Here is a 115343-nt window from a genome sequence, read left to right on the forward strand (position 1 = left end):
AAACAGAAAAGAGCCACCCGTAGTTTGTTACGGATGGCTCTTGATATGTTTCTTTTATAAAAGGCTGCCGCTCAGTTCAGCCGGAACACCTGCTCCAGCTTGGGCTGTGCGCCGGTCACGGGGTCCATTTCCAGTTCCAGAATGTCCTTCATGTACGCGTTCCAACGGTCTACCACCGGGCTTTCTGCCTGCACCTTCTCGGCATAGGCAACGCCCTTTTCGCACTCGTAATAGCCGAACAGTTCATCGTTGCAGTAAAAGATGCTGTAATTGCAGATGCCGGCGTCTTTCAGAACTTTAACCATCTCCGGCCAGATCTCCGCGTGACGTTTCTGGTATTCAGCCTTGCAGCCGGGCTTGATGCGGCCTTTCCATGCCATGTGCTCCATGTTCTGCTCCTTAGTTGAGAAACTTCTCGTTCAAAGTCACGCCAAAGTCGCGGGCAATGGCGCGCAGGTCGTCGTCGGTGATGGTCTGCCGGATGATGCCGCCGCCCATGGAGAGCACCTTGACGTAAATTTCGGCGCTCTTTTCGATGGTGTGGGCCAGACCGAAGGTAATGTCAAAGTCCGGGCCGGAAGCAAACAGACCGTGCTGTGCCCAGATGGCAGCCTGATAAGTCTTCATCAGCTCACTGGTGGCCATGGCAATGTCTGTCCCGCCGGGCACCATCCACGGGCAGACACCCACGCCCTCCGGGAACACCACCGGGCACTCGGTGGCGCTCTGCCACAGCGCACGGGTGAAATCCCGGTCGGTCAGGGGCAGGATGTAGGTCAGGGCGATCACGTTGGTGGCGTGGCAGTGGTAGATGACACGGTTTGCGCCGCCCGTGGCGGCCTTGCGGACGCTGTGATTCATAAAGTGGCTGGGAAACTCACTGGTGGGCTTTGCGCCATCTTCCAGACCCCAGACGATGCGCCAGCTGTCGCCCTTGTCGTTGATCTCCACGATGCCGATGCTGTGGACAGGGTCCGGCTCTACGTTGCGGAAGAACTTGCCGGAGCCGGTGGTAATGAAATACTCGCCCGCCAGATTATCCGCCTGCACCCCCATGTTCACCCATTCGCGGGGCTGCGGGTCAAAGAAGGGGCGGCACTGCGCCACTTCTTCTTCCTTCATGCGGTAGGTCAGGTTGCCGCCGTTGCGCTCGTGCCAGTCCTGCAACCAGCCATCGTTGCACATCCGCATAAAGCCTTTTACAATCTCAATATCCAGAATACCCATCTTCAAAAACCTCTCTCATTCAAATGCGCTTGCTCAGCACGTTCTGCTCGTACTTTTTGACTTCCTCAAACCATGCACCGTCCACCGGCACACCGTTCCGGCGGCAGTATTCGTCCCAGACCTCGCCAAAGGGCAGGGTCTTCAGCTCCTCCTGCCGCACCATCAGCTCGGTGAACTGGTTGGTGTCCTGCAGCTCCTTCAGCACCGTATGCGGGGTGCACAGGGCAGACAGCAGCGCCTTTTCCACGTTGCGGAAGCCCACCGTCCATGCGGAGATGCGGTTGATGGAAGCATCAAAGTAATCCAGTGCAATGTTCACCCGGCCGTCCAAGCCGCCGCAGCGCACGATCTCCTTGCAGATCTCCTTCGTTTCATCGTCAAACAGCACCACATGGTCGGAGTCCCAGCGGATTGGGCGGGTGATGTGGAGGGCGATCTCCGGGAAGAAGGCCAGCAGGGCGGGGATCTTGTCGCTGACCACCTCGGTGGGATGGTAGTGTCCGTTATCCATCAGAGGAATGCACTTTTCCCGGTTGAAGGCGGCGTAGCTCAGGGCAAACTCGGCGCTGCCCACGGTGTACGCCTCCACACCGATGCCGAACACCTTGCTCTCGATGCAGGGCTTCACCAGCTTGAAGTCGTAAGGCTCGCTTAAAATCTCGTCGATGCTGGCCTTATAGCGGTCGCGGGGACCTTTGCGATCCGCCGGTACGTCCTTGAAGCCGTCGCCCGTCCAGATGTTCATGGTGCAGGGCTGCCCCAGCTCCTCGGCCAGATACTGGCTGATGCGGATGCAGGCCTTGCCGTGTTCTACCCAGAATTTCCGGGTCTCCTCGTTAGGGCTGGCAAGGGTCAGCGGGTCGCACTTGGGGTGGGAGAAGAAGGTGGGGTTAAAGTCTGCCCCCAGCCCTCTTGCCTTGCAGAAATCCACCCATTTTTTGAAGTGCTTGGGCTCCAGTTTGTCCCGGTCTACCCACGGGCTTTCCTCGTCAAAAATGGCGTAGGAGGCATGGAGGTTGATCTTTTTGGTGCCGGGGCAGAGGGACAGCACCTTGTCCATATCAGCCATCAGTTCCTCCGGGGTGCGGGCACGACCGGGGTAGTTGCCGGTGGTCTGGATGCCGCCGGTCAGGGGCTTGGTGGGGTCGGTATCAAAGCCACGGACGTCATCTCCCTGCCAGCAGTGCAGAGAAATGGGCACGGTCTTTAACCGGGCAATGGCAGCTTCGGTGTCCACGCCAATGGCGGCGTAGCGGGCTTTTGCTTCTGCGTAACTCATAGGGTTCCTCCTTCTTAAATCTGCATCTGAATTTTCAAATTGCCGATGGCCGTTGCCTCGATGGGCAGAGCCACGACCTGTTTTCCGGTATAATGGGCAGTCAACTCGTTCAGGGTGGCGTTCTTTGCGCCGCCGCCTGCGATGTAGAGTTTATCCCAGTGCTGGCCGGTGAGGGCTTCCAGCTCCCGGAATGCTTCCCCGTAGCAGTACGCCAGCGAATGATAGACACTGTTGATAAGGTCGGCATCCGTGGCAGGGGCTTCGCCGGTCTCGGCAAGGGCGGCTCTGATCTCCGCGCGCATGTCCTGCGGGGCAGAGAACCGGGCTGCGTTCACATCAAAAATGCGGGTGTAGGTGCTGGTCTTGGCCAGCTCCACCATCTCGGCAAAGGAGATGCCCAGCTGTTTTTGCACACACTGGATGATCCACAGACCCATGATGTTTTTCAGGTAGCGGATGTAGCCCACGCCGCCCTCGTTGGTAAAGTTTGCGCGGCAGCTTTCCGGGTTGGTGATGGGCTTTGCCAGCTTGACCCCCAGCAGGCTCCATGTACCGGAGGACAAAAACGGCGCATCCCCCTGTTCCATGGGGATGCCCTCCACCGCGCTGGCGGTGTCGTGGGTGGCGCACAGCACTACCTTGGTCTGCCCGCCCACCTCGGCGGCAATGTCCGCCTTCAACGGGCCCAGCACCGTACCGGGTGCGGTGAGCTTAGGGAACATTGCCTCCGGCAAGCCCAAAGCTTTGAAAATCTCCGGGTCGTACTCCCCGGTCTGGGCGTTCACAAGGCCGGTGGAGGTGGCGTTGGTGTACTCCCGCGCCTTTACGCCGCACAGCTTCCACAGCAGATATTCCGGGATCATCAAAAAGTCCTCGGCCTGCGCCAGCCGCCCGGCCTTTTTATCGGCATAAAGCTGATAAATGCTGTTGAAGGGCTGGAACTGGATGCCGGTGCGTGCATAGAGCTGCGCAAAGGGCAGGATGCTGTGGACTTCGGGAAGCACTGCCTGCGTCCGGCTGTCGCGGTAGGCGTAGACAGGGGAGAGGGGCTTGCCGTCTTTCAGCAGCACATAGTCCACCGCCCATGTGTCGATGGAAAGGCTCTCGATATTCGGATATTTTGCAAAGGCTTCCCGGATGCCCTGCTTCACGTTAGCAAACAGGCTGTCGATGTCCCATTCCAGATGGCTGTCCACCCGTTGGACGCTGTTGGGGAACCGATACACTTCTTCGGTGCGGAGAACACCGTTCTCCATCCATCCGACAATGTGCCGCCCGCTGGACGCACCAATGTCGATGGCAAGATAATTTTTGTGCATAATGCGCCTCCTGTGTGGCTTTGACTGCTACCAGTATAGCGGTATAATGCGGGCAATTCCATCCGCAAAGGTGACGCATTCTTTGTGAAAAGTCTACTCTTGCGCTGCAAAGAGCGGTGCGCTATACTGAATGTGGAAAGAGAGGAAACGGAAAATGCTGACCTACAACATGGATGTGACCCCGGAGAGTGTATGGAAACGCACTACCCCCAGCGAAGCAGAGCTGGCACAGCCCTACTACTGCACCGAGGCGGGAGTGTTCTATGCCCAGCAGCATTTTTCCACCGCCCGCACCGATAAAGAAAGCTACCTTCTGTTTTATACCCTCCGGGGTGCAGGGCTCATCGAGCAGGGGGAAAGCCATGTGGTGCTCAGCACCGGACAAGCATTGCTGCTCAACTGCCGCACCCCGCAGAGCTACTGCACCGCCCCGGGGCAAAGCTGCTGGCATCATTATTGGGTTCATCTGGATGGTACAGGGGCCGCTGCTATGGAGCCGCTATTGTTTCCAGTCAAAAAATTGACTCCGGTGCAGATTACCGGGGTCAAGATACAGGAATTTTTTGAAACAGTTTTGGCGCAGATGGAGCGTAGCACTGTGGACAGCATGATGCAGATCGGCCTTGCTCTGCACGGAATGCTTGCTCTGTGTGCCCGGAGCATTCTTGCACAGGCCGAAGCCACCAGCGCGCGGCAGGTCATTTTGCAGGCTGCGGAAACCCTCGACAACCAGCGTGAAGAATCCATCGAAGGCCAAATCCGGGAATGTACGGCCTATGCGGAAAAGAATGGCATCACCATCGTCAAGCACTATATTGACCGTGCCATCTCTGCCAAGACGGACAACCGCCCGGAGTTTCAGCAGATGATCAAGGACAGTGACAAGAAGCTGTTCGACATTGTGCTGGTCTGGAAACTGGACCGCTTTGCCCGAAACCGCTACGACAGTGCCCGGTACAAGACCCAGCTGAAGAAGAATGGTGTCAAGCTTATGTCTGCCACCGAGGTCATCTCCGAGGGGCCGGAAGGCATCATTCTGGAATCGGTGCTGGAAGGTTATGCCGAGTATTATTCCGCTGACCTGTCTGAAAAGGTCATTCGTGGCATGACCGAAAACGCACTGAAGGGAAAGTTCACTGGCGGTGCCATTCCCTTTGGCTACATCATCAACGCAGACCACCGCTTTGAAATCGACCCGTTGACTGCTCCCTTTGTGGCAGAAACCTTCCAGCGGTACAACGATGGCCAGACCATGCGGGAAATTCGGGATTGGCTGAACGAAAAGGGCGTCAAGAACCAGCGTGGCGGGCTGATGACCTTCAACACCATTCAGCATATGCTGAACAATCGCCGCTACATCGGGGAGCTGAAATATCGTAATGTTTTGATTCCCGATGCGATTCTCTCCATTGTGTCCGCAGAGCTTTTCAACGATGTACAGGAAAAGATGTTGAAAAACAAGAAAGCCCCTGCCCGTAGAAAGGCAGAGGATGACTCCCTGCTCACCACCAAGCTGTTCTGCGGCTACTGTGGGGCGTTGATGTTTGGAGAGAGCGGCACGAGCCGGACGGGCGAAGTCCATCGCTATTATAAATGTGCTACTGCCAAAAAGCACAAGGGCTGCAAGAAAAAGACTGTCCGTAAACAGTGGCTGGAAGATCTTGTGGTCAACCAGACCATGCAGCTTGTGAAGGACGATGCCGCCATGGAGTCTATCATTGCCAAGGTGATGGAACTGCAAAACAAGGAAAACACCAACATTCCTCTTTATGAAAAGCAGCTCCGGGATGCGGAATCGGGTATCCAGAATATGCTCAATGCGATTCAGGCCGGTATCCTGACCAGTTCCACCAAGGAGCGGTTGGAGCAGCTCGAAGAAACCAAGCGTGAGCTTGAAGCCCGCATTGCCGAAGAGAAGCTGGCAAAGCCCAAGGTCACGGAGGAGTTCATTCGGTTCTGGCTGCTGCGGTTCCGCAAGCTGGACATGAGCCTGAAAGACCAGCGGCAGGCACTGGTGGATACCTTCATCAATGCGATTTATCTGTATGATGATAAGGCTTTGATAACCTTCAACTATAAAGAAGGAACACAGACCGTCACCTTTGGAGAAGCGGCAAAAGTTGCATCCGAGGGAAATGGTTCGGATTTGGATTGCATTCCTGCACCACAAAAAAGACAGCTATCAAAAGCTGTCTTTTTTGTTTTACATGACTATTTCCCTTTGGCTGCAACGGCGGATAACAGGACTTGAACAGCACTGCAACGCCGCAGGCGGGGCAACGTGTAGGAATGTCTACCAAGAGGACTGCCACTGAAATAGAAAATCCGAACCTTTTCTCGATAGGAGAAGGGTTCGGATTTTTTGGTTTATTGGTTCTTGGATCGTGCCGGAATTTACGGCTCAGGCAAGGCTTTCAATTTTTCGAGCCATAAAGGCTCCGAAAAAGATTCCGGGGCTTGTATATTTTTCAGAGAGCTATTTTGCAACAGTCCGGAACGGATTTACTTTCCAAGTACAACGGAAAGTCCGATCTCCTTTTCCGTCTCGCTCAGGTCAAGAGCGCCGCCATCGGCGACGGTCACGTGCAGCTCATAGAGCGTACCGGCGGTAAGTTCCGTTACAGCCTTGCCGTCCTCGTCGGTGATCGACCACAGTGCAGGATCGACCTTTGCCAGCTTGCCGTCCACGCCATAGGCGTAGAGGGTCAGACCGGAGGTGCTGCCGGACAGGTTATTCATGCGGAAAGCTACCGTGGTGTTGGGATGTACGTTGCGGACGGTCACAGTGTTGCGCCAGCTTGCAACGGTGCCTTCGCCGCCGTCCTGCGCAAACCGCTCCTGCGAAAGGACGTTTCTTGCCGCCTGATCAAGATCGACCTTGCGGTAGGGCATTTCGGGCAGATAAACGAAACGGTCCTGCAGACGAAGCAGTTCCAGATAGCCCGTCGGGCAGTAGAGCGCGTTGCCGCTGTTGCCGGCATACATACCAATGGCCATGTTGTTGTAGCCGTATTTGTTGGAAACATCCATCGTGAAAACAGTCTCACCAGTTTCAAAATCCAGAATGATGTACTGCCACATCCCGGTGGTCACATCCTGCACATAGCCGTAGATATAGCCCGTTGCGGTGGAAAGCTTCATGATGGAGGTGTCGCTCAGGTCGTTCCGGCACCAGACGCTCTTCATCTCGTAGCCGTTTGCGGTCTTTACGGTGTCCACGCGCTCGATGCCGGGGGCGATCATGATGTTGCCCTTCATGAGCCAGTTCTGGTCGTAAATATTGGCGTAGCTCTGGATGGAGGAGTCGTTGTTGGGATCAGCCAGACCTGCATTGCCCGCACCGAACCAGTTGCAGACGATGGTGCTGACGGTGCCCTCGCCGTCGTCATAGACGATGGCAGAGTTCTCAACGGCTACCTGATAGCCCTCGGGCAGGTCATCCAGCACCGGGGTGCTTGCCACGACCTCGCCAGTCTTCATATCGAGTGCAAGAAGGTTTACAGTGTCCTGATTATCCGTGAACAGCACAAGGTTCGGTGTCAGCGTGGGCGAGCAACCGCCGCCCCACGCAAGACCGCCGCCGGTGGTCTTATCGCCTTCGCCGCTCACCTTTGCACCCGCGCTCTCATAGGGCGTGCACCATACAACGTCTACGCCTTCTTCTGCGCGCAGAAGATAGCAGTTCTGGTTGGTCAGGACCACCGCACCGTCCTTGGAGGCGGCGATGCCGTTTTCAGCGCCCTCGCCGGGGGTCAGTTCGTGGACAAAAACAGCCTTTGAAAGGTCTGTCTGCTCGCCGTTCAGGATCGCATCAATGGCCGAGCGGGCAATATAGCCGATGACGCCCTGCTGCTGGCGCTGCGGATAAATGCGGAAGCCTCCCGTTGCAAACCAGAGGTTTCCGTCATAGTCAAAGACCACGGACAGAAGATTCTGCGTCAGTTCTTTTCCAAGCGCGGCCTCGGCAGCAGCTTTGATATCAATGTCCAGCACCTTTTCAAATTCGGGCAGAACATTGCCGTTTTCATCCGTTGCGCGGAGCATCAGCACATGGTTGTTGCTCGTGGGGCAGACGATGCGGTTGGATTCGTCAAGGAAGGTATAGGAGCTCTGGATAACGTAACCGCCGCCGTCATGCTTCTTTGGCGAGAAATAGCCGAGCGTTTTTGTCTCTTCGGCGTTCAGGTCTCGGATGGCGATGCCGCCCAGCAGCGGCACAACGGCATGACCGTAGCTGTCAAAATAGATGGCGGGCGAAGCGTTCGCGTTCGTCGTCTCATAGGAAACGTTGATCTCCGGATAGATGGCAAGCGGCAGGATCTCATCCGTCGAGTCGGTGTTGTAGCCATCGTGATGAATGTTTGCATCGCTCTTGGCCATGTAAGGGTTTTCCTCTACTTGCTTGGGGTTCAGAGCCTTTACCGGCAGCGCCGCAGAGGTCGTCTCCGCAGCAGAGGGCTGCACCACGGCGGACGGGGCAGCGGGCTGCGAAGCGGCAGCACTGTCTGCCGGCGTCTGTGTTCCGCCGCAGGCAGCCATGGAAAGGCACAATGCCGCGGTCAGCGACAGGCTTAACGCAGAATGGACGATGTTTCTCTTTTTCATAAACAGTTCTCCTTGTTGTGTTCGTTGCGGTCAGACCAGTGCTGCTCCGCCTGATTTTTTTCCATCCAGCCAGATGCGGAATCCCTGCCGCAAGGCGGCTTCGGTCACCGGCTCCAGCAGAAAATAGTCTGCACGCAACCGGAAGGCATGGAGCGAAAAATCCAGATCGCTGCACCAGATAATGCGTGTCTGTGGACAAAGCGCGCGCAGATGCTCTACTGCATTCAATCCGTCGACCCCCGGCAGGGCGATCACGGCATTTGTCAGCGGTTCGTTGCGTGCAGCCTCAAAAAAGCTTTCCTGATCGTGGTAACAGTCCATTTTCGGGAACAAGCAATGTTCGGCGCAGAACCGCGAGATCTGCTCTGCCAGAAAAGCTTCCTGCGCCCTGCTGCTTGTCAGCACGGCAATTCGGTACACAGCGTGCCTCCTTTCTCTTGCGCCGTCGTTGGCGTTCTCTGCTTTCAGTATACGGACAGGCATGGTCTTTTCAAGCCATTTAGCACGAAAGCCCCTTTTCCGTCACGAAATCCCATTTTCGGCTGCGACATAACCGGGCAACTGTGCTATAATCAGGATGAAAGAGTTTATAAAGGAGGTTGGAAGCTGTAAAACGGCTTCCTGATACAGCATGAGGATCGCAATCGTCGATGACCTTGATACTGAGCGCACACTGCTGAAGGAGCGCTTGGTGCGGCAGCTGAGTCAGCGCGGCGCAGATGCAGAGCTTTTAGAGTTTGACAGCGGGGAAGCCTTTCTGGCGGCAGAAAAAGAGCAGCGCTTTACCGCTGCATTTCTGGATATTTACATGGATGGTTTAAGCGGCATGGATGCGGCAAGGGAACTTCGGAAAACCGATGCAGACTGCCTTCTGGTTTTTACCACCACCTCGACAGACCACGCACTCGAGGGCTTTCAGGTGCGGGCATTTCATTATCTGGTCAAGCCCTTTTCTGAAGCCGAGCTGTCCGGTCTGCTGGATGAAATGCTCGCAAAACTCCCCCGCCCGGAGCCGGTTTTGACGGTGAAGGTGGATGGCAGCGACATCCATTTGCGCTATCGTGATATCATATCCGCCGAGCACTTCGCCCACATGATCAACATCCGCACCACTGCCGGCAAAACGCTTGCTACGCGCCAGAGCTTCAAAGCGTTCACCGAGCCGCTCAAAAAAGATCCGCGCTTTTTTGTCTGCGGACGCGGCGCGATCATCAATATGGAGAATGCTGCCGATTTTCAGGCTGCCGCCTTCTGTATGACGGACGGCAGCCGCGTCTATGTCAGTCAGGAGCTTTTGAAAGCCGCCCGACAGGCGTTTATGGAATTTCTGCTGCAAAGGGGGCGTGCGGATTGAAGGACGTTCTGCGCCCGGTTCTGGAACTTACGGTCGTGTTTCCCGGTTTGCTGCTTGCGTATTTTCCGGTAGGTTCCTATCTGAAGCTGCCGCCCGCAAAGCTTGCAGCAGGGGCGGTGCCGCTGCTGCTCGGGCTTTGCCTTGGCGGCGGGCTGCTTTGCTATCATTTTGGCATTTCAACGGCGTTCCCCTTGCTGCTCATAACGATTGTGACAATTTTCCTGTATCTCAAAACGCTGCGGCTCTCTCTCTGGAAATCCGGAACCATCGCGCTTGCGGTCTGCGCGGTATTTGCGTGCCTGAACAGCCTGTCCCGGGCCGTCGGCACGGCAATCGTGATCCGGATGCAGCTGCCGCCGGACAAGCCGTGGTTCTGCTTTGGCACCTGCATCTTTTATAATGCGGTCTGCTGGCTGATCACTGCCGCAGCCTATTATCCCGCCACCCACGCAGTACGCGCGATGGTGGAGGATGACAATTTTGCGCAGACGTGGTATGTGTTCTGGGTACTGCCGCTGGTGTTCATCCTGCTGAACCTTTTTATAACCCCGCGCTACCAGATAACGCTCCGGACAGGGCGGGTCTTGCAGGTCTACATCGTTATGAGCATCGCGCTTTTGTTTCTGCTGTTCATGTTCAATGCGATCTTTCTGCTGATGGCAACCAGCCTTAACCGGAATGCGAGATTGCAGCAGGAAAACCAGTTGCTTTCCATGCAGCAGCAGCGCTATGAAAGCCTGAAAACCGCCATTGATGAAGCCCGGCAGGCGCGGCACGATATGCGCCACCAGCTGAATCAGATCTCCGCACTGGCCGAGGCAGGAGATCTGGACGGCCTGAAAGCCTACCTTGCAAAAACGGTCTCCCGGATCCCGGATCTGGATATGAATTTCTGCGAAAACCGTGCAGCGGACAGTGTTGTCGGCCATTATTGCGCCCTTGCAAAACGCGAGGGCATTCCCTTTTGTGCCCGGCTTAACTTACCACAGGTGCTTCCTGTGGACGAGATGGATCTGTGTCTGGTGCTGTCTAATCTTCTGGAAAATGCATTTGAAGCCAGCCTTCGCACTGCACCCGCCCGGCGGAAGATCGAGATCACCGCGTATGTCCATGCCGAGCGGCTTCTTCTGGTCGAAGTGGAAAACGCATTTGACGGCGCAGTTCACGAAAAAAGCGGGGTGTTCCGCTCTTCCAAGCGAAGGGAAAACGGGATCGGCATCCAGTCTGTCCGCCATATTGCAGAAAAGACCGGCGGGGCAAGCACGTTTACCTATCAGAACGGCATTTTCTCAGCCAAAGTTATGCTCTGCGGATAAGGAGCCTTTTGCTTTGGCGGAGATTTTTACAAAAAATTCACGCGGGCAGGGTTGCCGCTGCATACCGGATGTGCTATGATGAAGTGCAAAATTTGAAGCGGAGCGATGGATTTTGATTTGTCAAGCTCGCGGAATCAGGAGGAACTACCCATGCAGAAGAATTATGTACAGGAAATTCTGAGCATCATTCACAGCGGTCTGCCCAAGGCGGAACTGGCTGAAAAACTGTCTGATTACCATGAAAAAGATCTGGCGGATGCGTTGGAGGTGCTGACCCCCGCCGAACGCCAGTCGCTCTATTCCATTCTGGGTGTGGATACCGTTGCCGAGATCTTTACCTATCTGGACGATGCCGAGCCGTACCTGAAGGAGCTGCCCAGCCACGAGGCCGCCAAGGTCATTTCCAACATGGACTCGGACGATGCGGTGGACGCACTGGAGGATCTTGACGATACCGATAAAAACGAGATCGTCAACAAGCTGGACAAGGACTCGGTGGAAGATGTGAAGATGCTGCTCTCCTATGACGAGGACGAGATCGGCAGCAGGATGACCACCAACTACATCTCCATCAAAAACGATATGACCATCCGGCAGGCGATGAGCGAGCTGGTAAAACAGGCCGGAGAAAACGACAACATCTCCACCCTGTATGTGGTGGATGAAAACGAGCACTTCTACGGCGCCATCGACCTGAAAGACCTCATCATTGCCCGGGCAGAGGAAAGCTTGGAAAGCCTGATCGTCCGCTCCTATCCCTATGTCACCGACCGGGAGCAGATCAGCGATTGTATCGACCGCATCGTGGACTATGCGGAGCGCAGTCTGCCCGTGCTGAACGATGCCGGTAAGCTGGTGGGCATCATCACCTCGTCCGATGTGGTCGAGCTGGTCGATGATGAGATGGGCGATGATTACGCAAAGCTGGGCGGTCTGACCGGCGAGGAGGATCTGAACGAAAACGTATTTGAAAGCGTGAAAAAGCGTCTCCCGTGGCTGATCGCGCTGCTGTTCCTCGGGATGCTGGTCTCCTCGGTCGTCGGCGCGTTTGAATCGGTGGTAGCGGTGCTGCCGGTGGTCATCTGCTTCCAGTCCATGGTGCTGGATATGGCCGGTAACGTCGGTACCCAGTCGCTGGCGGTGACCATCCGTGTGCTGGTGGACGAAAACCTGACCCTTTCCAAAAAATTGCAGCTGCTCTGGAAAGAGACCCGCGTGGGGCTTTTGAACGGTGCCATTCTGGCCGTGATGGCCTTGGGCTTTCTGGGCTGCTACATCCACTTTTTCAAGGGCTATGTCTGGACCTCGGCCTTTTTGCTGTCCGGCTGCGTCGGGCTGTCGCTGATCGTGTCCATGGTCATTTCCAGTCTGGTGGGCACGCTGATCCCGATGCTGTTCCACAAGATCCATATCGACCCGGCCGTTGCTTCCGGCCCGCTGATCACCACGATCAACGATCTGGTGGCGGTCGTGGTCTACTATGGCCTTGCCATGGTCGTGCTGATCGATCTGTTCCACCTTGCATAACGGGTGCATCAAAAAGGGCGATCCCTCCGGGGAACGCCCTTTTTTGCTGCGCAAACTTTTGCTAACAATGTTAATATGTCCTAACATCGTCGGAAAATATTGAAAACGCCCGAAAGCGTGCTAAAATATAAAGATAAAGAGCCCGCCCCGCTCCGGGCGCGGGTACACAGATGGGAAATACAGAAACGAGGGGTAAATATGTTTGATACAAAAAAGCTTGCACTGTTTTTGGGCGGTGTGGTGTTCGGCTCTGCCGGTTTCAAGGTGCTGTCCAGCAAGGATGCCAAAAAGGTCTACACTCAGACCACCGCTGCGGTGCTGCGGATGAAGGACTGCACCATGCAGACCGTGAATAAGGTGCAGGAGGAAGCAGGGGACATCCTTGCCGATGCAAAGGCCATCAACGAGAGCCGCGCCGCCGAGGCTGCACAGGAGGTCATCGAGGATACGGCTGAAGAAGAGCAGCCCGCAGAGCAGACTGCACAGTGATACAACGCAGCGGAGCCGCCCTTGGGCGGCTCTTTTTTACGCAGAGGGGCAAGAAAAGCAATGAAATGTACGATCTTACATGAAGGTAAGGGACGGATGCGGGTGCACGTCTGCGCCGTGCGCATGACCCTGCACCGGGCAGATGTGCTGGAAGCCTACCTGAACGGGCAGGACATGATCCAGAAAGCCACCGTCTACGAGCGCACCGGAGATGTGGTGCTGACCTACCGGGGCAGCCGGAAGGACGCCGCCGCCCTGCTGGCGGCCTACCGCTTTGACAACGAAGAATTAGAGGTGCTGGTCACCTCCCACGACAGTCGGAAGATCAATCAGGAATATCAGGAAAAGATGGTCGGCCTTGTGGCAGGCCGGATGTTCCGCAAGGTGTTCCTGCCCGCGCCCATCGCGGCGGCGTATACGGTGTGGCGCTCCATCGCCTTTGTCTGGAAGGGGATCCGCTGCCTGCTGCACCGCAAGCTGGAAGTAGAGGTGCTGGATGCGCTCAGCATCACCGCCTCCCTCCTGCGGGGGGATTACAGCACCGCAGGTTCGGTGATGTTCCTGCTGACGGTGGGCAGCCTGCTGGAAGAGTGGACGCGGAAAAAGAGTTTGGACGACCTTGCCCGCAGCATGGCGCTGAACGTGGATAAGGTCTGGGTGCGCACCCCGCAGGGCGAGGTGCTGGTGCCGTTGACCCGCGTCCACGCCGGGGATGAGGTAGTGGTGCGCTCCGGCAATATGATCCCGTTGGACGGCACGGTGCTGGAGGGCGAGGCCATGGTGAACCAGGCCGCCCTGACCGGCGAGTCCATGCCGGTGCGCAAGACCACCGGTGCCACTGTCTACGCCGGAACGGTGGTGGAAGAGGGCGAGTGCGTTCTTGTGGCCAAGGCAGAGGGCGGTGCCAACCGCTACGATAAGATCGTGGCCATGATCGAGGAATCGGAAAAGCTCAAGTCCGGTACCGAGAACCGGGCTTTGCAGCTGGCTGACCGTCTGGTGCCGTGGTGCCTTGCCGGTACGGTGGCTACCTACGCCTTTACCCGCAACGTCACCCGCGCCATCTCCATTTTGATGGTGGATTTCTCCTGTGCGCTGAAGCTTTCCATGCCGCTGGCGGTGCTCTCTGCCATGAGGGAGTGTGGGGAATACCACATCACCGTAAAGGGCGGCAAGTATCTGGAAGCGCTGGCAAAGGCGGACACCATCGTGTTCGATAAGACCGGCACCCTCACCCACGCCACCCCGCAGGTGGTGCAGGTGGTGCCCTTCTCCGGCTGCGGGGAGCAGGAGGTATTGCAGCTTGCTGCCTGTCTGGAAGAGCATTTCCCCCATTCCATGGCAAACGCTGTCGTCCGCGCCGCCAGGGAGCGGGGCATCTCCCACGAAGAGATGCACTCCGAGGTGGAGTATATCGTGGCGCACGGCATTGCCAGCCGGGTGGGCGGCACGCGGGTGGTCATTGGCAGCGCCCACTTCATTTTTGAGGACGAGGGCTGCACCATCCCGGCAGGGGAACAGGCAAAGTTCGATGCGCTGGACCCCCAGTATTCCCACCTGTATCTGGCAGCTTCCGGGGTGCTGGCGGGGGTCATCTGCATCGCAGACCCCCTGCGCCCGGAGGCGGCACAGGTGCTGCATAAGCTTCGGAGACTGGGCATCACCCAGACCGTCATGATGACCGGCGACAGTGACCGCACCGCCCGCGCCATTGCGGCGCAGGTGGGGGTGGACCGCTGCTTTGCAGAGGTGCTGCCGGAGGATAAAGCTGCCTTTGTCCGTGACGCCAAAGCCGAAGGACATACGGTGGTGATGATCGGCGACGGCATCAACGATTCGCCCGCTTTGTCGGCGGCAGATATCGGTATCGCTATCCATTCCGGTGCCGCCATCGCCCGGGAGATCGCCGATGTGACCATCCGCGCAGACAGTCTGGAAGAGCTGGTGACCCTGAAAGCCATTGCCAACGCCCTGCAAAAGCGGGTGGGCAGCAATTACCGCTTTGTCCTCAGCTTCAACTCTGCGCTCATCCTTCTGGGCGCACTGGGCATCCTGCCCCCGGCTACCAGCGCAATGCTGCATAACCTTTCCACCCTTGGCATCAGCCTGCGCAGCATGACAGACCTGCTGGAGCAGAAGCCTTTACCGTGAAAATGGAACGCCGGAGCGTCCGCAGACGCTCCGGCGTTTCGAAATGATAGATTTCCCAGCCAAAAGGGAGGCGCTGCACGATATTGTGCGGCGGCCTCCCTTTTTTGTTTCAGATAAACCGGCAGAAGCCCAGCCAGCAGCCCAGCAGGAAGAAGAGCAGCGCCTTGCCCAGCACCGGCAGCCACGGGCGCTTGCAAAGAGCCAAATCCCACCGGTGGATGTTCTGCTTGGGGCAGGTGCCCACGCAGGCTTCACAGGCGATGCACTCCCCGCTGCGCAGGCTGCTTTCCTCCAGCTTCAGGCACACCGGGCACTGCTGCTTGCAGGCATTGCAGCCCGGGACGCAGCCCTCGCTCTGCCGGTGCAGCCGTGCAAAGGGCAGCACCGGCAGCAGGGCGAACACCGTACCCATGGGGCAGAGGAACTGACAAAAGAACCGGGGCTGCACCGCCATACCCAGCAAAATGAGCACAAGCAGCGCGATGCCTACGCCGAAGCCCTCCGGCGGCAGACGCAGAGCCGTCAGGCGGGAAAACACCTCCCACGGGCTTGCGCCGGTCAGCAGCTTTTCCTGCCGGGTCACATACAGCGCCACCAGCCCTGCCAGCAGCAGATATTTGAACTTCTGTCCCCAAAGTACCGCCCGCTCCGGCAGACGGAGCGGCTTTTTGCGGTGGAACAGCTTTTTCTGGACAAGCCCGGACAGTGCCCAGACGGCATCGCCCAAGCTGCCAAAGGCGCAGGCGTACCCGCAGAAAAACCTGTCGAACAGCAACGTGAAGCCGCACAGCCCCAGCAGGGAAAGCGTGAAGCTGTCCGCCGAGAGCACCTCGCCCGCACCGATGTGCAGAAAGAGCTGCTTTACCCCGGAAAACCCGGCCACGAATGCGCCCGGCATGGACACAAAGAAGAACAGCTGCACCCCGGTGCGCAGCCATGCACGGCGCTTTTTGTCCCGCTGACGCTGCTGCGCCGCCGTTAAAGGTTTTGTCTGTGTTTTTTCCATCATCCTGCCGCCTTTCCCAGTGCGTCCTCTACTGCACCGATAAGACCTTCTGCCGTAAGGGTAGCGCCGGAAACGGTATCCACCTCGGCAGATTGCACTGCCAGCATCTCGTCCAGCAAAGGCAGCGCCTGTTTATAGTAGGGCTTGTCCTCACCGGAAGCGTCCAGCACCGCAATATCGGTCATTTTTCCGCTTTGGATGGTTACCGACACCCGGATGACATCGCCAAAACCAAAGGCGCTGCCCTCATAGGTGCCGTCCCGGTAGCCGCTCTGGCTCTGCTCTGCCTGCGCTGCGCTCTGCGCCTGCAAAACGGAAGCGTTGTAGGCTTCCACTTCGGCAATCTCCTGCTTGCGCTGGCTTACCGCCGCAGCCCGGACCAGCGCCACCTGCTGGTATTGCCACAGTACCCCCAAAATCAGCAGCAGATTCACCGCCCGGAGGAGAAAATTCTTGTATTTCATTCCGCTGCTCCTTCCGTTTCAGGTTCGGTTTCGGTCTCTTCGGGCGGCAGCGCCGCCTCGGATGCCGGCAGCACCTCCGCAGAAGATGCCGGTTCCGGTTCAGAATCGTCCGGTGTTTCTGCCGGGAAAAGCTGCTGCCACACTTCCTTGAACCACGCGGAAACAGCGCTCTTTTCCTCCGGCTGCACCACCTCCACGGTGGGCGCGGTGACCGGTGTTTCCTCGGGTTCTGCCGCTTCGGACGGCGCGGCTTCTTCCACCACCTCTTCCGAGGCTGCCTGCTCCGGGTCGGCTTCCTCTGCCGGGGCGATAGCGGCCTTTGCCAATGCCAGCTTGACGGCGTTCAGGATGCCGGTGGAGGAGTAGGTCGCACCGGAAACGGCATCCACGTTGGGACTTTGTCCTTCCAGAATGGCGGGGATGACCCGCTTTGCCCGGGAGAGATATTCCTCCTCGTCCTCGGCGCTCAGAACCGTGATATCGGTGATCTTATCCTCTGCCACCGTGACCTGCACTGTAATTTTGCCCTCAAAGCCTATGGCTTCGGCAGTGTAGATGCCGTCAAGGTAGGTGGAGGGTGCTGTAAATTCCTCCACCACCAGCGGTGCGGCAGGCTTCGGCTGCGGCGGCAGGGGATTATTCACCACCTCGCCGGTCAGGGCGTTCTGCACCGCGCCCAGAATGCCCCGGCTGGTGTAGGTGGCTTCGGAAACAGCATCCACCTCCCAGCTCTGGGCATCCACTACGGTGGTCAAAAGCCGCTTGGCGCGCCGCAGAAACTGCTTTGTCTCGTGGGAAGCGTCCAGGACCTCCACCTCCGTGATGCTGCCGTTTTCCATGGTCACCTGCACCCGGACGGCACCGCCGTAGCCCCGGGAAGAGCCGACGTATACGCCGTTGGCATAGGGCAGCTTGGGCAGGGCTTCTTCCTCCGCTTCAACGGAAGCGGCTTCCACCGACTGCTCCACCACGGCTGTCAGTTTTTCCGGCACGGCAGCCAGCACTGGTACGGTGCGGGGCAGGGCAAAAAGCACCGCTGCCGCTGCCGCCACTGCCGGGAGCAGCTGCACCAGTGGCAGCAGTGTGTTGCATCGTTTTTTGTTCATTCCAACTCCTCCTGACACGGAAAAGCAAGGCCGCCTGCATAAAGCGACCTTGCTTTTTTAGTGTTCTGTTTTTTGCCGGATCAGGCAGCTTTCAGGTTCTGCACAGCATCGGTCAGGTGGGTCACCTGCTCCAGTGCAGCGGCCTTATACAGGGTCTCGCGGCTCAAAAGCTCCACGCTCTCGGCCAGCTCGGTCTCCAGATTGGCATAGCTGTCGGCGGTGTAAGCGGCCTTTGCCTTGCTCTGTGCTTCGGCGACCACAGCCTGCAGGGCGGCGCGGTCGGCATCGCTTGCCAGCTCGTGCTTAGCAAGGTTCTCGGCAGTGGTCTGGAACTTGACCACCGTGTCAGCGTAGCCCAGTGCACGGATGGTGATGGTCCAGTAGCCGGTGCCGTCAGTGCCCTCCGGCAGCTGGCAGCGGGCGGAATCGCTCAGACCCAGCTGGATGCCCATGGACTTGTGCATCCAGTTGTCGGCTGCAAACTTGGTGCCATAGGAGGCCTTGGCGTGGGTGTAGGTACTGTCGTTGCCGTAGTAGGTCCACACCACAGACTGCATCCGGGAGCCCAGCTCGCCGTAGTTGCCGTTCAGGTCCACACGGATAAACTCGCCAAAGCTGCCCACGTCGCTGCCGCTGCGCAGATTCACGGTAAGGCCCTCGGCAGCCTTCTGGGCGGCTTCTGCCACGCCGGAGCCGGAGCCGGTGTGTGCGGCGGAGAAGGTGTAGCCGTCGCCGCTCTTGGCTGCGTACTTCAGGCCGTTGGTGTTTTTGTCCACCGCAGCCGTCAGGGTGTAGGCGGTCAGGTTCTTTTCAGAGTAGCCGCCCATCAGCTGGCCGCCGTTTTCCACCACGGTGTACTTGGAGCAGAAATCTGCAAGGTCGCTGGTGGCTACGCGCACAGGCACATACTTGGTGCCCAGCACCTCGTAGTGGTCCATCTGCACGGTGGAGCCGTCGGCCTTGGTAATGGTGCCGCGGTTCCAGCCCACGGTGGTGCCATCGGCCAGATAGATGGTCTTGCCATCGTCCGACCAGTGAGAAACGGTGTAGCTGCTGCCGTCCTTGGCGTAGATCACGGCAGTGCTCTGGAAGCTGCCGCGGTGCAGACCATGGTTGACGGTAGCGCGGGAAACGGCGTCAAATGCGCCCAGATCGTGCTCTTCGTGGCTGTCCAGCTGTGCAGAGGAGGCAGTGCTCCCGGCAGCATAGACCTTCTCGTTTGCCCAGTACTCGTCCCAGGTCAGGGCAGCGTAGAGGTAGGTATATTTTTTGCCCAGCAGAAAATCGAAAAAGCCGTTTTCCTCCTCGGCGGGGGCTGCTGCAAAGGCAGTGGCGGTCAGCAGGCTGAACGCCATAGCCGCCGACAGCAGCAGGGAAAGAAATTTTTTGGTTCTCATGAAAAAATGCTCCTTTCATCACACTGGCAGGGAATAGGAATCATGTAGTTAGCATTACCTAACATTGCGCGCAAAGAAAAACCTGCGGGGCAAAGCCCCTCAGATGGTTAGGGTAAGCTAATTGACGGAAATTAAGATAACACGCATACAAAGGGATGTCAAGAAAAAGCAGGGATGTTTATTCAAACAAACTTTTTGGGGCGGGACAGGGAAAAGCAGTTGCGGCACGTCATCTTGTAGAGCAGTGCTTTTGCGGCTTGTACTCTGCCCCCCTGCGGGCGGCTGTGGGCAAAAGAAAAAGCGACAACCCGTGCAGGTGGGTCATCGCTTTTCTCGTCCCTTGCGGGACAGGCAGGGTAAATGATAAGAAGGTAAATGAAGAAAATAGCAAGGTTAAAAACAAAAGCGTGTGCGGAGCCGAATTTGCCGCTCCAAAGTGAAGATGTATCCAAGTTTCACTTTTGTTGGATACAACATACCACTTTGGAACAGAAATTGCAAGAGGTTTTTTAAAATTTCTCCCCAAAAATACGCGGGAAATCGCATTTTTGTAGAAACGCACAAATTTTATGGAAAGTTCCCGGCAAACTGACGAACAAGCATAAAACAGAATGGCAGTCGGAAAACCGCACAGGGACACCTTTATAAAACCGGCAGGCAATGGAATCAACTTTTGCAGCCTGTCCGGAGCAAAAGCCTTCACCCTTTGGGGGAAGCCTTTATTCGGAAAGCGGTTTTTCGCGGGATGTAGCCTGCACCGCTTTACAAGCAGCCGGTGGTGTGTTAAGATGGACACATCTGCTGCAACCGGAAGAATGCACGCGCCGGGCAGCGGCGGCGTACCGGGAAAAGCGCCCGGCGCCGGGAGGGGAGAAACGGATGACAAAGCTACTGCATGGCAATGAAAAAAGCAGACTGACCGGTGGGCGGGAGCCGCTGTTCAGCCAGAAGGAACTGCTGGTACTGGCCATTCCGCTGCTGGTGGAGCAGCTGCTGGAAGTGACGGTGGGTATGGCCGACACCATGATGGTGTCCCGCTGCGGCGAGGCGGCCATCTCCGGCGTCAGTCTGGTGGATATGATCAATAACCTTATCATCGTGCTGTTTGCGGCGCTGGCTACCGGCGGCGCGGTGGTGGTAAGCCAGTATCTGGGCGCAAAAGAGCGCGGGAATGCCGACAAAAGCGCCGGTCAGCTGCTGCTGCTCAGCGGCTTGTCCGGTGTGGTGATCGGCGTGGTATGCTTTGTGCTGGCCCGCCCTATGATCCGGCTGTTCTACGGCTCTATTGATACCGACGTGCTGGACGCGGGCGTGAAGTATTTGCAGATCATCGCCCTCAGCTACCCGTTTCTGGCGCTGTACAACGGCGGTGCGGCACTGTTCCGCAGCATCGGCAACTCCAAGATCTCCATGCAGATCAGCTTTCTGATGAACATCATCAACATCGTGGGCAACGCGGTGTGCATCTTCGGCTTCAAAATGGGCGTGGACGGCGTAGCATGGCCCAGCGTGGTGTCCCGCGTGGTGGCTGCGGCGCTGATCCTGCGCAAGTGCTACCGGGAGGATGCGGTGCTTACCGTGCCCAAGACCCTGCGGCTGGACGGCGGCATGGCAAAGCGCATTCTGGGTATCGGTATCCCCTCGGCCTTTGAAAACAGCCTGTTCGAGGCCGGGCGCATTCTGGTGGTGAGCATGATCTCCACCTTCGGCACGGTGCAGATCGCAGCCAACGCGGTGGCCAACAATCTGGACGGCATGGGCGTCATCCCGGGCAAGGCCATCAGTCTTGCCATGATCACGGTGGTGGGGCGCTGCATCGGTGCCGGCGACCACGAACAGACCGTTTACTACACCCGCAAACTGCTGCTGTGGGCTTACATTACCATGGGGCTTTCCAACGGGGCGATCCTGCTGTTCCTCCGGCAGTTGGTGGGCATCTACGCCCTTTCCGGCGAGACGATGGAGCTGGCCATCACGCTGGTCACCATCCATGCGGGCTGCGCCATCATCTTCTGGCCGCTGTCCTTCGTACTGCCCAACGCCCTGCGCGCGGCCAACGACGTGAAATTTACCATGGTGGTGTCCATCCTCAGCATGGCCTGCTGGCGGCTGGGCTTCAGCTATCTGCTGTGCGTCCGCATGGGCTGGGGCGCTGTGGGCGTGTGGGTGGCTATGGTCATCGACTGGACCTGCCGCGTGACCTGCTTTGTGCTGCGCTTCCGCAGCGGCGCATGGAAAACAAAATATCAGGCATAACAATAAGGAGAAAAGCATGAAACTGATCAGCTGGAACGTGAACGGCCTGCGCGCCTGCCTGACCCACGGCTTTGCCGAGAGCTTTGCCGCGCTGGACGCGGACATCTTCTCGGTGCAGGAGACCAAGATGCAGCCGGGACAGGCAGATTTTGCGCCGGAGGGCTACACCGAATATACCTACTCTGCCGAGAAAAAGGGCTATTCCGGCACGGCCTGTTGGTGCAAAACCGCGCCGCTGGCGGTGACCACCGGCATCGGGCTGGAACAGCACGACCACGAGGGGCGGGTGCTGACGCTGGAATACCCCGGCTTTTATCTGGTAAACTGCTACACCCCCAACAGTCAGGACGGGCTGAAGCGGCTGGACTACCGCATGGAGTGGGAGGACGCCTTCCGGGCGTACCTGCTGGCACTGGACGCAAAAAAGCCGGTGATCCTGTGCGGCGATTTGAACGTGGCGCACACTGAGATGGATATCAAAAACGCCAAGACCAACCGCATGAGCGCAGGCTTTACCGATCAGGAGCGCGCCAAAATGACCGAGCTGCTGGCGGCGGGTTTTGCGGACAGCTTCCGGGTGGTGCACCCGGACGAGGTGAAGTACAGCTGGTGGAGCTACCGCTTCCACGCGCGGGAAAAGAACGCGGGCTGGCGCATCGACTATTTTATCGTTTCCCGGCGCATTGCAGACCGCATCCGCGCCGCCGAGATCCACAACGAGATCTTCGGCTCCGACCATTGCCCGGTGGAGCTGCAGATCGACCTGTAATATAAGGAGAAGCCAATGCTGAAAAATTATCTTCTGATCTTCCTTATCTCCATGGTGCCCATCATTGAGCTGCGCGGGGCCATCCCCATCGGGCTGGGCATGGGGCTGCCGGTGCTGCCCACCTACCTTTTGTGCGTACTGGGCAACATGATCCCGGTGCCCTTCATCTACCTGTTCGCCCGCAAGTTCCTCATCTGGGGCTACCACAAGCCCCTCATCGGCCCCATCTGCCGCTTTTGCATCAACAAGGGCGAAAAGGGCGGCCGCGCACTGGAGGCCAAGGCCGGCAAGGGCATGACCGTGGCACTGCTGCTGTTCGTGGGCATCCCGCTGCCGGGCACCGGCGCGTGGACGGGCACGCTGGCAGCCTCCATTCTGGATATGAAGTTCAAGGACGTGTTGATCGCCTGTATGGGCGGTGTGCTGCTGGCGGGCATCATCATGGGCTTGGCAAGCGCCGGGCTGCTGGGTGCGCTCAGCGGGCTGTTTGCGGCAGGCTGACAAAACGCGGACGCTTTTGTCGTGAAAAATGCCGGTAGCTTTTCCGCCCGGAGTGTGTTAAACTGGGTAACAGTTGTGAAAACCGGGATCTGCTCCCGGTCAGAAAGGACGTTATAGAACATGGATCAGGCACTGAATCAGAAAATTGACGCATACATTGCGGAAAACAAGGAGCAGCTGCTGCAGGACATTGCAGCGCTGGTCGCCATCGACAGCGTAGAGGGCACCCCGGAGGAGGGCGCACCCTTCGGCGCAGGCCCTCGGGCCGCGCTGGACAAGACGCTGGAACTGGCAGCAGGCATGGGCTTTGCCACCCGCAACTGCGAAAACTACATCGGCTATGCCGAGCTGGCCGGTGCGGACCCGGAAAAATATCTGGCCACCATCTGCCATGTGGACGTTGTGCCCGTGGGCAACGGCTGGACGGCAGACCCCTTTAAGATGCGCATTCAGGACGGCTGGCTGCTGGGCCGCGGCGTCTCGGACGATAAGGGCCCGATGATCGTTACTCTGTACGCGCTGAAGTTCCTCAAGGAGCAGGGCTACCAGCTGCGCTACCCCATCCGTGCCATTGTGGGCGACAACGAGGAGACCCACATGAACGATGTGAAGTACTATCTGGAAAACTACCCCGCTCCGGTGTTCTGCTTTACCCCGGATGCCGAGTTCCCGGTGTGCAACGGCGAAAAGGGCCACTTCGGCGGCAAGATCGTCAGCCCGGTGTGCAACGGTGTCATTGCAGAGTTTGAGGGCGGTGTTGCCAACAACGCGGTGCCGGATCGCGCCAGCGCACTGGTCAAGACCGATATCCGCAAGCTGAAGAACGCCCCCAACATCACGCTGGAACCGGAAGGGGACGGCGTGCGGGTGCGCGGCTGGGGCAAGTCCGGCCACGCCGCTATGCCGGAGGGCACGGTGAACGCCATCGGTCTGGTGGTGGATTATCTGCTGGATAACGGCCTGTGCAACGATGCCGAGCGCGCTTATCTGGAAGCACTGCGCAAACTGCACAGCTCCACCGCAGGCACCGGCCTTGGCATCGACTGCGCCGACGGCCCCTTCGGCCCGCTGACCATCATCGGCGGCCGCATCTATATGGAGGACGGCAAGCTGGTGCAGACCATCGACAGCCGCTTCCCCACCTGCACCAACAGTGAAAAGCTGACCGCACAAATCACCGCTGCGCTGGGCGAGGGCGCAAAGCTGGAGGATGTGGATGCTGCCGAGCCGTTCTACATCGAGGCCGACAGCCCCGCCATCCGCGCCTGCATCGACACCTACAACGAGGTGACCGGCGAGAATGCCACCCCCTTCACCATGGGCGGCGGCACCTATGCCCGCCACTTCCCCTATGCCGTCAGCTTCGGCCCGGAGCATGAGGATGTGAAGCTGCCGGAGTTCGGCGGCCCGATGCACGGTGCCAACGAGGCTGCCCCCATCGACAAGCTGCTGGAGGCTGTCAAGATCTACATTCTGGCGCTGCTGCGGCTGGAAGAGATCGACTTCTGAGGTACAGCATGAACGTGCTTGTCATTGACGGGCAGGGCGGGGGACTGGGCCGCCAGCTGGTGGCTGCCCTCAGCTCCCAGTGCCCGGACGTCCGGCTTGTGGCCGTGGGCACCAACAGTGTCGCCGCGCAGGCCATGCACAAGGCCGGGGCGCAGCGCGCCGCCACCGGTGAGAATGCCGTGGTGGTGAACTGCCGCAGCGCGGATATCATCGTGGGGCCCATCGGCATCGTCATTGCAGATGCGCTGCTGGGAGAGATCACCCCTGCCATGGCCACGGCAGTGTGCCAGAGCAGCGCCACCCGGGTGCTGATCCCGGTGAACCACTGTGAAAACTATATCGTCGGCGTGCCCGACCAGCCCATCGGCAGCCTTGTAGCTGCCGCCGTGCAGAAGGTGAAAGCCCTCTGCGCCGGGAAAGGCTGCTGAAATTTTTTACAAACAAACAGGCGGCTGTACAAAATGCTGTACAGCCGCCTGTTTAGTTTATTCAGCGCATATTACTGGTGCGGTGCTCCATCAGATAGGTAGCCTGCAGGTCTGCGATGTGCAGTTTGACCGCCAGCGGGTACTTGTCGTAAGCTTCTGAGATGGCAAAACAGCCGCCCCGGGCCGCATCGTCAAAGCCGCCCATGTGCCAGCGGATGGCAACCGCTTCCTCCACCTTCAGCTTCATGAACCGCTCGATGAGAAACACGCTCTTTTCGCCGTGGCCGTAGGGGAACAGATCCTCTACACTGTAAAAGGGCGCTTTTTCCCACTGTCCGGTGGCTTCGTTCTTTACGTTGCGGGTGCCCAGCTTGTAGTAGTTGGCCTTGCACAAATCGTGCAGCAGGGCACAGATGGCGTAGCTCTCCTCGCTTTCGCCCTCGGTGAAAAAGCTGTCGTGCAGCGCATGGTAGACGTTCAGGCTGTGCATACACAGCCCGCCTTCACAGGCTCCGTGGAAGCGGGTGGACGCCGGTGCGGTGAAAAAATCCGTCTTTTTGTCCAGCCAGTCCAGCAGCTTTTCGCTGCCCGGGCGGGTGACGTGCTGCTGCCAGATGTCCAGAAACTCTGCGCGGTCGCCCCCGCTCACAGCTCCATGTCCTCCAGAATGCCCTTGAGGATGGCCAACTCGTCATGGCTCAGGGAAATGCCCTTGCCCATGCGGGTGCCATCCGGGGACCAGTCGCGGATGTCGTACTTGGGCTCGCCGTCGTTCCAGCTGATAAGGTTCAGCTGACGCTCCCAGCCGCGGGGACGCTGGCTCAGCACGGCTACACGCTGGACAACTTCGTATTTGATCTCTGCCATATTGCAAAACCTGCCTTTATGTTTGTATGCTACCATAATAAGGGAAGTGCGGCGAGATTTCAACAGGTAAACTGAAATATTTTAAAAAATTTTTGTTACGCTCAGCCGTAAGGGGCGTCCTCGCGCCATTCCACCAGCTCTAAAACGGCGGCCGTATCCTCGTCCGGGGCGGGGTGGCGGCTGTGCAGCTTTTGCTTTGTGCTGAATAGCCCGGGCGCGTAGTGTGCCATCACGCTGGTCTGCACGTCCCCGGCCAGAAAGGCGGCGGCATTCTTCTGGCGGCAGGCCATGGGGGTGCCGTCAGTCATGGGGACACCGGGCTTTTCGGGCTGCGGCAGCTCCGGCGGGGGCAGCTGGGTGCCGGGCGTGTCCGGCGCAGCCGGGGGCTGCAGTGGCATACTGCCCAGCGGCGGGGCATTGCGGGTGCTGCTTGCCTGCGGGGCGGCAGCGGTGCCGGGCTGGTTTTCCAGTTCGTGGCGGATGAAGGGTTCCAGAGAATTCATCAAAATTCACCTCCGCCCCTAGTGTGCCCCGCCAGAAGCGTTTTACACCCGCAGCTCTACGGTGGAGCCGCCGGTGCGGGCCTTGTGCACCACCACCTGCCGGTCGATGCGGTCCTTGAGCGCCCCCACATGGGAGATGATGCCCACCAGACGGTCGCCCTCGGTCAGGCCGGAGAGCACCCGGATGGCCAGTTCCAGCGATTCCTCGTCCAGCGAGCCGAATCCCTCGTCTAAGAACAAGGTGTCCAGCCGGATGCCCCCGGCGCTGCTCTGTACCTCGTCCGAAAGGCCAAGCGCCAGCGCCAGCGAAGCCTTGAAGCTCTCGCCGCCGGAAAGGGTCTTTACACTGCGGCGGGTGCCGTTGTAGTGGTCGATGACGCCAAGGTCCAGCCCGGACTGGCTGCGCTGGTTCTCTGCACCGATGCGCTCCAGCTCGTATTGCCCGGCGGTCATCTGCATCAGCCGGGTGTTGGCATAGCGCAGAATGCGGTCCAGATAGTTCATCTGGATGTAGGCTTCGAGGCGGATCTTCTGCTTGCTGGTCAAAGTGCCGCCCGCCGTGGCAGCCAGTGCGCTGACCCACTGCCACCGGCTTTCCAGCGTCTGCCGCGCCTCGGCGGCAGCGCGGTACTGCGCCGCTGTTTTGCGGTTGGGCAGCAGTTGTGCCGAAAGCTGCTTTTCCCGGCTGCGTAGGGTCTCCCGCGCGGCGGTCAGTTCGGTCTGCTGTGCGGTAAGCTCCTCGGCGCTGCGGGCGGGCAGTTCCTTTTGAGCGGCGGTCTGCTGTGCGGTCAGCGCCTCCACAGCGGCCTCGGCGGCGGCAACGGTCTGTTCAGCCTGTTTCAGCTTGCGCTGTGCCGTGTCCATACCGGTGCGCAGGGTGCTGCGGTCAGCCTCCAGCTTGTCCAGTGCCGCCTGTGCGTCCGCGCGCCGGGGGTAGGGCAGGGCGGCGCGCCGCTCTGCGATTTGCCCCTCCAGCGCGTCAGCACTTGCATTCTGTGCGGCAGCACTGCGGTCGGCCTCGGAAGCGGACTGCTCCAGCGCTGGACGCTGGCGGGTCTTGCCCTGCCGGTCGGCTTCCAGCTGTGCCTTGCGGCGGCAGTCGGCCTCGGCCTGTTGGCACTGGGCTTTGCAGTCTGTCTGTGCCGCCTGCAAAGCGGTATTCTCTTCGGCCAGAACGTTGGTCATCAGGGCAAAGGTAAGGGGTACTGTGCCCTCCGGCGTGGTAAAGCGCTCCGGCAGCAGGGTCTCGGCGTCCCGCCGGAGGGAAGTTTTCGCCTCGTTGGCGGTGGCCAGTGCGCTCTGGGCGGCAGCGCTGGCGTTCTGTGCCTGCCGGTCAGCTTCCGCAGCGGCCTGCCGTGCGGCTTCCACCTGTGCCTGCGTGGGCGCAGTATGGGGCAGCAGGGCGCGGGCGGGGTGATGGGTACTGCCGCACACCGGGCAGGGTGCGCCCTCGACAAGGCTCTCGGCCAGCAGCCCGGCCTGTGCGTCCAAGAATGCCCGTTCCAGCGCGTCCCGCCGGGCGCGGGCTTCGTCCTGTGCGGCGGCAGCGGCGCGGTAATTTTCCTGCGCCTTGTGTGCGGCCTTGGCCTGTCGCTGGCAGTCCGCAAGGCGCTGTTCCAGCTTTGCCAGCGCTTCGCCGCGCTGTGTCAACTGGGCACTGCGATTTTGCAGCGCCAACAGCCGGGTGTCCGCGTTTGCCAGCGCGGCAAGTTCGGTCTCAGCGGCGGCAAGGGCGGCGTTCAGGCTGTCCAGCTGGGTGCGGCGCTTTTGCGCCTGCGCCGCCGCCAGCCGGGCGGCGTCCCGCGCTTCGGTCTGCTGACGGCAGAGCGCGTCCAGCGTGTCATAGGCCGCAAGGGCGCTCTGCGCCTGCGTCACCTGCGCAGTCAGGGCATCCAGCTGTGCAGCATCTCCGGCGTGGCGGTCGGCCTCGGCGCGGGCGGCGTCCAATGCGGGTCTTGCGGCGACAAGCTCTGCCTGACGGGCAGCCAGCTGCTGCGCCAGCCGCTGCGCCTGTGCGGCGGCACCCAGCTGCTGCTGTACCGTGTCCAGCTGGGCTTCGGTGGCTTGCAGGGCGGTGCCGGCTTCTTCCAGCGCTGCCGCCTGCCGGGCAGTCAGGGTGTCCAGCAAGGAAAGCGCCGTTTCCGGTACAGTCTGGGCGCACAGGGTGCGCAGCGCCTCGGCGTCCGGGTCCTCCGGGCTGAATTGCAACCCGCCCAGCAGACTGTCCAGTTTGGCATTCTGAGCGGTACGCTGCTGGTTCAGCGCGGATGCTTCGGCCTGTAAGCGCTCTTGCAGTTGGGCATAGCGCTGGGTGCGGAACAGCTTGCGGAAGATACGGCTGCGCTCCTCGGTGGAGGCGTTGAGCAGCTTTGTGAACTGGCCCTGCGCGATGAGCACGATCTGAGAAAACTGGTTGTAGTCCAGCCCGATGATCTCCTGCACGGCGGCGGTCACGTCCTTGGCTTTGGTCACCGGCGGGCGGTCGTCCGGGTAGGTCAGGGTGGCATCCGCCTTTTCGGTGGTCATGCCCTCGCCCCGGGCCTTGGGGCGCTGATACTCCGGGTTGCGGCGCACCGTGTAGCGCACGCCGTGCACCTCAAATTCCAGCTCCACAAAGGTGGGGGTCTTGTCGTCTGCGTACTTGCAGCGCAGCATGGAGCCCTCCCGGATGCCGCTGCTGGAATGATCGTACAGCGCATAGGTGATGGCGTCAAAAATGGTAGTCTTGCCCGCGCCGGTGTCGCCGGTAATGAGGTACAGCCCGCCTTTGCCCAGTTTTTCAAGGTCGAGGGTGGTCTCGGCGGCATAGGGGCCAAAGGCCGAAAGGGTCAGTCGCAGCGGTCTCATACAGTATCGCCCTCCTTCCAGATCTCCTCGATCAGTTCCTGGCAGAATGCCGTCTGCTCGGCGGTCAGGGGCTGATTATTTTGCAGCTGGTAAAAGGCAGCCAGATGTTCCAGCGGGGAGATGCTCTCGGTGCGCTCCGGGGCGCTGATCTCCTGCTGCTGGCGGGTGCGCTGGTTGTCGTAGTCCAGCTGCATCAGGTTGGGGTAGATGACCCGCAGCCGCGCCAGCGCATCCGGCACATCCTGCTCGTCGGTCAGGGTGATGTACAGATAGTCGTCCACGGCGGTGCCCTCGTAGCAGCGGCGGTCGGTCAGTTCCGTGTAGCTGCCCCGCAGCCCGCGCAACTCGTGCCGGGGGGTCAGGGGCGCGGTGGTGATGTGCACCTCGCCCTTTGCACCCAGCTCCACAAAGGTAGCGCTTTTGCACTGCCCCGCCTCCGAGAAGGAGTACTTCAGCGGTGTGCCGCAGTAGCGCAAGGTCTCCCGCCCCACCTTCTGCGGGCTGTGCAGATGCCCCAGCGCCACATAGTCAAAGGCATCGAACAGGGCGGCGTCCACGCTGTCCACCCCGCCTACCGAGGGCTCCTCGCTCTCGCAGGCGGCAGCACCCGCCACGAACTGGTGCGCCACCAGCACGCTGCGGTGGCCGGGGTCCGGGGTGCAATGCCGCAGCACGCAGGCAAGGGCGTCGTTGTAGCTCTCAATAGGCTCGTCCGGCCAGACGTGCCGCACCATGGCGGGCTTTAAAAAGGGCAGTAAGTACACATCCACCGTGCCGTGGGCATCCTGCAAAGGGATGGGCTGCGGCGCGCCGGTGAACACCGGGCTGACGTAGACCCGGCTGTCGGCCAGCAGGGCAGCGCCAAAGGCCACCCGGTCGGCAGAATCGTGGTTGCCGCTGATGGCGAACACCGGCAGCTTCCGCGTCGCCAGTTGGGTAAGGAACCAGTCCAGCAGCCGCACCGCTTCGGCAGGGGGAACGGGCTTGTCGTAAAGGTCGCCTGCCAGCAGCACGCCGTCCACAGGGGTCTCATCCAGCAGGGTCAGAATTTCTTCCAGAATATACCGCTGGTCCTCCAGCATGGAAAACTCGCACACCCGCTTGCCCAGATGCAGGTCGGACAAATGCAGAAAACGCAAACAGGAACACCGCCTTTCAAAAAACGCTTTGCCCTATTATAACGCAGCCGCCGCCGCAGGCGCAACCAAGGAGAACAGAAAAAAGGACAACTGCTGTTTGCCGTTGCGACCCCTTCTGTGAAAATGGGACACCGGAGCGTCTGCGGACGCTCCGGTGTCCCGAAATTTAAAATGATTCTTCCGCTTACGGCCTGCGTATATCAGAACATCTTCTCCCAAGTGGCGTAGCCCACGCTGCCGTCTGCCGTCAGGCTGTTGCGCCGCTGGAACCGCTGCACGGCGGCAGCGGTGGCCGCACCGTACTTACCGTCATCTTTCAGCCGCTCGCCCAGAGAATTGAGCTTCTGCTGTACCAGACGCACCGTGCCGCCGGAAGAGCCGGTGTGCAGCACGATGCCGGGGTAGGGCACTTTCAGCCCGTGCTTTGCGGTGTAGCGGGTGTAGAGCACATTCCATGTGTTCTGTCCCACCTTGCCGTCCATGTTCATCTTGTTTTTCAGCTGGAACTCCTGTACGGCACGCTGGGTGCTTGCGCCGAACTTGCCGTCTGCCTTCAGCGCATCGTACCATGTGCACGCATCGCGCACGCCGTTGAGCCACGTCTGCACAAGTGCCACGTCCGGCCCGGAGGAGCCGCGCTGGAGCAGGGAATAATAACCGGGAATCGCCATAGAGGGATCCCTCCTTTCCCTCCATGCTATGCTCCGGCGGGGCACGGCGTCACCCCGCCAGCAGCACTGTCTGCCGCTGGGCAGTCAGCCGGTGCGCCCAGTCCACCAGCCGGAACCGCAGGATGTACTGCCCGCAGACAAGGTCGTTTTCGGCAGGCAGAGCGTAGCCGCCCTGCGCAAAGCTGCACAGCCCCGGGTATAGCACACACCACCAGTTGTGCCCGCCGCCGCTGCCAATATCGATGCGCACGGCATCGTACCGCCCGGCGGGCAGCTGACCAGTGGGGTAGCGCCGGGCGGGAAAGTACATATTCACGAGATACACCCGCACCGGGGCACGGATGCCCTGTGCGGTCAGCGCCCGCTGCGCCGCCAGCTGAAACTGCAAAAGCCGCCCTGCCGCCCATGCCCGCGCCTCCGGTGCGCTGTGCGCCGGGCATTGCTGCATCACGGCCAGCACTGCGTCCCGCACCCGGAGCTTGGCGCTCTGGTCAGCCACGGCATCACTGGCCGCTCGGATGTGCAGCCGCAGGGTGTCGGCGCACAGCGCTGCCCCGGCATCCAGCTGGGTGCGCCCCCAGCACAGTCCCTGCAAAGCGCCGCACAGCGCAAAGCCCACCAGCAAGTTGGCGCATAGCAGCCGCATCTGCCGGACGGAAAGCGGCTTTAAAAACCAGCGAAGCATAAAAAACAGACCCCTCTTCTGGAAATGATAACCAGAGGATGGGTCTGTTGCAGCGGGATTATACAAAAAAATAAACCCTCTCAGTCATTGCTGCGCAATGACTGAGAGGGTTCGTATCAGTTCTTCAAAGACTGCATGGGTGCGGGCAGGCGGCCGCCGCGGTTGATGAACACCGAGGGGTCGTGGCTGTTCACCGGCATGATGGGGCCATAGCCCAGCAGACCGCCGAAGTCCAGCACCTCACCGGCCTTGCGGCCGATGGCGGGGATCACACGCACGGCGGTGGTCTTGCTGTTCACCATGCCAATGGCGGCTTCGTCCGCGATCAGGGCGCTGATGACGGCAGGGGTGGTGTCGCCGGGGATGATGACCATATCGATGCCCACAGAGCAGACGGCGGTCATGGCCTCCAGCTTTTCAATGGTCAGACAGCCGATCTCGGCAGCGTGAATCATACCGGCATCCTCGCTGACCGGGATAAAGGCACCGGACAGGCCGCCAACGTGGTTGGAGGCCATCACGCCGCCCTTCTTCACGGCATCGTTCAGCAGGGCAAGGCAGGCGGTGGTGCCGCAGCAGCCGCAGGTTTCCAGACCCATCTCTTCCAGAATATTGGCCACGCTGTCGCCGATGGCAGGGGTGGGAGCCAGAGAAAGGTCGATGATACCGGCAGGCACGCCCAGTGCCTTGGAGGCAAGGTTTGCCACCAGCTGGCCCACGCGGGTGATCTTGAAGGCGGTGCGCTTTACCAGCTCTGCCACCTCGTCGATGGGGGCGTCCTTGGGCAGACGTGCCAGCGCGGCGCGCACAGCGCCCGGGCCGGAAACGCCCACATGGATCTCGCAGTCCGGCTCGCCGGGGCCGTGGAAGGCACCGGCCATGAAGGGGTTATCCTCCGGGGCATTGCAGAACACCACCAGCTTGGCGGCGCCGATGCACTGACGGTCGGCGGTCAGCTCGCTGGCCTTCTTCACGGCCTCGCCCATCAGCTTGATGGCGTCCATGTTCAGACCGGCCTTGGTGGCACCGATGTTCACCGAGCTGCACACGATGTCGGTCTCGGCCAGTGCGCGGGGGATGGACTCGATCAGACGGCGGTCACCGGCAGAAAAGCCCTTGTGCACCAGTGCGCTGTAACCGCCCACAAAGTTGACGCCCACCTTTTTACCGGCGGCGTCCAGCGTCTTTGCAAAGTCCACGGGGTCTGCCTCCGGGCAGGCACCCAGCAGCATGGCGATGGGGGTAACGCTGATGCGCTTGTTGATGATGGGAATACCGTACTCGGCGCTGATATGCTCCACGGTGGAGACAAGGTTCGCAGCCTTGGTGGTGATCTTGTTATAGATATTCTCGCAGGCTTTTTTGGGGTCCGGGTCGATGCAGTCCAGCAGGCTGATGCCCATGGTCACGGTGCGCACGTCCAGATTATCCTGCGTGAACATCTCGATGGTCTCCAGGATATCCCCGGTGTTAAACATACTCATAGCGGTTGCGGGCTCCTTTCTGGCTCAGATGGTGTGCATGGCGTCAAAAACTTCCTGACGGGTCACGTTGATCTGCATCCCCATCTCGGCAGCAAGCGCATCGGTGCGCTTGTGCAGCTGGTCGTGGTCAACATTGCAGTTGCTCAGGTCCACCAGCATGATCATGGCAAACATCCCCTGCAGGATGCTCTGGGTCACATCCTCAATGTTGATGTTCAGTTCGGTGCACAGACCGGCCACCTTTGCGACAACGCCCACGGTATCGTGTCCAATGACGGTAATGAAAGCTTTCATGGTTTCCACCCTCGTTTTCCTTATAGTGATTGGTGCCGCCAAAGACCCGGCACACGCTTACCCTTTCAGTATAGCAGATTTAGCAAAATTTGAACACACTTTTTGTAAAAAAGAGCAGAATACGGGGGCAAAAGACATTCTATATAAAAATCAAGTGCAATCTGCTGGGGCTTGTGCTATACTTATACATAATTTCCCGCGGATTTCCGTGTAGAGGGTTGATAAGGAGTATATGACAATGGAACAGCTTTTGAAGATTCTGGAAAACAACGCCCGGCTGCCCGTGGAGGACATTGCCACCATGCTGAACAAATCCCCCGCCGAGGTGGCGGCGATGATGGATCTTGCCCGGGCGCAGGGCATCATCAAGGGCTACAAGACCCTTGTGGACTGGGAAAAGGCCAAGGTGAACCGCGTGGAGGCGGTCATCGAGCTGAACGTCAGCCCCAAAAAGAGCCGCGGCTTTGACGAGATCGCCGCCACCATCGCCGCCTTTGACGAGGTGGAGAGCGTGCTGCTGATGAGCGGCGGGTACGACCTGCAGCTGGTGATCAAGGGACAGACCTTCCAGGAGATCGCCCTGTTTGTGGCAAAGCGGCTTTCGCCGCTGGACGATGTGCTGTCCACCGCCACCCATTTTGTGCTGCGCACCTACAAAAAAGAGGGGCGGCTGTATCAGGATGAAGAAATTGATGAAAGAGAGTGCACGGTGCTGTGATGGATTATGATAAACTGATCGCGCCTGCCGCCAAGGCCATGCGCCCCTCCGGCATCCGCAAATTTTTCGATCTGGCCGCCGAAATGCCCGAGTGCATCAGCCTTGGCGTAGGCGAGCCGGACTTCAAGACCCCGTGGGCTGTGCGCGAAGCCGGCATTGAAAGCCTTGAGCATGGCCGCACCCGCTATACCTCCAACGCCGGCTTAAAGGAGCTGCGCGCCGAGATCAGCCGGTATCTGGAGCGGCGCATGAACCTGCGCTACGACCCCATGCGGCAGATTTTAGTGACCGTGGGCGGCAGCGAGGCCATTGATATGTGCATCCGCACGCTGGTCAAGCCCGGGGACGAGGTGATCATCCCGGAGCCCTGCTTTGTGTGCTACGAGCCCATTACCACCCTGTCCGGCGGCGTGCCGGTGCACGTTGCCTGCCGTCAGGAGGACGAGTTCCGTCTGCGCGCCGATGCGCTGAAGGCAGCCATTACCCCCAAGACCAAGCTGGTCATCATGCCCTTCCCTAACAACCCCACCGGTGCAGTGATGGAGCGGGAGGATCTGGAAGCAGTGGCTGAGGTGCTGCGCGGCACCGATATCATGGTGCTGTCTGATGAAATTTACGCAGAGCTGAACTACGGCCTGCGGCCGCACGTTTCCATTGCCACCCTGCCCGGTATGGCAGAGCGCACCATCGTGGTGAACGGCTTTTCCAAAAGCTATGCCATGACCGGCTGGCGGCTGGGCTACGCCTGCGGCCCGGAGGCAGTCATTAAAATTATGACCAAGATCCACCAGAGCGCCATCATGAGCGCCCCCACCACCAGCCAGTACGCCGCCATCACCGCCCTGAAAGAGTGTGACGGCGAGATCGACCGGATGCGGGACGAGTACAATATGCGCCGCCGTCTGGTGGTGCGCAGCTTCAACGATATGGGTCTGACCTGCTTTGAGCCCCGGGGCGCGTTCTACGCCTTCCCCTGCATCAAGAGCACCGGCATGAGCAGTCAGGAGTTCTGCACAAAGCTTTTGGAGCAAAAGCACGTTGCCATCATCCCCGGCGATGCCTTTGGTGCTTCCGGCGAGGGGTACTGCCGCGTTTCCTACGCTTACAGCGTGGAGCACCTGACCGAGGCGCTGAAGCGCATCCGGGAATTTTTGGTGGAAAACAACATCTACCACGGCAACTGAGGAGGAACACGGATGGAACGGCGAGAGCGGAAAAACGCAGTGACCGTGCTGGCCCCGGCCAAGCTCAATCTGGCACTGGATGTAGTGGGCTTGCTGCCCAATGGCTACCATGCGCTGGACATGACCATGCAGACCATCACCCTGTACGAGCGGGTGATGCTGCGCCGCAGCGCCGGGCTCAGTCTGCGTCTGCCGGGCAGCCTTGTGCAGCCCAACGATAAAAATACTGCCATCAAGGCGGCGCTGGCGTTCTTCCACTACACCGGCCTGCTGGCGGGGGTGGATATCACCATCTACAAAAACACCCCGGTGCGGGCGGGTATGGCGGGCGGCAGTGCAGACGCTGCCGCCGTGCTGGTGGGTCTGAATGCCCTGTACGGTGCAAAGCTTTCCATGAGCGAATTGTGCGCGCTGGGCGCAGGCATCGGTGCGGACGTGCCCTTTGCCCTGATGGGCGGCACCTGCCGGGTGCAGGGCGTGGGCGACCTGCTCAAGGCGCTGCCCCCTGTGCCGGACTGCTGGTTCACGGTGGTGATGCCGGACTACGGCGTGTCCACCCCGGAGGCCTTTGCCGCCTATGATACCGTGGGCAGCAGCATCCACCCGGACTGTGAGGCGCAGGAAAAGGCCATCCGCGCCGGAGACTTGGACGCCGTATGTGCTGCCGCCGGGAATGCGCTGGAAGAGTGCAGCGGCGCAAAGGACAACGAGGCGATCAAAGCCCTGCTCCGGGCGCACGGCGCTGTTACCGCGCTGATGACCGGCAGCGGCGCAGCAGTGTTCGGCGTGTTCCGGGACGAAGCTGCCGCCAGAACCGCCGCAGCGGCAGCAAAGCGGCAGTGGCCGCAGGTCTACGTTGCCAAGCCCGACCGCGGCGGTGCACGGGTGATCCGATAAAAAAGTATAAACCTCCTTCCCGCAGGGCATACTGGCCCCAAAGGAAGGAGGTCTTTTTTGTGCAGACCTTTTACAAAATCTGCCTGCTGCTGCTCATTGTGGGCGGTGTGAACTGGGGGCTCGTGGGGCTTTTTCAGTTCGACCTTGTGGGTTGGCTGCTGGGCGGCAGCACCTCGGTGTGGTCCCGCATCGTGTTTGCGCTGGTGGGCTTGGCTGCCCTTGGCTGCATTCCGGAACTGTTCAACGAAGAACCGGAGGAAGAATAACAAAACGGCTGCTGCACTTTGCGTGCAGCAGCCGTTTTCAGGTTATAGTTTTTCCAGCGAAAATATAAAATATTTTCTGTGTGGTTTACTGGTCGTTATCCACATCGTCCCAGCCAATGAGGTCGGGCAGGGTCAGTGTCTCGTCCGAGCAGTGGTGGCTTGCGCGGCGCTGGTCGGCAGCCTTGGTGTGCACTACCTCGCGGGCAAGCTCCCGGATGGCAATGCAGTCCTCCGGCAGGTCGGTCTGGCTGCGGCCGGAGTGGGTGAACAGGATTTTGCCCTCGTGGCCCACGATCAAGGTCATGGGCAAAATCTGCGGGGCATTGCGGTCGTAGTGATAACCGGCATCCCGGGCACTTTTGTAGATGCGCTGGGCAGAAAAGCTCCAGCTCAAAAGCCCGCGTGCCTGCTCCACCCCCAGATAGCTGTACAGCACACCCGGCGCATCGCAGATGATGGGGAAGGGAAACTCCTTCCCCTGTGTAGCCTCGGCCACCGCGCGGGGCGCTGAGCGCACCACGCACGCCAGCCGCACACCCCGCAGCCGCGGCAGGGTCTTTAAGTAGCGGGTCAGGTATTCCCGGGTGACCGGGTGGTCGAACCCGGGCAGAAAGATCATGCACAGGGGTTCGGTGCCCGCACACAGGGCGTAAAAATCGTTGCCCGGGGTGGTGGGGGTGTCGAAGGTGAACCGGGGAATGGAGGTACCAACCAGATGCTCAGAGCTCATGCCGCAATTGCACATCCTTTCAAATGGTGATAAAAAAATCCACAGCCGTGCCCTGTGTTTGCAGGGGCACAAGCGGTGGATTGGATTACTATAAAGATCCCGCCCGGTCGTCTGCGGTCAATCAAACCTACCCTTACGGACAGGTGGGTGCCCTGTCTCCGGAATCACGCTTCCTCATCGAACCTCCATGGTCGACCCATGGCGGGGAGGTCTGCAATCCACCGGAGAACTCCGGGCTCCCGTTGAATGATTAGTAGGATCATACAAACCGCAACAAATCGAGCCGGGCAGGAAGTCTTGCACGGGTCAATCCGTCAAAGGACTTACTCGATATCGTAGTCCTCGCTCAGACGCTGCTCGAACAGCTTGCTGACTTCCATCAGCACCTCGTCATCCTCCACAACGTCCAGATATTCGCCTTCGTCGTCCTCCCCGACACTCAGGATCACCAGCTGGGCGTCCTCGTTCAGGTCCTCTTCGTTCTCGGCGTATTCCACAACAGCCAGATAATGCACGCCCTTGTGGTCCAGCGCATCGATCACCTCAAAAGTGACCTCGTTGCCGTCCTCGTCCTCAAGGGTCATCAGGTCGGGCTGATATTCTTCCTCAGTATTGGGGTTCTTGATCTCGTCAGACATAATACGCTCCTGTATTGCTTTAAGCCAAAAAGCAGTTGATGCAGCGGGCTGCGTCCCGCTTGGTCTGCTTATAGTGTAGCGTGTTTTGCGCAGTTCGTCAAGATGCTTTTTCGCACAGAAATCATTGGATAAATTTTCACGCAATTTCCTCTCGCACTGCCGCGCAGAATATGGTATACTACTGGTTAAAGCTTTTGCGCTGCGCTGTGCGGCGTTGTAGTACAATATATGGAACAGGGAGCGGGAGTATGTTGAAAAAATTCGGGGCAGTCTGTCTTGCGGCGGTGCTGCTGCTTACGGGCTGCACGCTGCGGCCGCAGGAAAACGGCAGCAAGGTCCAGAGCATCAGCCGCCCGGCGGTGGAATCCGCTGAGCTGCAGTTCACCCACCCGGCAGCAGGGGACACCGTTGCGGTGTTCGATACCTCTGCGGGTGTTTTCCGTGCGGTGCTCTTCCCGGAAAAGGCCCCGCAGGCCTGCGATAACTTCATCGGCCTTGTACAGCAGGGTTACTACAACGGCCTTACCGTGAGCCGGGTGGAGAACCAGTTCGTGGTGGAAGCCGGGCAGGGCGCAGACGGCAAGGGCTCTACCATCTGGAAGGGCAGCCGCTACCCGGTGGAAGCATCGGACAGCCTGCACCACTACGCCGGGGCGCTGTGCATGGGCGTGGACGCCTCCGGCGCGTGTGCCAGTGTGTTCTATGTGGTGGAATCGCTGCCGGGAGAACAGTCGGTAACGCAGGAACTGGCAGACCAGATGAACGCCGCCGGTTACCGCGCCGAGGTGGTATCCGCGTACCAGACGGCGGGCGGCGCACCCTATCTGGACTACACCGACACGGTATTCGGGCAGGTGTACGAGGGCATGGACATCGTGGATACCATCGCCCAGACCGCTGTGGACGAAAACCAGAAGCCCACCACCGATATCACCATCAACAGCGTGAGCATCGAGACCTATCAGGGATAAATAGTAAAAGATGCCTGTGCGTGAGCACAGGCATCTTTTTTTACATCTCCCCGGGGTGCTCCTTGCGCCATGCAAGGTAGTCCTCTAAAATCACCGTGGCACTGACCGAATCCAGAATCTCCTTGCGGCGGCTGCCGTAGGTGCCGCTTTCGTCCAGAAGGTCAGCGGCGGCGCAGGTGGTCTGACGCTCGTCCCACATCCGCACCGGCAGGCCGCTCCAAAGCTCCACGGTCTTTGCCAGCTTGCGGCTCTTGGCGGCGCGCTCACCCTCGGTGCCGTCCATATTCAGCGGCAGACCGATCAGGATCATCTCGGCTTCGATCTCCTTGGCTACCTCGCAGACCCGGGCGGCAACCTTGTTGCGCGCCTTTAAGGTGATCTGGGGCGTAATGGCGGTGGTAAGAAATTCGGTGCGGTCGCAGGTGGCAAGGCCGGTGCGGCTGTCCCCGTAGTCAACGGCTAAAATCTTCATACAAAGTCCCTTTCCGGTGTGCAGAATGTTTTTTCCAGTGTACCACAGCGGCGGCGGGATTGCAAAGAAAAGCGGTGGTTTTATCTCCGCTTTCGTGTTACAATAAAGGCAAAAATCAATGAGCGGGAGGAGACCGAAATGCTGAAACTGGTTCTGGGCACTTCCGGCAGCGGCAAGACCACCCTGCTGTATGCCCGCATCCGTGCCCGTGCCGAGGCGGGGAAGCGCAGCATCCTGCTGGTGCCGGAGCAGTTTACCTCCAGCACCGAAGCACGCATCTACCGGGAGCTGGGGGATGCCCTTTCCGGCATGGTGGAAAGCTATTCCTTTACCAGTCTGGCCGAGCATATCCTTGCGATAGAGGGCGGCGCGGCGGTGCAGACCCTGACCGATGCCGGGCGGGCGGTGCTGGTGCGCCGTGCGCTGGAGGAATTGCAGGATAACGTGCACTACTACTACCGCCACCGGCGCAGCGCAGCCTTTTGCCAGATGGCGGCAGAGACCATCGACGAGCTGAAAAGCGCCGGGCTTTCTGGGCAGCAGTTGCAGGAGCTTGCCCGGGACTGCGGCACCGAGAGCGCGAAGCTGGGCGAGCTGGCGCTCATCTTTCAGGGCTACGAAAGCCTGCTGGCGGGCACCAGCATGGATCCTGCCGACCGTCTGGAGTTGGCGGCTGACCGTCTGGAAGCTGCGCTTGCCCGGGACGAGCTGCCGGACTTTCTGCGCGAGCGCGAGGTGTTCATTGATGAGTTCGACACCTTCAACGCGCCCAAAAAGCGGCTGATGGGCGCCATGCTGGCTGCACTGCCCGCCGTGACGGTGGCACTGTGCGAGGACGGCGCACCCATGCAGCCCGGGGACCTGGAACTGTTCTCCGGTGCAAAGCAGGTGGCGGCGCAGCTGCGCCAGCTGGCGCGCAAAAACGGCGCACAGGTGGCCGCCCCGGAGCTGCTGCGGCGGGACCTGCGCCATAAGGATGCCCCGGGCCTTGCCGCGTTGACCGAGCTGCTGGAGACAGGCAGCTGCACCCCGCCGGAAAGCGCCCCGGAGCTGCGGCTGTTTGCCGCCGCCAGCCGGGAGGAGGAGGCCCGCTGTGCCGCAGCCGCCATCCGCCGCCTGATGCGGCAGGGTGTGCGCTGCGGAAAAATTGCGGTGGTCTGCCGCGATATCAGTCTGTACCGGGCTGCGGTGCGGTACGAGTTCCGCATGGCAGAGATCCCTCTGTACTGCGACGAACCCACCACCCCGGAGTTCAGCGCCCCCGCCACGGCGGTGCGGGCACTGCTGGCATTGCTGCGGGGTGCGGACATGACCGAGCAGCTGACCGTGCTGGCCAAGACCGGCCTGTGCGACCTGACCGAGCCGGAGGTCTGCGCGCTGGAAAACTACGCCTACACATGGTCGCCTAATGCAGCGGCGTGGCGGGCAGAATTTACCAAAAGTCCCCGGGGCTTCGGTGACGCCGAACTGACCGAGGAAGATACGCTGAACATGACCCGCGCCGAGAACGCCCGCAAAAAGCTGGTGACGGCGGTGGATACCCTGCGCAGCAAGGTGCGCAGCGCCAACGCGGAGCAGATCAGCCGGGCGCTGTATTTCTGCCTGAAGGAGCTGGGCGCAGAGGAGCAGCAAGCCGCGCAGGTGGAGGATATCCGCACTGCCCGGGGCATTCCGGCGGCAGAGGAAGCCGCCCGCGAGTGGAATGTGGTGATGCAGCTGCTGGACGAGATGGCGCGGCTGCTGGGCAGTCAGGGCATCACCGTGCCGGAGTACGAGGATCTTTTCGGTCTGCTGCTGCGCTCCTCTGACCTTGGGCACATCCCGCAGACCTTGGACGCGGTGGTGCTGGCAAGCGCCGGTAAAATGCGTTTGGATGCGCCGGACTATGTATTCGTGCTGGGGCTGGCAGAGGGCGAATTTCCCTGTACCCCCGCAGAAAGCGGCCTGCTGACCCACGCCGACCGCGACCTGCTGATGGCAAAACAGATCGACCTGCCGGACTGCTTTGAAAACCGTGTGGTGCGGGAACAGGTCTGTTTTTATAAAGCCCTTACCGCCCCGGCAAAGGGGCTGTGGATGAGCTGGCCGAAAGGGCAGGGGCAGACCCTGTGCGCCGCGCTGGAGCCCATCGTGGAAGCATTGCAGCCTGCCGCGCCGCAGCTGGAACTGATCGACCTTGCCGCCACCCCCGCAGACGGCTTAGACGTGCTGGGCGGCGGCTGGCCGCTGACCGAACTGGAACGCGCCAGCCTGACCGAGGCGCTGCGCGCCCCCGGCGAGGGGGTACAGGCGCCCCGGGGGCTTGCCCTGTTGCAGCGCATGGAGCAGGACCCGCCCCGACAGGTGCAGGATCTGCCCACGCTGGAAATGCTGCTGGGCAGGCGGCTGCACATCTCGCCCAGCCAGCTGGAAAAATATTATACCTGCCGCTACGGCTACTTTTTGCAGTATGTGCTGGGGCTCAAGCCCCGCCGCCGTGCGGAGCTTTCGGCAGACCAGAGCGGTACGCTGATGCACTGGGTGCTGCAGATGGCGCTGGACCCCCACCCCGGGGCAGACAACCCCTGTGCCGGGCTGCGCCCCTTTTTAGAACTGGATGATGCCGCCATGGCCGACCTTGCCGCCGCACTGGTGGACGAGTACGCGCGGCGCTATCTGCCGGAGGATACCGCACGCTTTGCCTACCTGCTCTCCCGGCTGAAAAAGAGCATGACCAGCCTGCTGTGCTATCTGCGGGACGAGCAGAACCAGTCCCAATTTAAGCCCGTGGCCTGTGAACTGAAGATCGGCCGGGGCGAGGATGCCGTGCCCGGGCAGGTGTACCGACTGTCAGATGGGCGCACGGTGCAGCTGGTGGGCACGGTGGACCGCGCAGACGAGTGGATCGAGGACGACGGCACCCGCTGGGTGCGGGTGGTGGACTACAAGACCGGCAGCAAAAAGCTGGACTTGAAAGAGGTCTACTGCGGTCTGGACTGCCAGATGCTGCTGTATCTGTTCAGCCTGACCCGGGATGCCGGCGGGCGCTTTACCGGCGCACAGCCGGCGGGCGTATTGTATCTGCTGGCCGACCCCGCCCCCCAGACCCTGCCCCGCGGACAGGCTGCCCGGGCGGTGGAGTACCAGCTGGACGGCCTTGTGCGGGACGAGCAGAAGATCTTTGACGCCATGGACGCAGACGAAACCGGCAAGTACCTGCCCTTTGGCTACCGCAACGGCGCACCCAGCCCCTACCAGAAGGACAAGCGGGCGGACAGCGCCAAGCTCAGCCGCATCCAGCTGCATCTGGACGATCTTGTTACCCAGATGGGCGAGCAGCTCTACGGCGGGCAGATCGATGCCGAGCCGCTGGTGGTGAGCAGCAGCAAAAGCCCCTGCACATGGTGCGATTACAGCTTTATCTGCTGCCACGAGACCGGGGTGCACGAGCGTGCGCTGGAAGCTCCTGCAAAGCCCTTTGAACCTGAGGAAGAACCTGAAGAAGAGGAGGAACAGCCGTGAGCGGACCCAAATGGACCCCGGCGCAGCAGGCCGCCATTGCCGACCGGGGCGGTGCGCTGCTGGTAAGCGCAGCCGCAGGCAGCGGCAAGACCGCCGTGCTGACCGAGCGGGCGGTGCAGCTGATCACCGACCCGGAGCAGCCGGTCAACGCCGACCGGCTGCTCATCGTCACCTTTACCAATGCGGCGGCGGCAGAGCTGCGTGCCCGCATCGGGCAGGCGCTGCTGCACCGCAGCCAGCTGCAGCCCGGCAATGCCATGCTGCGCCGTCAGCGGATGCTGCTGCAGCGTGCGCCCATCTGCACCATTGACGCTTTTTGTCTGAACCTGCTGCACAAGCACTTTCAGGCGCTGGATATCCCGCCGGATTTTGCCCCGGCAGACCCCGGCACCGTGCAGCTGCTGCGGGGGGCGGCACTGGCCGAAACGCTGGAAAACGCCTACCGCGACCCGGATTTCTGCGCCTTTGCAGACCTGTACGGCAAGGGACGCACGGATAAACCGGCGGGCGATGCCATTTTGCAGATCTACGATTTTTTGCGGGCGCTGCCGGATTACGACTGCAAGCTGGATGAATTTCTTGCGCCATACGAGCAGGAAAACGGCTTTGCCGATACCTGCTGGCACGACCTGCTTCTGGCCGAAGCTGCCCGCTGCGCCAAGGCTGCGCGGGAACTGCTGACGGCAGCGCTGGCCGACTGCCATGCGGATTTTGACCAAGAGCTGGCAGCTGCTGAGGAAAAAAAGACCCCATCCGCCCGGGCAAAGGCACAGCTTGCGGTGGCAGAAAAATACGAGGAGGCCGGTACAAGGCTGGAAAAAGCCGCCGCCTTCTTTGCGCAGGCGGAGCAGCTGGCCACTGCCGGACAGTGGGACCCGCTGTACGACCTGCTCACCCCCTATGTGCTGGGCATGGAGGAAGCGCCGGGGCTGAAAGGCATGAAAAAGCGTCTGGGCGGCGACCACAAGGCGGAGATCAAGACCCGCTCGGACGAAGCTGCCGCCTTGTTTGAGCAGATGACCCAGCTCATCTGCTGCTCCGAGGCCGAAGCCGAGACCGACCGGCAGATCACCCTGCCCCGGCTGCGGGCGCTGTTTGCCGCCGTGCGGGACTTCGATGCCCGGTTCACGGCCAGAAAACGGGAGCGCAAGCTGCTGGAATTCAGCGATTTTGAACACCTTGCCCTGCGGCTGCTGCGCACCCCGGAGGGCACGCCTACCCCCTTGTGCGAGAACATCCGGCAGGACTACGCCGCGGTGATGGTGGACGAATATCAGGATACGAACGCCCTGCAGGACGCCCTTTACCGCTGCCTTGCCGCCCCGGCGGGGGATAACCTCTTCCTAGTGGGCGACCTGAAGCAGAGCATCTACCGCTTCCGGCAGGCAGAGCCGGGCATCTTCCGGCAAAAGCTGGACAGCTGGCCGCTGCTGCCGGGCGCAAAAGCCCGTCCCCGCCCGCCGGAGGGCACCCCGGGCACGGACGCACTGCTGGCGCTGGATGCAAACTTCCGCTCCGCACCGCAGGTAGTGGCGGGCATCAACTATCTCTTTGAGCAGCTCATGACCCCGGAGCTGGGCGATACCGCCTACGGAGACGGGCAGCGTCTGGTCTGCGGCGCGCCCGGGGAATATCAGGGCAGCGTGGAAGTGCAGTTTTTGCCGGACGATGAGACGGAAACCGATGCAGGTTGGATCGCGGAACGCATCGCGCAGCTGGTTTCTGCCGGGGAGCCGGTGCGGGAGGGCAGCACCACCCGCCCGGTGCGGTACGAGGACTGCTGCATTTTGCTGGCGGCACGCACCGAGTTCCCGGCCTATGTGGAGGCACTGACCGCCCGGGGCATCCCGGTATACGCCGACGCCCGGGAGAACCTGATGCTTGCGCCCCACATCCGCCCCCTCATCGCCCTGCTCAAGGTCATCGATGACCCCTCGCAGGACATCTATCTGGCCGCCGCCATGCTGGGCCCTATGTTCGGCTTTACCGAGGATGACCTTGTGCGGCTGCGCGCCCGCAGCCGTCAGGTACAGGCCGAGCCGGACAAAAAGCCCGCCCGCATCAGCCTGTACGGCACACTGCTGCTGGCGCTGGAGGACCCGGCCGACGACCCCTTTACCGAGAAGGTGAAGGATTTCTACGCTCACCTCACCGCCCTGCGGCAGATGGCGCGCAGTGCCTCGGCAGAGCAGCTGCTGGAAGAAATTTTTGCCTCCACCGGTTATCTGGCGGCGCTGGGCGTGCTGGAAAACGGTGCCCGCCGCCGGGAGGATGCCCGCCGGTTTGCCTCCTTCTGCGCCACCTCCGGTGCAGGCGGCATCTCGGCGCTGGTGCGCGCTATTGATGCCGCCGCGCAGGCCGGCAGCACCGGACAGGACACTGTGCCCAGCGGGGTGCACCCCGGGTGCGTGTCTATCATGACCATCCACCGCTCCAAGGGCTTGCAGTTCCCGGTGGTGTTCGTGGGGGATACGGCGCGCAAGTTCAACGCTTCGGATATCCGTCAGCCGGTGCTGGTGCACCGCAGCTACGGCGCGGGGCTGCGGCTGCGGCCGGAAAACGGCGAGGGCGCTTACAAGACCGCCGCCTACACCGCGCTGGCCGCTGTCCACGCCAGGGAGCTGCGCAGCGAGCAGATGCGCCTTCTGTATGTGGCGCTCACCCGTGCGCAGGATAAGCTCATCCTCACCGTGCCCCTGAGCAGCGGCAAAACTGCAAAGCCCTTTGCCAAGGCGGCGGCTTTTCTGGCTGCTGGGGCGGGGGCTACGCTGCACCAGCAGGCCAACAGCTTTGCCGACTGGCTGCGGGCGGCGCTGCTGGTGCACCCGGACGGCGGGGTGCTGCGGCAGCTTTCCGGCAACCGGGAACTACTGTTTGTGCAGACCGAAAGCGTGATGGCCATCAGGGTGTGCGACGATGCCGTGCAACTGGCCGAGGAACCGGATGCAGATACGGAGAATGAAGTGCCGGAGACCGACTTGGCACTGGTGGAGAAGCTGCGGCAGGGCTTTGCGTGGCAGTACCCGGCGGCAGCGCTTGCGCAGGTGCCCGCCAAGGTCAGCGTGACCAGCATTGTGCACAAGGCCGAACAGACCACGCTGGAGCGCCCGGGCTTCCTTTCCAAGGACGGCTTGACCGCCGCCGAGATGGGCACCGCACTGCACGCCTTTCTGGAGCATGCGGACTTTGCCCAGCTGGCTGCGGCCAAGGCTGCGGGCACGCTGGACGAAGCCATCCCGGCAGAGCGGGATCGTCAGGTGGCATTGCAGCTGACCGCCCCGGAGATCGCGGAAAAGCTGGACGCGGTGTGCATCCGCCGCTTTGTGGAAAGCGAAGCCTTTGCAAAGATCTGCGCCGCCGAGCAGGTGCTGCGGGAGCTGCCCTTTATCACCGCACTGCCCGCTGGTGCGGTGCTGGCGGCGCAAGGACACGAGGCACTGCCCGCTGCCGCAGACGCGCAGGTGCTGGTGCAGGGTATCGCCGACCTTGTGCTTGTGTACCCGGATCATCTGGAACTGCTGGACTACAAGACCGACCGCCGCAAGGCCGAGAGCGACTTTCTGCGCGCCTACCGCGCCCAGTTGAACCTTTACGCCATTGCCATCGAAAAGCGCTTTGCACCGAAAAAGGTGACCTATAAGGGCATCTACTCCTTTGCACTGGGCAAACTGATCGAAGCGTAAAAGGGAAAAGTCATATTTTTTCCAAAGAACGCATAAAAAGTGCTTGACAGGGCAGATAAAGCGTGGTAGAATAGCCGGGTAAAGAAAGCAGCTACGGCCTGTGCCGCGCTCGCCTTGCGGGAGAATGTCCCCGGGCTATACCCGAAACAGCAGCTTATTCCTTTGCGAATGCTGCGGCTTTGTGTGAAATTTCGCGCGGCTGTCCAGAATATGGGCGGCCGCGTTTTCTATGCCAAATATTGCAACACTATGGATTTTGTTTGGAGGTGCATTCATTATCGCTACCGCTGGAAAGTCGAAGGAACTGGAGATCAACGGCCAGATCCGTGATCGTGAGGTTCGCCTGATCGGTGCTGACGGCGAGCAGAAGGGCGTTGTGTCCATTCAGGTGGCCATGCGCGCTGCAGAAGAAGCCGGGCTCGATCTGGTAAAGATCGCACCGCAGGCTGTGCCGCCTGTGTGCAAGGTGCTGGACTACGGCAAATACCGTTTTGAACAGCAGAAGAAGGAGAAGGAAGCCAAGAAGAACCAGAAGGTGGTCGAGGTCAAGGAGACCCGCCTTTCGCTCAATATTGACACCAACGACTTCAACACCAAGCTCAACCAGACTGCCAAGTTCCTGGCAGCCGGACACAAGGTAAAGGTTTCGATCCGTTTCCGCGGCCGCGAAATGGCGCACAGTGCTCTGGGCGCAGACGTGCTGAAGCGGTTTGCCGAGGCTCTGCCTCAGGCATCCACCGATAAGCCGCCCGTGCTCGAGGGCCGCACGATGTCCATTCTGCTGATCCCGAAACCCAATAAAGACTAATTTTAGGAGGAAACTAAAATGGCTAAGATGAAACTGAAGACGCACTCCGGCGCTAAGAAGCGCTTTAAGCTGACCAAGAACGGCAAGATCAAGCGCGGTCATGCATTCCGCAGCCACATCCTGACCAAGAAGACCACCAAGCTGACCCGTGGCTACCGTCAGCCCAGCTACGTTGATAAGACCAACGCAGCTACCATCAAGAGCATGCTGCCCTACGCCTAAGAGCGAGCCGCAGGTACACAAAACTTTCTACGAGATACTAAAGGAGATATAAAAAATGGCACGTATCAAAGGCGCAACCATGACCCACAAACGTCGTAAGAAGATGCTGAAGCTGGCCAAGGGCTTCTACGGCTGCAAGAGCAAGCACTTTAAGATGGCCAAGCAGCAGGTCATGAAGAGCGGCAACTACGCTCTGGCTGGCCGCCGCATGAAGAAGCGTCAGTTCCGCAACCTGTGGATCTGCCGTATCAACAACGCAGTTCGTCCTCTGGGCATGAACTACTCCACCTTCATGGATGGCCTGAAGAAGGCAGGCATCGAGCTGAACCGCAAGATGCTGTCCGAGATGGCTATCAACGATCCCAAGAGCTTTGCCGCTCTGGTCGAGACCGTGAAGAACGCCTGATAAAGACCTTGCATCGTGACGCCCGCGCGTATACGCGGGCGTCCGTTTTGTATCCGGGCATTTTTTGCGGCCAGGGAAACAAGGCAACGGGGCAGCGCCCTGCCGCAGAAATCTGCGGCAGACGCTGCCCTTTTTCTATTGTATCCAAAGCAAAAGCTACACACCTGTTCGGGAGGGACTCATGGACGAAAAGATCACCAGCCGGGAAAACGCAAAGATAAAATACGCCTGCCGCCTTGCTTCCGGTGCAGCATTCCGCCGCACCGAGGGGCGTTTTCTGGCCGAGGGGCGCAAGCTGTGCCCGGAACTTGCCCGGGGCGCAGAGCTGGAGACCCTGTTTTATACCGAAAATGCGCTGGAAAAGTGCCCGGAGCTTGCCGCTTTGCCGGGCGAGCACTATCTGGTAGAGGATCATGTGGCGGACAAGCTGGCAGACGTGGGCACCCATCAGGGGGTGTTCGGGGTGTTCCGCACCCCGGTGCACACTCTGGAGGAGGTGCGCCCCGGCGGGCGGTATCTGGCACTGGAGCGGGTGCAGGACCCCGGCAACGTGGGTACTTTGCTGCGCAGTGCGGCCGCCTTTGGCTTTGACGGTGTCATCCTGAGCGAGGGCTGCGCCAGCGTCTACGCCCCCAAGACCCTGCGCGCCTCCATGGGCGCGGCGGTGCGCATCCCGGTCATCGAGACCGGTGCCATGCCGCAGGCCATCACTCTGCTGCGGGAAAAAGGTATCACCTGCCTTGCGGCGGCGCTGTACCAGTCCCAGCCCCTCAGCGCGGCAAAGGCCGGGTATCCCGGCGGCGTCTGCGTGGTCATCGGCAGCGAGGGTCAGGGTCTGACCGATGAGACCATCGCCGCCTGCAACAGCACGGTGCGCATCCCCATGACCGACCGGGTGGAAAGCCTGAACGCCGGTATCGCGGGCAGCATCCTGCTGTGGCATTTCCGGGAGGAGAGCCTGTGACCGGGCAGACCAGCCTGTTCCCGCCGGAGCCTGCACCTGACCCGCTGCTGTGCTGGCTGTGGCTGTCGCAGGTGCTGGGGCCTGCCAGTCTCCACGCCGGAAAGGTGCTGGACGCCTTTGGCGGCGCACAGGAGGCGTGGGAAGCGCGGGAGACCGAGGAATTCCGGCAGGCAGCAGGGGATACAGCCTTTAAGCGTGCAGCGCAGCTGGATGCAGAAAGCTTCCACACGCTGGTGATGCAGTGCGATGCCCTGCGGGTGCGCATCCTGCCCTTTGACGACCCGGACTACCCGCTGGCGTTTTCCCGCATCCCGGATATGCCGCTGGTGCTCTACTGCACCGGCGACCCCCGCTGGCTCAACGAGCCCGGGACGGTGGGTATCGTGGGTAGCCGCAAGCCCACGGAATACGGCCTGAACGCGGCGGCGGACATCGGCGGGGAACTGGCAAAAAACGGGGCTGTCATCGTCAGCGGTCTGGCCGATGGGCTGGACAGCGCCGGACACCGGGCGGCGGTGAAGAACGACTGCCCCACCATTGCAGTGATGGGCGTACCCATCGACCGCACCTACCCGGCAGCCAATGCCGCCCTGCGCCAGCAGATCGAGCGCAAGGGCTGCGTCATCAGCGAGTACCCGCCTTACAGTGAATATGTTGGCCCTAACTGCTTTTTGCAGCGCAACCGGCTCATTGCGGCGCTTTCCTCGGCCGTACTGGTGGTGGAAGCGCGGGAAAAAAGCGGCACCATGTCCACCGTTGCCCACGCCGAGCGCTACGGCAAGCCGGTGTACGCCGTGCCGGGGAGTATCTACTCCCCCAACTCCGCAGGTACGAACGGTTTGCTGCGGGACGGACGCGCCCGGGCAGTGGCGGGCGCAGCCGACCTGCTGGCGGCGCTGGGGCTGCATACCCGGCAGGCATCACCGGCGGCTGCAAAGCAACCTGCACCCCTGAGCGATACCGAGCGCCGGGTGCTGGCGTGCATCGGACCAAAGCCCGTGGGCATCGAGGAACTGTGCGTGAGCACCGGCCTGCCTATGTCCGCACTGCTGGGTACCCTGATGAAGCTGGAACTCACCGGCCGGGTGTACAAGCAGCCGGGGCAGCGGTATGTGCTGCGGTAAAATTGTGGAATATTTCCGCTGGTAAAGCACACAACAGCTGTGGTACAATAATATGAGCGAATGACCGTGCATCCCTTTGGGGGCACGTTGCAGATAGAGGAGAAAAGAAGAAATGGCGAAACTGGTTATCGTGGAGTCGCCTGCAAAGGCGAAAACCATCGGCAAATATCTGGGCGATGACTACGAGGTCACTGCCAGCATGGGCCATATCCGCGATCTGCCCGCATCTCAGCTGGGCATTGATGTGGAGCATGGCTATACCCCGCAATACATCAGCATCAAGGGCAAGGAAAAGCTCATCAAGGAGTTGAAGAGCAAGGCCAAACACGCCGACGGCGTGCTGCTGGCGACCGACCCGGACCGCGAGGGCGAGGCCATCAGCTGGCATCTGGCCAATATTCTGGGGCTGGACCCCCACGAGCCCAACCGTGTCACCTTTGACGAGATCACCAAAAAGGGTGTGAAGGAGGGCATGGCCCACCCCCGTGCCATTGATGAGGATCTGTTCAACGCCCAGCAGGCGCGCCGCGTGCTGGACCGTCTGGTGGGCTACAAGCTCAGTCCGTTCCTGTGGCGTAAGGTGCGCCGCGGCCTGTCCGCAGGCCGTGTGCAGAGCGTGGCGGTGCGGCTGATCGATGACCGGGAAAAGGAGATCGAAAACTTTAAGCCCGATGAATACTGGAACGTGGACGCCACCCTGGGTGCCGGGCACAAAAGCTTTGTGGCACGCCTTGCCACGGACGCCAACGGCAAAAAGCTGCTGCCCAAAAGCGAGGCCGAGGCACGTGCCATTGAAAAGGGTTTGGAGGGCGCAAGCTATGTGGTGAGCGAGCTCAAGCGCGGCAAGCGCGCAAAGCAGCCCACCCCGGCCTTTATTACCAGTACCCTGCAGCAGGAGGCCTCCCGCCGGTTGGGCTTTACAGCCACCCGCACCATGCGCGCCGCCCAGACCCTGTACGAAGGCGTGGACATTGCCGGACACGGCATGATGGGTCTTATCACCTATATGCGTACCGACAGTCTGCGCATTTCGGACGAGGCTGTGGCTGCCGCCAAGGAGTATATCGCCGGTGCTTACGGCGAGGCGTATATCTGCCCCTATAAGCGCACATGGAAGACCAAGAGTGCCACGGCAGCACAGGACGCCCACGAAGCCATCCGTCCCTCTGTGCCCTCCCTGACCCCGGACGAGGTGGACAAGAGCATCAGCGGCGACACCGCAAAGCTGTACCGCATGATCTGGAGCCGCTTTATGGCAAGCCAGATGGCAGACTGCCAGCAGGATACCGTGTCGGTCACCGTCAGCGCGGCGGATTACCACTTCAAAGCCAGCGGCTACACCGTGACCTTTGACGGCTTTACCGCCCTGTACGAGGAAGCCACCGACGAAAAGGAAAAGAAGGAAACCAACCTCCCCCCGCTGGAGCAGGGACAGGTGCTCAAGCTGCGGGAGCTGAAGAGCGAGCAGAAGTTCACCCAGCCGCCCGCCCGCTATACCGAAGCTACCCTCATCAAGGCGCTGGAGGAAAACGGCATCGGCCGTCCCTCCACCTATGCGCCCATCATCACCACCATCATCGACCGCGGCTATGTGGAGCGCGACCAGAAAAAGCTCAAGCCCACCCTGCTGGGTCGTGCTGTGGACGGGCTGATGCTGGAACAGTTCCCCCACATCGTGGACGTGGATTTCTCCGCGCAGATGGAGAAGAATCTGGATAAGGTGGAAAGCGGCAAGGCCGACTGGCGCAAGACCGTGGATGACTTCTATCAGGGCTTTGAGGCCAGTCTGGAGCAGGCCGAAAAGAACATGGAGGGCAAAAAGGTCAAGGTGCCGGACGAGCCTTCCAGCGAGGTGTGCGACCTGTGCGGCCGTCCCATGGTCATCAAGGTGGGCAAGTACGGCAAGTTTTTGGCTTGCAGTGGCTTCCCGGAGTGCCGGGGCACCAAGCGCCTTGTCAAGGATACCGGCGGCATCTGCCCCAAGTGCGGCAAGGGGCGTCTGCTGGAGCGCAAGAGCTCCAAGGGACGCATCTACTACGGCTGCGAGCGCTACCCGGACTGCGATTTTATGACTTGGGATATGCCGGTTGCCACCAAGTGCGAAAAGTGCGGCAGCACCCTGTTCCGCAAGGGCGGCAAGCTGTACTGCGCCAAGGAGGGCTGCGGCTTTGAGATGCCGGTGCCCAAAAAGGACTGAACAGCCCGAAACGGACTGACAGATAGAAGCCTTCCCCCGGACGGGGGAAAACTTTTTCAGAGAATACGCTACACCCTCCCTCTTTGGCAAAAGCTCCCCCCTCGGGGGAGCTGGCATTGCCGCAGGCAATGACTGAGAGGGTTGGATTAAAGGAAAGACTAAATGAACGAATATAAAGTAACCATTCTGGGCGCGGGTCTGGCGGGCTGCGAAGCGGCTCTCTGGCTGGCGGGCAAGGGCGTGCAGATAGAACTGTACGAGCAGAAGCCCGTCCACTTTTCCCCCGCCCACAAAAGCGAGGGCTTTGCAGAGCTGATCTGCTCCAACAGCCTGAAGGCTGAGCGGCTGGACTCCGCCTCCGGTCTGCTGAAGGAAGAGATGCGCCGCATGGGCAGTCGGCTGTTGACCGCCGCCGAGGAGACCCGCGTGGCCGCCGGCGGCGCGCTGGCGGTAGACCGCGATGCTTTCAGCGCCGCTGTCACCCGCATGGTGGAGCAGTGTGAGAATATCACCGTCCACCGGGAGCAGGTGGAAACCATCGACGAGAGCGCTCCCATTCTGGTGGCCACCGGCCCGCTGACCGATGGCGCACTGGCCGACGAGATCGGACGCCTGACCGGGGACGAGCGGCTGCACTTCTACGATGCCGTTGCGCCCATCGTCACCGCCGAAAGTCTGGACTACGGCAAGGTGTTTGCCGCTTCCCGCTATGACCGTGGCGAGGCCGACTACCTGAACTGCCCCTTCAACAAGGCAGAGTACGAGGCTTTCCATGCGGCACTTGCCAGTGCCGAGCGTGCCCCCCTGCACGACTTTGACACCGGTGCCGAGCAGAGCACAAAGCCCGACCCGGACGCTCACGGCAAAAAGGCCGATACCGTCACCGTGTACGAGGGCTGTATGCCCATTGAGATCATGGCTGCCCGGGGCGCCGACACCATGCGGTTTGGCCCGCTGCGCCCGGTGGGTCTGGTAGACCCCAACACCGGCCACCGCCCTTGGGCAAATGTGCAGCTGCGCGCAGAAAATAAAGAGCGCACCCTGTATAACATCGTGGGTTTCCAGACAAATCTCAAATGGGGTGAGCAGAAGCGGGTGTTCAGCATGATCCCCGGGCTGGAAAATGCGGAGTTCGTGCGCTACGGCGTGATGCACCGCAACACCTTTCTGGATGCGCCCCGGGTGCTCAGCGCCCAGCTGTGCCTGAAAACACATCCCAACGTGTTTTTTGCCGGGCAGATCACCGGTTTTGAGGGTTATATGGAAAGCGCCGCCTGCGGTCTGCTGGCAGCACGCAATCTCTACGCCCGCTTGGAGGGCAGACAGCTGCCCCCGCCGCCCGCCGATACCATGTGCGGTGCGCTGGTGCAGTACCTGACCACCGAGAACAAGAACTTCCAGCCCATGGGCGCAAACATGGGCATTCTGCCGCCGCTGCCCGCCGAGACCCGTCCCCGGGACAAGCGGCTGCGTTACATGGCACAGGCCGAGCGTGCTGTTGCCAGCTTCCAGCACTGGCTGGAGGAAACTGCTCTGTAAGGCAAACCACCTGAAAGGAGAAAACAGGTATGAAGATCATTGTGGACATGATGGGCGGCGACAACGCCCCGCTGGCTGTTCTGGAAGGCGCTGCACAGGCCGTCAAGGAGTACGGCGTGCAGCTGATCGGTGTGGGCAACGAGGCGCTGGTGCGCAAGACCGCCGCCGAGCACAACATTCCGCTGGACGGCATTGAGCTGGTGAACTGCACCGAGACCATTGAGATGTGCGACGAGCCCGCCCGCGCCGTCCGTCAGAAGAAGGATTCCTCCATCGTGGTGGGTCTGAATATGCTTAAAGAGGGCAAAGGCGATGCCTTTGTCTCTGCCGGCAGCACCGGTGCGCTGCACGTTGGCGCAAGCCTCATCGTGCGCACCCTGCGGGGCGTCAAGCGCCCGGCACTGGCTACCATGGTGCCCGCAAAGCAGCAGGCTTATCTGCTGCTGGACTGCGGTGCCAACGTGGAGTGCCGCCCGGAGATGCTGGCCGCTTTTGCGGTTATGGGCAGCTGCTATGTGAACAAAGTAGAAGGCCGCAAAAACCCCAGCGTAGCACTGACCAACAACGGTGCCGAGGAGAGCAAGGGCACCCCCGTGCTGCGGGACGCCCACCAGCTGCTCAAGACTACCCCGGGCATCCGCTTTGTGGGCAATATCGAGCCGCGTGATGTGCCCAACGGCGCGGTGGACGTGGTGGTCTGTGATGGCTTTACCGGCAACGTCATCCTCAAGCTGACCGAGGGCGTGGCAAAGATGCTGCTGGGTATGCTCAAGCAGATGTTCCTTGCAAACCTTGGCGGCAAGCTGGCATATCTGCTGCTCAAGGGCGGTGTTACCGACCTGAAGCATCAGATGGACAGTGAGGAGTACGGCGGTGCACCCTTCCTTGGCGCAAAGCAGCCGGTCATCAAGGCACACGGCTCCTCCAAGGCAAAGGGCATCAAAAACGCCATCCGGCAGGCAAAAATCTGCGTGGAGAACGATTTGTGCGGCACCATGCAGTCCGCACTGGACGAACTGGCCGCAGCGCAGAAAACTGAGGAATAAAAGGGAGTAAAAACGACCATGAGCCATCAGTTGGAAACTATCATCGGTTACAAATTCAAAAACCCGGAGCTGCTGGAGATCGCACTTACCCACACCAGCTACGCCAACGAGAGCCGCACCCCGGTCAAGCACAACGAGCGGCTGGAGTTTCTGGGCGACAGCGTTTTGCAGATCGTATCCGCAGACTACCTGTTCCACGCCTACGCCGACCGCCCGGAGGGCGACCTGACCCGCATCCGCGCCAGCCTTGTCAGCGAGAGTGCACTGTTCCAGTTTGCGCAGGAGATCGACCTTGGCGAGTATCTGCGCCTTGGCCGCGGCGAGGAGCGCTGCGGCGGCCGCACCCGTCCCAGTGTGGTGTCGGACGCCTTCGAGGCCGTTATTGCCGCCTTGTATCTGGACGGCGGCATGGAGGTGGCGCGCAAGTTCATCCTGCCCTTCATCACCGAGGGCAAGCACGCTGAGGCGGACTACAAGACCCGTTTGCAGGAGATCGTGCAGCAGAACCCGGAAGAGCGCCTGAGTTATGTGGTGGAAAGCGAGTCCGGCCCGGATCACGACAAGCATTTCGTGGTGGCGGTGCGCTTTAACTCCGACCGCGTGGCGCGGGGCGAGGGACGCAGCAAAAAAGCCGCCGAGCAGTGCGCCGCCAAGGAAGCGCTCAAGCTGCTGGGCGTGATAAAGGAAAAGTAAATGGTATTCAAGGAACTGGAGATCCAGGGCTTTAAAAGTTTTCCCGATAAGGTAAAGATCAGCTTTGATACCGGCGTCACCGGCGTGGTGGGCCCCAACGGCTCCGGCAAGTCCAACCTTTCGGACGCGGTGCGCTGGGTGCTGGGCGAGACCAGTTCCCGCCAGCTGCGTGCCGCCGGCAAAATGGAGGACGTCATCTTTGGCGGCACCCGCAAGCGCAGCCCTATGGGCTTTGCGCAGGTGCGGCTGACGCTGGACAACACCGCCCACACGCTGGATGTGGACGCGGACGAGGTGACCATCGGACGCAAATACTACCGCTCCGGCGACAGCGAGTACACCATCAACGGGCAGGTATGCCGTCTGCGGGACGTGTACGAGCTGCTGCTGGATACCGGCATCGGCAGGGACGGATATTCGGTCATCGGGCAGGGACGCATTGCGGAGATCGTGGCAGCCAAAAGCAGCGAGCGCCGCGAGATCTTTGAGGAAGCCTGCGGCATTGCCAAGTACCGCTACCGCAAGACCGAAGCCGAGCGTCGTCTGGCCGCAGCGGGCGAGAACCTGGAGCGCCTGCGGGATATCCTTGGCGAGCTGGAAAGCCGGGTGGGCCCGCTGGAAAAAGAAAGCGCCAAGGCGCAGAAGTTTCTGGAACTGAGCGCCCAGCGCAAAACGCTGGAAGTGACCCTGTGGACCGATGGGGTGCACCGTGCCCGGGAGGCTGTGCGCCAGCAGGTGCGGGACTACGAGACCGCCCAGACCGACTACGAGCGTTTTGACCGGGAAACCAAAGCCGCCGAGCAGGAGGCTGAGGAGATCCGTATGCAGGCACAGCAGCTGACGGTTGCTGTCGAGCGCCTGAATGGGGATATCCGCAGCATCACCCAGCAGATCAGCGGCTCCGAAAGCCGCATCGCCGTGCTGGAAAACGATATTCTGCGCAACGATGAGAGCGCGGCTTCTTTGCAGCAGGAAATCGCCGCCGGGCAGCAGGACACCGCCGAAGCGGATGCCGCCTTGCAGCGCCACCGTGCCGTGGCAAAGACCATGGAAGCTGCGGGCGAAAAGCTTGCGGCAGAGATCGAGGCGCTGAACACGGAGCTTGCCCGGCTGGCAGATGCCAGCACCGCCAGCGGCGCCCGCAAGGACAGCCTGCGGGCAGAACTTGCCGACCACACCGCAAAGCGTACTGAGGCACAGGTGGCACAGGCTGCTGCCGAAGCCGCCGGAGACACCGCCCGGCAGCGTCTGCCCGCGCTGGAGCAAAGCGCCCGGGATGCTGCTGCACAGCTGGAAGAGACTAAGCAGGATCTGGCCGATACCGTAAAATACCGCCGGACGCTGGAGGAAAACGAAAAGCAGCTGGGCAACATCCGCTCCGGTCTGGAGCTCAAGCTGCGCAGCCGCAAGGCCGCGCTGGACGAAGCCGATGCCGCCGAGCAGCGGCTGGGCAGGGAACTGGATGCCGCCCGGCAGCGCCTTTCGGTGCTGCGGGAACTGGAAAAGAACATGGATGGCTACCAGAACTCGGTGCGCGCGGTCATGCGCGCCGCCGGAGCCCGCCGTCTGCGGGGCGTTCTGGGGCCGGTATCCACCATCCTGAAAGTGGAGCCCGGGTGCGAGGTTGCCATCGAGACCGCGCTGGGCGGTGCGCTGCAGAACATCGTGGTGGAAAACGAAGCCGCCGCGAAAGCCGCTATCGCCCTGCTGCGCAATGACCATGCAGGCCGCGCCACCTTTTTACCGCTGGATACCGTGCAGCCCGGCGTGTTTCGGGGACGGCTGTCCGGCACGGCACGGCTGGCCTCTGCGCTGGTGCAGGCCGACCCCCGGTACGAGAATATCGTCTCGAACCTGCTGGGGCGCATTATCGTGGTGGAGGATATCAACGAAGCCTCCCGCGTGGCGCGGGACAACGGCTACCACAACAAGGTGGTCACCATGGACGGACAGGTGATCAATGCAGGCGGCAGCTTTACCGGCGGCAGCGTGCAGCGCAGCGCCGGTCTGTTTACCCGCAAGCAGGAAATGGAAGAGCTGCGCCTGAAGGCGGCCAAGCTGCAAAAAGACTGCCTTGCCGCACAGGAAAAGACTGACCAGTGTAAAGAGCAGGCAGACGCTTTGCAGGCAGAGCTGACCGCCACCGCCAGCGAGCAGATCACTGCCGCCAACGACCGGGTGCGTGCAGAGGCGGAGCAGAAGCGGCTGGAAGCCGCCGCTGCCCAGCTGGAAACTGCCGTGCAGAACGCACAGCAGCAGATGGACGCCTTGCAGGCTGCTTTGAACGACAGCCGCGCCAAGGCCGATGCCGCTGCCTTGCAGCAGGCAGAGTTGACGGCGCAAATCGAGCAGCTGACTGCCGAGCTGAGCCGCATCGCAGAGGGCAGCGACAGCTTCCTGACCCAGCAGAACCAGCTGGCACAGGCGCTCAGCGCCAAGCGGCTGGAACAGGTGACCCGCCGCAAGGATGCAGAACTGGCTTACAGCCAGATCGCTGCGCTGGAGCAGCGTGCCAAGGACGCCGCTGCCCGCCGCACTGCACTGGAAGAAAGCCTTGCCGCCCTTGCGGCCCGCAGCGAAACCTGCCGCACCGAGATCGAAGCCATCCGCAAGGCCAAAACAGACAGCCAGACCACCATCACCCAAAAGGAGCAGGCCATCCGCGAAGCCACCGAAAAGCGGCTTGCCTGCCAGCAGAAGGAAACGGAAGCGCTGGCAAAGGCCCGCACCGCCTCCGACAGCCGCGAGGAGATGGGCCGGGAGATGGCACGCCTTGCCGAGCGCAAGGCCGCTGCCGAGACCGAGTACGACCAGACCGTGGCAAAGCTGTGGGACGAGTACCAGCTCTCGGTCAGTCAGGCGGAGCAGCTGTGCGTGGAGTTTGACAGCCTGCCCGCTCTGCGGGCACAGGTGGCCGACCTGCGCAGCAAGATTCGCGCCCTTGGCAGCGTGAACGTAAGCGCCATCGAGGAGTACAAGGAAGTCAAAGCCCGCTACGATGAACTGTCCCGTCAGGTGACCGACGTGGAGGAGAGCCGCAACGAGCTGAGCCGCATGATCGCAAAGCTTTCCGCCCAGATGCGGGAAATCTTCACCGACAGCTTCCGCGCCATCAACGAAAACTTCAGCCGTGTGTTCACCGAGCTGTTCGGCGGCGGCGAAGCCAGCCTTGTGCTGGAGGACGAAAGCGATGTGCTGGCCTGTGGCATCGGCATCCGGGTAGCGCCGCCGGGCAAGGTCATCAAAAATCTGGAAGCCCTTTCCGGCGGCGAGCAGGCGCTGGTGGCTATCAGCATCTACTTTGCCATTCTGGCGGTGAACCCCGCGCCCTTCTGCATTCTGGACGAGATCGAAGCCGCCTTGGACGATGCCAACGTGGTGCGCTTTGCCCAGTATCTGCGCCGCATCAGCGACAAGATCCAGTTCATCGTCATCACCCACCGCCGCGGTACTATGGAAGCCGCCAATGTGCTGTATGGCGTGACCATGCAGGAGGACGGCGTGTCCAAGCTGCTCAAGCTGGATCTGGAACAGGTTGACGCAACGCTGGTTTCCTGATATAAAATAAACAGAAAATAGATAGGAGGACCACTATGGCGTTCTTCGGATTTGGAAAAAAAGAAAAAGATAAAATGAAAACGGGTCTGGAAAAGACCCGCACCGGCTTCTGGGGCAGCATCATGAATACCCTGACCGGCAGCGTCATCGACGATGAGATGTACGATGATCTGGAAGAAAAGCTGATCCTTGCCGACGTAGGCGGCGAGGTAGCGGTGCATCTGGTGGACAAGCTCCGCGACCGTGTGCGCGACAAGGGGCTGAAAAACGGCGAACAGGCCGCAGATGCCCTGCGCGACATCATTGCCGAGGAGATGACCCCGGAAGCTGAGATGGCGCTGGACGGCAAGCCCGCCGTCATTCTGGTCATCGGCGTCAACGGCGTGGGCAAGACTACCAGCATTGCCAAGCTGGCCGATTACTACACCCGGCAGGGCAAGCGGGTCATGCTGGCTGCCGGCGACACCTTCCGCGCCGCTGCCAGCGAGCAGCTGGAGATCTGGGCAAGCCGCGCCGGTGTGCCCATCGTCAGCGCGGGCGAGGGCGCAGACCCCGCCGCCGTCATCTTTGATACGGTCAAGTCTGCTACCGCACGCGGCTATGATATGGTCATTGCGGACACCGCAGGCCGTCTGCACAACAAATCAAACCTGATGGCAGAGCTTTCCAAGATCAGCCGCAGCGTCAAAAAGGCAAGCCCGGAAGCCAGCCTTGAGACTCTGCTGGTGCTGGATGCCATCACCGGGCAGAACGCCATCAGTCAGGCCAAGGAGTTCTGCAAGGCTGCAGATGCCACCGGCATCATCCTGACCAAGCTGGACGGCACCGCCAAGGGCGGCTGCGTTGTGGCGGTCAAGCAGCGTCTGGGCCTGCCGGTGCGCTTTATCGGCGTGGGCGAGGGCATCGATGACCTGCTGCCCTTTACCCCGGAGGGCTTTGTGGAAGAGCTGCTCCCTCGGGAATGGAAGCACTAAGGGGGCGCGGAAAATGAAAATTTGTGCAGCCACCGGCAACGCCGGAAAGCTTCGCGAGCTGCGCCGCATTCTGGAAGCGCAGGGGCACGAGGTGGTCAGCCAGAAGGAGCTGGGCATCACCATCGAGCCGGAGGAGACCGGCACCACCTTTGCCGAGAATGCTCTCATCAAGGCCGAGACTATCTGCAAGGCCAGCGGTCTGCCCACCATCGCCGATGACTCCGGCCTGTGTGTGGATGCGCTGGACGGCGCACCCGGCGTGTACAGCGCCCGCTACTGTGGCCACCACGGCGACGACGAAGCCAACAACGATAAGCTTTTGGCTGCCATGCAGGCGGTGCCTGCCGGGCAGCGGGGGGCAAAGTTCGTCTCGGCGGTATGTTTCATCCTGCCGGACGGCCGGCACCTGACCTGCATGGGCGAGTGCCCGGGCAGCATTGCCTTTACGCGGCTGTGCGGCGACTACGGCTTTGGCTACGACCCGCTGTTCATCCCCGCAGACTGCGGTGTGGGCAAAACGGACAAGCGTCCCAACACCGAGAACCGCAGCTACGCCCAGCTGACCCCGGACGAAAAGGACGCCATCAGCCACCGCGGCAACGCGCTGGCAGCGCTGGAAAAGCAGCTGCCCAGCTTTCTGAGTGCAGTCACGGAAGAAGGCGTTATCGCACAGGTGTCTGGAAAAGTAGAGATCAAGCTGAAATGATCGTAAGTCCGAAGATGGCTCGCCCTCTCCGTCTCACCTTGTTCGGCACCTCTCCCAAAGGGAGAGGCCTTGGCAAAACCACAAACTTTATCTCCTCGCCAGAGGCTCTCCCTTTGGGAGAGCTGGCGCGAAAGCGCCTGAGAGGGCGAGGTCGCTGACAGATACGCCCCATCCCGTGAAAAAGTAAAATTGAAAAATCCGAAATATCAACCTCAAAATAAAGGAGAAAAACTATGCTGACTAGCAAACAGCGCGCTATTCTGCGCGGCAAGGCAAATACCATGGACCCCGTTTACATCGTGGGTAAGGGCGAGATCGACGAGACCCTGATCCAGGGCGTCAAGGACTGTCTGGACGCCCGGGAACTCATTAAGCTCAAAGTGCTGGAAAACAGCATGTACAACGCCCGCGAGGCCGCTGCCAAGCTGGCCGAGGCCACCGGCGCAGACTGCGTGCAGGTCATCGGCTCCAAGTTCGTGCTGTATCTGCAAAAGAAAAAGGACAGCGCCTACGCTGCCCTGCTGAAGTAAGATGAAGATCCTTCTCTATGGCGGCAGCTTTGACCCGCCCCATAACGGCCACCTGAATAACCTGCGTGCAGCGGCAGACCGTGTGCGCCCGGATAAGATCGTGGTGATGCCGGCAGGCACTTCCCCCTTTAAGGAGGGGACAAATGCTTCCGGTGCGCTGCGGCTGGAAATGTGCCGGTGCTTTGCGGCGCTGGCGCAGGAGCCCGGAATGCCGCCGCTGGAAGTAAGCGGCTGGGAGGTGGCGCAGGCCGCAGCGGGCAGCCGCAATTATACCGTGCTCACGCTGGAAATGCTGGCGCGGGAAAACCCCGGCGCTATACTGTATCTTGCTATTGGCAGCGATATGCTGCTCAGCTTTGAGGGCTGGCACCGCTGGCAGGATATCCTGCGCATTGCGCGGGTGGTGGTCACCAGCCGGGATATCGGCGATGCCCCGGCGCTGCACGCAAAGGCAAAGCAGCTGGACCCGTCGGGCGGACGCATCCTGTTTGCCCCGGTGCAGGCGCTGCCTATGGCCAGCAGCCAGCTGCGGGCCCGGCTTGCCGCCGGAGAGGAATGCGAAGCCGAACTGCCGGAAGCGGTGCGCACCGTCATCCGGCGGGAAGGACTATACCGGAACACAGAAGGAAGTAGCAGATAAATGGATCTGAAACAGGCAAAGGAACTTGTGCGCGGCCGCTTGAGCGATAAGCGCTACGAGCATACCATCAACGTGAAAAAAATGGCCGTCAAACTGGCCAAGCACTACGGCACCGACCCGGAACAGGCCGCACTGGCTGCGCTTTTGCACGATGCCGCCAAGGAACTGCCCAAGGACGAGATGCGCGCTATCATGCAGGCATACCCGCAGTATGCGCAGGGCGGCGAAGCACGCCCCACGCCGGTGTGGCACGGCATCTGTGCCGCCATTCTGGCGCGTACGGAGTGGGGTGTCACAGACGAAGCCGTGCTCAGCGCCATCGCCTGCCATACCGCAGGCAAGGCGGGCATGACCCAGCTGGACAAGATCTTGTATCTGGCCGATATGACCAGTGCCGAACGGGACTGGCCCGGGGTAGAAAAGCTGCGCAAGCTGGAAATGAAGGATTTGGACGCGGCCATGCTGGCGGCGCTCAAGCAGACCAACGGCTTTGTGCTGTCCGAGGGCAAGCCCCTAGACCCCGAGAGCAAGGCCGCCTACGAGGATATCTTAGCGCACAGCGGGCAGAATGAAGGGTGAAAAGCCGGGCACCGATTAAAAATGGTTTCGGCCATCCCCGGATAAAACAATTGCAGATTTTGCCGTACCATGCTATACTGAAGGATATGACAGGTCTGCAGGTAAAAAACTCTGCAGAGCAGTGAAAAGCTGGAGGATATAAAAGCATGAGCCAGACGCCACGCCATATCAATACAGACCGCTCGCTCAGCCGCCCGGATCAGGCGGCGCGTGCCCCGCAGGCTGCCCCGGAGCAGAACACCCGCAGCACTGCCGGGGCGCAGCACGCCGCGCCGCCCCGCTATGCAGCACAGCCCGATCTGGGCGGGGACGATGCACCGCGCCGCCGCAAAAAAAAGAAAAAGACCCCGTTGTGGCTGCCCTTTGCCATCGTGATGGGCGTGATCGCCGTGATCTCCGGTGTGGTGGTGTACGGTGTGAGCCTTGTGAACAAGGTGGAGGACAGCATCCGCCCGGCAGAAAGCGCCCCCTCCATCGTGGAGGAGATCCAGACCGCCGAGGAATATAAGGGCGATGTGGTCAACATTCTGGTCTGCGGCATCGACTTTGAAGAGGGACGCTCTTACAGCGACACCAGCTCCAACGACGGCATGACGGATATGATCCTGTACTGCCAGTTTGATATCAAGGGCGGTGCGCTGCGGATGCTGCAGATCCCCCGCAACACGCTGGTGACCACCCAGAACCGCAAGCTTACCCTTTCCAACGGCAAGACCTATGCCGTTTCCAACTACCAGATCAACTCGGTGGCGCTTTCCAACGGCGGCAGCATTGCCGCGCTGGCAGATGTCATCTACGACCAGTACCACCTGCCCATCGACTACTATGTCACCATCGATATGCAGGCGCTGGTGGAAATGGTGGATAACTTCGGCGGCATCGAGGTGTATATCCCCCGGGATATGTCCTACGGCGGCAGTAAGCTGCTGAAAGGCTACCGCAATCTGGACGGTGCTTCGGCGGAGTTCTTTGTGCGCTGCCGCCACGGTGACGGCTACGCAAACTCTGATATCGACCGCTTGAATATGCAGCGCTACTTCTACGCAGGTCTGTTCAAGCGCGCCCGCGCTATGGGCATTACCGATATCCTGAACCAGCTGCCGCTGATATTCAAGGACTATATCCACACGGATATGGATATCACCACCATCGCAAAGCTGCTGGCGTCCTTCCTCAAGATCGACAGCTCCAATATCATTCTGGCGCAGACGCCGGTGTTCATGGGCGTGCCCAACGTGGGCAAGACCGACTCCTTTGCCGGCTACTCCTGCGTGGTGCCGGATGCCGGTTCCATCGCAAACCTGCTCAACCAGTATTTCTGCACCTACACCGGCCCGGTGGAGGTAAGCGAGCTGCACATGGTCACCGACCAGTGGCCCCACGGCAGCGCATCCACCGATGCCAACGTGCAGTATATGGGACGCATCGATAAGGAATCCGATGACGCCATCCTCAGCGGCGATACCGACCTTTCCGGCGCTGTGACCACCGATGGTCAGGCAGCGGGCACCGGACAGTAACAACAAAAACAATGCCCTGCACACCGGGTGCGGGGATGTTCCGACAGAAGGGAGAAACACATGGATAATTTCAACGACAGCAAGGCGCTTGCCATTGAGATCGCCAAGATTTTGGACAAGAAGAAGGCACAGGATGTGCGGGTGCTCAAGGTGGAAAGCCTGACCGTCCTGACCGATTATTTCGTCATCGCCTCCGGTACCTCCACCACGCAGGTGGCGTCTCTGGCAGACGAGGTGGAGTACGAGCTTTCGCAGAAGGGTCTGGAGCCCTACAGCACCGAGGGTCACGACACCAAGAACTGGGTGCTGCTGGATTACTCCAACGTCATCGTGCACGTCTTTGTGCCCAACAGCCGTGCCTACTATGATCTGGAACACCTGTGGGCAGACGGCGAGCCGGTGGACATCTCGGAGTACCTGACCCCGGATAGCAGCATTGAATAATTAAGGCAAAAAGGTTTGCTTCTGGCAGAACCCGCTCCGTTATTGCGGCGCAATAGGGAAAGTTGGCAGAAAAGCTCCCCCCTCGGGGGAGCTGGCAGGGCGAATGCCCTGACTGAGAGGGTTTATACCGGAAGTACCTTGAAAGCATACGCCCCCAAGCAACGGTATTTTGGTTAAAGTCTGGAGCTGATTACAAACATGAAGTATGATTACAAGGCTGTTGAAGCCAAGTGGCAGAAGGTGTGGGAGGACGAAAAGACCTTCCATGTCGAGATCGACCACAAAAAACCCAAGTTCTATGCCCTTGTGGAGTTCCCGTATCCTTCGGGTGCGGGCCTGCACGTCGGCCATCCCCGCAGCTACACCGCGCTGGACGTGGTAAGCCGTAAGCGCCGTAAAAACGGCTACAATGTGCTGTACCCCATGGGCTGGGATGCCTTCGGTCTGCCCACCGAGAACTTCGCCATGAAGAACCACATCCACCCCGCCATCGTCACCAAGAGCAATGTGGACCATTTCCGCAGCCAGCTCAAGGCGCTGGGCTTCTCTTTTGACTGGGATCGCGAGATCAACACCACCGACCCCGAGTACTACAAGTGGACCCAGTGGATCTTCCTGCAGCTGTACAAGCACGGTCTGGCTTACAAGAAGGAAATGAACGTCAACTGGTGCACCGGCTGCAAGTGCGTGCTGGCCAACGAGGAAGTTGTCAACGGCGTGTGCGAGCGCTGCGGCAGCGAGGTGGTGCACCGCGTCAAGAGCCAGTGGATGCTCAAGATCACCGCTTATGCCGATAAGCTGATCGACGGTCTGGACGGTTTGGATTACATCGAGCGCGTGTCCACCCAGCAGAAGAACTGGATCGGCCGCAGCCACGGCGCAGAAGTGAACTTCGGCACCACCGCCGGGGACACCCTGACCGTGTACACCACCCGCTGCGATACCCTGTTCGGCGCTACCTACATGGTCATCTCCCCGGAGCACGCTCTGCTCAAGGCATGGCTGGAAAAGGGCATTATCAAGAACGCCGATGCCGTCAAGGCTTATCAGGCCGAAGCTGCCCGCAAGAGCGACTTTGAGCGCAGCGAGCTGAACAAGGAAAAGACCGGCGTGCAGCTGGACGGTGTGATGGGCATCAACCCGGTCAACGAGACCGAAATCCCCATCTTCATCTCCGACTACGTTCTGTCCACCTACGGCACCGGTGCCATCATGGCTGTGCCCGCCCACGATACCCGCGACTGGGAATTCGCCAAGAAGTTCGGCCTGCCCATCATCGAGGTGGTCAAGGGCAGTACCCCGTCCAATCTGGACGAGGCTGCCTTTACCGATGTGGCTACCGGTACGCTGGTCAACTCCGGCTTCCTGAACGGCCTGTCCGTGGTCGATGCCAAAAAGAAGATGATCACCTGGCTGGAGGAGAACGGCAAGGGCCGCGATAAGGTCAACTATAAGCTGCGCGACTGGGTGTTCAGCCGTCAGCGTTACTGGGGCGAGCCCATCCCCATGGTGCACTGCGACAAGTGCGGCTGGCAGCCCCTGCCCGAGAGCAGCCTGCCGCTGACTCTGCCGGACATCACCGACTTTGAGCCGGGCCCGGACGGCGAGTCCCCGCTGGCACGCCATAAGGACTGGGTCAAGACCACCTGCCCCTGCTGCGGCGGCCCCGCTACCCGCGAGACCGACACCATGCCCCAGTGGGCCGGTTCCTCCTGGTACTTCCTGCGCTATATGGACCCCCACTGCAAGGATGCTCTGGCCTCCAAGGAAGCGCTGGAATACTGGTCTCCGGTGGACTGGTACAACGGCGGCATGGAGCACACCACCCTGCATCTGCTGTACAGCCGCTTCTGGCATAAGTTCCTGTACGATATCGGCGTGGTGCCCACGGCAGAGCCCTACCAGAAGCGTACCGCCCACGGCATGATCCTTGGCCTGAACCCCCACAGCTTCGTCAACCTGCCCGCTGAGGAGCAGGAGAAGCTGCTCAAGGAGTACGGCAGCCAGAAGGCCGCCGAGAAGGCACTGGAAGAGAAGTACGGCGAGATGGCGCGCCATCCCATCGTGAAGATGTCCAAGAGCCTTGGCAACGTCATCAACCCCGACGAGGTGGTGGACCAGTACGGTGCCGACACCATGCGTCTGTACGAGATGTTCATGGGCGACTTTGAGCAGGCTGCACCGTGGCAGACCTCTGCCATTGCGGGCTGCAACCGCTTCCTTGACCGCGTGTGGGCACTGAGCGACAAGCTGGTGGAGGGCGAGGGCTACCGCCCCGCCATGGAGACCCTGATGCACCAGACCATCAAGAAGGTCAGCGCAGATATCGAGGGTCTGAAGATGAACACCGCCATTGCCCAGCTGATGACGCTGGTCAACGCTCTGTACGACAATGGCGGCGCCACCAAGGCCGAGTTTGAGACGCTGGTGCAGCTGCTGAACCCCTTCGCTCCCCACATGACCGAGGAGCTGTGGGAGAAGCTGGGTCACAGCCACGATGAGCAGCTGGCCTACTATCCGTGGCCTGCCTACGAGGAAGCCAAGTGCGTGGAAGCTGCTGTGGAGATCGCCGTGCAGGTGAACGGCAAGGTGAAGGCACGCCTGAAGGTGCCCGCAGACATCACCGCCGAGGACGCCATTGCCACCGCCAAGGCAGACCCCGCTGTGGCTGCCGCGCTGGAAGGCAAGCAGCTGGTCAAGGAAATCTACGTCAAGGGCCGTCTGGTCAATCTGGCTGCCAAGGGCTGAGAACTGCTGCTCCGCTGAATAAGCGCGAACATATCATCACCCGCAGAGGCGGATTTAGCGCAGGAAACACCCGGGAGCGTCTGTTCAAAAATCTTTCAAAAGTTTTGAGCAAAAACTTTCAAAAAAAGGTTGACGAACCGGATAAAATGCGCTATACTGTCTACTGTTAGTTACCATGTAACAACGAAATTCCTGCCTCACGGTCCAAGGGAGGGAATAAGATGTCGGAAATTCGTGTTAAAGAGGGCGAGTCGCTGGAAAGCGCACTGCGTCGCTTCAAGCGCAGCACTGCTCGCAGCGGTGTGCTCGCAGAGGTTCGTAAGCGCGAGGCTTACGAGAAGCCGTCTGTTAAGCGCAAGAAGAAGTCCGAAGCAGCCCGCAAGCGCAAGTTCAAGTAATTGATTGCTTGGAATCGCACGTTGCTTTAGATTTTAAACGCGTTGCTAACGCCGATGTAGGGGAGCCTGTTATACAGGTTCCCCTATTTTCATTTTAAAGCTGCTTTGCGCAGGGCAGACTGAGAGGGTCTATTTATGCTCATTACCCCCGAATATGTTTTTAAGGACGTTACCCATATCACGCCGGAATGGCTTGCCGCCAAGGGCATCACGGCTCTGGTGCTGGATATCGACAACACCCTGACCGCAGACCGCAGTCAGGAGCTGCCGGAGGAGGTGGCCGCGTGGCTTGCCGCCATGCGCAAGGCCGAGGTAAAGCTGACCATCGTCTCCAACGGTGCGGAAAAGCGGGTGCGCCCCTTTGCGGAAAAGCTGGGCCTTGCCTACCTGTACCGCGCCGCCAAGCCCCTGCCTTTTGCGCTGATGGTAGCACAGCACCGCATGGGCGTGAAGCACCGCCAGATGGCCATGGTGGGCGACCAGCTCTACGCCGACCGCATGGTGGCGGCGCTGTACGGCATTCCCGGGCTGATGGTCATCCCCCGCGGGCCGGACTTGGGCGCACAGGTCATCCTGAAACGCAAGTGGGAAAAAAAGCACTGGCAAAAGTACTACGACCGGGGAGGTAAGACCCTATGAGTGAAGCTTGGAACATCCGGTTCGGCACCGCAGGCACCAGCGACAGCTTTGCCGCCCAAGGCTACAAAAGCAGTCTGGATGTGCCGGAGTACACCGCCAAAATGGGACTGAATGCCTTTGAGTACCAGTGCGGGCGCGGGGTGCGTCTGGGGCTGGACAAGGCCGCCCGCATGGCTGCCCTTGCCGCCCAGCGGGATATCCTGTTCAGCGTCCATGCACCTTATTATATCAGTATGTCCAGTTTGGAGGAGGACAAGCGGCTGAACAGCATCCAGTACCTGCTGCACAGCGCGGCGGTGTGCCGGGCGCTGGGCGGCAGACGCATCATCTTCCACTCCGGCAGCTGCGGCAAACAGAGCCGGGAAGCTGCGCTGGAAAAGGCGCTGGATACCATGCGCCGCGCCGTGGCTGCGCTGGACGAGGCTGGCTTTGAGGATATGACCCTGTGCCCGGAGACCATGGGCAAGGTAGGGCAGCTGGGCACGCTGGACGAGGTGCTGGCGCTGTGCGGCGTGGACAGCCGCATCACCCCCTGCATCGACTTCGGCCACCTGAACGCCCGCACGCTGGGCGGTATTCAGACCAAGGCGGACTATGCCGCCATTCTGGACCGCATGGCTGAGGTGCTGGGCGATGACCGTGCCCGGCAGTTCCATGTGCACTTTTCCCGCATCGAGTACTCGGCGGGCGGCGAAAAGCGCCATTGGACCTTTGCCGATACTCAGTTCGGCCCGGAGCCCCAGCCCCTGATGGAGCTGCTGGCAGAGCGTCAGCTGACGCCGGTGGTCATCTGTGAGAGCGCGGGCACACAGGCCGAGGACGCGCAGACGATGCAGCAAATGTACCGCGCAGCGCGGAATGCGTAAAAGATTTTGTGTTTTTATCGTCTTTTTTGCCCAAACCCCTTGCCAAACAGGGACAGATTGGGTAAAATAAATAGAGATATGCGTTAAGCATCTGAGATTAAATTTATGGAGGAATTCCTATGATTTCTGCAGGCGAGTTTCGCAATGGCGTGACCTTTGAGCAGGACGGCCAGGTTCTTCAGGTCGTTGAGTTCCAGCACGTCAAGCCCGGCAAGGGCGCTGCCTTTGTCCGCACCAAGACCAAGAACGTCATCACCGGTTCTGTGGTCGAGACCAGCTACAACCCCACCGCTAAGTTCCCGCAGGCTTTCATCGAGCGTAAGGATGTGACTTACAGCTACGAGGACGGCGATCTGTACCACTTCATGGACAACGAGACCTACGATGACATCCCCGTCAACGCAGCCGACGTGCCCGATAACTTCAAGTTCTGCAAGGAGAACGAGCTGTGCAAGCTGCTGAGCTACAAGGGCAAGGTGTTCAGCGTCGAGATCCCCAACTTCATCGAGCTGGAAGTCACCCAGACCGAGCCGGGTGTCAAGGGCAACACTGCTACCAACACCCTGAAGCCCGCTACCGTTGAGACTGGCGCCGAGATCCGTGTGCCCCTGTTCATCAACGAGGGCGATCACATCCGCATCGATACCCGCACCGGCGAGTATATGGAGCGCGTCTGATCATTTGTCGCATACCGGGCAGCGGGCAACCGTTTGCCCGGTTTTTGTATTACAAACAAGGAGGGCATTTCAGATGGAACTGAACAAGAAAGCAGCCTACCTGCAGGGCTTAGTGGACGGTCTGGGCGTGGATGAGAGCACCAAAGAGGGTAAGATCATCAAGGCCATGGCCGCTCTGCTGGGCGAGATGGCCGATGCCATTGCCGCCATGGATGAGGATCTGACCCACGCCTACGACCAGATCAACGATCTGAGCGAGGAGCTGGAGGATCTGGAAGCCGACCTGTACGAGGACGAGGATGCCGAGGACGAGGACGACAACGCAGCCGACGAGGATGAGGATGCGGGAGATGACGACATCGCCAGCGAGCCCTTCTACGAGGTAGCCTGCCCCGCCTGCGGCGAGACTGTCTACGTCAGCGAGGATGATCTGGATGCAGGCGAAGCCAACTGCGCCCACTGCGGTGTGACCTTTGAGGTCGCACTGGAAGGCGAGGAGAACGAAGCCAAGGACGCCCCTGTGCAGTACGAGGTGACCTGCCCCGCCTGCGGCAGCACCGCCGTATTTGAAGAGGACGAGCTGCTGGACGGCGCACCCAAGTGCCCCAACTGCGGCGAGCCGCTGGACTTTGAGGTGACCGAGGAGTAAAAGCTTCTCTCTTTTTCTTGTGAAAATGGGATGCAGGAAATAGCACTTTTTGCTGCTGATGCTGTTTTCCTTTACGACCCCGCTCGTGAAAAGGCAATTTTGGAAAATCCGCAGATTTTCCAAAATTGCAACTACAAAATAAAATTCCTTATAAAAAACGCAATGCCGGGCAGTCCGCAGACTGTCCGGCATTGTTCATTTTAATTTGATTCAGCGGGTCTCGTTGGCCTTCTGCAGCCAGATGCCGCCAATATCCAGCGCGTTGTACAAGCCGTGCTTGGTGGTCTGGCGCGCTACACGCTCCTGCGGTGCCTTGGTGGTATCGGTAGAAAGCAGCATCAGGTGTACCTTGTCGGCTACCTGCTGCTCGCCCACCGGGGTGGTGGTCAGGATCTGCAGATACAGCACATAGGGGTCGGTCATGCTGCCGTAATACAGCTCGTTGTCCTTGCGGACGAGGGGCTTGCCTTTATAAGTCAGTTTCGGTGTATATGCCATCGTGAAAGCCTCCCTGTCGTTTGATTCGTCTTAGTATAACACATTCTGCCTATGGGATGCAAGCGTTTGCGGCAGTGCTCTGTCAGTTTTGCACCAAAACAGCCCCGTACCGTGCAAAACCGGCAGCACATTTTTGGCAAATGGGGTTTGCTGTTGGGTGCAGTTATGCTATACTATAAATAGAACAGCCCGCATTCCGGGCCGGAAGTGAGGGAACGACAATGGCAGATTATCAGGAATACCGGCGGCGCATCCTGCACCGGCGCTGGCGCAGGGTATTTATCATCGTCGCCCTTCTGGCGCTGGTGGCGCTGCTGAGCGCCATCGGCATTCTGTGGAAGGTGCTGCACCGGGAGCGCGTGGATACCGCCCTGAGCCAGAACACCATTCTGCGGCAGGTGACTACGGATAATACATGGAACACGGTCAACTACCCGCTGGCGCGGCAGCTCCGGGTGCAGACGCTGGAGGACAGCACCGAGACCGCGCTGGATTTCCGTATGGCGGCGCTGCCGGCCAGCGCTCCGGTGGAAAAAAGCTGGTTTGCGCAGGTCAGTTTTGTGGGCGACAGCCTGACGCAGGGCTTGCAGATCTACGATACCGGCCTGCCCGGGGCGCAGTTCTGCGCTTATAAGGGGGTAGGCCCCAACGCCTTTGTCAACGGCACCAGCTGTAAGCGGGCGGACGGCGTGACAGAGATCCCGTTGGACGCTTTGACCGCCCAGCAGCCCAAGGCCGTCTATGTGCTGCTGGGCAGCAATGTGCTGGGACGGGATACCGATTACACCAGCTTTCTGACCTACTACCGCCTGATGCTGGACATGATCAGTCAGGCGCTGCCGGATGCAAAAATTTATGTGCAGTCCATCACGCCGGTAAGGCCGGAGGTGAGCGCACAGGAAAACCACGCAGGGCTGAACCGCGACCGCCTGTGCCGCATCAACAACGAGCTGGCCGCCATTGCGCTGGAAAAGGACTGCTATTTCCTCAACCTGTGGGAGGTGCTGGCAGACGAAAACGGCGACCTGATCGAAAGCTACGCCCAGCCGGACGGCTACCACATCAAGCCGGAGGGCTACGCCGCATGGGTGGACTACCTTTGCAGCCACACCATGGAGTGAAAAAACAAAAGGCTGCTGCACGGAATCTGTGCAGCAGCCTTTCTTGCTATGTGGGACGATTTGGAATGCCCTCCGCGTTGCTTTGGGCATCTTCAGCGGAAAAAATATTTTATATTTCGCGTTTGTCGCGCCCTGCGGGGCGCGACAAACGCATTTTCACAGAAGGGGCTGTTTCCGGTGGCGGCTTTTCCTGTGAAAAAAGTGGTTCAGAAACGTCCGCAGACGTTTCTGAACCACAATCATAAAAATTAAAATTCCTTGAATAATGGTCAGAGCGAAGCGGAGACCATTAAAATCGTTTTGCTGTCTAAAAGACTGGGAGTGTCAGCTCAGAACAGGCCGGTGATTTTGCCATCGGCGTCCACGTCGATGTTCACGGCGGCGGGCTTTTTGGGCAGGCCGGGCATGGTCATGATGTTGCCGCAGATGACGACCACGAAGCCTGCACCGGCGGCCAGACGCACCTCGCGCACCTCCATGGTAAAGCCGGTGGGTGCACCGGTCAGCTTGGCGTTGTCGCTGAAACTGTACTGGGTCTTGGCAATGCAGACGGGCAGGTCGCCGTAGCCCATCTCGGTCAGCTCGGCCAGCGTCTTGCTGGCGGCGGCGCTGTAGTTTACGCCATCGGCGCGGTAGATCTTGGTGGCAATGGCGTTGATCTTGTCCTTCAGGGGCATCTCCAGCGGGTAGGTGTACTGGATGGGACGATCCTCCAGAATCTCCAGTACCTTTTCAGCCAGTGCCTTGCCGCCCTCGCCGCCCTTGGCGAACACCTCGCTCAGCACGCAGGGCACGCCCTGCTCGGCGCAGACCTGCTCCACATAAGCCTGCTCCTCGGCGGTGTCGGTGGGGAAGGCATTGATAGCCACCACCACCGGCAGACCGAAGCCGTTCTTCAGGTTGTCGATGTGACGGATCAGGTTGGAAGCACCGGCCTTGACAGCTTCGAGGTTGGGCTGGTTCAGGTCTGCCTTGGCTACGCCGCCGTGGCTCTTGAGGGCGCGCACGGTAGCCACCAGCACACAGGCAGAGGGGGCAATACCGGCATAGCGGCACTTGATATCCAGGAACTTCTCCGCGCCCAGATCGGCACCGAAACCGGCTTCGGTGATGGTGTAGTCTGCCAGCGAAAGGCTGAGCTTGGTGGCCAGCACGCTGTTGCAGCCGTGGGCAATGTTGGCAAAGGGGCCGCCGTGGATGATGGCGGGGTTATTTTCCAGCGTCTGCACAAGGTTCGGATCCAGTGCGTCCTTCAGCAGGGCGGTCATGGCACCGGCTGCGCCGATCTCACCGGCAGTCACCGGCTTGCCGTCGTAGGTATAGGCGCATACGATGCGGGACAGCCGCTCTTTCAGGTCGGAGATGCTGGTGGCAAGGCAGAAGATGGCCATGACCTCGCTGGCGACCGTGATATCAAAGCCGTCCTCACGGGGGGTGCCGTTCACCTTGCCGCCCAGACCGTCCACGATAAACCGCAGCTGCCGGTCGTTCATGTCCATGCAGCGCTTCCATGTGATGCGGCGGGGGTCGATGTTCAGCGGGTTGCCCTGCTGGATGCTGTTGTCGATCATGGCAGCCAGCAGGTTGTTGGCGGTGCCAATGGCGTGCAGGTCGCCGGTAAAGTGCAGGTTGATATCCTCCATGGGCACCACCTGTGCGTAACCGCCGCCGGCAGCGCCGCCCTTCACGCCGAACACGGGGCCAAGGCTGGGCTCGCGCAGGCAGAGCATGGTCTTTTTGCCCAGCGCGTTCATGGCGTCAGCCAGACCCACGCTGGTGGTGGTCTTGCCTTCACCGGCGGGGGTGGGGCTGATGGCGGTGACAAGGATCAGCTTGCCCTGCTTTTTGGCGTTGTGGATCAGCCGGTGGTCGATCTTGGCCTTGTAGCGGCCATAGGGGATCACACTTTCGTCCTCCAGACCCAGCTGAGCTGCGATCTGGGTAATAGGCTTCATTTTGGCTTCCTGCGCGATCTCGATATCGGTCTTCATACAGACATCCTCCTTGATAGCAAAAAAGGACAGCTTTGCGCAGCAATTGCGCAAGGCTGCCCAGACGGTCGGCATTGACATCCCATGCACCCCTGCACTGTGGTGCTCCACAAGGTTCCGTCAGCAGGGATGCGGTCTATGCTGTAAAGATAGCACACCACCGGGGTGTTTGTCAAGGAGGTACAGTTACAAAAATCACCCATAAATGCATAAAATTTTTTGCGTTATCCAAGGGTTTGTGCTATACTTATTCTGGGTTATTATGAAAACAACGACAGAAAGCAGGAAATCGTTTATGCTGCAAAACCCTCAGTTACATTATCTGGACAACGCGGCCACCACCATCGTAGCGCCGGAGGTGGCGGACGTCATAAACAAGGCCATGCGGGAGCACTGGGCAAACCCTTCCAGCCTGTACGGCCCGGGCGCGCGCAGTGAAGAGGCTTTGAACGCCGCCCGCGCCGCCGTAGCGCGCACGCTGGGCTGCAAAAGCCGGGAGCTGTACTTTACCTCCTGCGGCAGCGAGAGCAACAATCTGGCGCTGCTGGGTGCGGTGCAGACCCGCACCTTCGGCAAGGGCATCGTGGTGTCCGGCTTCGAGCACCCCAGTGTGCAGCGGCCGCTGGAGCGGCTGGCAAAGCAGGGCTATGATGTTACCGTGGTAGCCCCCCGGGCAGACGGCACGCTGGACATTGCCGCCATGCTGGAGCGGGTGGACAAAAACACCATCCTTGTAGCCTGCATGATGGTGAACAACGAGATCGGCACCCGCAACGATGTGGAGCGCCTTGCCGCCGAGGTGAAGCGCCGCAACAGCCGCACCATCGTCCATGTGGACGCGGTGCAGGCGTGGATGCGTGTGCCCATCAAGTTGGACAACATCGATACGCTCTCGGTGAGCGGCCACAAGATCCATGCCCCTAAGGGCATTGGTGCGCTCTACCTTTCCGACCGGCTGGTGCAGGCCTTCCAGCCGCCCTATCTGGGCGGCGAGCAGGAGCGGCAGATGCGCCCCGGCACCGAAAACCTGCCCTATGCTATGGGTCTGGCCGCAGCGGCCACCCGTCTGGCAAAGACTATGAAGAGCCGGGACACCGCCATGCGTGCGCTGAACCGGCAGCTGCGGGAGGGGCTGAAAGCCTTCCCGGAGGTGGTCATCAACAGCCCGGAGAACGCTGTGCCCGAGGTGCTGAACTTCAGCGAGATGTGCATCAAGAGCGAGACGATGCTGGCTTTTCTGGCCGAGGAGCAGATCTACGTTTCCTCGGCCAGTGCCTGCGGGCGCGGTCAGCCCAGCCACACGCTGGCAGCCATGGGGCGCGACCCGCTTGCCATCGACACTGCCATCCGGGTGTCCTTCTGTGCCGATAACACCCCGGAGGATGTGGATGCTTTCCTCAACCGCTTCGAGGACGGCATGAAGCACTTGCAGAAGATCAGAAAGTAAAAACAGAAGCCGCAGAACGGCTGACAGTTTCTCTGAGGACCGTCCGCTGGGGTGGGACCCTGTTGCCCGCAGGGCAATAGGGCGGGCGATGGAATGGCCCGATTCGTGTCCGAAGAGAAAGCTGTCAGCCGTTCTATGGGAAGATGCAGTTTGCCTGCGCGACCCTAATGCGTGAAAGGGTGAATGGAAAATGACCGCAGTCATTTTCCATTCATAGAGTAAAACAATTTTTCCGCTGAATATGGCCAGAGCGAAAGCGGAGGCCATTATAAATCCCACATCAGGAGATGCAACATTTATGAAGGAAATTATTATGGGCTATCAGGGCGAAATGTCCCTGAAAGGCCTCAATCGCAACCAGTTCGAAGCAGCCATGATGAAGATTCTGCGCTACCGTCTTAAGACGGTGGGCAAGTTCAAGGTGTACTGCACCCAGTCCACTTTTTATATGGAACCTGAGGAAGAGGACGTGGATATGGATCTTGCCTTTGAGCGGGTCAGCAAGGTGTTCGGCCTTGCCGCGCTCAGCCGCGCCGTGGTGTGCGAAAAGGATTTCGATACCATCTGCCAGACCGCCGAGGACTATCTGGGCAGCGCGCTGCACGGCATCCGTACCTTCAAGGTGGAAGCCCGCCGCGCCGACAAGACCTACCCCATGACCAGCCCGGAGCTGATGCGGGAGCTGGGCGCTTATCTGCTGGGCAAGCACAACTACCTGAAGGTGGATGTGCATAACCCGCAGTTCAAGGTCATTGTGGAGATTCGAGATTACGGTGCGTATATTCACGGCCCAAAAATACCGGGTGAGGGCGGTCTGCCCGTGGGCACCAGCGGCCGTGCCCTGAATATGCTCTCTGGCGGCATCGACAGCCCGGTGGCAGCTTATCGCATGGCAAAGCGCGGTCTGGCACTGGATCACATCCATTTCGCGTCCCCTCCGTATACTTCTGAGCGTGCAAAACTAAAAGTAAAGGCTCTGGCACAGCTCATCACCGTGTATACCGGCAGCGCCAACCTGTTTGTAGTGCCCTACACAAAACCCCAGGAATACATTCGGGATAATGCTCCGGATGTGCTGTTCACGGTGCTGATGCGCCGCAGCATGATGCGCATTGCAAACGTGATTGCCAAAAAGCAGGGCTGTGAAGCGCTGGTCACCGGCGAAAGTCTGGCACAGGTGGCAAGCCAGACCGTCAAGGCGCTGCAGTGCACCGATGCTGCACAGGACCTGCCCATCCTGCGCCCGCTCATCGGTATGGACAAGACCGAGATCATTGAGACCTCCCGCCATATCAATACCTTTGAGACCAGCATTCTGCCCTATGAGGACTGCTGCACCATCTTCACCCCGCCGCACCCGAAGATCCGCCCCGAGCTGGAGGAGATCCTTGCCGCCGAAGCTGCCATGCCCGGCCTTGCCGCGTTGGAAGCCGAAGCCGCAGAGCAGACCGAGCGCATCCGGGTGCGCATCACCGATCAGGTAGAATTCGAGGGTTGATTTGTCCATGACAGCAGAGATCATCAGTGTGGGTACCGAGCTGCTGCTCGGCAACATTCTTAACACCAATGCCCAGTACCTTAGCCGGGAGCTGGCCGCGCTGGGCATCACCGTCCGGCGGCAGAGCACCATCGGCGATAACCAGGACCGTCTGGCGGATTTTGTCAACGAGGCAAAGCAGCGGTGCGACCTGCTGGTGTTCACCGGCGGGCTGGGCCCCACGGCAGACGACCTGACCAAGGAGACGGTGGCCGCCTGCTTTGGCGATACCCTTACCTTTGACCCGGAGGAGTGGCAGAAGATCGTGGACTTCTTTACCCGCACCGGGCGCGAGACCACCCCCAACAACCGCAAGCAGGCCATGGTGCCGGTGCACGGGCATAAGGTGGTCAACCACCACGGCACCGCGCCGGGCGCATGGTTCGAGCAGGACGGCCGCTGTGCCGTGCTGATGCCCGGCGTGCCCCATGAGATGAAGGCCATGTGGGAGGAAAGCGTACGCCCACTGCTGCTGGCGCGGCAGAGCTGCGCCCTGCACAGCCTGACGCTGCGGGTGCTGGGCGGCGAGAGCAATCTGGAGTACCGGGTGCGTGCGCTGCTGGAAAACCCGAACCCCACCGCCGCCATCTACTGCAAGACCGGCGAATGCGAGATCCGCATCACCGCCCGGGCGCAGAATGACGCCGAGGCACAGACCATGTGCCGCGCCTACGCCAAAAAGTTCTATGATCTGCTGGGCGATGCGGTGTATGATGAGGATGTCGCCGGGTTGGAAGAGACGGTGGTGCATACGCTGCGGGCCAACGGCCTGACCATTGCCACCGCCGAAAGCTGCACCGGCGGCATGATCGCGCAGCGCCTGACCAGTGTGTCCGGCGCAAGCGAGGTGTTCGGCTACGGCTTTGTGACCTACTGGGAGCAGGCCAAGGCGAAGCTTGTCGGGGTGGACCCGGCGGTCATTGCGCAATATAATGTGGTGTCGGCTCCCGTGGCGGCGCAGATGGCGCTGGGCGCGGCAAAGGCCGCCGGTGCGGATATCGCGGTCAGCGTTACCGGTCTGGCAGGCCCCGGCGGCGGCGATGCCGTCCGGCCTGTGGGCACGGTGTATCTGGGCGCTGCCCGGGGAGACAGGGTGTATGTGAAAAAGCTGTTCGTCTCCCGTCCGGACCGTGCGCTCATCCGCGCCCGCGCCGCACAGACTGCGCTGGAAATGGCGCTGCGGCTGGCACAGGGCAAGACCCCTGCCGGTACGCAGGTGCTGGCCGAAAGCGCACAGCATGACCCCGCCGCCCTGACCGCCTTGGACGAGACCCTGCGGGAAGAGTAAGGGCGGCCCCTGCGGCCGCAGGGGGGATGCGTCATGACAAAAGAAGAAAAGTGCCCGGCGGGCTGCGTGCTGCGGCTGTTCGGTGCGCCGGAGCAGACCGTGCAAAAGGTTGTGGAAGCCCTGCCGGACGCTTGGCAGGGCACGGTGCACTGCCGCAGCCGGGGTGCGGAAACGCTGGTGGCGCTGCAAAGCAGCACCCCGCAGCAACTGCACCGGGCAGTACAACTGCTGCGGACAAGCCTTGCCCCGGCGCTGTACGGGGAAGGGGAGCAGACTCTTGCCGCTGCCGCAGTGCAGGCGCTGGAACAGCACCGCAAGCTGCTGGTGTGCAGTGATACCGCCGCCGGGGCGCTGCTGGAGACCCGGCTGGAAAACCTTCCCGGCGCGGAAAAGGTATTCGATTTTGGCGCTATGAGCTACGCCAATACCGCGCTCACCGCCCGGCTCAGCCGCAAGCTGCGCAAGGCACCGCAGGCAGAGCCTGCCCGCATACTGGCGCGGGTGCAGGTCATGCAGAAGCTGACCGGTGCCGCGCTGACGGTGGGCTGTGTGGAACTGCCCCAAAGCCGTCTGCTGCTGGTGGGCGGTAAAAAGGGCTGCTGGCTGCGGTGCCTTGCGTCGGACGAGAACCCCGGGCTATGGCTGCTGGATATGCTGCGCCGTGCCGCCTGTGGTCTGCCGCAGGCTGGGGGCACAAACTGGCAGCCCTATGGCAGAGCCGTGCCGGATGCAGCCCTGACCCCTGCCTCCCTCACGGCGGAACAGTCTGCATCGCCGCGCCCGAAGCGCCGCAGGCTGGGCAAGGCACTGGTGGTGCTTTTGCTGCTGGCACTGGCAGCACTGGCTGCGGGCTGGTATTATACCGGCGGCGACCTTGCCGCCCTGCCCCAAAAGCTGCAAAGCCTTGGCGCAGAAAGCCTGCCCCACGCCGGGGCAAAGCTGGTGTGAGCGCTGCGTTGGCGCTTTCACTTTCAATAGAGAAAAAACCAAGCCCGGAGGGTTCGTAAACCTTCCGGGCTTGGTTTTTGCACTGGCGTCCCCGATGTGATTCGAACACACGGCCTTCCGCTTAGGAGTAGGGGCTGAAGCCATAAATCCTAGGCAAAAGTAGGTAAAACAAGTAACGTTTTATCAATTGATTTTTTGTTGCGCTGTCAATCTGAGTAAAGAACACAAACCCCGAAATAAAACGAGTAAAAGGCTTTTCATTAGCAGAAAATTAGCAGAGCTAATGAAAAGTGGAAGGTTCATTGTAAAATGCCCACCTTTCATTAGCTGGGAAGTGTACGTTTCCCTACGGATATTTGCTTGTTTAGCATTCGTGAACCAGACCATACAGCCGTAGCTGGTGTGATGGACAAATGTTTTCAATAGAAAAAGACCAGAGCTTTCTGCGAGAAAACTCTGGTCTATGTAACAGTGCGAATGGAAATGCGCATTGTCTTGTAAAAGGAAGGGGCTTATGGTATTCTTACGGGAGTAAAGGCACTGGATGCAAGGAACTTTGCGTGATTTTAGGAGTGTGCGATGGAAAAGAAATTTAATATTGTAGTCGGTGAAGATGGAACTGTAAAACTCCCAGATGCGGTTCTGGAAAAACTTGAAGTCAAACCCGGAGAGGAAGTTCGCTTCGAGGTAGATGACAATTTCTATGCAGTCAGGCTTCTATCGCGGATAGAAGCTGAACGCTTGGATTACTTGAATTGGATGCATAATAAACATTGCCCCTCTATTGAGGAAATGATTGCAGAGTCGAGAAAACAAGCCACTCAGAACATTGTGATCTCCCGTATCCTTGATGGGATGCCGGCAGAAAAAATCGCAGAAGGCTATGAAGTTTCACTCGATTATGTAAAACAGCTTACACATCAGCTGAAGATGGACATAGAGGAAGCTAAGGCGAAAAAACACAAAGAAACGGGATCATCCTAAATGAACTGCCCCCCATTCGTTAGACAGTATGGTATACTGTTTAGGAAATGGGGTGTTTTTGTATGCCAAAGGGACAACGAAAGTACAACGGAACGCAGAAGGTAGAAATCATTAAACGAATCCACAGAGAAAACCTGAGCTTTAAGGGAGCGTCCAGAGAATATGGCATTTCGGACCGTACACTCAGGGACTGGGAGCGCATTTATTGGGAGGAAGGAGAAGAAGCACTTCTGTTAGAGCGTCGAGGACGAGCCTGTGCCGCCAGTGGGACGCAGAAAGGTCGGAAGCCAAAGCTGGATAAGCAAGTAGAAGAAGATCTTATTGCAGAAAATCAGCGACTTCGGATGGAAATCGACTACTTAAAAAAATTGAATGCCTTGGTGCTGGAAGAGGAACGCCAAAACAGAAAGCACAAGTAGTTCAGGAACTAAGGCAGAAATACCCTCTGAAAGCACTGCTGCAACTTGCCGGACTTCCTCGCAGCACGTTCTACTACTATCTGCACCAGTCTCAGAATCCTGCCAAATACCAGATGGTAAAGGAACAGATTGTTATAATCTTCAACGAGAACAAAAAACGATACGGATACCGCAGAATCACAAAAGAACTGCATAACAACGATATTTGTGTGAACCACAAGACGGTTCGGAAACTCATGAAGCAGCTTGGTTTAGTCTGTCAGGTTCGTGCAAAAAGGAAGTACAGTTCTTACAAAGGCGAAGTTGGAGAAGTAGCTCCAAACCTGCTGGAACGGCATTTCAAGACAAACCAGCCGAATCGGAAATGGGTCACAGATGTTACCGAGTTCAAAGTGAACGACCAGAAACTCTACCTGTCTCCAATTCTTGATTTGTTCAATGGCGAAGTTGTCAGCTACAATCTGAGCCGCCATCCGAACTTTAAGCAAATCACGGATATGCTGGAAGGTGCTTTTCAAACGCTGCCGGACAAGGTTGACAATCTGATTCTGCATTCGGATCAGGGCTGGCAATACCAGATGAAGTCCTACCAGAATCTACTGAAAGCAAAAGGAATTACGCAAAGTATGTCTCGGAAAGCCACTTGTCTGGACAATGCTGTTGCCGAGAACTTCTTCGGACTGCTCAAGACGGAGCTGTTCTATCTGGAAAAATTTGATTCCATTGACCAGCTCGAAAAGGCTATTGTCGATTACATCGACTATTATAACAATCGCCGAATCAAATTAAAACTAAACGGTCTGAGCCCTGTACAGTACAGGATTCAGACCGTTGGAGCTGCTTAATTCAATTTTTGTCTAACTTTTGGGGTTCATTTCAAAAACAGATAGCGGCAGTTTTCCATATACGGAAAACTGCCGCTGTTTATGTATAGAGGCTTATAGGTTCTTTGCAAGATTTTTAATGAGTGTAGCCATAGAGGGGTCAGCCAGCAGTTTAGCAAGAGCTGCTGCCGCATCTGTATCGACGGGACTGGCTTTGGGAGTGGATTGCTCTGCGCGAGGGAGGACTTCAGGCTCTGCACCATGATGCTGATAGAAGAAATCGTCGAATCGTTGTGCGTTCAAACGCCGATCATCATCCAGAATGTGTGCGTACTGCTCGGTGACCATCGAAGCCTGTGCATGACCGGAATCGCCCTGCACGGCTTTGATATCGCCGCCGTTCAGCTTGAGCTTGTATGTAATGCTGGAGTGTCGGAAGCTGTGGAAAACCACTTTGGGGAGATCGTTTTCCTCAATCAGCTGCTTCAATGCACCGTTAATGGTGGATTGTTCGGTCGGCATTCCCAGCGGGCCGGCAACCACGAGATTATAGTCTGCATACTCTGCACCCAGTGCGTCCTTTGTCATGTCCTGCTCGGCTTTATAGTGGACAAGCATTTCAGCAACTGTTTTGGGGAGAAAAATGGTTCGGATACTGCTGTCTGTTTTAGGGCTTTTCAGAACCTGGACCGTGGTGCAGCGGGAACTCAGCGAGGGAAAACGAGTGATGACATTTTTATTTTCCAAGGCGTTCAGCGAAGCAATATCTACACGCTGCAATTCCTTATTTATGTAAATGGAGGCTCGCCCGGCTTCAATGCTTTCGGGGGAGATATCCACACAATCCCATGTCAGACCGAGCAATTCCCCTAAGCGCAGGGAACAAGAGAAGGAGAGGTTGATGCAAAGCCGGAGCCGTGGATCATCACAGACTTCTAAGGCATGGAACAGGGTCTCGGCAGTCCAGATATCACGCTTCTTTGCAGTGTATTTGGGCAAGGTGGCATAAATACAGGGATTCTTTTCCATAAGTTCCCACTTTACAGCCTGCTCAAAGGCACTTCTCAAAATTTTGTGAACCGAACGAACCGTGCCGGGAGAAACGTATTGATGCTGACGCTTTCCACACATAGGGTCAACTGCTTCGTATTTGAGCAGCCGCTGATAATATCCCTCAATTACGCGGGTGGTGAGATCTTGCAGCTTCATTGAGCCGATAAGCGGTATTATGTAGTTTGAGATCAGAGCATTGTTTGATTGGTAGGTTGAGAGTGCCCATTTGGTTTTTCCGTACAGGGCAACGTATTCTGTAAGCAGGTCTTTTAGAGTTCGGCACTGGGGTGCCACAAAGGTACCAACGGATTCTTTGTATTCGACCTCTTTCTTACGGTTTTTGGCATCTGCAAGGTCGGTAAAGGTTTCCCATTTCTGCTTTTGCGTTCCATCAGCGTGTTTGTAGGTATAGACAACGCAGTAGCTGTTATTGCGTTTGACGATGCTGGCCATTATACATCCTCCTCTACTTTACGTTTGGACTTCAGAACTTCATCGAAAGCATCTTTTTGGATGCGTTTTACCCTTCCCAACTTCATCGTTGGAATTCCTTCTTTGAGAACCCACGAGTCAAGTGTTGGGCGGCTGATCCCGTAGAAAGCCTGAATTTCCTGAAAACTGTAGTATTTCCCATTCTTGGGACATTGCAGTTTTAGCGGCGGCTCCTCATGCGTTTCTTTTTTCGGTTTTTGAAGTTGGTATGTAGATTGGCTTTTAAGCCATGCCTTAAAACTTTTTTTGGTAATGCGCGGCCTGTCGGCCATGCGCTCAATGACGAAACAATCTCGGTATTTTTTGCAATCAAGAATCCCATAAACATTCTTGCGTGGGATACCGAGTAGTTTTGCCATTTCCGGGATGGAGATGGTTTGCGCTTCAATCTCCCGGTCACGCTCCCGGTCAGCTGCTGTGCGGTAGCGGCTTTGTGACCGGTACCACCGCTCAAATTCCTCTTTGGGAATCCTCATACAGAAGTCTGTCGTTTCTGTTTTCAACTTGCCCTGTCGGATGAGTGTATAGATCGTTTCGGGTTTCACCTTCAATATCTCGGCGGCATCAGGAACGGAATAGGATCGTTTGCAAAGTTCCTCGCCCGGTGGCGGGCCATTGACCTTATGATATTTGACCTGATTGGTATACCATTTCTCAAAGCTGGAAATAACGATACGCCTTTTTTCGTTTATCAGAATGACTTCAAAGAGATTCTTATGAAGCAGCCAATAGCTGTCTGTTTTGCCAAGGCCGAGAAGCTGCCGCATCTCACGAACCGACATGGTGGTTTTGGTAGTGGCAGGTTCAGCTTTTCCGTATAAGGGAGCCGAAGTATTCCGCATATCATCCATGAAAGACACCTCTCTATCTATGTAAAAGTTTAGCCGGGATTTCTCATCCCGGCTAAAGAATAGCAGATTTCGCTTGAAATGTTGAGGATGTAAAACAGCAGGATTGCGTTCAACAGTGCCATCATTGAGCCATGCTTCAAAGCTGGCTTTGGAAATACGGTAAGCGCCGCTTACCTTGAACCAGCGGAATTCGTTCTGCTTCAGTAGACGGTAGACAGTGGGACGGCTCAGGAGCAGCATTTCCATCAGGTCTTCTACGGTATAGCAGCGGCTGTCCTTTGCTGTGGAAACAGGGGAGGAAACTGAGTTGGGCGAAGGGTCTTCATGGATAATCATTGGATAATACCTCGTTAAATATACTTAAAGTTAAAACTTGAGCGGCAATGCAGCCCGGCGGCTGCCACCATTATAAATAGTATAGACCTGCTGAAGGTACTTCGTCTTGCCGGGAAGGCTTACGCCTGCGGTTCGTGCAAGGCGAAAAATCGTGAATGCATCGACCTGCCGCAGTTTGGCAATCAGACGGCCTTTGTTGTATTCGGAGTGATACAGTTCTACAAAGCGGCAAATGCCGAGCAGGTTTGCGGAACTCATGGAATCGGGTTCTCCGTTCCACGCATTCAGCAAAGCATCAAGGGATTCGATATACAGTTCCGGACCCAGCCGGATGAATTCATGATAGGCGGTTGCAATGCAGCTGATCCGCTGCTTGCCTCGGCCTTCTTCAAAAGAAAGATGAACGCCAGCCAATTCGGTGGCCTGCTGGAATGCAACGGCAGCAGGCTCCCCTGCAAAAATCAGGGCACGGAGCTTCTGTCCTGCACTCAGCCGTTCCGAAATGCCTGTCTGCTGTGCAAACAGGAGGGCTTCTTCTCGTTCTGTCATACCAAAATAAACCTTGCAGCGAATCTGCAAATCTTCGCCGCCGTTCAGAAATTTCCGTGCAGCGATGGTGTTCTGTCCGTCCATCACATAGTAGTGACCATCCCGGAAGCTGATCTTCGGCTCATTGGCAACCCGCTCGTCAAATTCTTTTGCGATGCGGGCAACACGAGCGGGGTGAAGAGCACGCTGATAAGTGTCGCGCGGCACGATCAGTTCGCTGCTGTTCAGGCACATCTCATGGTAAGGTTTTACAACTGCGTTCATCATAAAGGAACCTCCTTCTTCTTTTGCAGAAAATCAATTCCTGATTGGATAATCAAACCGATTTTCTTCTTTTCGTTATCAGATAAGCGGAAACTGGAATACCGTTCATAACAGATATTCCAGCGGAACATAAGCGATTGAAGCGCATCATCCAGTTCTGCGACCATGAACTCAACAGAAGATTCTGTCGGGGTGGAGAGCATCCTTTCCGATATCTGCTCAATGCTATGTAAATCGCCTTTTGTGTGCTTGGCGAGAGCAGGGGGCTGACTGTTCAGCACACGAAGATTTTGAAACTGCTGGGAGAGCAGCTCTTTTGCAGCGGCGAGAACATCCTCCTGCGGAGGAGCCGTAAGGTATTTTCGGAATGACTTGTATCCAATGAACCCAAAGCTGTATTGCAGACACACTGACACTTGCCGCATTTCATATTTGGACAGGTGCCCAAGGTAGCTTAACACTCTGGATTTATCTGCGGGGCGCGGGCTTTCGCAAATCGCCATAGATGGCGCACTCAAAAAACGATTGTGCAGAATAAAATGCGTTGGCATATTTCGCTTTTTGATTTGTGTTGTCAGCGGAACGACCAGAAGAACATTGGAATAAAAATTACCGTCATCGTTCTGGACAACAATGGCAGGTCGGACGCCACCTTGCTCGGAACCGCTGTAAGGATTCAGATCCATCATGTAGACATCCCCGCGCTTGTACATCCAGTTTGCGGGCATAGGCGGATACTCTTTCTCTTTTTTGCCTCGTGTTGCCAATTTAGATTTCTCCTCTCTATCCGTATATGTAACAGTGGGCTGCTCGCACAGCCCACCCTACTATCTCAAACAGCATAAATGCTGTGATTTATAGTTATAGACTTTTCCGTACTTGTCCCCGACACCCCCGGAAAACGAAAACTCAGTTTTCGTGTGGGAAATCTTTCAGCCGTCCGGCAGCGTACCGAATCCATAGGGTTCTCACCTCTCCGTGGTTCTCACCGAGCTGCCCGAAGGCAGAAGTATCATTATTCTGTGATGGCTCTTAGCTATGGAGAAGCTGTCATCCATTTACCGTCAACCTACCGCTCATTCCCTCAGTGGGAGATCATCGCATTTGTTACGGACGTGGCTCATCATCACAGGAACGTGACTGAAGAATGCGTGTTCAATTTTCAAGGGGCGGGATAGCTTGAGGGCTGCTTTGAACGCTTGCCGAAGCTATGGCTGTATTGTAACCGATGCGGAACGAAATGAACAGGAACTCAGAGTTCACAATTTTTGAGGAAAATAGGAAGTATCGTTCCTGTTTCTCGATGAGCCGTCAAAAATATATTTCCTGACTTTATGTAAGAAATGAAGTATTATACTCGTAAGAAACTAACTTACGAGTATATAAATTCGATAAATACACTTTGGGGAGGGAACAAAATGAGCCGATTTTACTGCCGCGATGAGGAACTTCGGAAGTTAAATAAACGATATGAGAATACCGTAATGAAAAAATCGGTTTGGACGAACTGGAACTGATTCGGGAGTATGCAGCAGTCTTTGGGAAAGGAACAAACTACCACTACTACATTTTCTCGAAAGGCGGATTTACGGACGGACTACTTCAGGCACAGGAACGCGGAGAAGTACAGCTGCTTACCCTTGCCGATATTTTTGAATAACACAAGAAACGCTCTTGCCGGTGTAAAACTGGCAGGAGCGTTTCTTGTTGAAGTGATTATAAAAGACCTTTGATTTTTTCAAGATGATCTATAGCGGCTTGCAGTTCATTTTGAAACTGATCCCTAGAAGGATCTCGACCCAAAAGAAGATAATCCATACTGACATGGAAGTATTCTGCAATATCGATCAGGATTTTTACAGAGCCATTGGAGCTTCCCCTTTCAAGATCGCCGAGGTGTCGATGGGAAACACCAAGTTTTTCAGCAAGTTTTTCCTGCGATAACTTCGCATTTGTACGCAAAGTAAAAATACGGTTACCAATAGCATTCGGATCAAAGCTCATGTGTGACCTCCAAATTTTCGATAAAGCGTGAGAAGTCGAAAACTCGGAGTTGCTACGGATATCTAGCCGCTTGGGGCATCCACGAAAAAGGGACAAACATAAAGCCTGCTCCTTTTTACGGGAGCAGGCTTCCTGAAGGCTAAAAAAATAGCCGGACAACAACCAACTGAGGGATCTTCAAAGAAAATCTCTCAATCAGCTGTTGCCCGGCTATTTGGAGCACGTTTCATACATTGCCTTGCGGCAATGGCCCGTTGCTCGGAGCGAACAGTCCATATTCAGGGTGCAATGCACCCGTATTTGTTAAAATGACTGGAAAATCACCGGCATCTAAATGCCAGATCAAGTCTCAGGGTTTCTTTGCATCTATTGCACTTAACTTGTAGTATACCTGAACACCCCTCGATTTTTTGGTATAACTTATTTCCACAAACAGGGCAAAATCTCCAGCCTATGCTAAATTCTGCCTGCTGTGTAGTAGTCGGTGCTTTACCGGCAAAGGGACGGTTCTTTAACTGAATCATATTCATTCTCCAAATCGCATGATGTCCAATGGATGGCAGTGGATGGGTTTTCCTTTTATAACCTGCATCTGCTGCAGTCTGATCCTGATTGCAGACCAAGAAACCCCAATCCGTCGAGCCATCTCCAGAATTTTTTCATAGTTAGGGTCAGACACTGATTTGTACAGAATCCCATTTGGCAGAGTCAACGATACACGTTCTATTTCGGCATTGATCAGAAATGTTGGCATCAGCAGCTCTGCTGCAAGGGTATCCGCCTGCCATTCTTCCCACGAGGCATTTCCGTTTCTCTCCCGATAGGCAATGTGCCCACGGCACTTGACTGCTTTTCCGTAGTCGTTCGGAAACAGATCAGCCAAAATCTGATGTGCTGCTTCATGCGCTATTGTGAAATTCCGGCATCCAGTGCATCTGTCTGCCGCAAGAGCAGAATCGATTACGATATCCCTTGGCATAAATACTTCAACAAGCTTTGTTCCATCCTCAAGGGTTGCTGTGAAGCTACATCTCTGGAAAACCGTTAATCCAAGGATGTGACCATCGCTACACAGCGGCAACATCTTCAGGTTCAGTCCAAGAACAGAATTTGCAAACTGCTCTGGGTTAATAGGAGCGGGGTCATTTTTGCTTATTCCGAAGAGTGCATAGTACATTTCAATATATTTGCCTGCTATGTACGAAAGTTCTGCACGCGATAAGTATCTTGCCATTATGAAGCCCTACCTTCTGATGTGGCACAGTAGGCTTCCACGAACCACTTGCCCTTTTCAAGCCAAAGATTCCGCTTCTGCCCGCAAATCAGGCAGGTGAAGCAATGTCCTTTCACGCCAAAACGTGATGTACCGTGCTTGACTGCCAAGACACGATCAATTCCATAAGTGCGAGTCTTGTCATAGTTTATGGCAAGAGGACGGATCTTGCCGTCAGGAGTAAAACGAACATCCACTTCGACGTATCTTTTCTCACGGCGAAGGTTGTAATCACCACACATCAGAATTCCTCCTTTTTGCAGATTTATCAGAATGCAGCGTGCATTACTTGCGAGTCATACTGCGTGCCACGAACTGTTTTTCGTTTAACAGAGGAACGGACACTGTATGCTTTTTCCACTCATCCATAGAGCAGGTTACTGCTTTGCACAGACGGCATTTTGTCTAGCCATCGGTTGCATCAAGATCTACATCATAGTTCATGGTTCCGCACATCGGGCATCTTACGTTTTCTTTTCTCATAATATCACCTCTTAAAAACACCGAACAAATACGATTTCGGTCCAGAATCAACACCAAAAAGCTGTTATTCGTGGATTTGATTCGATTATATACCTACTTTATGGAGATGTCAATTACGCATTTGTCGCTATTTTAGAGATTTCTTATTGATTTCCTGTATTTTCTATACTATAATAGAGCTACCGGATCACAAAGGAGTGTTCTTGTTATGAAAAAGAAAACCACGCTCACCAAAATACACATAGCCCCATCCACAGTGCGCTATGATGCAGTCGCTGCGAGGGATAGCAATGAGGTTGGTCAGATTCTCGCAGGCACACGAAAAAGGAATGGCTATTCACTTGTAGCTTTCTCTGAACTTCTCCGTCACTATGGCGTCGATGTCAGTGATAAAGGAATCAGCAAATGGGAAAAAGGCTATACCACTCCTAGCATCTATCAACTAGTTGCAATCTGCTACGCATTGAACATCAAGGAGGGTCCTTCCTACTTTACAAAGAACTTTCAGAAACCCGCCCTTCTAAATGACATCGGGCAAAAAAAAGTCGCTGAGTACGAAATGGACTTGATTGCATCCCGGCGCTACCAGCTAGACGCAGAAGAGCCCGCGGAAATCGACTACATAATGATGCCTGTATCAGAGTTGCCAGTATCGGCAGGTCTAGGAGCTTTTCTTGAGGGTGAAATGTTCCAGCAGATACAAGTGCCTGCCAGTAGCGTTCCGGCTGGTGCCGAGTTCGGGATATACGTTAGCGGTGATAGTATGGAGCCACGTTATCATAACGGACAAATCGTATGGGTGAAGCGCTGCGAAGAACTTAAATGCGGGGATATCGGGATATTCGTATATGATGACTGTGGATATCTGAAAAAATACGATGAACATACCCCAGACAAATCCCAAGCAGAGTTCCTTACCGACAGCTATGGCGTGGTGCATAACCAACCGGTTTTGGTTTCTCTTAACACCAAATATTCGCCGATCCTTATATCTCCAGAGCAAAGATTCGAGGTTGTTGGAAAAGTTTTGAACTAAAAAGATGGGAGGAGTTTTCGTGGATACGATCAAGCGTGTTCAGGATTTGATGCAAGCGCGTGATATGAATCTGTGTGTGTTGGCAAAGAAATGCGGAATATCGTACTCCACGATTCAAACCACCGCCCGTCGGGGAGGGCAGTTAAGCGTAGAGACGATTGAAAGAATTTGTCAGGGTTTAGGAATTACATTAAAAGACTTCTTCGATTCCTCCTACCTGTAAATATAGGGGCAGCAAAAAAGCCGTTCGCCACGCTGGAAAATCTGCGTGGTGAACGGCTTTAATACTGCTTCTATTTATCCTTTGGTAATCTCCAGATAAACACTAATCTCCATGATTGTTACCATTGAAGGAATACATTTGCGACGATCTTCGGGCATACCGAATAAGATTTGCATTGGCAGTAGAAAACGGCTCATGTTACCTATTGCAATTCTGACTATTTGGAAATATACTTGTAAGGATCAAATTATTTCACTTTATGGGAGGAAATTATTATGGCAAGACCCAAGGGAAGCAAGAATAAGGCTCGTACTGTAAAGGCCAGCGTTGATTATGCAGCCGTCGTTGCAGAAAAGACCGCTGAAAAGGAAAAAATCGAATCTGAGGTTGCTACGCTGACTGCAAATCTCGATGATCTGAAAACGCAGCTGAAAGCCAAGAAAGCAGAATTGAAAGCCGCCACCAAGGAACTTGCCAAAGCCGAAAACAAAAAAGCTGCCGCCGAAGCAAAAGCAGCAGAAGAAGCAAAGAAGGGCGAAGCAGAAGATGTGCTGAAGAAGCTGCTTGCCAGCGGTATGACGACTGAAGAAATCCTTGCAAAGCTCCAGTAATGCAATATGATGAACTGGACAAGCTGCTGAAGTAAAGGAAGGGGCTGTTGCACACGGATAAAAGCCGGTGCAACAGCCTCTTTTTCATTCATGCTGCAATTTTTTCAGCGTTTCAAACGTATCTAAATTAAAGTGGCATATCATATTCCTTTTCACACATACTTGCCATTTTCAGACAGGAGGTTGCTTTTATGAAAATATCTGCCGACTATCGTATGCTCGCTCTCGATGCTCTGCGCGGAAAATGGAAAACTGCTGTTCTGACAGGTATTGCCGCCAGTGCGCTCGGTGCTACCATTGTGAGCAGTTCCAACAGTGTCGTTTCCAATTCCAATCAGGCAAAGGACATTCATTTTAACCTGTTCGCCCAGCCAAACGGCGGTCGGCTGCTTGCTGTTTTGCTTGTCGGCATTGGTCTGTGGGCAATCCTCCAACTGATCGTGGGCGGTGCAGTTCAACTGGGATATGCTCATTTTAATCTGAACCTTGTAGATGGAAATGATGCTGCCATCTCGGACTTGTTCTCTCAGAAAGACCGTCTGTGGGATGGCTTCTGCATGAAATTCCTGCAGGGTCTGTACATCGCCCTCTGGTCGCTGCTGTTGGTGATTCCGGGAATCGTGAAAACATACAGCTATGCGATGACACCTTACATCATGTCCGAACATCCTTCGCTGACCGCAAATGAAGCGATCACAGAATCCCGGCGGATCATGAATGGCAACAAATGGCGGCTGTTCTGTCTGGATTTCAGCTTCATTGGCTGGGAGTTGCTCTGTTCGTTGCCACTGTATGCCGGGGGTTTTCTGGTTCTCAAATATTTCACCGGTTCAGAGGCTATGGCGATTTCTCTTGTTCTTCTGCTGACAATTCCATTGAGCATTGGCTTCTTTTTTGTACGCCCCTATGAGGAAGCTGCATGGGCCACTTTCTACCGCGATATTACCGCAGCACCTACCGAACCGGATGAAGCATACTGACTTTTATACTATTTCGCAGATGTGACCGGATTTTCGAGGTGGTCTGCGTATGGATAAGAAACCTGACCGTTCCGAAATAATTACAATGAGCCTCTTGTATGCTTTAACGCTGGTGCTTACGGTATTAAAAGTGACGAGAACGTTTTCACTGCCTTGGTTGTGGGTACTGGGTCCACTTTGGCTTGGCACACGTCGGTACTGTGATTAGGGCTGCTTGCGCTGGGAGATCTCTCCCAGCGTTTTCTCTATGAAAGAAAGTTGCTGGAGAAAAAAATTCTCCAGCAACTTTGTCTTGGGTAGCTTGAGCGAGCGACAACCACCAGCTTTGCTGGTGGAATAAAAACGGCTTTAGCCCTAGACAAAGAGAAACCTCCCCGTAGAATAGAGTGTGGGTTTGCCAACCACATTCTAGGAACAGGGAGGTTTATCTTTGAAATGAAAGATAACAAAGACGTAGATAGTTTAAGCCATACCACGTGGAGATGTCAATACCATGTAGTGTTTGCACCGAAATATCGGAGAATGGTAATTTACGGTCAGATCAAAAAGGATATAGGGCAGATACTGCGCCAGTTGTGCGAACAAAAAGGTATTGAAATCATTGAAGCGGAGGCCTGCCCTGACCATATCCATATGCTGATAAGTTTTTCGCCGAAGTACAGCATTTCCTATGTCATGGGATATCTCAAGGGAAAGAGCAGTCTCATGATTTTCGACAGACATGCAAATCTGAAGTACAAGTATGGCAATCGGCATTTCTGGGCCAGGGGATACTTCGTGGATACGGTAGGAAAGAACAAAAAGAAAATCCAAGAGTACATTAAAAATCAACTGCAACAGGACCAGATTGCCGATCAGTTGAGCCTTAAGGAGTTCGTGGACCCGTTTACGGGTAGCAAGGAAACTAAGGCGTAAATAAAAGGGCCCCTTGAGGGGCCTGCCACGAGACAGGAATGCAGTTGGCAGACCCATTCGTGGCCCCTTAAGGGGCTTTGCTAGTATTATGCCCTTCTAGGGCTTACTCAAGCCACCGGCTCAGCCGGTGGTTTTGACTTGATGAATAAAGGAAATTTTTTGTTTAACTATTCTCACTATTATTTGATTTAGTGATTTTTTTCTTCTTTGGAGAAACCAGTTTGTGACCGGAATAAATGGACATACCCATACAAAGCAATGAAGAATAGGCAAAGTATTTATGCGCAGTCATAGATTTTTTGATTCCAGAATAAATGCATCCAAACATACAGAAAAGTGCGCCTAAGGACCAGTATTTATGTGATTTCATGATTTGATACCTCCTTTGATTTAACTGATTCAATTATAACGTTTTTTTACGAAAATGCAAGCATTACCGGGAACGCTTTCATGTGGATGCTGTGACTGCCGCTACGGTCATGATCGGTGGGCATTACGAACAAGGCTCACATGTAGCATTCGACTCCGAATATCAGCCGGCACACATATGAGGACGGAAAATGTAGCAGCTTTTGAAAAAAATTGCTTTTTTCTGCTCAAAGTGCTACAATCGGAATATACCGAATACAAAGGGAGGAAAGCTCCCATGCCAAGACCGCCACGGTGCCGTCAAATTTGTGGCGTACCACAGGTCGATACATTCTGTCCCAACGGGTGCGAGAATACCGAGCCGATCCTGCTGACGCTAGACGAATACGAGGTCATTCGGCTGGTTGACTTGGAGCAGCAAACCCACGAGCAGTGTGCCGCTCAAATGGACATTTCCCGCTCTACCGTGCAGGAGATTTACGAAAGCGCACGGAGCAAGATCGCAGCGTGTCTTGTTCACGGGAAACCGCTGCACATCACCGGGGGAAACTACCGCATCTGCGGAGGACAGGAGGCATCTCACTGCAGCCGTTGCTGCCGGATGCAGTGAGCCAACATGGAAAAATCAGGCAAAACTTGCAAAGGAGATTCTATTATGAAAATTGCAGTTGCCTATGAAAACGGTCAAATCTTTCAGCACTTCGGTCACACCGAGCAGTTCAAGCTTTATGAAGCTGTGGACGGCAAAATCACTCATGCGAAAGTCGTTGACACCAACGGCAGTGGTCACGGCGCACTGGCAGGCTTCCTAATGCAGCACGGTGTGGACACTTTGGTTTGCGGAGGCATCGGCGGCGGTGCGCAGGCAGCACTCGCCGAAGCGGGCATCAAGCTCTACGGCGGTGTCAGCGGGGACGCTGACGCGGCGGTGAGCGCATTGCTCAACGGAAGTTTGGGCTACGATCCCAATGTTCACTGTGACCACCATGACCATGAGCACGGCGAGGCTGGTCACTCCTGCGGTGACCACGGCTGCGGCAAGCATAGCTGCCATTGATATGGAACGCACACTGACACAACTTCCGTTCTGGTCATCCTTGACCGAACGCGAAATGGACACACTACGCCGAAGTGCCTTTGTTCGTCATTATAAAAAGGGTGCGTTCGTTCACAGTAGCGACAATGAATGTCTCGGAATGCTGTTTATTCTTTCCGGCGAGATCCGCACCTATCTTCTCTCTGATGAGGGGCGGGAGGTAACGCTGTTCCGCCTGTATCCGGGCGAACTATGCGTGCTTTCCGCCTCCTGCGTGATCAGTCAGATCACCTTTGATACGCAAATGACTGCCGGAAGGGATACGGACGTTCTGATTATCCCTGCAAATGTCATTGCTGCACTCAAGGAGAAAAATCTCCATGTCCGCTGTTTTCTCTATGAACTGACAACGAAACGGTTTTCTGATGTGATGTGGGCGATGCAGCAGATCATGTTCAAGGGGCTGGATCAGCGGCTGGCAGAATTTCTCTTTGCCGAAGCGGAACGTACCGGCTCCGACACGATACGTATGACCCATGAGCAGATCGCCCAGCACATCAGCTCGGCACGGGAGGCAGTGGCACGGATGCTCAAAAGCTTCTCGGAGGACGGACTGGTGGAGCTGAAGCGTGGTGCAATCACGCTGCGGGATAAGAACAGACTAAATCGTCTAAAATAAAAAGGAATGTGACTTCGTCACGGAATAAAATCATAGATTTGCTACAATAAAAGCAGAAAAGCAGGAAGGAGTATCCACCATGAAAGAGACGAAATACGCAGGAACTCAAACCGAAAAAAACCTGATGGCTGCCTTTGCCGGCGAGTCCGAGGCACGCAACAAGTACACCTATTTTGCATCCAAGGCCAAGAAGGAAGGCTTTGAGCAGATCGCGGCACTGTTCCTCAAAACCGCTGATAATGAGAAGGAACACGCCAAGCTGTGGTTCAAAGAACTGAACGGCATTGGCGACACCGCAGAAAACCTTCTCTCCGCCGCTGAGGGTGAGAACTACGAGTGGACGGATATGTACGATGGCTTTGCCAAAACTGCCGATGAGGAAGGTTTCCATGAGCTGGCTCAGCGTTTCCGCCTGGTCGCCGCCATTGAAAAGCATCACGAGGAGCGCTACCGTGCCCTGCTGCACAATGTGGAGATGGCGGAGGTCTTCGCCAAGAGCGAGGTCAAGGTGTGGGAGTGCCGCAACTGCGGTCACATCGTCGTGGGCGAGAAGGCTCCGGAGGTTTGCCCCACCTGCAACCATCCCCAGAGCTATTTTGAAATTCACGCAGAAAACTATTAAAGAAAGAAAAGGAGAATTATCATGGAGCAGAAGTTTTACATTTGCAAGCATTGCGGTAACATCATTGCCAAAGTTAAGGACGCAGGCGTCCCTGTTGTCTGCTGCGGCGAGCCGATGAGCGAGATCGTTCCCGGCACCACCGATGCCGCCGTGGAAAAGCACGTCCCTGTCTGGACGGTGGAAAACGGCATCGTCCATGTCAAGGTCGGCTCTGTGGAGCACCCCATGCTGCCGGAGCACTACATTGAATGGGTATCTCTCCAGACCAAGCAGGGCAATCAGCGTAAGGAACTGCATCCCGGCGAAAAGCCGGAGGTCTGCTTCGCTCTCTGCGAGGGCGATGAGGTCGAGGCGGTCTACGCCTACTGCAACCTCCACAGTCTGTGGAAAGCGTAATTCACCTTCTTAAAGGGGCTGTTGCACAAGGAAGAAAGCCAGTGCAGCAGCCCTTTTTATATATCTCTCGGCGTAAAAATGTGGAAAACAAGCGTCAAACGAGTAAAATGTTGAAAACTCAGTCAGCAAAAATAGACCCTTCCGACTTTTAGAAGTCTTTGGAAGAGTCTGCTTTTTCGATTTTCAGAAAATCAGAATTTCAGGTAGGCTTTTGGCTGGATGAGATGCTGTTTCTGTAAGCTGCTGTTGCACTTGGAAACGAAATGTGCAATGTTCTGAGAAAGCCCCAGAAAGAGCAGTTCTGCCAGAACCTTAATATTCCCACCGGTCAGGAAGCGTTTGAAGCTGCGGTTGTGCTTGAGCTGTCCGAAAGCTCCTTCCACCTGGATGGAACGGTTGCACCGAAGCAGTTTTCCCTCTTCGGTGGTAATATTCCGGTAAGACTGCTGGCGCATTTTCTGGAATTCCCAGCAGACGGAAATCTCTTTTCTTCTGTTCTCCTCTTTTGCCTTGCAGCAGACAGAACGGTAAGGACAATCCGAGCAGTCTTCACAACGGTAAACAGAGATTTCTCGCTCTGTACCATCTTTGGCGTGAGAAGTATATTTTGAAACATAGTCCAGATGTCTGCCATTCTTGCAGATAAAGCAGTCATCCGGTTTGTAGTAGCCCATGTTTTCCATTCTGCCGATCTGAGCCTTAAAGGAATGCTTCTGACCAGATTCGTAATTGTTAGGCTTAATGAAAGCGGTCTGCCCATTTTCTTCGAGCCAGCGGTAGTGGCAAGACTTTCATAACCGGAATCCGCAACGACCTTCTCGTACTTCTGTCCGTGTTTCCTTTGCATATATGTAGGCGCATACCAGCACTTTGAATAACACACGCGGCTCGATCTGCGATTTTCGGATTCCCGAATAAGCGAAATACAATTTTGTATAGTCCAGTTCCTCAAGCTGGTCGCTTGCCTGACAGAGCGCATGATGTTTGTCGATTTGAATTTCTGTCTGCATTCGAAATTTTAACTGTTGACTTTTCTCCTCAATTTCGATATGCTGTTCTTGCTTTATCCGTTTCATTTTTGCACTGTTAACGTTAAAGCAAAAGACCAGAGCTGTAAAGCCTTTTGGCTAAATAACTCTGGTCTTTTTGTTGGGGCTTGTGCAACAGCCCCCCATTTGCTGAACCCAGGGGAGGTTCATGATGGACCTCCCAGAAGGACTCACTCTATCGGAGATTTAACACAGAGAAAGAAACAAGCGTCACTTCCAGAATTGCTCTAAAACCCTCTATGATATGCAAACTATAAAAGAGCGTATTGGTTATCCGAAGTATAAGTATAACTCTTATTGGATATTCTCAGCATATCGTAATCCTTTGGATTTGCGATGGCATCGTAGCAAAACTCAGCACCCATCATTAGTTGGCGCTGACATTCGCCAATCTCAGGAACCACATCAGCATAGATGCTATTATTTACATAGCACATAGAACATGATATGGGATTTAACTCTACAATGTCTATATACGAATTACCGTTGCTGTCAATAAATTCGCCTAAATCTAATGCGTAGTTAGCTGGGAAAACGCCCAATCTTCTAATGTGATCTACCATATGTATGGCAATATTTTTGTGTGATTTTGGCACGGTGTGTTTGAGTGAATGGAGCGCCCTGAATGAGTTGACAACCTGATTATTCAAAATAATGTGCCTGATTTCGCGTGTGCCTAACTGCGTGATTAACGCTCGCTTTAGATACATTCATGTACTCAGCAACCTCTACTGAACGAACTGAACCATGTTGCGCTTCAAGAATAAATATGGCTTTTAGATAGTCTTCTCCTGAAGAATGAAGTCTTTCTTTTGTAACCGCCTCAGCCACACTGCTGGACATTATTTCACATGAACAGATGCAATGTCTACGTAGCTGGCATCTGTGTAGAAGTCATAGCCAGTTATCTTATCAGTATTCCACAGAGCCAGATCGTGAGTGCCGGTTACAGGCACCAGAAGATTCTGATCTGCAATACCATTCAGAATCATTCCATAGATTTCCTGCACACGCTGAGAATCAGAAGTGGAGTCCAATTCTGCGAAAATTTCAGGATTCTCAAAGAAAGCAGAGAACTGGCAGAGGATCGGATCACCCATAGCGCCAGGAGCCATATTGCTCATATCTGTTGCAGGGTCAAAGGAACCGCCAGCAGTATTGTAGAAGGTCAGATCATATTCGCCAGCCATCAAGGCTCCATACCAGGTGTTCATGTCTACTGCATCAATAGTAACATCGAAGCCGAGTTCTTTAAGAGAAGCTGCAATAGAAAGAACTGCATTGTCAACACTTGCAAGGCTCTGAGAATAGTTGAAATGAATGGCGAGAGAAGTTCCGTCCTTCTCCAGGATACCGTCATCATTGGTATCCTCATAGCCGGCTTCCTTCATGAGCTGCTTTGCCTTTTCCATGTCGGTAGGATAGGTCTTAACCTCCACACCGCAGTTGGGCTTTTCATTCGTAAAGAGGGTTTCGGCAGCAGTCTCCAGGCCATCGAAAACAGAGGTTTCCAACTCCTGCTGATTAACAGCGTAGGATATTGCTTCCCTTACAAGAGGATCATTAAAGGGAGCCTTATTCAGGTTCATACCCAGATAACGAGTTTGGTTGGTGCTGTCATCCATGGCATGACCGAAAGCGGCATCCTGGGAAATTTCCGTGTAGCCTTCTGCGCTAAGTCTGCTGGAGCCGAGAATCGCATCGATTTCGCCGTTGCGCAGAGCAAGAATTTTTGCAGCATTATCAGGAATCACTTTGACCTTGAACTCGTCCACTTCAGGAGCTTCGCCCCAGTAGTAGGGATTGCGGATAAAGGTATAGGTATCTTCCTCGACCCGGTCAAACATATAGGGACCAGTACCCATAGTTGCACTCACGCAATTCTCGTAAGCCTTTTCTACGCCGCCTTCAAAGGCTGCGGGATTCACAATACCAAAAGGCAGCGCCATGGTCAGATTGTCAAGAGCAGCGTAATAAGGGGTCTTCAAAGTCATTACAAAGGTTTTTTCATCCGGGGTTTCCAGCTTGTCAAACAAAGTAGTGAGCTTACCGAAGGCACCATTCTGGGGCCCCAGATTGGTTACTACTGCTTCAAGGGTCATCTTTACTGCCTCGGAAGTCAGAGGAGTACCGTCAGAAAATTTGACACCATCACGCAGATGGAAGGTGTAAGTCTTGCCGTCATCACTGATTTCCCAGGTTTCAGCCAACTCGCCCTGAATCTTCCCGTTATCATCGTAGCTTACCAGAGTGTTGTAAAAATTACGACTCCAGAATCCGGCACCGTAAGTGCTGGATACCATAGGCGTGATGACAGGATAGAAGCCTACAGAAAAGTCCCAATTCTCGGTGACAGTGATTGAGACCGGCTCTGCATCGGTCTGAGAGGTGGATTCCTCCGGTTTCTCGTCAGGGTTCGCGCCGCAAGCTGCCATAGCAAGGCACATCACAAGTGCGAGTCCGAAAGCTAAAAGTTTTTTCAGTTTCATGTACAAAATCTCCTTTATTTATTGTTATATCATGCTTTTCAGCAGGGTATACGTATTTATTGAATGGTTTAACCCAAATATGGAGCAATAGAATGCAGCAGAAGCTTGGTATACGGATGTGTAAAGCAGTCTGTCGAACCGTGAAATGTACGGTCTTCGATAATCTTACCGCAGCGCATCACCATTACACGGTCTGCAAGATATAGCGCAACGTCCAGGTCATGGGTAATGAAAAAGCAAGTCATTTTTCGCTCCTGATGGAGTCGCTTCAGCAAATCAAGAATATGTTTACGAACCAGGACATCCAGCCCACTGACTGCTTCATCAAAAATCAACACATCCGGTTGAGCCGCTAACGCTCTTGCAATACATACACGTTTTTGTTGTCCACCGGATAGCTCATGAGCTTTTCGCAGCTTGATCTCTTCGGGAAGCTCCATCATGGTAAGAAGATCATTGATTTCCCGTTCTTCTTCCTTTTTGCTGAGTTTTCTGAAATTGCGAATTGGCTCTGCAATGATTTGATATACCGTAAAGCGAGGGTCCATTGCTCCCTTGCCATCCTGAAGAATCAGCTGTATTTTAGATTGCAGTACCTGCTTTTGCTTGCCCCGGCAGAGGGAAATGTTTTTTCCTTCAAACAGTACCTCTCCAGAAGATGGAACCAGAAGACCGCACATGAGCTGAGCCAAAGTGCTTTTACCAGATCCGCTTTCTCCTACCAAAGCGCAAAATGAACCATTCTGAATAGTAAAATCTACATGATCAACGGCCAGAAGCTCGTTGCTTGTGCCTTGTTCGTGAAATTCTTTTGATAGGTTGTTGACTTTAATCATGATTCCGCCCCTTTCGTGAAAGCATAGGAAAGGGAGTAAGCTTCAATCAGCGACCTTGTATAAGGTTCTGTGGTATGATCGAAGACAGATTGAACTTCACCGGATTCTATAATTTTTCCTTCCTTCATCACCAATATGTTTCCACCTAATTGAAGAGCTGTTGCGAAATCATGAGTTACCATAAGAATCCCAACACCGTTTGCTTTCATCTGCGAAAATAAATCTATGATTCCATTTCTGTGAATCACATCCAAAGCAGTTGTTGGCTCATCGGCAAGCACGAATTTTGCATCAAGCATCATAGCCATTGCGATAATGACACGCTGAAGCATTCCTCCGGAAAGCATATGGGGGTATGCTCTGTATACCCTGTCAGGATCATCTAAGCCTACATCATGCAGAAGCCGCAGAATATAGTTGTAACGTTGCTGGCGGGATTTGTCGGAATGAAGCCGTAGCGTTTCATCCATCTGTCTGCCAATACGCATAGAAGGGTCCAATGCAGTCATTGGATTTTGCGGGATATAGACAATCTGGTTTCCGTATATTCCTCGTCTCTGCTTTTCTGACGAATTCAAAAGATCAGTCTCGCCGAAGAAAACGGAACCCGACACCTTAAATTTTTTAGGGTCCAATAAGTTTAGCACCGCACTACAGGTCATTGTTTTGCCGCTGCCTGACTGGCCTAACAAGATCAAAGACTCTCCTTCTTTGATTGCAAAGGATATTTCAGAAACCAAGTTATCCGTGCCTGGCCGAAGATTAATGCTTAAATGATCAATTATAAGTGATGGCATCATAGGCTGTCCTCCTCCGGCGTCAGAATATCACGGAGTGCTTCTCCAAATAAATTGAAGCCTGCTGCCGTTACGAAGATGCACAAGCCTGGATAGATTAGCAATTCCGGATGAGAGTAAAGCGCTGTCCTGGCATCATTTAACATGGCACCCCATTCCGGTGTGCCGGAGGGAAGGCCAAGTCCGAGGAAAGCAAAGCTGGAAACCATAATGATGGAAGAAGCGACACCAGTGGAAACATACACAAGAAACTGTGGCAGAATGTTAGGAATCAGATGTCTGAAGACCAGCTTTCCTGTATTGCACCCAGAAATCCGGGCTGCCAAGATATAATCTTTACCCATTTCTTGAACGGAATAAGATCTGACAACACGAACAAACCAAGCCCAGGTCGCTATCACAACAGAAACGGCAATGTTTTGGAGTCCGTTCCCCAGAACGCCTATAACAGCAATAGCAATGATAAGAGAAGGAAAAGCAATAAACACATCACAGAGTATAGTAATGAAATGGTCTGCTTTTTTTCCAGCACAGGCGCTAAAAGTACCGACAATCAGACCAATCACAGACAAAATCAGCAGCACAGGTAAACTGATTCCGATGGAATATCTGGCTCCATACAGCAGCCTTGATAAGGTACACCTGCCCAATTGATCTGTTCCAAGAGGGTATTCTGCGTCAGGCTGAGCATACTTTTGCGATAAATTCACCAATTCAGGGTCGTGAGGCGAAAAAGCAGGTGCTGCAATCGCAATCACAATCACAATAGCAATCAGGCACAGACCGATAATTGCCTGCGGCCTTTTGAGTAGCTTATGTATCATTTTCTTCCCTCACCATCCATGGACAAAGCAGACGGTTGATTATGTCTGCCATGAAATTTGCGACGACAAAAATTGCTGCAATGACGACTATACAGGTAGAAACTGCAATCGTATCTGCTGCAATCACACTGTCCACCAGATAAGTTCCGATTCCCTTGATTGAAAAAACACTTTCGATTACCGCCCCTCCGGCAATTAGAAAGCCGAATTGCTGAAAGAAAATTGTAACAACAGGCGGTAAGGCATTTCGCAGAATGTGGCATACCAGGATTCTGTTGGCAGATAGTCCACGGGCTTTTGCAAACCGAACATAATCAGAAGATAATTCAGCCAGAAGAGAGGAACGCATAATTCGGATGAGTGAACACGAACTGGGGACCGCCAGGGCAAATGAAGGTAGTAAAAAGCCCCTCCAACCTGGACTTGGTAAGACACTGAACCATTTCAGATGAATCGCAAAGAACAGTAGAAGAAGGAATCCCAGCCAGAAAGTTGGCATACAAATACCGCAGATAGTAATGCCTCTGGTAACCTGATCGAAAAGGCGGTTCCGCTTTCTGGCACAGAGCAAACTAATCGGAACGGTGAGTACGATAATCCATAGAATGGCCATCCCTACAAGAGATGTGGTCGTAGCCAGATACTTGTGCAGATCCTTTACAATCGGTTGATGAGTGGTCAAAGAAGTCCCAAGTTCTCCTGTAAACATTCCGGAAAGCCACTGAATATATCGCACAGGGAGAGGTTGATCCAATCCCATTTCCACCCGAATCATCTCAATCTGTTCCGGCGTAGGATTGGATACGCCTCGGTGTGCAATAATTTCTGCAGGATCTTTTCCGGACCAAGCAATCAACAAAAAACTTAGAATGCTGACGCCTACCAGCACAATGAGGAAGTTAATGATCCTTTTTCCAATATATTTCTTCAAATAATGCACCTCCTCACATCAGAAATCAGTTAGACATAGTTAATCAAATGCCTTTATGTTACCCTACAGTGCGGTCTGCATCTGAAGGGTAACCTGCTTAGTAGTTAAATTTCTCTGCCAGATTGGACTTTTCAATCATCTTTCTATATGTGGGCGACTGTTTCAGCAGATGAGCATGTTTTCCGCAGGCTTCTACCGTACCTGCTTTCATAACGACGATCTTATCTGCATTTTCAATAGACTTCAGTCTGTGTGAAATAACAATCACGGTCTTGCCTTGAATCAAATGATTTAATCCAGTCTGTATCTGGACTTCTGTTTCCACATCTAACGATGCAGCAATCTCATCCAGAATGATAATTGGAGCATCCTTCAGGATTGCTCTGGCAATGGACAGCCGCTGACGTTCTCCGCCGGAGAGTTTGGCTCCATTTTCCCCGATTATTGTCTGGTAGGTGTCTGGCAGACGGCTGACAAACTCATTGCAACCAGCCAGTTTTGCAGCTCGTATTACTTCTTCGTCAGAAGCATCCAGCCGCCCAAGGCGAATATTTTCCATAATAGAAGTATTAAATAGAATGACTTCCTGAAAAACAATGGAAACATACTTGAACAAGCTATCAGTGTGAATTTCTCGTATGTCGGTTCCTCCGATCTGAACGGTACCGGAATCTGCATCATATAGTCTGCTGATGAGCTTAAGCATTGTTGTTTTTCCGCAGCCGCTGGGACCGACCAATGCGGTTACCTGTCCTTGCTCCGCCGTAAAGGATGCATGGCGAATCACCTGGGTGTCTTTCTGGTAGGAAAAACAAACATCCTTTATTTCTACATTGAAATCTGAAAGGACTGCCTTTTCTCCACCCTGAAGTTCATGATTCTTGATTTCACCAATCCGGGCAATTCTTGCGTCCAAATAAAAGATTTCCGTCAGATAGAGCAAAACACCACCCATGGCCCCGCTGAGTTTCGCCGCCATAATAATATAGCCCAGAAGAATCAGGATACTTACCTGACCGGAGGCGAGCATTGAAAGGCCAACAGTCGCCGTGATTCCAATAGGAAGAATAGATAAAGTCTGGCCGATTGTAACAGGAATCGTCTGGGTGATCTGAGCTTTCCATTGAAGATTTTCTGACTCATCCAACTGCTGGTCCATTTGAGCTTCTACTTTTTCTTTCAACCCATAGCTTTTAATTTCCTGATTCAGTTCGATTGCATTCTGAAAGCTTTCGGAAATATCTCTCAACTTATCATAATGTTTATTTACATCTCTGACCTGCAGTTTCTTTGTCAAGAAAAGAACCGAAGCAGAAGTAAGAACGGGAAGCAATACACAGAGACCTAATTTCCAATTCATGATCAGAAGGGCTACGCTGATAACCAAAAAGTAAATTGCAAACCCTATGGAATTAGCCACTGCGTTCGCAAAAGCATGCTCAATCGAAGCCACATCTGCCATGATTGTTTGAGCAAGGTCAGACAAATTGTGCTTTGAAAAATAGGATAGGGGCAGTTTGGAAAGCTGTTCCGCCAGATCAATTCTTAAATTTGCAGATTCCTGGTAGGTTTCATCATAGGTCGTTTTATAGTTATAGTTAATAACTAAGTACATCACCAGGGTCGCTGCCAGCATAAACAGGAGATATACCACCGGTTTCCCGGCATTTCCATTCAACAGCCTGTCTGCAAACAGAAAAACACAGATCATCGGCGGTACAAAAGAAACATAATAGAGAAAGAATGACCAGATTGATTTTGCAAGGCCCTTCACACCCGAATCACTCAGCTGGAAGGCTCTTTTTAGATATGTCTTTATCATGCCAACCTCCACTGATTTGCCTTGCAGTATACATCCTGAAAATCCTTATAACGTCCATTGCAGGCCATCAGTTCATTGTGGGTTCCCTGTTCCACAACTTTTCCATTCTGGACAAACAGGATCTGGTCTACATTCTGAATAGAGGACAGCCTGTGTGCAATCATGATAACTGTTTTGCCCCTCATCAGTTTTTGGAAAGCCTGCTGCAACTCGTATTCATTTTCCGGATCTGCAGCTGCAGAAGCCTCATCCATAATGACGATATTCGCATTCTTTAGAATAGCCCTTGCAATGGCGATCCTTTGCACCTCACCACCGGAAAGGTATACGCCCTTTGCCCCTATGACGGTCATCTCCCGCTGGGGGAATTTGTCAAGGATGGATGTGCAGTTCGCTGCGTCAAGTGCATCCATAATCTGCTGCCGTGTTGCCTGAGGATTTCCGATTCGGACATTTTCGTAAATTGAGGTCTTTAGTAATTGACTGCGCTGGAAAACAAATGCGATGTTCTGAATGAGAGCTTTTTCAGAATAACTCTGAATGTTCTTTCCACCAATCAGAATTTCGCCGCCATCGACAGGATAAAAACCTGAAATCAGCTTTGCAATGGTAGATTTTCCTCCCCCGGAAGACCCGATGAGCGCATAAGTTTTATTCTGATGAAGTGTCAGGCTGAAATCCTTCAGCACGAAGTTGTCATCATACTTAAAGTCAACATGACGAAATTCAACATTGAAATCTTGGAAGGTCTCTTCGTTTCCATGTGGAAGCTTTGCCTGATCCATAGAAGTAGTCAGCTCATCAAGCTGATTCAGCGTATTTTGTGCGCCAAAGTTATCCTGCCCCGTAAACATGATCGATGTGAAAGAAGTAAATACAGCTCCGGAGAACACAGCAAAGAAAACAATCTTTGCCAGGATTAGCATAGCAGGTTCTCCATAGCTGATGAATACAACTGCGGCTGGTACAGCAAAAGCATAAAACACGTTGAACAGAACCTGGAATCCAACGTAGGGATTCTTACAGCTGAGGCTATACTGATAGACGTACTGTTTGTACTCTTTGATCGAGTTAATCAGAGTTTTGTAATACTGTACAGTTACACCGAAGATTTTTATGATCTGCATTCCTCTGACATATTCTACTGTTGCCGCACTCATCTTTTGAAGCGCCGCTGAATAGCCAGACAGAAATTCAGTACCACCGGACATTTTACGATACTGAAGAACACCAATCACAGTTGTAAGAATCAGGAGAATACCAAGGCGATAGTCTATTGCAAACATCAGCACAAACATTAACACCGGCGTCATAACAGCAGTGACGTTGTCCGGAATCAAATGGGCCACTGTTTTGTGTGTTTCTGCTGCGTTATCATCAATAATTTTTCGAATTTCTCCAGAGCTGTTATGGTCAAAAAAGGAAGAAGAGGCATCCAATAATTTATGAAGCCCATTTTTCCTTAAGTTTGTTTCAAGCCGGAAGCCTAAGTAGTGGGAACACGTTGCCGATGCAATGTTGAGAATGCCTCGTAAAATCATAAGTATGACTACAATAATTGCGTCATACATAGCCTTCTCATATACGGGAATAACCAGAATAGACACAATGGACCGCCACAGAAACCAATATGCTCCCATATATGAGCAGACGGCAGCGGCAGATAGTGCCATGGAGAAATATGCCAAAATTCTTTTATCTGGGACATAATGAAATAGTTTTTTATATAAACTGCGCATTGACTTCAAATATACACCTCTTTTTGCTTAAAAACGGTTTGACATACATCAGCTCTTTCATTATAATTAGATGTAGCTAACTGTAAAGGACAAAACAGATATAAAGTCTAAACAAGGTATTAATAAATCTAAACGAGGTATCCTTGGGAGGAGCCAATGATAGAAGTTGAACGAGATGATTTCTTTGTTGAATCGATAAAGAATCCAATAGAGTACGGAACATATTATAAGATCAACCCAAAATATGGAACCGGATTTCAATGGACGAGTGAGGTTCACCACGATTTCATCATTACAGTGACAGATATAAGATTTAACCAGGAAACTATGGTCGGAGAACATATTGGGTCTGGTTATGTACTTGCTCTCTATATTAGTGGCGCAGGAGATGAATTCTATCCGTATCAAAATATTTCTCCGAATACATTGCGCTGCTATGAACCATCTGAAAAGTATAAAGCTATTTATCATCCTCAGATTCCATTAAGATGTATTACCGTGCAGTTTGACCAGGAATTTATTGATCAGTATCTCCAGGAAATTTCCGGTGATCTTGAAGTAAACTTTTCTGATTTTTTCAAAGAAAAAGGGAAATTCTATTTACCAAATGTTAATCATGCTATGCAAAGCCTATATGAGTATCTGCTTTCCATGAAAGCGTCCAGAATTACAGTAGAAGTAAAAATATATGAAATCATCTCTTATCTTGCTTCATATTTGAAAGAAAACAGACTAAATGAAGAGAATGGCCAACCCATTAACAAAACAGATTTGCAGGCATTAGATGAACTAACGCATTATATGGACGAACATTACAGTTTTAATATTACGTTGCAGACGCTTTCCACCATTGCATGTATGAGTGAAAGCAAAATGAAAAAGCTATTTAAGTCAGTTTATAATATGTCCATTACTGAATACATTCAGAGGAAAAGGATCTCTGTAGCCGAGCATATGCTTATTCAGACCGACCTCACCATTGCGGAAATTTCAAGAATTGTTGGATACTCCAACCCCAGTAGATTGATTGAAATATTCAAAAGGTATTATGGATTTACTCCCTCAAAATACAGAAAATAAAAGTGTTATACTAATTTGGATAAACCTAACCCCCTAAAAATCAACCAAATCAATCGTTATGGGGCTGTTGCACAAGGAAGAAAGCCAGTGCAGCAGCCCCTTTTTATCAATGTAACCTCGTCACAGAAAAAGACTTTGTCCTGCGGTATGATAAAGCCACAATCAATAAACAAGAAAGAGGTGGCGAACATGAAAATCAAGCTCAATCCCGATCAGGAGATTGTCAATATGAAAAGGAACATGGCTTTTCGCTGAATGGAAAGCGAAGCTGACCCGGGTTGGGGCGGTCTGTATGAAAGCGATATTTTTTTTGAAATAATCTTGACAAAATTTATCGAGATTGATATGATGGTATTAACAAGCAAGCGAAAAGAGGATGTGGAGCATGATCATCACCAAAGAGACGGACTACGCGCTGCGCATTTTGCGGGTGCTGCTGGACGGGGAGAAGCATTCGGTGGCCGAGATGTCGGAAACGGAATTGATCCCCAATCAGTTTGCCTACCAGATTCTGCGCAAGCTCTCCGCCGGCAATTTGGTGCGGGTGAGCCGCGGCGCTCTCGGCGGCTGCGAGCTGTCCTGCGATCTGGACGCGACCTCCCTCTACGATCTCATGGGGGTCGTGGGGGAGCGGGGCATCCTGTGCGCCTGCATGGAGCCGGGATATGAATGCCGCTGGCAGGACAAGCATGGGCGGTGCACCATCCACTGTCAGCTGGCGGCCTTGCAGCAAAAGCAGGACGAGGCGTTCCGTGCCGTGAGCCTGCGCAGGCTGCTGACCGGCGGATCCGATCCCCAAGATACAAGCAAGCTGTAAAATTTTAAAAGGAGGTACCCGTATGCTGTTTCAAACCACGTCGGCGCACGAAGAGCTGCGCGCGAAGATCCGGAGTTTTGCGGAGGAGGAGATCAAGCCCCTCGCATTTTTAATGGATCAGAACAACGAGTTTCCCGATGAGGCTGTCAAGAAGCTGGGCAAGCTGGGCTGGATGGGCATTCCCTACCCCAAGGAGTACGGCGGTGCCGGTCTTGATGCTCTGAGCTACGCCATCGCGGTGGAGGAGCTGGCCCGTGTGGACGGCGGCACGGGCGTAATCCTCTCCGCCCATGTCTCCCTCGGCTCATGGCCCATTTTCGCCTATGGCACCGAGGAGCAGAAGAAGAAATATCTGGTTCCGCTGGCCAAGGGCGAGAAGATCGGCGCCTTCGGCCTTACGGAGACCAACGCCGGATCCGACGCCGGCGGCACGGAGACCACGGCGCTGGATAAGGGGGATTACTACCTCCTCAACGGCGGCAAGATCTTCATTACCAACGCCCCTAAGGCGGACACCTATGTGGTTTTCGCCGTCACTACGCCGGACATCGGCACCCGGGGCATCTCCGCTTTCATCGTGGAGAAGGGCTGGAAGGGCTTTGAGTTCGGCGACCACTATGACAAGATGGGTATTCGCTCCTCTTCCACGGCGGAGCTGATCTTCAACAACGTGAAGGTTCCCAAGGAAAACCTATTGGGCAAGGAGGGCGAGGGCTTCAAGATTGCCATGTCCACGCTGGACGGCGGACGCATCGGCATCGCCGCGCAGGCGCTGGGCATCGCCCAGGGCGCGTTTGAGCACGCGTTGAGCTATTCCAAGGAGCGCGTCCAGTTCGGCAAGCCCATCGCGGCCCAGCAGAGCATCGCCTTCAAGCTGGCGGATATGGCAACCAAGCTGCGCTGCGCCCGGTTCCTCATCTACTCCGCGGCGGAGCTGAAGGAGCAGCACGCGCCTTACGGCATGGAGTCCGCCATGGCGAAGATGTACGCCTCGGACATCGCGCTGGAGGTCACCAACGATGCCTTGCAGATCCACGGCGGCAGCGGCTACCTCAAGGGCATGGAGGTGGAACGGGCCTACCGCGACGCCAAGATCACCACCCTCTACGAGGGCACGAACGAGATCCAGCGGGTGGTCATCGCCTCTCATCTGTTGGGCAGGCTGGGCAAGAGCTCCGGCGGCGAGAGCCGTTCGGCGGCCAAGAAACCCGCACCCATCACCGGCATTCGCAAAAAGACCATCTTCCGGGAGGGGGATGCTGCCCAGCAGGTGGCCGACCTTGTGGCGGCGCTGAAGAAGGATGGTCACGACTTCTCCGTGGGCATCCCTATGGATACGCCCATCCCGCAGGCGGAGCGGGTAGTCTCCGCGGGCAAGGGCATCGGGGAGAAAAAGAACATGAAACTGGTAGAGTCGCTGGCCAAGGCCGTCGGCGCGGCCATCGGTTCTTCCCGCCCTGTGGCGGAGACTCTCAAATATCTGCCGCTGAACCGCTATGTGGGTATGTCCGGTCAGAAGTTCACCGGCAATCTGTACATCGCCTGCGGCATCTCCGGCGCATCCCAGCACCTTAAGGGCATCAAGGACGCCTCCACCATCGTGGCCATCAATAAGAACGGTAACGCGCCTATCTTCAAGAACTGCGACTACGGCATCGTGGGCGATGTGGAGGAGATCCTGCCCCTGCTCACTGCCGCGCTGGATAGCGGCGAAAAGCTGCCCGCGCCGCCCATGGTAAAGATGAAGCGGCCCACGCCGCCGAAGCCCGCCCCCATCGGCGACCGCTACGTCTGCAGCGGCTGCGGCTACGAGTATGTGCCGGAGTTGGGCGACGAGGACGGCGAGATCGCGCCCGGTACGCTCTTTGAGCAGCTTCCCGCCGAGTGGGTGTGTCCCGAGTGCGCGGAGACGAAGGATCAATTTGTAAAGGCTTGAGGCCGTGAAGGAGGCAAGATAAGATGTATTGCGTGCGTAAAGTAACGAACGACCTCTACTGGGTGGGCGCCAACGACCATCGCCTGGCCCTGTTTGAAAACTGCTTTCCCATTCCCCGGGGCGTAAGCTACAACGCCTACTGCCTGCTGGATGAAAAGACGGTGCTCTTTGACACGGTGGACTGGTCTGCCTGCCGCCAGCTTTTGGAAAATCTGGCGTATGTGCTGGATGGCCGCGAGCTGGACTACCTGCTGGTCAACCATCTGGAGCCGGATCACGCCGCCTGCATCGAGGAGATCCTGCTGCGCCATCCCAAGGTGAAACTGATCTCCAACGAGAAGGCATTCATGCTCATGCGGCAGTTCGGCTTCCATGTGGACGGACATGAGTGCATCGAGGTGAAGGAGGGCGATACCTTCTCCTTCGGCAAGCACACCGTCACCTTTGTGGGCGCGCCTATGGTTCACTGGCCGGAGGCCATGGTGACCCTTGACGTCACCGACGGCGTCCTCTTTTCCGCCGACGCCTTCGGCACCTTCGGCGCGCTGGACGGCAAGCTGTTCGCCGACGAGGTGGACTTCGAGCGGGACTGGCTGGACGACGCCCGCCGTTACCTCACCAACATCGTGGGCAAGTACGGCCCCCACATCCAGCTCCTGCTGAAAAAGGCCGGCGGCGTTTTGGATCAGATCAAGTACATCTGCCCGCTCCACGGCCCCGTGTGGCGCAAGGATCTGGGCTGGTTCATTGAAAAGTACGACACATGGAGCCGCTATGCCCCTGAGACCCAGGGCGTGCTCATCGTCTACGCCTCTATGTACGGCAACACGGAGAACGCGGCGCAGGCGCTGGCGACGTCGCTCTGCGATAAGGGCATGAGCAAGGTGGCGATGTACGATGTGTCCTCCACTCATGTCTCCCAGCTGATCTCCGAGGCGTTTAAGTACAGTCACATTGTCCTGGCCTCTGTGACCTACAACCTCGGCATCTACCCTGCCATGCATGACTTCCTCATGGATATGAAGGCACTGAATCTGCAAAACCGCACCTTTGCCATCATTGAAAACGGCTCATGGGCGGTGAAGTCCGGTGACCTCATGCAGAAATTCGTCAACAATGAGCTTAAGAACATGACGGTGCTCAACGAGCGGCTCAGCCTCGCCTCGTCCATGGGCACGGACAAGCGCACTGAGCTGGAAGCACTGGCGGACGCCATTCTGGAATCTATGAAGTAACTGGCAGGAAAGCCAAAACCAAGACAACAGACAACAAACAGCCCCACCACGTCGGCTGCAGAAAAACCGGCTTTCAAAAACAGAGCGGGCAAGCGTGATAGTGCGCTTGCCCGCTCTTTGCTCAAAAGGACATGAGAAGTGACCGGAGAAGATGAGAGGATCGAAATGGAGATCAGAAAACGAAACGGGGAGTCTGTTCCCTTTCAACAGGAGAAAATTTTCAACGCCATGAAAAAGGCGTTTGACGGACAGGGCAAGGAGATCGGGAGCAGAGAGATGGATGAGATCCTCGCCACCGTTCTCAACAATCTCTCCGTCACAGTGCCGCTCACCGTGGAACGTGTGCAGGACGAGGTGGAGCGAACGCTCATGGAGCGCGGACACTATGAGGTGGCCAAGGCGTACATCCTCTACCGCGAAAAGCGGTCTGCGCTGCGCCGTGTCCGGCATACCATCGCGCGGACGGTGGGGGATGACTCGCTTGACGAGGTGCTGCGCCGCATCCAGATGGATTTTACCGAGGAAGTCTACTCCCTCGCGGCGCTTCAAATGAAGTTTGAGAGTTTCTGTCGTCTGGGTATGACGGAGGATGAGCGGGCTGAGGCACTGACCAAGGCGGCGGTAGAGCTGACTACGGCAGAGGCACCCAAGTGGGAGTTCATCGCGGCGCGGCTTCTGAACCACTCCTTTCGCTGTCGCAACGCACAGGAATGGGAGGGGCGCGGCGTCGGCGACCTCTATGGCAAGCTTCGCTATCTGACGGATAAGGGACTCTACGGTGACTATATCCTTGCCCACTATACCCACGAGGAAATTGCCATGGCGGAGGACTTTCTCTGCCCGGAACGGGACGAGCTGTTCACCTACTCCGGCCTTGACCTGCTGCTCAAACGCTATGTGATCCAGTCACGCAGCCGCGTGCCGCTGGAAACACCGCAGGAGATGTTTTTGGGTATCGCGCTGCATCTTGCTATGAACGAAGGCTCTGATCGCATGGGGTGGGTAAAACGCTTTTACGATATGCTCAGCCGTATGGAGGTCACGATGGCGACACCTACCATGTCCAACGCACGAAAGCCCTACCATCAGCTTTCAAGCTGCTTTGTGGACACTGTGCCGGACAGTCTGGACGGCATCTACCGCTCGCTGGACAACTTCGCAAAGGTCTCTAAATTCGGCGGTGGAATGGGGATGTACTTCGGTAAGGTGCGCGCTGCAGGCAGCACCATCCGCGGCTTTCAAGGGGCGGCGGGCGGTGTTATCCGCTGGATTCGGCTGGTCAATGACACCGCCGTGGCGGTGGATCAGTTGGGGATGCGGCAGGGCGCTGTGGCGGTTTACTTAGACGCATGGCACCGGGATCTGCCGGAATTCCTTCAACTGCGCACCAACAACGGCGACGACCGCATGAAGGCACATGATGTGTTTCCCGCCGTGTGCTATCCGGATCTCTTCTGGCGACTGGCGGAGGAGAACATAGACGCGCCGTGGCATCTCATGTGCCCGCATGAGATCCTCACGGTCAAGGGCTATGCACTGGAGGATTACTGGGGTACAGAATGGGAGAAGCGGTATCTGGACTGCGTCAATGACCCGCGCATCGAAAAGCGCAGCGTCACCGTCAAGGACATCGTGCGGCTGGTGCTTCGCTCGGCAGTGGAGACCGGCACACCCTTCGCTTTCAATCGCGACAGTGTAAATCATATGAACCCAAACGGCCACACGGGAATGATCTATTGCTCCAATCTCTGTACGGAGATCGCGCAGAACATGGCACCCATCGAGCACATCAGCACTGAGGTGCACACGGAGAACGGCGACACAATTGTGGTGACGGCCACACGCCCAGGTGAGTTTGTGGTCTGCAACCTGGCGAGTCTGTCTCTCGGTAATCTGCCGGTGGAGGACGAGGCCTATATGGAACGCACGGTGGAAACGGCCATCCGCGCACTGGATAATGTGATCGACCTCAACTTCTACCCGTTGGAATACGCGCGGCTTACCAATCAGAAGTACCGCAGCATCGGCTTGGGCGTCAGCGGCTACCACCACATGCTGGCAAAGCGCGGCATCCACTGGGAGAGCGATGAGCACCTTGCCTTCACCGACGCAGTGTTCGAGCTCATCAACTACGCCGCCGTCAAGGCGGACACAGCACTGGCACGGGAAAAGGGTCGTTACGCGCTCTTTGAGGGCAGCGACTGGCAGACGGGCGCGTATTTTGAAAAGCGGGGTTATACCTCCGAAAAGTGGCGGGCACTTGCGAAAACGGTGGCGGTGCAGGGAATGCGCAACGCCTATCTGCTGGCGGTCGCACCGACCTCCAGCACATCTATCCTCTCCGGCACGTCGGCGGGCATAGATCCAATTATGAAGAAATTCTTCTTAGAGGAAAAAAAGGGCAGCATGCTGCCCCGCGTTGCTCCGGAGCTTTCTATGGACACATGGTGGTACTATAAGGCAGCGCATCTAATCGACCAAAGCTGGTCGGTACGCGCCGCGGGCCTTCGCCAGAGACATATTGACCAGGCGCAGAGCATGAATCTCTATATCACCAACGACTATTCCATGCGTCAGGTGCTCAGACTGTATTTGGAGGCGTGGAGGGCCGGCGTCAAGACCATTTACTATGTCCGCAGCAAGGCCCTTGAGGTCGAGACCTGCGAAAGCTGCTCGTCATAAGGAGGATAGCATGACGGAACTGAAGAAAAAGCCCCTCTTTAACCCGGAGGGCGACCCTGATGTGCGCCTGCGGCGCATGATCGGCGGCAATACCACTAACCTCAACGACTTCAACAATATGAAGTACGCTTGGGTCAGCGACTGGTACCGGCAGGCCATGAACAACTTTTGGATTCCTGAGGAGATCAATCTCTCGCAGGATGTGAAGGACTATCCCCGCCTGCTGTCAGCCGAGCGCAACGCCTACGATAAAATTCTGAGTTTTCTTGTCTTTTTGGATTCCATTCAGACAGCGAACCTGCCTAATATCGGCGCCTACATTACCGCCAACGAGGTCAATCTCTGCCTGTCCATTCAGGCGTTTCAGGAGTGTGTCCACTCACAGAGCTACAGCTATATGCTCGACACCATCTGTTCCCCCGTGGAGCGCAATGACATCCTCTACCAATGGAAAACGGACGAGCATCTGCTGCGCCGCAACACCTTCATTGGGGACTGCTACAACGCGTTTCAGGAGCGGAAGGACGCTCCCACGCTGCTGCGCGTGATGATGGCAAACTATATTTTGGAGGGCATCTATTTTTACAGCGGCTTTATGTTCTTCTACAATCTCTCCCGAAACGGGAAGATGCCCGGCTCGGCGCAGGAGATTCGCTACATAAACCGCGATGAGAACACGCACTTGTGGCTGTTCCGCAATATCATCACGGAGCTGCAAAAGGAGCAGCCGGAGTTGTTCACCGCCGAGAGCGTACAAGCGCTGCGCGAGATGATGCGTGAGGGCGTGGAGCAGGAGATCGCATGGGGGCATTATGTAATCGGCGACGACATCCCAGGGCTGAACCGGCAGATGATCAGCGATTACATCCGCTATCTCGGCAACCTCCGCTGGACGAGCCTTGGCTATCCCGCATTGTATCCAGGCTTTGAGAGCGAACCGGAGAGCATGGAATGGGTCAGCCAGTACGCCGACGCCAACATGGTCAAGACCGATTTCTTTGAGGCACGCAGTACCGCCTACGCCAAGAGCACCGCACTGATAGACGATTTATAAGAAAACCAAAGACATCAGAATAGGAGATACTACTATGAATTACAGCGCTATGATTCAAAATCGCAGATCCGTTCGCGCATTCCGCGAAAAGGAAGTTCCGAGCGAGGCTATCGGCCAGCTCCGATCCTACTATGAAAAGACCTGCCCCCGTCTTGTCCCGGAGATTGCAACGGAGTTGATCGTCTTGGACAAGGATGCACAGCCGGCGCTGGAGAGCTCAGCGGGCTATAATCAATTTCTCATCGGAGCACCGCACTACCTGCTCCTTATGTCTGCCCCGCATTCCTATGCGGCCATCAACGCCGGCTACATGATGGAAGATCTCGTCCTCAAGTTGACTGAGTTGGACATTGACACCTGCTGGATGACCTTCACCGACAGCGACAAAATCAAAAAGGCACTGTCTCTCGCCACCCCGTTAGAGGTGGCGGCAATCGTTGCCTTTGGCTACGGGGAAAAGACCGCAAAAAAGCTGCGGCTGAATATCCTAAGTATGTCTCAGATCGATGTGCGGGCCGAGCAGCAGTACTACGCGCCCAAAAAGGGCGTGCACGATTTGGTTCACATGGGGAGCTGGAGCAACAAGTCTGGGCTTGACGAGATGATGGACTTCTACGACGATATGCTCTGGCAGTCCATCTAC

General features: G+C 56.6%; 110 protein-coding genes, 1 other RNA gene and 1 riboswitch (1 of these 112 only partly in view). Of the genes, 68 read left to right on the plus strand and 43 right to left on the minus strand.

All coding sequences use genetic code 11. The annotated features are described in order from the left end of the window. Positions 1–71: 71 nt before the first annotated feature. From MTP43_RS03525 to MTP43_RS03540, 4 genes are read right to left on the minus strand one after another with little or no spacing between them, the layout of a single operon-like run. Positions 72–389, minus strand: a complete 318-nt coding sequence (locus MTP43_RS03525; protein WP_005928088.1) for an L-rhamnose mutarotase — start codon at positions 387–389, stop codon at positions 72–74. 10 nt (positions 390–399) lie between these two features. Continuing rightward, positions 400–1227, minus strand: coding sequence for a rhamnulose-1-phosphate aldolase (gene rhaD / locus MTP43_RS03530; protein ID WP_215674533.1), 828 nt, complete (start codon positions 1225–1227; stop codon positions 400–402). A gap of 19 nt (positions 1228–1246) precedes the next feature. Continuing rightward, positions 1247–2506, minus strand: coding sequence for an L-rhamnose isomerase (locus MTP43_RS03535; protein WP_154266165.1), 1260 nt, complete (start codon positions 2504–2506; stop codon positions 1247–1249). A gap of 14 nt (positions 2507–2520) precedes the next feature. After that, positions 2521–3825 (minus strand): rhamnulokinase, encoded by a 1305-nt coding sequence (locus tag MTP43_RS03540; protein WP_217285620.1) that lies wholly within the window; start codon positions 3823–3825, stop codon positions 2521–2523. A 154-nt stretch (positions 3826–3979) separates the two neighbouring features. Between MTP43_RS03540 and MTP43_RS03545 the strand changes: the two genes are divergently transcribed. Continuing rightward, a complete protein-coding gene (locus MTP43_RS03545) occupies positions 3980–6076 on the plus strand; it encodes a recombinase family protein (RefSeq protein ID WP_249235086.1) in 2097 nt (698 codons plus the stop codon). 251 nt (positions 6077–6327) lie between these two features. Here MTP43_RS03545 and MTP43_RS03550 read toward each other — a convergent pair whose 3' ends face one another. Both MTP43_RS03550 and MTP43_RS03555 read right to left on the minus strand, forming a co-directional pair. After that, complete coding sequence (locus MTP43_RS03550; RefSeq protein ID WP_249235087.1) at positions 6328–8430, minus strand: hypothetical protein; 2103 nt, start codon at positions 8428–8430, stop codon at positions 6328–6330. A gap of 30 nt (positions 8431–8460) precedes the next feature. Next, on the minus strand, positions 8461–8850 hold the full coding sequence (locus tag MTP43_RS03555) for a response regulator (RefSeq protein ID WP_223452820.1): 390 nt from the start codon (positions 8848–8850) through the stop codon (positions 8461–8463). 211 nt (positions 8851–9061) lie between these two features. Here MTP43_RS03555 and MTP43_RS03560 point away from each other — a divergent pair, with 211 nt between their 5' ends. The 5 genes from MTP43_RS03560 (at position 9062) to MTP43_RS03580 (ending at position 15267) form a co-directional block, all read left to right on the plus strand. Next, on the plus strand, positions 9062–9784 hold the full coding sequence (locus MTP43_RS03560; protein ID WP_113621414.1) for a LytR/AlgR family response regulator transcription factor: 723 nt from the start codon (positions 9062–9064) through the stop codon (positions 9782–9784). Further along, positions 9781–11100 carry a sensor histidine kinase gene (locus tag MTP43_RS03565; protein ID WP_249235088.1) on the plus strand — a complete coding sequence of 440 codons (1320 nt, stop codon included), beginning with the start codon at positions 9781–9783 and terminating at the stop codon, positions 11098–11100. Before MTP43_RS03560 ends, MTP43_RS03565 begins: the two co-directional genes overlap by 4 nt. Positions 11101–11250: 150 nt before the next feature. Continuing rightward, positions 11251–12627 carry a magnesium transporter gene (mgtE, locus tag MTP43_RS03570; protein WP_173016290.1) on the plus strand — a complete coding sequence of 459 codons (1377 nt, stop codon included), beginning with the start codon at positions 11251–11253 and terminating at the stop codon, positions 12625–12627. Positions 12628–12825: 198 nt separating this feature from the next. Next, positions 12826–13116: a DUF6110 family protein gene (locus tag MTP43_RS03575; protein ID WP_005928119.1), complete on the plus strand. Its 291-nt coding sequence runs from the start codon at positions 12826–12828 to the stop codon at positions 13114–13116. 60 nt (positions 13117–13176) lie between these two features. After that, the gene (locus MTP43_RS03580) at positions 13177–15267 is read left to right on the plus strand and encodes a heavy metal translocating P-type ATPase (protein ID WP_249235089.1); all 2091 of its coding nucleotides are present in this window, start codon (positions 13177–13179) and stop codon (positions 15265–15267) included. A 109-nt stretch (positions 15268–15376) separates the two neighbouring features. Here MTP43_RS03580 and MTP43_RS03585 read toward each other — a convergent pair whose 3' ends face one another. The 5 genes from MTP43_RS03585 to MTP43_RS03605 form a co-directional block, all read right to left on the minus strand. Then, the gene (locus tag MTP43_RS03585; RefSeq protein ID WP_005928124.1) at positions 15377–16276 is read right to left on the minus strand and encodes a 4Fe-4S binding protein; all 900 of its coding nucleotides are present in this window, start codon (positions 16274–16276) and stop codon (positions 15377–15379) included. Further along, complete coding sequence (locus MTP43_RS03590; protein WP_005928127.1) at positions 16273–16737, minus strand: FMN-binding protein; 465 nt, start codon at positions 16735–16737, stop codon at positions 16273–16275. Before MTP43_RS03590 ends, MTP43_RS03585 begins: the two co-directional genes overlap by 4 nt. Beyond that, complete coding sequence (locus tag MTP43_RS03595; RefSeq protein ID WP_249235090.1) at positions 16734–17843, minus strand: FMN-binding protein; 1110 nt, start codon at positions 17841–17843, stop codon at positions 16734–16736. The genes MTP43_RS03590 and MTP43_RS03595 overlap by 4 nt, the downstream gene beginning before the upstream one ends. A gap of 80 nt (positions 17844–17923) precedes the next feature. Beyond that, a complete protein-coding gene (locus tag MTP43_RS03600) occupies positions 17924–19240 on the minus strand; it encodes a penicillin-binding Tp47 domain C-containing protein (RefSeq protein WP_249235091.1) in 1317 nt (438 codons plus the stop codon). A gap of 229 nt (positions 19241–19469) precedes the next feature. Continuing rightward, positions 19470–20036, minus strand: a complete 567-nt coding sequence (locus tag MTP43_RS03605; protein WP_249235092.1) for a hypothetical protein — start codon at positions 20034–20036, stop codon at positions 19470–19472. Between the two features lie 83 nt (positions 20037–20119). Between MTP43_RS03605 and MTP43_RS03610 the strand changes: the two genes are divergently transcribed. The 5 genes from MTP43_RS03610 (at position 20120) to MTP43_RS03630 (ending at position 24703) form a co-directional block, all read left to right on the plus strand. Next, positions 20120–21496 carry an MATE family efflux transporter gene (locus MTP43_RS03610; RefSeq protein ID WP_113992777.1) on the plus strand — a complete coding sequence of 459 codons (1377 nt, stop codon included), beginning with the start codon at positions 20120–20122 and terminating at the stop codon, positions 21494–21496. A gap of 16 nt (positions 21497–21512) precedes the next feature. Next, the gene (locus MTP43_RS03615; protein ID WP_005928145.1) at positions 21513–22265 is read left to right on the plus strand and encodes an exodeoxyribonuclease III; all 753 of its coding nucleotides are present in this window, start codon (positions 21513–21515) and stop codon (positions 22263–22265) included. Between the two features lie 15 nt (positions 22266–22280). Further along, a complete protein-coding gene (locus MTP43_RS03620) occupies positions 22281–22766 on the plus strand; it encodes a COG2426 family protein (protein WP_005928148.1) in 486 nt (161 codons plus the stop codon). A gap of 120 nt (positions 22767–22886) precedes the next feature. Next, positions 22887–24275: a Sapep family Mn(2+)-dependent dipeptidase gene (locus MTP43_RS03625; RefSeq protein WP_113621403.1), complete on the plus strand. Its 1389-nt coding sequence runs from the start codon at positions 22887–22889 to the stop codon at positions 24273–24275. Between the two features lie 8 nt (positions 24276–24283). Next, positions 24284–24703, plus strand: a complete 420-nt coding sequence (locus MTP43_RS03630) for a DUF3842 family protein (protein WP_113621402.1) — start codon at positions 24284–24286, stop codon at positions 24701–24703. A 61-nt stretch (positions 24704–24764) separates the two neighbouring features. Here the strand turns inward: MTP43_RS03630 and MTP43_RS03635 are convergent, their stop codons facing one another. From MTP43_RS03635 to MTP43_RS03675, 9 genes are all read right to left on the minus strand, one after another. After that, complete coding sequence (locus MTP43_RS03635; protein WP_097782353.1) at positions 24765–25352, minus strand: hydrolase; 588 nt, start codon at positions 25350–25352, stop codon at positions 24765–24767. Beyond that, complete coding sequence (locus MTP43_RS03640) at positions 25349–25570, minus strand: YdbC family protein (protein WP_015536721.1); 222 nt, start codon at positions 25568–25570, stop codon at positions 25349–25351. The genes MTP43_RS03635 and MTP43_RS03640 overlap by 4 nt, the downstream gene beginning before the upstream one ends. Positions 25571–25671: 101 nt before the next feature. Then, positions 25672–26073, minus strand: a complete 402-nt coding sequence (locus MTP43_RS03645) for a hypothetical protein (RefSeq protein ID WP_005928165.1) — start codon at positions 26071–26073, stop codon at positions 25672–25674. A 42-nt stretch (positions 26074–26115) separates the two neighbouring features. Continuing rightward, positions 26116–28920: an AAA family ATPase gene (locus MTP43_RS03650; protein WP_097782354.1), complete on the minus strand. Its 2805-nt coding sequence runs from the start codon at positions 28918–28920 to the stop codon at positions 26116–26118. Then, entirely contained in the window at positions 28917–30059 is a 1143-nt protein-coding gene (locus tag MTP43_RS03655; RefSeq protein ID WP_113621401.1) for an exonuclease SbcCD subunit D, read from the minus strand. Before MTP43_RS03655 ends, MTP43_RS03650 begins: the two co-directional genes overlap by 4 nt. Positions 30060–30259: 200 nt before the next feature. Beyond that, complete coding sequence (locus MTP43_RS03660; RefSeq protein ID WP_097782357.1) at positions 30260–30730, minus strand: peptidoglycan-binding domain-containing protein; 471 nt, start codon at positions 30728–30730, stop codon at positions 30260–30262. 49 nt (positions 30731–30779) lie between these two features. Next, positions 30780–31415 carry a stage II sporulation protein R gene (locus tag MTP43_RS03665; RefSeq protein ID WP_113621400.1) on the minus strand — a complete coding sequence of 212 codons (636 nt, stop codon included), beginning with the start codon at positions 31413–31415 and terminating at the stop codon, positions 30780–30782. 116 nt (positions 31416–31531) lie between these two features. Further along, positions 31532–32893, minus strand: coding sequence for a PFL family protein (locus MTP43_RS03670; RefSeq protein WP_044960914.1), 1362 nt, complete (start codon positions 32891–32893; stop codon positions 31532–31534). Positions 32894–32923: 30 nt separating this feature from the next. After that, complete coding sequence (locus MTP43_RS03675) at positions 32924–33193, minus strand: ACT domain-containing protein (protein ID WP_005928182.1); 270 nt, start codon at positions 33191–33193, stop codon at positions 32924–32926. Positions 33194–33431: 238 nt separating this feature from the next. Between MTP43_RS03675 and MTP43_RS03680 the strand changes: the two genes are divergently transcribed. The 4 genes from MTP43_RS03680 to MTP43_RS03695 are packed head-to-tail and all read left to right on the plus strand — an operon-like array spanning position 33432 to position 36258. After that, entirely contained in the window at positions 33432–33911 is a 480-nt protein-coding gene (locus tag MTP43_RS03680; protein WP_015536725.1) for an Lrp/AsnC family transcriptional regulator, read from the plus strand. Beyond that, on the plus strand, positions 33911–35095 hold the full coding sequence (locus MTP43_RS03685) for a pyridoxal phosphate-dependent aminotransferase (protein WP_097778699.1): 1185 nt from the start codon (positions 33911–33913) through the stop codon (positions 35093–35095). The genes MTP43_RS03680 and MTP43_RS03685 overlap by 1 nt, the downstream gene beginning before the upstream one ends. Positions 35096–35107: 12 nt before the next feature. Continuing rightward, on the plus strand, positions 35108–35992 hold the full coding sequence (gene ispE, locus MTP43_RS03690; protein ID WP_097782361.1) for a 4-(cytidine 5'-diphospho)-2-C-methyl-D-erythritol kinase: 885 nt from the start codon (positions 35108–35110) through the stop codon (positions 35990–35992). A 59-nt stretch (positions 35993–36051) separates the two neighbouring features. Next, positions 36052–36258: a DUF378 domain-containing protein gene (locus MTP43_RS03695; protein ID WP_097782362.1), complete on the plus strand. Its 207-nt coding sequence runs from the start codon at positions 36052–36054 to the stop codon at positions 36256–36258. An 85-nt stretch (positions 36259–36343) separates the two neighbouring features. Here the strand turns inward: MTP43_RS03695 and MTP43_RS03700 are convergent, their stop codons facing one another. From MTP43_RS03700 to MTP43_RS03710, 3 genes are all read right to left on the minus strand, one after another. Next, positions 36344–36988 carry an AhpC/TSA family protein gene (locus tag MTP43_RS03700; RefSeq protein WP_005928199.1) on the minus strand — a complete coding sequence of 215 codons (645 nt, stop codon included), beginning with the start codon at positions 36986–36988 and terminating at the stop codon, positions 36344–36346. A gap of 92 nt (positions 36989–37080) precedes the next feature. Then, positions 37081–37285: non-coding RNA, 6S RNA (gene ssrS / locus MTP43_RS03705), on the minus strand. A gap of 26 nt (positions 37286–37311) precedes the next feature. Beyond that, positions 37312–37626 carry a DUF1292 domain-containing protein gene (locus MTP43_RS03710; protein WP_005928201.1) on the minus strand — a complete coding sequence of 105 codons (315 nt, stop codon included), beginning with the start codon at positions 37624–37626 and terminating at the stop codon, positions 37312–37314. A 248-nt stretch (positions 37627–37874) separates the two neighbouring features. Between MTP43_RS03710 and MTP43_RS03715 the strand changes: the two genes are divergently transcribed. Continuing rightward, complete coding sequence (locus MTP43_RS03715) at positions 37875–38597, plus strand: peptidylprolyl isomerase (RefSeq protein ID WP_097782363.1); 723 nt, start codon at positions 37875–37877, stop codon at positions 38595–38597. A gap of 40 nt (positions 38598–38637) precedes the next feature. Here the strand turns inward: MTP43_RS03715 and ruvX are convergent, their stop codons facing one another. Beyond that, positions 38638–39069 (minus strand): Holliday junction resolvase RuvX, encoded by a 432-nt coding sequence (gene ruvX / locus MTP43_RS03720; protein WP_005928206.1) that lies wholly within the window; start codon positions 39067–39069, stop codon positions 38638–38640. Between the two features lie 138 nt (positions 39070–39207). On the opposite strand from ruvX, the gene MTP43_RS03725 reads away from it, so the two are divergent. The 25 genes from MTP43_RS03725 to MTP43_RS03845 all read left to right on the plus strand — a co-directional run bounded on the left by MTP43_RS03725 (position 39208) and on the right by MTP43_RS03845 (position 70180). Then, positions 39208–42570, plus strand: a complete 3363-nt coding sequence (locus MTP43_RS03725) for a PD-(D/E)XK nuclease family protein (RefSeq protein ID WP_249235093.1) — start codon at positions 39208–39210, stop codon at positions 42568–42570. Further along, positions 42567–46253 carry a UvrD-helicase domain-containing protein gene (locus tag MTP43_RS03730; protein ID WP_249235094.1) on the plus strand — a complete coding sequence of 1229 codons (3687 nt, stop codon included), beginning with the start codon at positions 42567–42569 and terminating at the stop codon, positions 46251–46253. The genes MTP43_RS03725 and MTP43_RS03730 overlap by 4 nt, the downstream gene beginning before the upstream one ends. 229 nt (positions 46254–46482) lie before the next feature. Continuing rightward, a complete protein-coding gene (gene infC / locus MTP43_RS03735) occupies positions 46483–47061 on the plus strand; it encodes a translation initiation factor IF-3 (protein WP_055185860.1) in 579 nt (192 codons plus the stop codon). Between the two features lie 18 nt (positions 47062–47079). Continuing rightward, positions 47080–47283, plus strand: coding sequence for a 50S ribosomal protein L35 (rpmI, locus tag MTP43_RS03740; RefSeq protein WP_005928215.1), 204 nt, complete (start codon positions 47080–47082; stop codon positions 47281–47283). A gap of 55 nt (positions 47284–47338) precedes the next feature. Then, positions 47339–47689, plus strand: a complete 351-nt coding sequence (gene rplT, locus MTP43_RS03745) for a 50S ribosomal protein L20 (protein WP_113621393.1) — start codon at positions 47339–47341, stop codon at positions 47687–47689. A gap of 181 nt (positions 47690–47870) precedes the next feature. Continuing rightward, positions 47871–48653: a TrmH family RNA methyltransferase gene (locus tag MTP43_RS03750; RefSeq protein WP_005928221.1), complete on the plus strand. Its 783-nt coding sequence runs from the start codon at positions 47871–47873 to the stop codon at positions 48651–48653. Beyond that, positions 48650–49777, plus strand: coding sequence for a DNA-processing protein DprA (dprA, locus tag MTP43_RS03755; RefSeq protein WP_005928224.1), 1128 nt, complete (start codon positions 48650–48652; stop codon positions 49775–49777). Before MTP43_RS03750 ends, dprA begins: the two co-directional genes overlap by 4 nt. Positions 49778–49889: 112 nt before the next feature. Next, positions 49890–51974 (plus strand): type I DNA topoisomerase, encoded by a 2085-nt coding sequence (gene topA, locus MTP43_RS03760; protein WP_005928228.1) that lies wholly within the window; start codon positions 49890–49892, stop codon positions 51972–51974. A 162-nt stretch (positions 51975–52136) separates the two neighbouring features. Continuing rightward, on the plus strand, positions 52137–53513 hold the full coding sequence (trmFO, locus tag MTP43_RS03765; protein WP_005928232.1) for a methylenetetrahydrofolate--tRNA-(uracil(54)-C(5))-methyltransferase (FADH(2)-oxidizing) TrmFO: 1377 nt from the start codon (positions 52137–52139) through the stop codon (positions 53511–53513). A gap of 29 nt (positions 53514–53542) precedes the next feature. Next, the gene (gene plsX / locus MTP43_RS03770) at positions 53543–54559 is read left to right on the plus strand and encodes a phosphate acyltransferase PlsX (RefSeq protein ID WP_113621392.1); all 1017 of its coding nucleotides are present in this window, start codon (positions 53543–53545) and stop codon (positions 54557–54559) included. A gap of 18 nt (positions 54560–54577) precedes the next feature. Further along, a complete protein-coding gene (gene rnc / locus MTP43_RS03775) occupies positions 54578–55252 on the plus strand; it encodes a ribonuclease III (protein ID WP_005928239.1) in 675 nt (224 codons plus the stop codon). Then, entirely contained in the window at positions 55253–58810 is a 3558-nt protein-coding gene (smc, locus tag MTP43_RS03780) for a chromosome segregation protein SMC (RefSeq protein ID WP_249235095.1), read from the plus strand. It abuts the gene before it with no gap. Positions 58811–58845: 35 nt separating this feature from the next. Continuing rightward, a complete protein-coding gene (gene ftsY, locus MTP43_RS03785; RefSeq protein WP_249235096.1) occupies positions 58846–59784 on the plus strand; it encodes a signal recognition particle-docking protein FtsY in 939 nt (312 codons plus the stop codon). A gap of 13 nt (positions 59785–59797) precedes the next feature. Further along, the gene (gene rdgB / locus MTP43_RS03790) at positions 59798–60490 is read left to right on the plus strand and encodes an RdgB/HAM1 family non-canonical purine NTP pyrophosphatase (protein ID WP_070102041.1); all 693 of its coding nucleotides are present in this window, start codon (positions 59798–59800) and stop codon (positions 60488–60490) included. 233 nt (positions 60491–60723) lie between these two features. Then, entirely contained in the window at positions 60724–61020 is a 297-nt protein-coding gene (locus tag MTP43_RS03795; protein ID WP_005928250.1) for a YhbY family RNA-binding protein, read from the plus strand. A 1-nt stretch (position 61021) separates the two neighbouring features. Continuing rightward, on the plus strand, positions 61022–61660 hold the full coding sequence (gene nadD, locus MTP43_RS03800; RefSeq protein WP_112090468.1) for a nicotinate (nicotinamide) nucleotide adenylyltransferase: 639 nt from the start codon (positions 61022–61024) through the stop codon (positions 61658–61660). Further along, on the plus strand, positions 61661–62239 hold the full coding sequence (yqeK, locus tag MTP43_RS03805) for a bis(5'-nucleosyl)-tetraphosphatase (symmetrical) YqeK (protein WP_112121658.1): 579 nt from the start codon (positions 61661–61663) through the stop codon (positions 62237–62239). It begins immediately after the preceding gene. A gap of 146 nt (positions 62240–62385) precedes the next feature. After that, on the plus strand, positions 62386–63759 hold the full coding sequence (locus MTP43_RS03810; RefSeq protein WP_242963085.1) for an LCP family protein: 1374 nt from the start codon (positions 62386–62388) through the stop codon (positions 63757–63759). Between the two features lie 60 nt (positions 63760–63819). Beyond that, a complete protein-coding gene (gene rsfS, locus MTP43_RS03815; RefSeq protein ID WP_015536738.1) occupies positions 63820–64203 on the plus strand; it encodes a ribosome silencing factor in 384 nt (127 codons plus the stop codon). A 198-nt stretch (positions 64204–64401) separates the two neighbouring features. After that, entirely contained in the window at positions 64402–66951 is a 2550-nt protein-coding gene (gene leuS, locus MTP43_RS03820) for a leucine--tRNA ligase (RefSeq protein ID WP_249235097.1), read from the plus strand. Between the two features lie 221 nt (positions 66952–67172). Continuing rightward, on the plus strand, positions 67173–67349 hold the full coding sequence (gene rpsU / locus MTP43_RS03825; protein ID WP_005928271.1) for a 30S ribosomal protein S21: 177 nt from the start codon (positions 67173–67175) through the stop codon (positions 67347–67349). Between the two features lie 135 nt (positions 67350–67484). Further along, positions 67485–67988 carry a YqeG family HAD IIIA-type phosphatase gene (locus MTP43_RS03830; RefSeq protein ID WP_113621386.1) on the plus strand — a complete coding sequence of 168 codons (504 nt, stop codon included), beginning with the start codon at positions 67485–67487 and terminating at the stop codon, positions 67986–67988. Continuing rightward, positions 67985–68854, plus strand: a complete 870-nt coding sequence (locus MTP43_RS03835; RefSeq protein ID WP_113621385.1) for a TIM barrel protein — start codon at positions 67985–67987, stop codon at positions 68852–68854. Before MTP43_RS03830 ends, MTP43_RS03835 begins: the two co-directional genes overlap by 4 nt. A gap of 119 nt (positions 68855–68973) precedes the next feature. Continuing rightward, complete coding sequence (gene efp / locus MTP43_RS03840; RefSeq protein WP_005928281.1) at positions 68974–69531, plus strand: elongation factor P; 558 nt, start codon at positions 68974–68976, stop codon at positions 69529–69531. Between the two features lie 73 nt (positions 69532–69604). Next, a complete protein-coding gene (locus MTP43_RS03845) occupies positions 69605–70180 on the plus strand; it encodes a CD1247 N-terminal domain-containing protein (RefSeq protein WP_249235098.1) in 576 nt (191 codons plus the stop codon). A gap of 210 nt (positions 70181–70390) precedes the next feature. Here MTP43_RS03845 and MTP43_RS03850 read toward each other — a convergent pair whose 3' ends face one another. Further along, positions 70391–70678, minus strand: a complete 288-nt coding sequence (locus MTP43_RS03850) for a hypothetical protein (RefSeq protein ID WP_005928286.1) — start codon at positions 70676–70678, stop codon at positions 70391–70393. 221 nt (positions 70679–70899) lie between these two features. Here MTP43_RS03850 and MTP43_RS03855 point away from each other — a divergent pair, with 221 nt between their 5' ends. Continuing rightward, the gene (locus MTP43_RS03855; RefSeq protein WP_249235099.1) at positions 70900–71799 is read left to right on the plus strand and encodes a GDSL-type esterase/lipase family protein; all 900 of its coding nucleotides are present in this window, start codon (positions 70900–70902) and stop codon (positions 71797–71799) included. A 329-nt stretch (positions 71800–72128) separates the two neighbouring features. Here the strand turns inward: MTP43_RS03855 and MTP43_RS03860 are convergent, their stop codons facing one another. Further along, a complete protein-coding gene (locus tag MTP43_RS03860) occupies positions 72129–73790 on the minus strand; it encodes a formate--tetrahydrofolate ligase (protein WP_181573049.1) in 1662 nt (553 codons plus the stop codon). Between the two features lie 51 nt (positions 73791–73841). After that, positions 73842–73928: riboswitch (ZMP/ZTP riboswitch) on the minus strand. A 157-nt stretch (positions 73929–74085) separates the two neighbouring features. Here MTP43_RS03860 and MTP43_RS03865 point away from each other — a divergent pair. The 7 genes from MTP43_RS03865 (at position 74086) to MTP43_RS03895 (ending at position 81258) form a co-directional block, all read left to right on the plus strand. Next, positions 74086–75237 carry a cysteine desulfurase family protein gene (locus MTP43_RS03865; protein WP_112090475.1) on the plus strand — a complete coding sequence of 384 codons (1152 nt, stop codon included), beginning with the start codon at positions 74086–74088 and terminating at the stop codon, positions 75235–75237. 298 nt (positions 75238–75535) lie between these two features. After that, positions 75536–76735, plus strand: coding sequence for a tRNA uracil 4-sulfurtransferase ThiI (thiI, locus tag MTP43_RS03870; RefSeq protein ID WP_015536741.1), 1200 nt, complete (start codon positions 75536–75538; stop codon positions 76733–76735). A gap of 7 nt (positions 76736–76742) precedes the next feature. Beyond that, positions 76743–78062, plus strand: coding sequence for a competence/damage-inducible protein A (locus tag MTP43_RS03875; protein ID WP_249235185.1), 1320 nt, complete (start codon positions 76743–76745; stop codon positions 78060–78062). 33 nt (positions 78063–78095) lie between these two features. After that, positions 78096–79010: a CinA family protein gene (locus MTP43_RS03880; RefSeq protein WP_113621384.1), complete on the plus strand. Its 915-nt coding sequence runs from the start codon at positions 78096–78098 to the stop codon at positions 79008–79010. A 579-nt stretch (positions 79011–79589) separates the two neighbouring features. Beyond that, complete coding sequence (locus MTP43_RS03885) at positions 79590–79994, plus strand: AbrB/MazE/SpoVT family DNA-binding domain-containing protein (protein WP_015536742.1); 405 nt, start codon at positions 79590–79592, stop codon at positions 79992–79994. A gap of 62 nt (positions 79995–80056) precedes the next feature. Then, positions 80057–80413 (plus strand): helix-turn-helix domain-containing protein, encoded by a 357-nt coding sequence (locus MTP43_RS03890; protein ID WP_173016547.1) that lies wholly within the window; start codon positions 80057–80059, stop codon positions 80411–80413. Then, positions 80362–81258, plus strand: coding sequence for an IS3 family transposase (locus tag MTP43_RS03895; protein WP_117527685.1), 897 nt, complete (start codon positions 80362–80364; stop codon positions 81256–81258). Before MTP43_RS03890 ends, MTP43_RS03895 begins: the two co-directional genes overlap by 52 nt. A 93-nt stretch (positions 81259–81351) precedes the next feature. On the opposite strand, the gene MTP43_RS03900 is transcribed toward MTP43_RS03895, so the two are convergent. The 4 genes from MTP43_RS03900 to MTP43_RS03915 are packed head-to-tail and all read right to left on the minus strand — an operon-like array spanning position 81352 to position 85549. Then, complete coding sequence (locus tag MTP43_RS03900) at positions 81352–82743, minus strand: tyrosine-type recombinase/integrase (protein WP_117527687.1); 1392 nt, start codon at positions 82741–82743, stop codon at positions 81352–81354. Continuing rightward, complete coding sequence (locus MTP43_RS03905) at positions 82743–83969, minus strand: helix-turn-helix domain-containing protein (RefSeq protein ID WP_249235100.1); 1227 nt, start codon at positions 83967–83969, stop codon at positions 82743–82745. The genes MTP43_RS03900 and MTP43_RS03905 overlap by 1 nt, the downstream gene beginning before the upstream one ends. Positions 83970–83999: 30 nt before the next feature. Beyond that, entirely contained in the window at positions 84000–84785 is a 786-nt protein-coding gene (locus MTP43_RS03910) for a DUF6551 family protein (protein WP_117527689.1), read from the minus strand. Next, positions 84782–85549, minus strand: a complete 768-nt coding sequence (locus MTP43_RS03915; protein ID WP_242983479.1) for a type II toxin-antitoxin system PemK/MazF family toxin — start codon at positions 85547–85549, stop codon at positions 84782–84784. Before MTP43_RS03915 ends, MTP43_RS03910 begins: the two co-directional genes overlap by 4 nt. A 731-nt stretch (positions 85550–86280) precedes the next feature. On the opposite strand from MTP43_RS03915, the gene MTP43_RS03920 reads away from it, so the two are divergent. Then, on the plus strand, positions 86281–86442 hold the full coding sequence (locus MTP43_RS03920; protein WP_005946444.1) for a hypothetical protein: 162 nt from the start codon (positions 86281–86283) through the stop codon (positions 86440–86442). 56 nt (positions 86443–86498) lie between these two features. On the opposite strand, the gene MTP43_RS03925 is transcribed toward MTP43_RS03920, so the two are convergent. The 3 genes from MTP43_RS03925 to MTP43_RS03935 all read right to left on the minus strand — a co-directional run bounded on the left by MTP43_RS03925 (position 86499) and on the right by MTP43_RS03935 (position 88301). After that, entirely contained in the window at positions 86499–86786 is a 288-nt protein-coding gene (locus MTP43_RS03925; protein WP_005928332.1) for a helix-turn-helix domain-containing protein, read from the minus strand. A 526-nt stretch (positions 86787–87312) separates the two neighbouring features. Then, positions 87313–88020, minus strand: a complete 708-nt coding sequence (locus MTP43_RS03930) for an ImmA/IrrE family metallo-endopeptidase (RefSeq protein WP_173016293.1) — start codon at positions 88018–88020, stop codon at positions 87313–87315. Beyond that, a complete protein-coding gene (locus MTP43_RS03935) occupies positions 88020–88301 on the minus strand; it encodes a hypothetical protein (RefSeq protein ID WP_005928337.1) in 282 nt (93 codons plus the stop codon). The genes MTP43_RS03930 and MTP43_RS03935 overlap by 1 nt, the downstream gene beginning before the upstream one ends. Positions 88302–88750: 449 nt before the next feature. Between MTP43_RS03935 and MTP43_RS03940 the strand changes: the two genes are divergently transcribed. The 5 genes from MTP43_RS03940 to tnpA all read left to right on the plus strand — a co-directional run bounded on the left by MTP43_RS03940 (position 88751) and on the right by tnpA (position 92307). Next, a complete protein-coding gene (locus tag MTP43_RS03940) occupies positions 88751–89578 on the plus strand; it encodes an XRE family transcriptional regulator (RefSeq protein WP_249235101.1) in 828 nt (275 codons plus the stop codon). Between the two features lie 19 nt (positions 89579–89597). After that, positions 89598–89801 carry a helix-turn-helix domain-containing protein gene (locus MTP43_RS03945; protein ID WP_242888864.1) on the plus strand — a complete coding sequence of 68 codons (204 nt, stop codon included), beginning with the start codon at positions 89598–89600 and terminating at the stop codon, positions 89799–89801. 275 nt (positions 89802–90076) lie between these two features. Further along, positions 90077–90412, plus strand: a complete 336-nt coding sequence (locus MTP43_RS03950; RefSeq protein ID WP_249235102.1) for a hypothetical protein — start codon at positions 90077–90079, stop codon at positions 90410–90412. 191 nt (positions 90413–90603) lie between these two features. Then, complete coding sequence (locus tag MTP43_RS03955) at positions 90604–91392, plus strand: DUF975 family protein (RefSeq protein WP_112090684.1); 789 nt, start codon at positions 90604–90606, stop codon at positions 91390–91392. Between the two features lie 435 nt (positions 91393–91827). Continuing rightward, entirely contained in the window at positions 91828–92307 is a 480-nt protein-coding gene (tnpA, locus tag MTP43_RS03960) for an IS200/IS605 family transposase (protein ID WP_055185423.1), read from the plus strand. A 163-nt stretch (positions 92308–92470) separates the two neighbouring features. Here the strand turns inward: tnpA and MTP43_RS03965 are convergent, their stop codons facing one another. Continuing rightward, complete coding sequence (locus MTP43_RS03965) at positions 92471–92677, minus strand: DUF6219 family protein (protein ID WP_112090685.1); 207 nt, start codon at positions 92675–92677, stop codon at positions 92471–92473. Between the two features lie 276 nt (positions 92678–92953). Here MTP43_RS03965 and MTP43_RS14480 point away from each other — a divergent pair, with 276 nt between their 5' ends. The 5 genes from MTP43_RS14480 (at position 92954) to MTP43_RS03985 (ending at position 95409) form a co-directional block, all read left to right on the plus strand. Continuing rightward, on the plus strand, positions 92954–93286 hold the full coding sequence (locus MTP43_RS14480; RefSeq protein WP_173016327.1) for a DUF134 domain-containing protein: 333 nt from the start codon (positions 92954–92956) through the stop codon (positions 93284–93286). A 45-nt stretch (positions 93287–93331) separates the two neighbouring features. Continuing rightward, positions 93332–93733, plus strand: a complete 402-nt coding sequence (locus MTP43_RS14485) for a NifB/NifX family molybdenum-iron cluster-binding protein (protein WP_112090687.1) — start codon at positions 93332–93334, stop codon at positions 93731–93733. 55 nt (positions 93734–93788) lie between these two features. Then, complete coding sequence (locus tag MTP43_RS03975; protein ID WP_256466422.1) at positions 93789–94391, plus strand: Crp/Fnr family transcriptional regulator; 603 nt, start codon at positions 93789–93791, stop codon at positions 94389–94391. A 79-nt stretch (positions 94392–94470) separates the two neighbouring features. Then, positions 94471–95013 carry a rubrerythrin gene (gene rbr, locus MTP43_RS03980; RefSeq protein ID WP_005946411.1) on the plus strand — a complete coding sequence of 181 codons (543 nt, stop codon included), beginning with the start codon at positions 94471–94473 and terminating at the stop codon, positions 95011–95013. A gap of 21 nt (positions 95014–95034) precedes the next feature. Next, on the plus strand, positions 95035–95409 hold the full coding sequence (locus tag MTP43_RS03985) for a desulfoferrodoxin family protein (protein ID WP_005946408.1): 375 nt from the start codon (positions 95035–95037) through the stop codon (positions 95407–95409). A 191-nt stretch (positions 95410–95600) separates the two neighbouring features. Here the strand turns inward: MTP43_RS03985 and MTP43_RS03990 are convergent, their stop codons facing one another. The 9 genes from MTP43_RS03990 to MTP43_RS04030 form a co-directional block, all read right to left on the minus strand. Further along, positions 95601–96092: a transposase gene (locus MTP43_RS03990; protein WP_112090689.1), complete on the minus strand. Its 492-nt coding sequence runs from the start codon at positions 96090–96092 to the stop codon at positions 95601–95603. 1008 nt (positions 96093–97100) lie between these two features. Further along, the gene (locus tag MTP43_RS03995; RefSeq protein ID WP_098924533.1) at positions 97101–97301 is read right to left on the minus strand and encodes a hypothetical protein; all 201 of its coding nucleotides are present in this window, start codon (positions 97299–97301) and stop codon (positions 97101–97103) included. Further along, positions 97301–98947 (minus strand): ABC transporter substrate-binding protein, encoded by a 1647-nt coding sequence (locus tag MTP43_RS04000; protein WP_113621378.1) that lies wholly within the window; start codon positions 98945–98947, stop codon positions 97301–97303. Before MTP43_RS04000 ends, MTP43_RS03995 begins: the two co-directional genes overlap by 1 nt. Positions 98948–99015: 68 nt before the next feature. After that, on the minus strand, positions 99016–99783 hold the full coding sequence (locus MTP43_RS04005) for an ABC transporter ATP-binding protein (RefSeq protein ID WP_112090692.1): 768 nt from the start codon (positions 99781–99783) through the stop codon (positions 99016–99018). After that, on the minus strand, positions 99780–100583 hold the full coding sequence (locus tag MTP43_RS04010; RefSeq protein WP_112090693.1) for an ABC transporter ATP-binding protein: 804 nt from the start codon (positions 100581–100583) through the stop codon (positions 99780–99782). Before MTP43_RS04010 ends, MTP43_RS04005 begins: the two co-directional genes overlap by 4 nt. Further along, a complete protein-coding gene (locus MTP43_RS04015; protein WP_098924537.1) occupies positions 100580–101404 on the minus strand; it encodes an ABC transporter permease in 825 nt (274 codons plus the stop codon). The genes MTP43_RS04010 and MTP43_RS04015 overlap by 4 nt, the downstream gene beginning before the upstream one ends. After that, the gene (locus MTP43_RS04020; protein ID WP_113621377.1) at positions 101394–102335 is read right to left on the minus strand and encodes an ABC transporter permease; all 942 of its coding nucleotides are present in this window, start codon (positions 102333–102335) and stop codon (positions 101394–101396) included. The genes MTP43_RS04015 and MTP43_RS04020 overlap by 11 nt, the downstream gene beginning before the upstream one ends. Positions 102336–102432: 97 nt before the next feature. Continuing rightward, positions 102433–104154, minus strand: coding sequence for an ABC transporter ATP-binding protein (locus MTP43_RS04025; protein WP_205334591.1), 1722 nt, complete (start codon positions 104152–104154; stop codon positions 102433–102435). Continuing rightward, positions 104154–105896, minus strand: a complete 1743-nt coding sequence (locus MTP43_RS04030) for an ABC transporter ATP-binding protein (RefSeq protein WP_162789054.1) — start codon at positions 105894–105896, stop codon at positions 104154–104156. Before MTP43_RS04030 ends, MTP43_RS04025 begins: the two co-directional genes overlap by 1 nt. A gap of 156 nt (positions 105897–106052) precedes the next feature. On the opposite strand from MTP43_RS04030, the gene MTP43_RS04035 reads away from it, so the two are divergent. The 8 genes from MTP43_RS04035 to MTP43_RS04070 form a co-directional block, all read left to right on the plus strand. After that, a complete protein-coding gene (locus MTP43_RS04035) occupies positions 106053–106976 on the plus strand; it encodes a helix-turn-helix domain-containing protein (protein WP_112090697.1) in 924 nt (307 codons plus the stop codon). A 15-nt stretch (positions 106977–106991) separates the two neighbouring features. Next, complete coding sequence (locus MTP43_RS04040) at positions 106992–107231, plus strand: hypothetical protein (RefSeq protein WP_147323046.1); 240 nt, start codon at positions 106992–106994, stop codon at positions 107229–107231. Between the two features lie 130 nt (positions 107232–107361). Then, entirely contained in the window at positions 107362–107793 is a 432-nt protein-coding gene (locus MTP43_RS04045) for an RrF2 family transcriptional regulator (protein WP_015536758.1), read from the plus strand. Between the two features lie 22 nt (positions 107794–107815). Beyond that, positions 107816–109729, plus strand: a complete 1914-nt coding sequence (locus MTP43_RS04050) for an acyl-CoA dehydrogenase family protein (RefSeq protein ID WP_117528187.1) — start codon at positions 107816–107818, stop codon at positions 109727–109729. A gap of 23 nt (positions 109730–109752) precedes the next feature. Next, the gene (locus MTP43_RS04055) at positions 109753–110964 is read left to right on the plus strand and encodes an FprA family A-type flavoprotein (protein WP_005946385.1); all 1212 of its coding nucleotides are present in this window, start codon (positions 109753–109755) and stop codon (positions 110962–110964) included. A 165-nt stretch (positions 110965–111129) separates the two neighbouring features. Continuing rightward, complete coding sequence (locus MTP43_RS04060; RefSeq protein WP_154266016.1) at positions 111130–113646, plus strand: ribonucleoside-diphosphate reductase subunit alpha; 2517 nt, start codon at positions 111130–111132, stop codon at positions 113644–113646. Positions 113647–113656: 10 nt separating this feature from the next. Further along, the gene (locus MTP43_RS04065) at positions 113657–114700 is read left to right on the plus strand and encodes a ribonucleotide-diphosphate reductase subunit beta (RefSeq protein WP_112090701.1); all 1044 of its coding nucleotides are present in this window, start codon (positions 113657–113659) and stop codon (positions 114698–114700) included. Positions 114701–114734: 34 nt separating this feature from the next. Beyond that, positions 114735–115343, plus strand: partial view of a nitroreductase family protein gene (locus MTP43_RS04070; protein WP_117528185.1) — the 5' portion only. Its footprint extends 255 nt past the window's final position; only the first 609 of its 864 coding nucleotides appear in the window; the start codon lies at positions 114735–114737; its stop codon lies off the right edge, out of view.

The organism is Faecalibacterium sp. IP-1-18 (genome assembly GCF_023347355.1).
Lineage (GTDB): Bacteria > Bacillota > Clostridia > Oscillospirales > Ruminococcaceae > Faecalibacterium > Faecalibacterium prausnitzii.

Coding starts and splice junctions, on each gene's coding strand:
- MTP43_RS03525 (WP_005928088.1), bottom strand. CDS start 389: ATGGAGCACATGGCATGGAAAGGCCGCATCAAGCCCGGCTGCAAGGCT.
- rhaD (WP_215674533.1), bottom strand. CDS start 1,227: ATGGGTATTCTGGATATTGAGATTGTAAAAGGCTTTATGCGGATGTGC.
- MTP43_RS03535 (WP_154266165.1), bottom strand. CDS start 2,506: ATGAGTTACGCAGAAGCAAAAGCCCGCTACGCCGCCATTGGCGTGGAC.
- MTP43_RS03540 (WP_217285620.1), bottom strand. CDS start 3,825: ATGCACAAAAATTATCTTGCCATCGACATTGGTGCGTCCAGCGGGCGG.
- MTP43_RS03545 (WP_249235086.1), top strand. CDS start 3,980: ATGCTGACCTACAACATGGATGTGACCCCGGAGAGTGTATGGAAACGC.
- MTP43_RS03550 (WP_249235087.1), bottom strand. CDS start 8,430: ATGAAAAAGAGAAACATCGTCCATTCTGCGTTAAGCCTGTCGCTGACC.
- MTP43_RS03560 (WP_113621414.1), top strand. CDS start 9,062: ATGAGGATCGCAATCGTCGATGACCTTGATACTGAGCGCACACTGCTG.
- mgtE (WP_173016290.1), top strand. CDS start 11,251: ATGCAGAAGAATTATGTACAGGAAATTCTGAGCATCATTCACAGCGGT.
- MTP43_RS03575 (WP_005928119.1), top strand. CDS start 12,826: ATGTTTGATACAAAAAAGCTTGCACTGTTTTTGGGCGGTGTGGTGTTC.
- MTP43_RS03580 (WP_249235089.1), top strand. CDS start 13,177: ATGAAATGTACGATCTTACATGAAGGTAAGGGACGGATGCGGGTGCAC.
- MTP43_RS03585 (WP_005928124.1), bottom strand. CDS start 16,276: ATGATGGAAAAAACACAGACAAAACCTTTAACGGCGGCGCAGCAGCGT.
- MTP43_RS03590 (WP_005928127.1), bottom strand. CDS start 16,737: ATGAAATACAAGAATTTTCTCCTCCGGGCGGTGAATCTGCTGCTGATT.
- MTP43_RS03595 (WP_249235090.1), bottom strand. CDS start 17,843: ATGAACAAAAAACGATGCAACACACTGCTGCCACTGGTGCAGCTGCTC.
- MTP43_RS03600 (WP_249235091.1), bottom strand. CDS start 19,240: ATGAGAACCAAAAAATTTCTTTCCCTGCTGCTGTCGGCGGCTATGGCG.
- MTP43_RS03610 (WP_113992777.1), top strand. CDS start 20,120: ATGACAAAGCTACTGCATGGCAATGAAAAAAGCAGACTGACCGGTGGG.
- MTP43_RS03615 (WP_005928145.1), top strand. CDS start 21,513: ATGAAACTGATCAGCTGGAACGTGAACGGCCTGCGCGCCTGCCTGACC.
- MTP43_RS03620 (WP_005928148.1), top strand. CDS start 22,281: ATGCTGAAAAATTATCTTCTGATCTTCCTTATCTCCATGGTGCCCATC.
- MTP43_RS03625 (WP_113621403.1), top strand. CDS start 22,887: ATGGATCAGGCACTGAATCAGAAAATTGACGCATACATTGCGGAAAAC.
- MTP43_RS03630 (WP_113621402.1), top strand. CDS start 24,284: ATGAACGTGCTTGTCATTGACGGGCAGGGCGGGGGACTGGGCCGCCAG.
- MTP43_RS03640 (WP_015536721.1), bottom strand. CDS start 25,570: ATGGCAGAGATCAAATACGAAGTTGTCCAGCGTGTAGCCGTGCTGAGC.
- MTP43_RS03645 (WP_005928165.1), bottom strand. CDS start 26,073: ATGAATTCTCTGGAACCCTTCATCCGCCACGAACTGGAAAACCAGCCC.
- MTP43_RS03650 (WP_097782354.1), bottom strand. CDS start 28,920: ATGAGACCGCTGCGACTGACCCTTTCGGCCTTTGGCCCCTATGCCGCC.
- MTP43_RS03660 (WP_097782357.1), bottom strand. CDS start 30,730: ATGGCGATTCCCGGTTATTATTCCCTGCTCCAGCGCGGCTCCTCCGGG.
- MTP43_RS03665 (WP_113621400.1), bottom strand. CDS start 31,415: ATGCTTCGCTGGTTTTTAAAGCCGCTTTCCGTCCGGCAGATGCGGCTG.
- MTP43_RS03670 (WP_044960914.1), bottom strand. CDS start 32,893: ATGTTTAACACCGGGGATATCCTGGAGACCATCGAGATGTTCACGCAG.
- MTP43_RS03675 (WP_005928182.1), bottom strand. CDS start 33,193: ATGAAAGCTTTCATTACCGTCATTGGACACGATACCGTGGGCGTTGTC.
- MTP43_RS03680 (WP_015536725.1), top strand. CDS start 33,432: ATGGAACAGCTTTTGAAGATTCTGGAAAACAACGCCCGGCTGCCCGTG.
- MTP43_RS03685 (WP_097778699.1), top strand. CDS start 33,911: ATGGATTATGATAAACTGATCGCGCCTGCCGCCAAGGCCATGCGCCCC.
- ispE (WP_097782361.1), top strand. CDS start 35,108: ATGGAACGGCGAGAGCGGAAAAACGCAGTGACCGTGCTGGCCCCGGCC.
- MTP43_RS03700 (WP_005928199.1), bottom strand. CDS start 36,988: ATGAGCTCTGAGCATCTGGTTGGTACCTCCATTCCCCGGTTCACCTTC.
- MTP43_RS03710 (WP_005928201.1), bottom strand. CDS start 37,626: ATGTCTGACGAGATCAAGAACCCCAATACTGAGGAAGAATATCAGCCC.
- MTP43_RS03715 (WP_097782363.1), top strand. CDS start 37,875: ATGTTGAAAAAATTCGGGGCAGTCTGTCTTGCGGCGGTGCTGCTGCTT.
- ruvX (WP_005928206.1), bottom strand. CDS start 39,069: ATGAAGATTTTAGCCGTTGACTACGGGGACAGCCGCACCGGCCTTGCC.
- MTP43_RS03725 (WP_249235093.1), top strand. CDS start 39,208: ATGCTGAAACTGGTTCTGGGCACTTCCGGCAGCGGCAAGACCACCCTG.
- infC (WP_055185860.1), top strand. CDS start 46,483: ATGCCAAATATTGCAACACTATGGATTTTGTTTGGAGGTGCATTCATT.
- rpmI (WP_005928215.1), top strand. CDS start 47,080: ATGGCTAAGATGAAACTGAAGACGCACTCCGGCGCTAAGAAGCGCTTT.
- rplT (WP_113621393.1), top strand. CDS start 47,339: ATGGCACGTATCAAAGGCGCAACCATGACCCACAAACGTCGTAAGAAG.
- MTP43_RS03750 (WP_005928221.1), top strand. CDS start 47,871: ATGGACGAAAAGATCACCAGCCGGGAAAACGCAAAGATAAAATACGCC.
- topA (WP_005928228.1), top strand. CDS start 49,890: ATGGCGAAACTGGTTATCGTGGAGTCGCCTGCAAAGGCGAAAACCATC.
- trmFO (WP_005928232.1), top strand. CDS start 52,137: ATGAACGAATATAAAGTAACCATTCTGGGCGCGGGTCTGGCGGGCTGC.
- plsX (WP_113621392.1), top strand. CDS start 53,543: ATGAAGATCATTGTGGACATGATGGGCGGCGACAACGCCCCGCTGGCT.
- rnc (WP_005928239.1), top strand. CDS start 54,578: ATGAGCCATCAGTTGGAAACTATCATCGGTTACAAATTCAAAAACCCG.
- smc (WP_249235095.1), top strand. CDS start 55,253: ATGGTATTCAAGGAACTGGAGATCCAGGGCTTTAAAAGTTTTCCCGAT.
- ftsY (WP_249235096.1), top strand. CDS start 58,846: ATGGCGTTCTTCGGATTTGGAAAAAAAGAAAAAGATAAAATGAAAACG.
- rdgB (WP_070102041.1), top strand. CDS start 59,798: ATGAAAATTTGTGCAGCCACCGGCAACGCCGGAAAGCTTCGCGAGCTG.
- MTP43_RS03795 (WP_005928250.1), top strand. CDS start 60,724: ATGCTGACTAGCAAACAGCGCGCTATTCTGCGCGGCAAGGCAAATACC.
- nadD (WP_112090468.1), top strand. CDS start 61,022: ATGAAGATCCTTCTCTATGGCGGCAGCTTTGACCCGCCCCATAACGGC.
- yqeK (WP_112121658.1), top strand. CDS start 61,661: ATGGATCTGAAACAGGCAAAGGAACTTGTGCGCGGCCGCTTGAGCGAT.
- MTP43_RS03810 (WP_242963085.1), top strand. CDS start 62,386: ATGAGCCAGACGCCACGCCATATCAATACAGACCGCTCGCTCAGCCGC.
- rsfS (WP_015536738.1), top strand. CDS start 63,820: ATGGATAATTTCAACGACAGCAAGGCGCTTGCCATTGAGATCGCCAAG.
- leuS (WP_249235097.1), top strand. CDS start 64,402: ATGAAGTATGATTACAAGGCTGTTGAAGCCAAGTGGCAGAAGGTGTGG.
- rpsU (WP_005928271.1), top strand. CDS start 67,173: ATGTCGGAAATTCGTGTTAAAGAGGGCGAGTCGCTGGAAAGCGCACTG.
- MTP43_RS03830 (WP_113621386.1), top strand. CDS start 67,485: ATGCTCATTACCCCCGAATATGTTTTTAAGGACGTTACCCATATCACG.
- MTP43_RS03835 (WP_113621385.1), top strand. CDS start 67,985: ATGAGTGAAGCTTGGAACATCCGGTTCGGCACCGCAGGCACCAGCGAC.
- efp (WP_005928281.1), top strand. CDS start 68,974: ATGATTTCTGCAGGCGAGTTTCGCAATGGCGTGACCTTTGAGCAGGAC.
- MTP43_RS03845 (WP_249235098.1), top strand. CDS start 69,605: ATGGAACTGAACAAGAAAGCAGCCTACCTGCAGGGCTTAGTGGACGGT.
- MTP43_RS03850 (WP_005928286.1), bottom strand. CDS start 70,678: ATGGCATATACACCGAAACTGACTTATAAAGGCAAGCCCCTCGTCCGC.
- MTP43_RS03855 (WP_249235099.1), top strand. CDS start 70,900: ATGGCAGATTATCAGGAATACCGGCGGCGCATCCTGCACCGGCGCTGG.
- MTP43_RS03860 (WP_181573049.1), bottom strand. CDS start 73,790: ATGAAGACCGATATCGAGATCGCGCAGGAAGCCAAAATGAAGCCTATT.
- MTP43_RS03865 (WP_112090475.1), top strand. CDS start 74,086: ATGCTGCAAAACCCTCAGTTACATTATCTGGACAACGCGGCCACCACC.
- thiI (WP_015536741.1), top strand. CDS start 75,536: ATGAAGGAAATTATTATGGGCTATCAGGGCGAAATGTCCCTGAAAGGC.
- MTP43_RS03875 (WP_249235185.1), top strand. CDS start 76,743: ATGACAGCAGAGATCATCAGTGTGGGTACCGAGCTGCTGCTCGGCAAC.
- MTP43_RS03880 (WP_113621384.1), top strand. CDS start 78,096: ATGACAAAAGAAGAAAAGTGCCCGGCGGGCTGCGTGCTGCGGCTGTTC.
- MTP43_RS03885 (WP_015536742.1), top strand. CDS start 79,590: ATGGAAAAGAAATTTAATATTGTAGTCGGTGAAGATGGAACTGTAAAA.
- MTP43_RS03890 (WP_173016547.1), top strand. CDS start 80,057: ATGCCAAAGGGACAACGAAAGTACAACGGAACGCAGAAGGTAGAAATC.
- MTP43_RS03900 (WP_117527687.1), bottom strand. CDS start 82,743: ATGGCCAGCATCGTCAAACGCAATAACAGCTACTGCGTTGTCTATACC.
- MTP43_RS03905 (WP_249235100.1), bottom strand. CDS start 83,969: ATGATTATCCATGAAGACCCTTCGCCCAACTCAGTTTCCTCCCCTGTT.
- MTP43_RS03910 (WP_117527689.1), bottom strand. CDS start 84,785: ATGATGAACGCAGTTGTAAAACCTTACCATGAGATGTGCCTGAACAGC.
- MTP43_RS03925 (WP_005928332.1), bottom strand. CDS start 86,786: ATGAGCTTTGATCCGAATGCTATTGGTAACCGTATTTTTACTTTGCGT.
- MTP43_RS03930 (WP_173016293.1), bottom strand. CDS start 88,020: ATGGCAAGATACTTATCGCGTGCAGAACTTTCGTACATAGCAGGCAAA.
- MTP43_RS03935 (WP_005928337.1), bottom strand. CDS start 88,301: ATGTGTGGTGATTACAACCTTCGCCGTGAGAAAAGATACGTCGAAGTG.
- MTP43_RS03940 (WP_249235101.1), top strand. CDS start 88,751: ATGAAAAAGAAAACCACGCTCACCAAAATACACATAGCCCCATCCACA.
- MTP43_RS03950 (WP_249235102.1), top strand. CDS start 90,077: ATGGCAAGACCCAAGGGAAGCAAGAATAAGGCTCGTACTGTAAAGGCC.
- MTP43_RS03955 (WP_112090684.1), top strand. CDS start 90,604: ATGAAAATATCTGCCGACTATCGTATGCTCGCTCTCGATGCTCTGCGC.
- tnpA (WP_055185423.1), top strand. CDS start 91,828: ATGAAAGATAACAAAGACGTAGATAGTTTAAGCCATACCACGTGGAGA.
- MTP43_RS03965 (WP_112090685.1), bottom strand. CDS start 92,677: ATGAAATCACATAAATACTGGTCCTTAGGCGCACTTTTCTGTATGTTT.
- MTP43_RS14480 (WP_173016327.1), top strand. CDS start 92,954: ATGCCAAGACCGCCACGGTGCCGTCAAATTTGTGGCGTACCACAGGTC.
- MTP43_RS14485 (WP_112090687.1), top strand. CDS start 93,332: ATGAAAATTGCAGTTGCCTATGAAAACGGTCAAATCTTTCAGCACTTC.
- MTP43_RS03975 (WP_256466422.1), top strand. CDS start 93,789: ATGGACACACTACGCCGAAGTGCCTTTGTTCGTCATTATAAAAAGGGT.
- rbr (WP_005946411.1), top strand. CDS start 94,471: ATGAAAGAGACGAAATACGCAGGAACTCAAACCGAAAAAAACCTGATG.
- MTP43_RS03985 (WP_005946408.1), top strand. CDS start 95,035: ATGGAGCAGAAGTTTTACATTTGCAAGCATTGCGGTAACATCATTGCC.
- MTP43_RS03990 (WP_112090689.1), bottom strand. CDS start 96,092: ATGGAAAACATGGGCTACTACAAACCGGATGACTGCTTTATCTGCAAG.
- MTP43_RS03995 (WP_098924533.1), bottom strand. CDS start 97,301: ATGTCCAGCAGTGTGGCTGAGGCGGTTACAAAAGAAAGACTTCATTCT.
- MTP43_RS04000 (WP_113621378.1), bottom strand. CDS start 98,947: ATGAAACTGAAAAAACTTTTAGCTTTCGGACTCGCACTTGTGATGTGC.
- MTP43_RS04005 (WP_112090692.1), bottom strand. CDS start 99,783: ATGATTAAAGTCAACAACCTATCAAAAGAATTTCACGAACAAGGCACA.
- MTP43_RS04010 (WP_112090693.1), bottom strand. CDS start 100,583: ATGATGCCATCACTTATAATTGATCATTTAAGCATTAATCTTCGGCCA.
- MTP43_RS04015 (WP_098924537.1), bottom strand. CDS start 101,404: ATGATACATAAGCTACTCAAAAGGCCGCAGGCAATTATCGGTCTGTGC.
- MTP43_RS04030 (WP_162789054.1), bottom strand. CDS start 105,896: ATGCGCAGTTTATATAAAAAACTATTTCATTATGTCCCAGATAAAAGA.
- MTP43_RS04035 (WP_112090697.1), top strand. CDS start 106,053: ATGATAGAAGTTGAACGAGATGATTTCTTTGTTGAATCGATAAAGAAT.
- MTP43_RS04045 (WP_015536758.1), top strand. CDS start 107,362: ATGATCATCACCAAAGAGACGGACTACGCGCTGCGCATTTTGCGGGTG.
- MTP43_RS04050 (WP_117528187.1), top strand. CDS start 107,816: ATGCTGTTTCAAACCACGTCGGCGCACGAAGAGCTGCGCGCGAAGATC.
- MTP43_RS04055 (WP_005946385.1), top strand. CDS start 109,753: ATGTATTGCGTGCGTAAAGTAACGAACGACCTCTACTGGGTGGGCGCC.
- MTP43_RS04060 (WP_154266016.1), top strand. CDS start 111,130: ATGGAGATCAGAAAACGAAACGGGGAGTCTGTTCCCTTTCAACAGGAG.
- MTP43_RS04065 (WP_112090701.1), top strand. CDS start 113,657: ATGACGGAACTGAAGAAAAAGCCCCTCTTTAACCCGGAGGGCGACCCT.